Here is a 114,776-nt window from a genome sequence, read left to right on the forward strand (position 1 = left end):
TCTCGGTAATCAACCATTGGTCGTTGAAATGACCCAAGGGGTGTTCGCTGACCTGGATGATCCGGGCGCTGGTCAGGGCCGGGTGATTGCTGCGGCCGTTTAGCTGCTGCTGTCGGCAGCGCAGCCGCTCCAGTTTGCGCCGGCTGAGCTGCTCAGGATGCGGCTGTCGGGCAGGGCGATGCAGCGGCGCCGTCACGCCAATGGATTGATTGGCTGCGCCGTCACCGGGGGTCGATGCACCACGGTTGCTGGCATCCGCACGAGCGGGGATCGGCGGTGAGTCATGGCGCTGGTACAACTCTGTGATGACCGGCCCGTCGACGTTATCCGCCAGTGCGTCGTGATAAGGCACTATCAAGGGTTCCTGGGGGAAGCTCAGGCTGTCATCGGCCAGGACCAGCACATGCCCATCACGCTGATGTTCGAAGTGATAGTGGATGCCTTCTTCTTCGCACAGCCGTTGCAGCAGAGCCAGATCGGTTTCGTCGTACTGGATGCAAAAAGGTCGGAAGGGGTAATGCCCGGTCGTCAATTCAAAGCGGTAACTGGTGACGGGCAAGCCGTTATCCTCCAATAGTTGACGCAGGATCATCGGCACATTCAGGTCGCGAAAGATGCGCCGGCGACACTGTTGTTCCAGTGCTTGCAGGCGCGGCACCAGAACCAGCTTGTAAGCCACCCGATGCGCGCCACGGTGCGCCTGACCAACACTGTGCAAAACGCCATGTATGCCCTGGCCCTGGCCAAAATCAAGATAGGCGGGTTGGTACAGCAATTGTTCGGGGGGGATTGCCGGTGTCAGGTCAATCGCGTCGATGTCGAATCGAAAAGGCTGGTTGAGGGCTTCGAGGCCACTGAACCGCACCACCTGCAAACTCAAGTCGACGTCGAGCAGCGTCAGGGTGAAAGGACTTTCCTTGTCATTTTGCATCGCGCAGGCCACTGCTATGGAATTGGACGCTGAGGGTACGAAACCACGGTTCGTCATAGTCACCGCAAAACGTCTTTTCAGAATCGTCCTACAACAGCTGGTGAAGATGTCGATGCAAGTCGGAATTTTTGGTCGATTGCCAACTTTAGGCCGTATAAACTTGCGCAAAGCGTCGGCCAATAGATGTTTCGGCGCCACAGATAAGAGAGTGAGTAATGGGCGCACAGTGGAAAGTTAAACACAAAGAAGCGGCAGCCAATGCCAAGGGCAAGATCTTCGGCAAACTGGTGAAGGAAATCACCATTGCTGCGCGCAACGGCGCTGATATCTCGACCAACGCGCATTTGCGCCTGGTGGTTGAACAGGCCAAGAAAGCTTCGATGCCCAAGGAAACACTGGACCGTGCCATCAAGAAGGGCGCGGGCCTGCTGGGCGAAACCGTGCAATACCATCGCGTGACCTATGAAGGGTTCGCCCCGCATCAGGTGCCATTGATCGTTGAGTGTGTAACCGACAACATAAACCGCACCGTTGCTGAAATCCGTGTCGCGTTCCGCAAGGGCCAGTTGGGGGCTTCCGGTTCGGTGGCCTGGGACTTCAACCATGTTGGCATGATCGAAGCCTCGCCTGACACGCCGGACGCCGATCCGGAAATGGCCGCCATCGAGGCCGGTGCCCAGGACTTCGAGCCGGGCGAAGACGGCGCCACCCTGTTCCTGACCGAGCCTACGGATCTGGACGCGGTACAGAAAGCCCTGCCGGAACAAGGCTTCACCGTGCTCTCGGCGAAACTGGGCTACCAGCCGAAAAACCCGGTCAGCGGCCTGAGCGATGAACAGATGGCTGAAGTCGAGGCGTTTCTTGAAGGTCTCGACAACCACGATGACGTGCAGGACATGTTTGTCGGGTTGGCGGGTTAAGCCCAAGTGCTTTTTTGATCTGGGCAGTGGTGAGGGGGCTTCTGTGGCATGAGGGCTTCTGTGGCATGGGGGCTTTTGTGGCGAGGGGGCTTGCCCCCGCTGGGTGGCGAAGCCACCCCCCCCCATAACCACCACTGCGGTCGCTGCTTTGGGGGGCTGCTACGCAGCCCAGCGGGGGCAAGCCCCCTCGCCACAGAAGCTCCCTCCCCAGAGCAAGCCCGTCTCAGTAGCGTGCCCCTCACTACGACAGGCCCCCTTGCTACAAGTTTGTGTTTAGCGTTTTGAACACAGCCAACGCCTGAACAACCTCGTCAAACCCCGGCCGCTCCAATACCGGCGGCTGACAGCAACGCCGTTGCAAGTCTTCTAATGCCCCGCGCTGCTCGTCGCTAAGCCCTGAGTCGATCCGCTCCAGCAACTCCCCCAGCAATATCCCGAACGCCCGTACCTCGATGCGTTGCAGCGCGCGGCTTTCATGGCTGTCGTCGGTGGCATGAAACGACGCTGCGCCAAAATCTCCCAGCAAACATTCCCCTTGTTCATTCCACATGATGTTGTGGCCATAGAGATCGCCGTGGGTGATGCCGTGACGGTGCAAGTGTGCAGCCACCGAGGCGATGCCCGAGGCAATGCGCAGGGCCACGGTTGCGCTGAAACCCTGGTCGTCGGCATAGACATCGCGACTGCAGGACGCCAGGCTCGGCAGCCCGGCGAGGTTGCGATAAGTCGGGGCGATCAAGCGCATCACCAGCCCGGCCGTTTGCTGCGGGTGATCGACAATCCGCCCTTCGACCCGGATCAGGTTCGGGTGCAAGCCTGCGCTAATGCAGGCGTTCATCTCATGCAGCGGCGAGCCATCGCTGGTCATTTCTCCTTTGTAGAGCTTCACCGCCACCGGCATGGCTGGCTGATCGGCCGGTTGCCAGTTGGCCTGATGGATGACTCCGGACGCGCCTTCACCGAGTTTTTTCTCCAGATGCAGTGCCGACCAGTCAATGCGCGGCGTGGCGTCGAGGGCGGCGGCATCGGCTTCGGTTTCCAGCGGATTACCGGCATAGGCCAGCCAGCTCAGGCTCGGCAGGGCCAGCAGCCACTGCGGCAACTCGGTCAACTGGTTGGCGGCGATGCGGATCAGTTCCAGCCGATGGCAGTTGCCCAGAGACTCGGGCAATGCCTGCAAGCGATTACCGGCGAGCATGAGTTTTTGCAGCTGCGGGCGCTCTCCCAGTTCGCTGGGTAGCGTCTCGATGCAATTGTCGGTGAGGATCAGCCAGCGCAGCAGCGGCGGCAACGCTGCGCCTGGCACGTGGGCGATGCGGTTGGCCTTGAAACCGACCATCGTCAGCGCGGCACATTGACCCAGGCACGCCGGCAACTCGGTGAAGCGATTATCGGAACAGAACAGCACTCGCAAACGGGTCAGGCGATGCAGATCCTCGGGCAGCGCGCTCAAGGCATTGCCGCTGAGGTTGAGTACTTCCAGGGAATCTGCCAGATCGAAAATTTCCCGCGGGAACTCGGTCAGGCCTTCGGCCAGATCCAGCCGCGTGATGCCTGACAACTCGCCGGCGCGCAATTGAGCAAGGGTGTGCATGAACAGATTCGCTGTTAACCAAGAGGAGGGCGCGGGGCCCCGGAAATGGGCGACATGATAGCGGCAAAGGTGTGGCGACTGTCAGGCCAGTTCGCTGACTTCGACCAGTTGCCCCAATCGGCTGCGGGTGCGCGCAAGATCGATGGCATCGCCACCCAGGCTTTCACGCAATGAGTGCTGGCCGAGCAATGTCAGGTGCTTGTCCTGGTCGTACAGCACATCGATGAGGTTGATAAAGCGCTGCTGGGCGGCAATCGTGCAATCGCCCAGCAGTGGCAGTTCATCGATGATCCAGCGGTCGAACTGGCGGCACAGCTCCAGATAATCCATCACCGCCGTGGGCTGATCGCACAAGTCGGTAAAGGTAAAACCGATGCTGCGACCTTCGCGCAAACGCGCTCGAAAATGCCGGCTGCCCACCGCCAGCGATACAGGCGGGGCATTGTGCCCGGGCAGGTTCAACGCCTGTCGTTGCGCCACGCTTGCCGGCCAGACGTAGTGACCCTGAGTGAACAATTGATGCGCATGGGTCCGGGCCTGGCTGCGGTAGTCGTGGGGCCCGCCGACCTCCATCACCTGCATGCGCGTATTGATCAGGTCAATCACCGGTTTGAAACGTGCGTGGTACAGCGGATTGGGCAGCAGGCCTTCGGGCGGATAATTGGAGGTGACCAGCAACAGGATGCCGCGCTTGAACAGTGCCTTGAACAACCGGGTGATGAGCATCGCATCGCCGATGTCGTGCACGTGGAACTCATCGAAACACAGCACCCGGCAATCGCTGAGCAGTTCATCGAGGGTGACTGCCAGGGCGTCGGCCTGATCGCGGTGCTCGAACATGCCCAGGTGCAGTTGGGCGAAAAACTGATGAAAGTGCAGGCGTTGCTTTTGCGCCAGGGGAATCGCCCGAAAAAACCCGTCGAGCAGCCAGCTTTTGCCGCGCCCCACGGCACCATGCAGGTACAGGCCGGGAAGGGGCTTTGCCGCGGCACCCATCAGCGTGCAGGCATGGAGGGCCATGTAGTCGATGACACGCTGTTGGCTGTGACTGAGTGTGTAACCCTGGGCATGGGCCTGTTGGCGAAAGTGGTCGTGGATCATTTGGCCGGCCACGGCGTTGCCGGCAGCCGGTACTTTGCCGAGCAGGCGACGCAACGTTTGCCAGCGCGATTTGATGGGCGAACGGTTGGGCGGTCGAACGGCCACTGGGGTATCACCTCTGGAGTGCGGACAGGCGCTTTGTGTTGCGGCGCCATAGTGTAACCAGAGCCGGGAATTTTTGCTTCCAGCGGTGTCGGCAGGCCATTGGCCAGAAAGTTTCTGGTGGCACGATTTATCGCGGCGCCGGGATGCTGGCCTGTTGCATTCATGGCATATAGCCATGCCCGATTGTGGGGCAAGACTGGTCCGTTGACTGGCGGATTCCCCGTGCATTGCTAACCTCAACCACACAAAGCTCCTCTCAAGAGGAATGGGGCCGTGAATGGACGTGTGGTATTGGCAGTCATGGGCGTAGCGCTCGGTGCACCGGTGTTGGCCGCAGAGCTTCAGGTGCAGGTTCGGGTCGACGTGCAGTGGGGCTGTCAATTGGTCGGGGCACAACACAGCGCCGGCATTGAACAACTGGGCGTGCTGGATTTCGGCCGTACCGCACGGCTGGACGACCAGGCGGGACCGCTGGGGGCCGCTCTGACGAATGCACGCCTGCCGCGACTCGAGTGCAACCCGGATACCCCTTATCAATTACGCGTTGACGGTGGCCTGCACGGCGGGGTCGGCGACGTGCGTTACATGGCGGCCAATGCTGGTTCCGCTCAACCCATCCCCTATCGGCTTTATCAAGACCCGGCGCGGCGCATCCCCCTGATTGTGGATCAGCCGATGAGCGGTCGTGTGCCTGACAGCGGTTCCGTGGATTTGCCGCTGTATGCGCGAATCGAGCCGCTGGCGCAGATACCGCATGCGGGGAGCTATTCAGACCTGGTGAAGGTGACCGTCACCTGGTAGCTACGATGATCAAACAGCCCGGTGCAGCGGGTCTGTGCAAGGAAGGGGCGTTCGCTGGCGAACGCGCGTGGACGTGCATTCTGAGGGCCTCGGGTATTACCTCATGAAAAGCAGATTGTGGATGGTTGTCATAGCGGCAGCACTGGTGCTGCTGACCGAGGACGCGCAAGCGGCGATCAGCGGGCAGTTTCACGCGCGCCTGACCATCATCGCCGGTTGCCAGGTGTCCAATGGGGCCAGTCCCGACAGCCCGGTCAACGACTTTGGCACCCTGGATTTCGGCGAGCAAGGCCCGACCTGGAGTGCCCCGCTCAAAGCCAGTCTCAGCTCAGATAGCAGCGGCAAACTGAACGTCGCCTGCAATCCCACGGTTACCGGGTTCACCGTCACCATCGATGGTGGCACCCACGGCGACGGCACCACTCGACGCCTGAGCAACGGTCGCCAGACCATCCCCTATAAATTGTTCCTCGATGCCTCTGGCAGCCAAAGCTACAGCATCGGCCAACAGCAAAATTTCGCTGTCACCAGCGCAGCCCAGGTACCGATTCCGGTATTTGGCTCGGTGGTGGCGAATACCCGCGCACTACCGGCCGGTGTTTATACCGACACGCTGACGGTGACGCTCGACTGGTAAAACTGTAGAGGACGTACTCCATGCACATGTTTGCATCCAGAATTGGTTTGTCATTGCTTGGCCTGACGCTGGCGTCAGGCGCCCAGGCCGCCACCACGGTCACCGGCCAGATCTCCGCCAGCCTGATTCTGGTCAGCAGTTGCCAGGTGAATGGTGCCGGCGGCTCCTCCAACCTCAATTTCGGAGCCTTGAACTTCGGCACCACCGACAGTCTGTTCACCACCGCGACGGGTCAGGTGCTGGGTGGAGGTGGCGGGGCGCTGTCGATTCTCTGCTCCAGCGGCACCACCCCAACGATCAAGGTGCGTGCCGGCACCAATGACGGAATGTCGCCGGGCGGCAGCCGCGCGCTGTTCGACGGTGTCGCCAACTACGTGCCCTATGACCTGTACACCGATGCCGGGCATTCGCAGTTACTGGCTATCGATGGCGTGATCAACCTCGCCGCCAGCACCGGTGCGGCGCAGACCGTGAACATCTACGGTCAGGCCTTGGGCAAGGCCGGTTTGCCGGCAGGGACCTACACCGACACCGTCGCCGTCGAACTGACGTTCTAGCGTCATGGCCCGCCACGGGTGTGCGGCGTTGCTCCTGTTGTGCGCGGGTAGCGTGCCGTTGCCGCTGTCCGCCGTGACCAGCCAGAGTTTCCAGGTCAGCGCCACGGTCACCCCGGGGTGTCTGGTCGTGGGTGGTGTTTCCAGTTACGGCAGCCTGAACTACGGCAGCCGCTCGGCGCTGGACACCGGCACGGTGCAGGTGGCGCTGACCGGTGGCGTGCAGTTGCAATGCACGCCGGGCGTGACCTTGAACATGACGGTCGATGGCGGCCAGTACAACAGCGGCGGGCGACACCTGCAGCTCAGCACCGGCAGCAATCGGGTGGCGTACCAGTTGTTCCGCGATGCGGCGTACAGCCAGGTATTGGGGATAGGCCAGAGCGTGGCCGTGGCCTACGCCGATGCAAACAACATCAACCTGCCGATCTACGGCCAGGTGCAATTGCCGGGCAATCAGCCGGGGGGTACGTATAGCGATGTGCTGCAGGTGCAGCTGTCGTGGTAGCGGAGCGGTTAGATCATCAGGAGTGGACAGATGTATTCATCTTCGCAGCGGCATTGTGTCGTTGGTTTTACTTCGCTGGTGTTGACGCTGTTCACAGCGTTCAACGTGCAGGCGGCCAGTTCGGTATTGATCTGGCCCATCGATCCGGTGCTGGAGGCGGATCAACAGGCCAGTGCGTTGTGGCTGGAAAACCGCGGTAATGAAACCGCCAATCTGCAAATCCGCGTCTTTGCCTGGAGCCAGAGTGGTTTCAGTGATCAATACCAGAACCAGCGCGACGTGATCGGCAGCCCGCCAGTGGCGAAGATCGAGCCCGGGCAAAAGCAACTGGTGCGCCTGACCCGAACCCGGGAAATTCCACCGGGGCAGGAACTGGCGTATCGCATCATCATCGATGAAATCCCTTCCGCGAAACCACCCTCCACCGATGACGGCAAGACGGGCGCAGCGATTCGCTTCCAGATGCGTTATTCGGTCCCTCTGTTTGCCTACGGCGCGGGCCTGTGGAGCAAGGAAGACAGCACTCGCCCGCGAGACCCCAAGGGCGCGGGCAAGGCGGACTTGAGTTGGCGTACGGTGGCGGTAGACGGGCGCCCCTATGTGGAAGTGCGCAACCAGGGCGCGGTGCATGCGCGGTTGACCGATGTGGCACTCAAGCAGGGCAGCCAGACGCGGCCGCTGGTAGACGGTTTGCTCGGGTATGTATTGCCCGGCGCGATCATGCGCTGGCCGGCCCCCGGGCCGCTGGCAGGCGACCCGGCCTTGCAGGTGCGGGTCAATGGCGCACCGCAGGTGCAGAGTGTTGCGCCGGCACGTTAGGGAGGGTTGAGCGTTTTGTGGTGAGGGGGCTTGCCTGTGTAGTCGGGCGTTGAAGGGGTAAACAGTCCAATGGGCGAGAAGCGCTAATGAGCCAGGGGTGGGCTCACAAGATTCAGTGTCCGTTGTGGGCCATGGGCTGTGTGTGCTGCCTGGTGGTCGTTCATCACGCAGAGGCCGGCGACCTGCCGCCTCCGCCCAGCGGCATGGAGGCGGTGGCCGATGCGCAGTTGTTTCTGGAAATGGTGGTCAACCAGATGAATACCGGCCGGGTCGTGGCGGTGGAGCAGCGCAACGGGCAGCTTTTTGTTCCGACGTCCGCGTTGCGCGAAACCGGCATGAAACTGCCGGAAAACCTCGCAGCCGAGATCAGCCTCGACAGCCTGCCGGGCCTGCACAGCGAGTACGACAGCACCGCCCAGCGCCTGTTTCTGGACGTACCGCCAGACTGGCTGCCGGAGCAGTTCGTCGGACGCAGCGAAGTCTATCCGCGCACCCCGGCAATGAGCAGTTTCGGTGCCTTGTTCAACTATGACCTGTACTTCAATGACACCGATGATGCCGGTACGTACCTCGCCGCCTGGAACGAGGTGCGGCTGTTTGATAGTTGGGGCACGTTGTCCAACACCGGGCAGTATCGACGCACCCTGTCCGGCGACTCGATCAACACCCTGGACAACGGCTATCTGCGCTACGACACCACCTGGCGCTACTCCGACGATGAACGCCTGCTGACCTACGAGGCGGGCGACGTGATCAGCGGTGCCTTGCCCTGGACCAGCTCAGTACGCCTGGGCGGGGTGCAGCTGTCGAGGGATTTTGCGGTGCGTCCGGACCTGGTGACCTATCCCTTGCCGCAGTTTGCTGGCGAGGCCGCCGTGCCATCCTCGGTGGATTTGTTCATCAACGGCTACAAATCCAGCAGCGCCGAGTTGCAACCCGGTCCGTACACCCTGACCAACGTTCCGTTCATCAACGGTGCCGGTGAAGCCGTGGTCGTCACCACCGATGCGTTGGGGCGTCAGGTCTCGACGACGGTGCCGTTCTACGTCACCAGCAGCCTTTTGCAAAAAGGCTTGAGTGATTATTCCGTGGCGGCCGGCACCTTGCGCCGTGACTATGGCCTGCGCGATTTCGGCTACGGCCCGGGCGTGAGTTCCGGCAGTCTGCGTTATGGCTTGAGTGATTACCTGACCCTGGAAAGCCACGCCGAAGCTTCGGATGCCCTGACCCTCGCAGGTGTCGGCGGCAACATGCGCCTGGGCAATTTCGGCGTGCTTAACACGGCCATCAGCCAAAGCCGTTTCGACGGCGACAGCGGGCAGCAACTGAGCATCGGTTATCAGTACAGCAACCAGCGCTACAGCTTCAGCTGGCAGCGCCTGCAACGTCGCGATCAATACGCCGACCTGAGTGTGATCGACACACCTTTTGCGAGCCTGAGCAAGCGCAGCGAACAGGCGACCCTGAGCCTGAACCTCGATGCCTGGGGTAGCCTCGGTGTCGGTTATTTCGACGTGCGCGCGGTGGATGATTCGCGCACCCGCTTACTCAACCTGACATGGAGCAAGCCGCTGTGGCACAACAGCAGTTTCTACCTGTCGGCCAACCGCGAGATCAGCGACAGCAATTGGGCGGTGCAGGCGCAACTGGTGGTTCCGTTCGACCTGCACGGCAGCCTGGCGGTCAGCAGCGAACGCAGCAACAGCGGGCAAACCCAGCAACGGGTCAACTTCAGCCGCGCTGTTCCGACCCAGGGTGGGGTGGGTTTCAACCTGGGCTACGCCCAAGGTGACGGGCCGGAGTACCGGCAGGCCGACCTGACCTGGCGCCTGCAGTCGGTGCAGTTGCAGGCCGGCGTCTATGGTACCGACGAAGCCGAAACCCGTTGGGCCGATGCCAGTGGATCGCTGGTGTGGATGGACCGGCAAGTGTTCGCCGCCAATCGCATCGACGATGCCTTTGTGGTGGTCAGCACCGATGGCTTCGCCGATATTCCGGTGCGTTACGAAAACCAGGTGGTAGGCCAGACTGACCGCAGTGGTCACTTGCTGGTGCCCTGGAGCAGCGCCTATTACCGTGGCAAATATGAAATCGATCCACTGAATCTGCCGGCCAACGTGCGCAGCCCTGATGTCGAACAACGCATCGCGGTGCGCCGTGGCAGTGGTTATCTGCTGGAGTTTGCGCTGAGCCGGATGGTCGCCGCGAGCATCGTACTGGTGGATGCGCAGCAGCAGGATTTGCCCTTGGGCAGTAGCGTCGTGCACGAGCAGAGCGGCACGCAGACCGTGGTGGGTTGGGACGGCCTGGTGTACCTGGAAAACCTCCAGCCGCAGAACAATCTGCGGGTGACCCTGGCTGGCGGCAAAACCTGCGTGGTGCAGTTCGCCGTGGATATGAATCAGGACCAGATCCCGTTGATCGGGCCGTTGGTGTGCCAATGAGGCTGGTGAAATGGCTACTGTTGTCAGCGCTGCTTATTCCGGGGACGACATGGGCGCTGTGCTCGGTGGTGGGCACCACGCCGGTGGCGTTCGGCACCCTCAGTTCGATTGCCGTGCGCACCACCGCGCAATCGAGCTCCACGCTCAATGCCGGGTTGAGTTGCACCGGTTCACTGCTGTCATTGCTGACCAGCAATGACCATTTCTGGGCGACCGTCACATCCCTCCAGAGCGGGTTGGTCGGCCCCACCGGTGATGTCATCGCCTACACCCTCTACGCCAACAACAGCACCAGTTATCCCATTACTCGCGGCACACCGTATGACTTCGCCCGAAACGGCATCATCGACGCTCTCGGCCTGCTTAACGGCACAACACCGAAAACCGTGCCGCTTTACCTGCGTACCACTATCGGCAGCAATGTCGCGGCCGGGGTGTACACCGAAACCCTGAGTATTTTATGGAGCTGGAACTACTGCTCCGGTATCGGTCTTGGCGACCTGTGCCTGGGGCGTGACATCAGCAATGGGACGGCCACCCTGACCGTCAACTTGACGGTCGCCAATGACTGCACCATTACCGCGCCGAACATTGCATTCGGCAGCGCCCCGGTGGTCAGCGCTTTTACCCCGGTCACCGGCCAGACCATCAACCTGATGTGCACCAAGGGCAGCGCTTACACCGTGGGCTTGAGTGACGGACAAAATGCAATCAGTGTCAACGGTCGGCGGCGGATGATTTCAGGCAGCAACTATCTGGCCTACGACATTTTCAAAAGCGCCGGCACTACCCGCTGGGGCAGCGTCGGCAGCGCGCGCCGGGCCAGCAGCGACGCCGAGGTCAATCCCGGCAACGGGCTTGGCACCGGCAGCCAGATCTTCAACTACAACGCGAAGATCTATACCGACCAGCCCACCCCGCCGGCGGGGACCTATCTGGACAACGTGGTGCTGGATGTCGGGTTCTGAGGTCATGCCGCAGAACCAGTGGGGGCGTGATCAGAACTGCGTGGTTTGCTTGAGCATCTGCGCCGCCGCCGTATCCGCCGGGCTGACCATCGCATAGTTGTAGCCACTGCCCGACCAGTACTCGGCCTGTAACCCGCCATCGATACGACTGCCCCTGGGCAACAGGAAGTTTTTCGGCCCTGGCGGGCGCACGTAAAAACTGATTTTCTGCCCGCCCTGATCCTCGTAGACCACCATGGCCGCAGGGCCTTGTTCAGTACTCAGCAAACGCCCGCTGGCCGGTTTGAATCCTGCACCCGAGAGGTCGGGCAGGCGATTGGCCCGGGTGAAGTAACGGTCGAGCCAATCCTGCATATCACCGTCGGCGCCGACTTTGTAATCCGCTGGCAGGACGCCTTGCTGGGCAATCAGCCGATACGCCTGCAGGGCATCGGTCATCGGAAGCTGGGGGCTCGCCAGTGTCATTTGTCGCGCTTGCCAACCGCTGACACCGCCGATGCTGACGGCGATGAGCAACACAGCGGCACTGGCCAAGTGTCGACGGGACTGGCGTTTGAGGCGCTGGCGTATCACCGCCGGATCAAGCGTGGGGTTCGGCGGCTGCTGCAAGGCGCCACCGAGGGCCGCGCGCAGGTGCTGGGCATCCTGCTGCCAGGCGCGTACTTGTGCGGCCACTTCGGGGTTATTGCCGAGAAAAGTCTCCACCAGGCGGCGGTCGGCGTCGCTCAGTTGATGGTCGACGTAGGCGTGCAGGTCGCGCTCGCCGGGGGGCATGCTGATCATTTGAATCTCCGCAGGGAAGGGCGGTTGATTTCGCCATCACTGAGTTGGCGCAGGGCCTGGCGCGCCCGGGACAGGCGGGACATCACGGTACCGGTGGGGACGTCGAGAATCTCGGCGACCTCTTTATAGCTCAAGCCTTCCACGGACACCCAGAGCAGCAGCGCACGTTGCTCGGTGGGCAGTTGGTCAAAGGCATTGAGGGTGGATTGAGCCATCACCGTGCGCTCTACCGAAGGCTGCGCATCGTCGCGCCCGGTGAAAAATTCGAGCATTCGCGCATAACGTCGCGAGCGTCTGTGCGCATCGAGAAACTGTCGATACAGGATCGAAAACAACCAGGCGCGCAGGTCGCCGCCCGCACGTTTACCGCCCCAACTGGACAGCGCACGCTCCAGGCTGGCTTGCACCAGGTCATCGGCGCTACTGGCGTTGCGCGTCAACGACACGGCAAAACGGCGCAGTCGCGGAATGATTTCTCTGAGTTGTTCGTCAATATCGTTCATGAAGTTCTGACTGGTCACTACGCTGTGGTGAGTGTCCAGCAAGACGCTTGGTATCGGAAGTTATTCCATGCCTGAAAAAATAAACACCGCACCAAGGAATAAACCCGGGTGCGGTTCGTCTGCTTGATTCTTCTCACTTGTGGCCGATGGCCCTGGAGTCTTTCATGGTAGATCGATCATCACCGCCGGGCAGGCCACCGTTGAGTGCCGCGAGCCTGACGTTACGACTGGCGGGCATTGCCGTGGTTGTCGCCGCAGTCGCCGGGGCTTTTGCCTATGTCAACGGTACGCTCGACCCCCAGCGCCTGACCCCGAAAAAACTGATCAATGTGCTCGAAACCAACAACGGCGTGCATCCCGGGTTCCGTCGCAACCACTCCAAAGGCGTTTGCGTGATCGGCCATTTCGAGAGCACTGACGAGGCGCGCAGCTTTTCCACAGCCCAGGTGTTCAATCAGGCACAAACCCCGGTGGTCGGGCGATTCGCTTTGCCAGCCGGCAATCCTTACGCGCCGGACAACGCGGTGCCGATCCGCAGCATGGCGCTGCGCTTCACCCAGGCCAACGGTCAGCAATGGCGCACCGGGATGAACAGCATGCCGGTGTTCCCGGTAGGTACGCCACAAGCATTCTATGAGCTGCAAAAAGCCCAGTCACCGGACCCGGCCACCGGCAAGCCGAACCCCGCTGCGCCGCCGGCGTTCTTCGCTTCTCATCCGGAAACCGCGCCGTTTCTGGCCTGGATCAAAACCGCCAAGCCGTCCGCCAGTTACGTGACCGAGACCTACAACAGCGTCAATGCTTTTTACCTGGTCAACGCGGCCGGGCAAAAGCAGGCCGTGCGCTGGAGCATGGTGCCGGTGGCGCAGGATGCGGCGGGGGCGACGGCACCGCAAGGGGGCGATTTTCTCGAGAAAGATCTGGTTCAGCGAATCGCCGCGGGGCCGTTGCGCTGGCAGTTGAACATCACCCTGGCCAACCCCGGCGACCCGGTCAATGACGCCAGCAAGGCCTGGCCTGAGGGGCGCAAGGTATTGAACGCCGGCACCCTGGTGCTTGAGAAAACCCAGGCACAACTCAACGGCGAATGCCGTGACATCAACTACGACCCCCTGGTACTGCCCGCCGGTATCGAAGGGTCCGACGACCCGTTGCTCGCGGCTCGTTCAGCCGGCTACTCCAATTCCTACCTGCGTCGCACCAGCGAAGTCAGCCAATTGCCCGCCGCCAAACAGGAGACCCGGCAATGAGCACTCAACCTAACCACTTCGCACCGCTGGCGCGCCTGCTGCACTGGCTGATGGCGCTGATGATCATCGCCATGCTGTTTATCGGCGCGGGCATGGTTGCCTCGGTTTCCGAACGTCATGAATGGCTGATCCACCTGCACAAACCTCTGGGCGTGGCCATTTTGCTGTTGGTGATCGTGCGCCTGGTGGTGCGCTTCTCCACCACGCAGCCACCGCTGCCGGCGGACTTGCCGGGGTGGCAAGTATTGGCGGCCAAGGCGTCGCATGTGTTGCTGTACGCCTTGATGCTGGTCATACCCCTGTTGGGCTGGACGATGATTTCCGCGTCTGGCGAGCCGGTGATGCTTAGCAACTCGCTGCAGTTGCCGTCGATTGTGCCGGCCAATGCCCAGGTATTTGCCTTCCTGCGCAAGGCCCATGGGTATCTGGCGTATCTGTTGTTCCTGACCGTGCTGCTGCACCTGGCGGCGGCGTTGTTTCATGGTTGGGTAAGGCGGGATGAGGTGTTGGACAGTATGCTGCGGGGCAGGGATCGCACCTGACCCCTACGCGATCCTGTGGGAGCTGCGGTGCGGCGATCCGACTTGCCGGCGATGGCGGCCGTGAGACGTACGAACGCTCATGCCTCTATCGCCAGCAAGCCGGCTCCTACGGTGATCCTCAGGACGCATCCAGTTTGATCAGACCGCAGTGGCCGGTGCGACCATCGAGGTGAATCAGCGCAGGGTATCGACCATGTCAGCCACGGTGGTCAACACGTCCTTGCCCAACTGTTTGGAGCGCTTGCCCGACCATCCCGTCAAGGTATTGGGCGAATCATTGTTGTCCTTGAAGGGCATTTCCAGGGTCAACGACAGGCAGTCGAACTTCTCGCCGACGCTGTTGCAGGCCAGGGTCATGTTGGCTTTACCCGGTTCGTCCCGGGTGTAACCGTATTTGCTCTGGAAGTCCTTGGTCAGGTGCTTCAGATGGCTGCGGAAGTGCTCCTCCAGCTTTTCAATCCGTGGCGTGTAGCCCGGGTTGCCTTCGCAACCGGCGGTGAACACGTAAGGGATTTCCTCATCGCCATGGATGTCGAGGAACAGGTCGACTCCGTACTTTTCCATTTGCTGCTGTACGAACAGGACTTCCGGGCTGATCTCCTGGCTGGCGCTCTGCCAGGCCCGGTTCAGGTCCTGGCCCATGGCGTTGGTGCGCAGATGACCGTGGAACGCACCGTCCGGGTTCATGTTCGGTACCAGGTACAGGTCGGCGCTGGCCAGCAGCTTGTTCAGTACCGGGTCGTCGTGCTGCTCCAGGCGTTCGATCACCCCTTCCATGAACCATTCGGCCATGTGTTCGCCCGGATGCTGTTGGGCAATCATCCACACCTTGCGTCGGCCTTCGGCCCCGGTGCCTTTGCGCAGCAACTGGATATCCCGCCCCTCGACGCTCTTGCCGGTCGCCAGCAGTTCGGTGCCGGCCTTGGTCTGGGCCTGCTCGATCAGCCAGTCGTGGCGACCACGGCTATAGGGTTCGAAATAGGCGAACCAGGCATGAGTGGCAGTGGTTTCAAGGCTGAAACGCAGGCAGTCGCCCTCGAAGATGGTCGGTACGCGGAACCAGTTGACGTGGTCGTAGGACGCGACTGCCTGATAACCATCCCAGGCTTTGTTATACGAGGATCGACTGGCGTTGTTCAGGCGAAACCAGTGTTCCTGGCCGACATGCAGGCCGCTGGCCTTGAAGTGGAACCACTGGAAATGCTGACTGCGGGTATCGGGTTTGATGGCCAGCAATGCCTGCAGCGGATTGCTGATATCCAGCACTTCAATGTTGCCGCTGTCGAAGTTGGCACTGATGTCGAAGGAGGATTTCGCCACGGTCATAATCGGTTCCTGAATATGATTTTATGGTGGCTACTTTACACGCAAGGCTTGGGTGAAACCGAGGGAATTTATGGGGTGGAGCAGTGGGGGCGTCCTCCATGACGCCGGCGCAGCTTAGAGACTATGCAATTGATTCTCAAGTGCTATTCGTCGTTGGTTTGATCCAGTGGTGCCGGGCTTCTATTGCCGTCGGCCATTCTTTTGCCATCATCGGCGCCATTCAATTAGCGGCCCCCCAAAGACTTCATTAGCCTGAAGCCAAAACCTGGATAACTGGCAAAAAAAGACCCGGCAAAAAGCCGGGTCAAAAACCGTGATTAGCCTGATGAGGAGATAGTCCAGGAGACCGACCTAAGGTCACCTGGTCCATCGACTGATCTCGCGATCAGTTGATGTAATAATAATCATTATCGTTTGCGGGTCAAGCATTTTTATCCGTGCGGTAAAATTCTCTCCCGTACTCCCGTATTTTTGTCCGCGCTTCAGCGTCCTTCCAGAGAACGATCCACCAGGGCCTTGGCCATGTCGATCATGTGCACGGTCGAAAACGCCAGGTCGCGGATGGCGCCTTGCAGATGGCTGGCCGATTCGAACGCGGTGGCCGCGGCACAGCGCAACAGGTCTGAAGCATGGACCAATGCCTCTTCACTGCTGACGTTGCGGCTCACATCGAAGAAGCGCGTCTCGACCACCGCCTCGGAAACTGTTGGTTTCAAGTAATAGTCCAGCGCTCGTTGTGCTGCGGCAGAGCCTTGCGGCGAGGTCAGGGTGGTGTCGATTTGCATGTCTGGCAGGTCGTTGGCAGGGTGTTCCATGATGATGGCAAACTCCGTGATGAATTCAGATCCGTGAATTCATGTTAGTACGATCTGTATTTGTGACGATAATTTAAATACTACAATTTGTGTTTTGATGGCCGGAGACGCCCACGTATCGTGCCGCACATGGATAAATGGATTGAATTGGTCAAGGCCAAGATGGGTGAACTCAAAATCACCCAGGAAATACTCGCCGAACGCCTCGGGATGTCCCAGGGCGGCATTGGTCATTGGCTTAACAAACGTCGTGAGCCGGGCATCGATGACATGAATCGTGTCCTGCAGGCGCTGGGCCTGGGGTTTCTCGAGGTCGCCCTGGTGATCAAGGAACCGCAGGCATCCAAGGACGACGAAATCCCGCTGACACAAAAGTACAACCCGTATTTCCGTTACCCGGTCAGTGACTGGCGCGAACCTGTCGAAGTGCGCGACGGCGACACCGCGGTCTATGACACGGGGCGTTTCGAGTTGTCCGATTACCACGCCCGGGGCGCAGCATTCTGGCTGACAGTGACAGGGGATGCGATGACCGCACCCTGTGGCATCAGCATTGCCGAAGGCATGATGATTCTGGTGGATCCGGCAGTGGCGGCGGTGCCGGGAAAACTGGTCATTGCGCAGTGGCCCGACTGCCCCGAGGCGACCTTTCGCAAGCTGATCGAAGAGGGCGGGCAGCGTTACCTGGTCCCGCTCAATCCGACGTATCCGAAAGCCTTGTACCACGACGAGTGCCGAATCATCGGCGTAGTGGTTCAGGCAACCGCCAAATTCTGATCAGATCGGTCCTCGCAAGGCGTAGGACCGATCTTCATTTCAGGCTTCCTCCAGTTCGACCAGTGCGCTGCCTTCGCTGACCATCTCGCCTTCCTGGCAATACAGCGCCTTGATCACCCCGGCATGGGGCGCGCGGATGCTGTGCTCCATCTTCATCGCTTCCAGCACCACCAACTGCGCCCCGGCTTCCACGGTTTGCCCGGCCTCCACCAGCACCCGCACGATGCTGCCGTTCATCGGCGCGGTCAGGCCGCCCTGATGGCTGTGGCTGGCTTCGACGGCGCTGATCGGGTCGTAGGACTCGATGCGGCGCAGTTCGCCCTGCCATTGCAGATACACGGCGTCGCCGCTGCGAATGGCGCGATGCTGGCGACGTACGCCATTGTGCTCAGTCGTCAGGTAGTCGCCTGAGAGCCTGGCACTGTGAGCATCCGTGGCACCCAGGGTCAGCGCCCGGTCCTGGCCTTCGCAGCTCAGGTGCAGGGTGACTTCCCGCGGCAGTCCGACACGCAGGCCGCTGCGAGCGGCCCACGGCGAACTCGGGTCATCGGTTCGGGTTGCGTGCGGCTGGCTCTGGGCAAACGCCTGGGCGGCCGCCTGCCAGAAGTCTTCGCCGAGCTCGGACGGGGCCGGCAACAGCTGTTCGTGGTAGCGCGGGATGAACCCGGTATCGAGTTCGGCAGCGGCAAACGCCGGGTGAGCGATGATGCGGCGCAGGAAGTTGATGTTGGTCTTCAGACCGCCAATGGCGAACTCGTCGAGCATGTTCAGCAGGCGCAGACGCGCCTGTTCACGGTCCTCGCCCCAGGCAATCAACTTGCCGAGCATCGGGTCGTAGAACGGCGAGATTTCGTCGCCTTCTTCTACACCGCTGTCGACCCGGCGCCCTGGCCCTTCGGCAGATTCACGATACAAATCCAGGCGTCCGGTTGCGGGCAAAAAATCGTTGCCCGGGTCTTCGGCATACAACCGTACTTCGATCGCGTGGCCTATCAGCGGCACCTGATCCTGGGTCATCGGCAATGCCTCACCGCGAGCCACACGAATCTGCCAGGCCACCAGGTCGAGGCCGGTGATGGCTTCGGTGACCGGGTGCTCGACTTGCAGGCGGGTGTTCATCTCCATGAAGAAGAATTCACCGCGGGCGTCCAACAGAAACTCGACAGTGCCTGCACCGACGTAGCCGATGGCCTGGGCCGAGCGCACGGCGGCTTCGCCCATGGCGCGGCGCAGTTCCTGGCTCAGGCCTGGCGCCGGTGCTTCTTCGACGACTTTCTGGTGCCGACGCTGGATCGAGCAGTCCCGTTCGTTGAGGTACAGGCAGTTGCCGTGCTGATCGGCGAAGACCTGGATCTCCACGTGGCGCGGTTTGAGCAGGTATTTCTCCACCAGCATCCGCGAGTCACCGAAGGACGACTGCGCTTCACGCTGGGCCGAGGCCAGGGCCTCAGCCAGCTGGCTGACGTCCTCGACCACTTTCATGCCCTTGCCACCGCCCCCGGCCGTGGCCTTGAGCAGCACTGGATAGCCGATGCGTTCGCAGGCCGCACGGAACGTTTCCAGGTCCTGGGCTTCGCCGTGGTAGCCGGGCACCAGCGGTACGCCGGCGGTTTCCATCAAGGCCTTGGCCGCGGACTTGCTGCCCATGGCGTCGATGGCCGAGGCGGGCGGGCCGAGGAAGATCAGGCCGGCGTTTTCGATGGCCCGGGCAAAGCCTGCGTTCTCCGACAGAAAGCCGTAGCCGGGGTGAATGGCCTGGGCGCCACTGGCCTTGGCCGCAGCGATCAGTTTGTCAATTTGCAGGTAGCTGTCGGCGGCCTTGCTGCCGCCCAGGTCGACGCGAATATCGGCTTCACGGCTGTGGCGGGCGTCACGGTCAGTGGCGCTGTGCACGGCCACGGTGGTCAGCCCCAGGGCCTTGGCGGTACGCATCACCCGACAAGCGATTTCGCCGCGGTTGGCCACCAGCAGAGTGGTGAGGACAGGTGCGCTCATCAACGCGGCTCCTTGGTGGTGGTGGGTGCCTGCCAGCTCGGCGGCCGTTTTTGCAGGAAGGCGCGCAGGCCTTCCTGGCCTTCGGGACTGACGCGGATGCGGGCGATGGCGTTTTCGGTGTAGCGGCGCAATGCGGGGGTCAGTGAGCCGTCGCCGACTTCGCGCAACAGGTCCTTGCTGGCGCGCATCGCGGCCGGACTGTTGAGTAGCAGATTGTCGATCCACTGCTCGACGTTCTGTTCCAGCTCGGCACCGGCGTAGCTCTGCGACAACAAACCGATTTCCCGTGCCCGCTGCCCGCCGAAGCGTTCGGCGGTCAATGCATAACGACGGGTCGCGCGCTCGCCGATGGCTTGCACCACGAACGGGCTGATCACCGCTGGCGCCAGGCCGATGCGCACTTCCGACAGGCAGAACTGTGCGTCATCGCTACCAATGGCCATGTCGCAGCAACTGATCAGGCCCAGCGCGCCGCCAAAGGCTGCGCCTTGCACGACGGCCATGGTCGGGATCTTCAGTTTGGCCAGGTTATACATCAACTCCGCCAGTTCCCGGGCGTCATCGAGGTTGGTGGCGTAATCGAGTTCAGCCGATTGCTGCATCCAGGCCAGGTCGGCGCCGGCACTGAAATGCTTGCCGCGACCGCGCAGCAACAGGAAACGTAAACTGGAATCGCTCGCTACTTGGTCGAGGGCGAGGATCAGCTCGCGGATCATTTCGGCGTTGAAGGCGTTGTTCTTTTCTTCACGGCTGAGCCACAGGGTGGCGAAACCCCGAGGGTCGGTCAGCAGTTCCAGCGTATTGAAGTCGCTCATGTTCTTCCGTCTCCACGGTCCTTGTGGGAGCGGGGTTGTGCAGTTTTACGATTGCTGCGCAATCGAACGGGGGCAAGCCCCCTCGCCACACAAGCGCGCTCCCACAGAAAATCACATCCGGAACACGCCGAAGCGGCTCGGTTCGACTGGCGCGTTCAACGACGCCGACAAGGCCAGGGCCAGTACGTCGCGGGTCTGTGCCGGGTCGATGACACCGTCGTCCCACAAACGCGCGCTTGAGTAGTAGGGGTGGCCCTGTTCTTCGTATTGGTCGAGGATCGGCTGCTTGATCTCGTTTTCCTGCTCGGCGCTGAAACCCTGGCCACTGCGTTCGGCCTGCTCGCGCTTGACCTGCACCAGGACGCCGGCGGCCTGTTCGGCGCCCATTACACCGATGCGAGCATTGGGCCACATCCACAGGAAGCGCGGATCGTAAGCCCGGCCACACATACCGTAGTTGCCGGCGCCGAAGCTGCCGCCGATGATCACGGTGAATTTCGGTACCTTGGCACAGGCCACGGCGGTCACCAGCTTGGCGCCATGCTTGGCGATGCCACCGGCTTCGTACTTCTGGCCGACCATGAACCCGGTGATGTTTTGCAGGAACAGCAAGGGGATGCCGCGCTGGCAGGCCAGTTCGATAAAATGCGCGCCTTTCTGCGCAGCTTCAGCGAAGAGAATGCCGTTGTTGGCGAGGATGGCGATCGGGTAGCCGTGCAGCCAGGCGAACCCGCACACCAGGGTGGTGCCAAACAGTGCTTTGAATTCATCGAACACCGAACCGTCCACCAGTCGCGCGATGACTTCGCGTACGTCGAACGGTTGCTTGGCGTCGGCCGACACCACGCCATACAACTCGTCGCTGCTGTACAGCGGTGCAATGGGCGCGCGCTGCTGCACTTCACCGAGCTTGCGCCAGTTGAGGTTGGCGACGCTGCGCCGAGCGATAGCGAGGGCGTGTTCGTCGCTCTCTGCATAATGGTCGGCCACCCCGGAAACCTTGCAGTGCACGTCGGCCCCGCCAAGGTCTTCGGCGCTGACCACTTCACCGGTCGCCGCTTTCACCAGCGGCGGGCCGGCCAGGAAAATCGTCGCCTGGTTACGCACCATGATCGCTTCGTCGGCCATGGCCGGTACATAGGCGCCACCGGCGGTGCAGGAGCCCATGACCACGGCGATCTGCGGGATACCCATGGCGCTCATGTTGGCCTGGTTGAAGAAGATCCGGCCAAAGTGCTCGCGGTCCGGGAATACTTCATCCTGACGGGGCAGGTTGGCGCCGCCGGAGTCCACCAGATAAATGCACGGCAAACGATTCTGCTGGGCGATGGTCTGGGCGCGCAGGTGCTTTTTCACGGTAAGCGGGTAATACGAGCCGCCTTTTACCGTGGCGTCGTTGGCGACGATCATGCACTCAACGCCTTCCACGCGGCCGATCCCGGCAATCACCCCAGCGGCGGGAACGTCTTCGCCGTAAACCTCATACGCTGCCAATTGGCTGATCTCGAGAAAGGGCGAACCCGGATCCAGCAGACGATTGATGCGTTCACGGGGCAACAGTTTGCCCCGCGAAGTGTGGCGTTCTTGCGCTTTCGGGCCGCCACCTTGCGCCACTTGGGCGAGCAGGGTGTGCAAGGCGTCGACCTGTTTGAGCATCGCCGCGCTGTTGGCCGCGAACTCCGCCGACCGGGGATTGAGCTGGGTATGCAGGGTAGCCATGAGCAGCTCCGATTAGCGGGTTTCGTTGAACAGTTCGCGCCCGATCAACATACGGCGGATCTCACTGGTTCCCGCGCCGATTTCGTACAGCTTGGCGTCGCGCAACAGGCGGCCGGCCGGGAATTCGTTGATGTAGCCGTTGCCACCGAGAATCTGGATGGCGTCGAGGGCCATCTGCGTGGCACGTTCAGCGCTGTAGAGGATTACGCCGGCGGCGTCCTTGCGCGTGGTTTCGCCGCGCTCGCAAGCCTGGGCCACTGCGTACAGGTAGGCGCGGCTGGCGTTGAGCTGGGTGTACATGTCGGCGACTTTGCCCTGGATCAGCTGGAATTCGCCGATGCTCTGGCCGAACTGCTTGCGATCGTGGATGTACGGCACGATCAGGTCCATACAGGCCTGCATGATCCCGGTCGGGCCGCCCGAGAGCACCACGCGCTCGTAATCGAGACCGCTCATCAGTACTTTGACGCCGCCGTTGAGCACGCCGAGGATGTTTTCCTGCGGCACTTCGACGTCATCGAAAAACAGTTCGCAGGTGTTCGAGCCGCGCATGCCGAGCTTGTCGAATTTGTTGCTGCGGCTGAAGCCTTTCCAGTCGCGCTCGACGATGAAGGCGGTGATGCCATGAGGACCCTTTTCCAGGTCGGTCTTGGCATAGATCACGTAGGTGTTGGCGTCCGGACCGTTGGTGATCCAGGTCTTGCTGCCGTTGAGTACATAGTGGTCGCCGCGTTTGTCGGCGCGCAGCTTCATCGATACCACGTCGGAACCGGCGTTGGGTTCGCTCATGGCCAGGGCGCCGATGTGCTCGCCGCTGATCAGCTTCGGCAGGTATTTGCTTTTCTGCTCGTGATTGCCGTTACGGTTGATCTGGTTGACGCACAGGTTCGAGTGGGCGCCATAGGACAACGCCACCGAGGCCGAGCCACGGCTGATTTCTTCCATCGCGACCACGTGCGCCAGGTAACCCAGGCCGGCACCGCCGTACTCTTCCGGTACGGTAATGCCCAGCAGGCCCATGTCACCGAATTTGCGCCACAGGTCGGCGGGGAACAGGTTGTCGATGTCGATCTGAGCGGCGCGCGGAGCGATCTCTTTGGCGACGAAGGACTGAACCTGATCGCGCAGCATGTCGATGGTTTCACCGAGGGCAAAGTTCAGGGATGGGTAGCTCATGGGGCACCTTTTTGGCTTTTTTGTAGGGCGGGGAGGGCAGTGATCTACCTCTCACCTTTACGTTAACGTAAACCCGTGACGAATGGCTGTCAATCGCCCTTTACGTTAACGTCAACTTGAGCGAGAGTAGAGCCAGTTCAAGATAGAGCGCGGTCCTGCCCTGTGGGAGCGACCTGTGGTGAGGGGGCTTGCTGTGGAGAGGGGGCTTGCCACAGGCAAGCCCCTCATCTCAGTAGGCTCTCTAACCAGGGTTGCTCCAACAGGTGTCCGCCGGTAGCCCATTAATAAAGACAATAGGGGTCGTCATGGATCAACTCACTGCAAGCCCGCAACGCAGCTATACCCGCGGTTCCCAGGACAAAGCCTTGCTGGCGATGACCATAGGCCAGGCGTTCGACAACACGGTCGCGCAGTACCCGGACGGGGAAGCGCTGGTAGTGCGCCATCAACAGCTGCGCTACACCTGGCGGCAACTGGCGGAAGCGGCAGATTTGCATGCCAGGGCGTTGCTGGCCCTGGGGTTGCAGGCCGGTGACCGTCTCGGCATCTGGGCTCCGAACTGTGCCCAGTGGTGCATTACGCAGATCGCCACGGCGAAAATCGGGGTGATCCTGGTCAACATCAATCCCGCCTACCGCAGCTCCGAACTCGAGTACGTCCTCAAGCAATCCGGTTGTCAGTGGCTGGTCTGCGCCGGTGCGTTCAAAACCTCGGACTATCATGCGATGCTGCAAGGCCTGGTACCGGAACTGGCCGGGCAATCCATCGGCAAACTGCACAGCGAGCGTCTGCCGGACCTGCGCGGGGTCATCAGCCTGGATGCGCAACCACCGTCGGGCTTCCTGCCTTGGTCGCAGCTTGCCGATCTGGCCGGCAGCGTATCCCTGGAGCAATTGCACGAACGCCAGGCCAGCCTGCACTTCGATCAGCCCGTGAACATCCAGTACACCTCCGGTACCACCGGGTTCCCCAAGGGCGCGACCCTGAGTCACTACAACATTCTCAACAACGGTTACATGGTCGGCGAAAGCCTTGGCCTGACCGCCGCTGATCGCCTGGTGATCCCGGTGCCGCTGTATCACTGCTTCGGCATGGTCATGGGCAACCTCGGTTGCATCACCCATGGCAGCACCATGATTTATCCCAATGACGCCTTCGATCCGCTGCTGACCCTGAGCACCGTCGCCGAAGAAAAGGCCACTGCGTTATATGGCGTTCCGACCATGTTCATCGCCATGCTCGACCAGCCACAGCGCGCCGGGATTGATCTGTCGACTCTGCGGACCGGGATCATGGCGGGCGCGACGTGCCCCATCGAAGTGATGCGCCGGGTCATCAGCGAAATGCACATGAACGAAGTGCAGATCGCCTACGGCATGACGGAAACCAGTCCGGTGTCGTTGCAGACCGGTCCTGCGGACGAACTGGAACTGCGCGTGACCACGGTCGGCCGGACTCAGCCGCAACTGGAAAGCAAGATCATCGACGAGGCGGGCAAGCTGGTCCCCCGTGGCACCATCGGTGAGCTGTGCACCCGCGGTTACAGCGTGATGCTCGGCTACTGGAACAACCCCGAAGGTACCGCGCTAGCGATCGATCAGGCCGGCTGGATGCACACCGGCGATCTGGCGAGCATGAACGACGAGGGTTACGTGTGCATTGCCGGGCGGAACAAAGACATGATCATCCGTGGCGGTGAAAACGTTTATCCGCGCGAGCTCGAAGAATTCTTTTTTACCCACCCGGCCGTGGCCGACGTGCAGGTGATTGGTATTCCATGTTCGCGTTACGGCGAGGAGATCGTCGCCTGGATCAAGTTCCACCCCGGCCACAGCGCTACCGAGCAGGAGCTGCAGGCCTGGTGCAAGGAGCGCATCGCGCACTTCAAGACGCCGCGTTACTTCAAGTTCGTCGATGAGTTTCCGATGACCGTGACCGGCAAGATCCAGAAGTTCCGCATGCGCGAGATCAGCATCGCGCAGCTCAACGCGAAGCTGTAGGAGCCGGCTTGCTGGCGATGCAGGCGCAGCAGTCCATCAGACAGATCGCGTCATCGTTCATCGTTCATCGTTCATCGCCAGCAAGTCAGCTCCTACGGATCAAGAATTTCAAATCGCAGACAGCACAAAGGGGAGCCGAAGCTCCCCTTTAATTTGTCGTTGCGCGTGCTCTTTTTTTATTATTGAGGGTTGGTCTGTTGTTGTTTTTGGTGACCGTGACCCTTTACCGCTGTTTTTTGGCGATCCCCATTCAGGATCAAGAGCAAACGTATTTTTTTGAGCGCTGATCTGCTTTTTCGCTTAGCGATCCAACCGATTCGGGAGCTACCTGAAGGTAGTTTTATTGTTCTCTGCCCGGTTGCGGGTTGCTCCGAAAAGCACCCTGAAAAGCACACCTTCTCCAAAAAAATCTGTTAGCTGCGTCTCTGTCGTGTTGTTCTTGTTATGTCAGAGTCGTTACGTCTTATTTTTATTGGGTTTGCCGCAATTTTTTTGTTCTTGTTATGCCATAGAGATAGCAGGACCCGTGCCAACTTTTTAAAACCCTTTAAAATCAATGCTTTAGCATTTTGTGAGGGTTTTTGTTGCGGGCAAAACCTGAGAATTTGTTTCCGTGTTACTCGATTGCGCCCCACATTTATGTCCGTGCGGTAACACCCGGACACACTACCCACACTTATTGCGCGCTACGGGCCCGGGCCACACGGGAACCTGTAGGTCGGCCCAATACAGTGCAGATTTGCTGACCGGCGAGCACCAGGGCGTCCAGGTCAATGCCGGTTTCGATACCCAGGCCATTGAGCAGATACACCACGTCTTCGGTGGCGACGTTACCGCTGGCGCCCTTGGCGTATGGGCAACCACCGAGGCCGGCGATGGAACTGTCGAACACCGCGATACCTTCCAGCAGGCTGGCGTAGATGTTGGCTACCGCCTGGCCATAGGTGTCGTGGAAATGTCCGGCCAGTTTGTCCCGGGGTACCTCGGCGGTGACCGCGTCAAACATCTTGCGGGTGGCACCTGCGGTGCCGGTGCCGATGGTGTCACCCAGAGAGACTTCATAGCAGCCCATGGCATAGAGCTCGCGGGCCACCAGTGCTACCTGTTGCGGTGAAACATCGCCTTCATAGGGGCAGCCCAGCACGCAGGACACATAACCGCGCACACTCACCCCGTGTTGTCTGGCAGCGTCCATGATTGGCACGAAGCGCGCCAGGCTTTCGCTGATCGAGCAATTGATGTTGCGCTGGGAAAACGCTTCGGATGCTGCCGCAAACACCGCTACCTCCTTGACCCCGGCGGCGAGAGCGTCTTCAAAACCACGCAGGTTGGGCGCGAGCGCGCCGTACACCACTCCGGGTTTGCGCTGGATCTGCGCGAAGACTTCAGCGGAACCGGCCATCTGCGGCACCCACTTTGGGGACACGAAGCTGCCGACTTCTATATAGCCAAGCCCGGCGGCGGTCAGTGCGTCCACCAGTTGCACCTTATCGGTAACACTGATGGGTTGGGCTTCGTTTTGCAGGCCGTCGCGGGGACCGACTTCGACAATGCGTACGTGGGTGGGGAGGGACATGGGATTGGACCTGTGTGATTGTCTGAATACAGAGAGAACCTTGTAGGACCAAGCTTTTGTGGCGAGGGGGCTTGCCCCCGTTGGACTGCGCAGCAGTCCCATTTTCTGGGGCCGCTCCGCGACCCAACGGGGGCAAGCCCCCTCGCCACAAAGGCTCGCTCTCGCAGTGGGTCGTGCTGGCTTACTGGACCGCTTGCTGGTTTTCGATGGTTTGCTCCAGCGCCTGCACGCAGCGCTCTTGCGCAGTATCGAGTTCCAGTTTCATCTGTTCGATGTCCAGCAACTGCTGCTCAAGCTGCTCGCGGCGCTCGCTAATTTTCGCCAGCATGCTGTGCAGTTGCTTGGTGTTGCCGCTGGACGGGTCATAGAGCTCGATCAGCTCACGGCATTCGGCCAGCGAGAAGCCAATGCGCTTGCCCCGCAGGATCAGCTTCAGGCTGACCTTGTCGCGGGGCGAATAAATACGTTCCTGACCACGGCGTTCGGGGCTGAGCAAACCTTGCTCTTCATAAAAGCGAATGGCCCGGGTGGTGATGTCGAGCTCGCGGGCGAGGTCGGAAATACTGTAGGTCTGGCTGCTCATGGACGCGCTCGCAAAAGGTCATGGCGCTAAGCTAATGGCAGGTTGACGTTTACGTCAAGCGGCAGGTTTTTTTGCTGCTCTTGCTGGCCCCATCGCGAGCAGGCTCGCTCACACAATGGACATTCATTGAGCACACAATCTGTGTATTACAAGTATCCCTCTGGGAGCGAGTCTGCTCGCGATAGGAGCAACCCGGTATTTAGCCCTACACTTTCTCGAGCTTTTTCTCCTGCGCCGTCACCTGCTGGCACAACTCGATCATCTGCTCACGCATCCAGCGGTTGGCCGGGTCCTGATCGGTGCTTTCATGCCAGTAGAGGTGGGTTTCCACGGGCGGTACATCGTTGACCGGCAGATAAAAGGCATGCAGATCATTGCGGCGGGCAAACCGCTCCGGCACGGTCATGACCATGTCCGTTTGCTGCAACACCTGGGACGCCATCAGATAGTGTTGGGAACGCAGGGCGATCTTGCGCTGGATGCCCATCTTGCCCAGCGCCAGGTCGACATAGCCCAGGCCGCTGCGGCGACTGGAAATATGAACATGGGTCAGCCCCAGATAATCATCGAGGGTGAATTTCTCTTTGCCCGCCAGCGGGTGCCCCTTGCGCATGGCGCACACATAGCGGTCTTCCATCAACTTGACATGGCGCACCTGCGGATCGGTGTTGAGCGGTGCATCCACGGCGAAGTCGAGTCGACCAGCGGCCAGCTCCTTGGTGGTTTCCCGGCGCTTGGACAGGAAACTCTCGATGATCACCGTCGGCGCCAGGCGGCGCAGGCGCTGGAACAGCGGTGGCAGGATCACCGCTTCAGTGAGGTCGGTCATGCTGATGCGGTAGGTCTTGGCCGCCTGCAGCGGGTTGAAAATGCGGCTTTCCTGCACTGATACGCGCAGCAGCGAGAGCGCGTTGCGCACCGGGCCTATGATGTTCTGGGCCATGGGCGTGGGCACCATGCCTTGGGCGGTGCGCACGAACAACGGGTCGTTGAAGGTCTCGCGCAGGCGGGCCAGGGCGTTCGACACGGCCGGTTGGGTAATGCCGACAATCTGTCCGGCGCGGGTCAGGTTGGCTTCGGTGTAGATCGCGTCGAAGACGATGAAAAGGTTGAGGTCGACCTTGCTCAGATTCATTGCGCTGCGCTCTTGTTATCAAGGTTTCTTTACGTGACCCGAGGGCCTTGGCGATAAGCCGATCATATATCGGTGATGAATGTTTATACACGCTGAGAATAGGCTAGGTAAATTTTCATGGCTGTTCTAGCATCGATTGCATGATCTAAACAACCTCCCCCAAGAAGGTATCTTGCTCATGGATTTCGCTTATTCGCCCAAGGTTCAGGAACTGCGTGAGCGCGTGACTGCGTTCATGGACACCTACGTTTATCCGGCTGAAGCCGTGTTCGAGCGCCAGGTCGCAGAGGGTGATCGCTGGCAGCCGACTGCGATCATGGAAGAACTCAAACTCAAGGCCAAGGCAGAAGGCCTGTGGAATTTGTTTCTGCCTGAGTCCGAACTCGGCGCCGGCCTGAGCAACCTCGAATACGCGCCGTTGGCGGAAATCATGGGGCGCTCGCTGCTGGGACCTGAGCCGTTCAACTGTTCGGCTCCAGACACCGGCAACATGGAAGTGCTGGTGCGTTACGCCAACGAAGAACAGAAGCAACGCTGGCTCGAGCCACTGCTGCGTGGCGAGATCCGTTCGGCATTCGCCATGACCGAGCCTGACGTTGCGTCCTCTGACGCCACCAACATGGCCGCCCGCGCCGTGCGCGATGGCGACGAGTGGGTGATCAACGGCAAGAAATGGTGGACTTCCGGCGCCTGCGACCCGCGCTGCAAGATCATGATATTCATGGGCCTGAGCAATCCTGACGCGCCGCGCCATGCGCAGCACTCGATGATCCTCGTGCCGGTGGACACTCCCGGCGTGAAGATCGTGCGACCGCTGCCGGTGTTCGGCTACGACGATGCGCCGCATGGCCACGCCGAGGTGCTGTTCGAAAACGTCCGGGTGCCGTACGAAAACGTCCTGCTGGGCGAAGGACGCGGCTTCGAAATCGCCCAGGGCCGCCTTGGTCCGGGCCGGATTCACCACTGCATGCGCTCGGTCGGCATGGCCGAGCGTGCGCTGGAACTGATGTGCAAACGCTCGGTCAGCCGTACCGCATTCGGCAAGCCGCTGGCACGCCTGGGCGGTAACATCGACAAGATTGCCGACTCGCGCATGGAAATCGACATGGCTCGCCTGTTGACCTTGAAAGCGGCCTACATGATGGACACTGTCGGCAACAAAGTGGCCAAGAGCGAAATTGCGCAGATCAAGGTCGTAGCGCCAAACGTGGCACTGCGAGTGATCGACCGGGCGATCCAGATTCATGGCGGGGCAGGGGTTTCCAACGATTTCCCGCTGGCCTACATGTACGCCATGCAGCGCACCCTGCGTCTGGCCGACGGCCCGGACGAAGTGCATCGCGCAGCGATCGGCAAATTCGAGATCGGCAAATATGTGCCCAAAGAGATGATGCGTAGCGAGCATTGATCAACACAAGTTCTGTGCTGATCACCGGCTGTGGCGAGCGGGCTACCTTGTGGCGAGGGGGTTTGCCTGTGGCGAGGGGGCTACCTGTGGCGAGGGGGCTTGCCTGTGGCGAGGGGGCTTGCCCCCGATGGGTGGCGAAGCCACCCCCCCCATAACCACCAACGCGGTTTTACAAATAAACCGCGTGCTATGTTTTAAGGGCTGCTGCGCAACCCAGCGGGGGCAAGCCCCCTCGCCACAGAAAACCCTTTGCACAGGTAGTTTCTTGAGACAGCAAGCCCCCTTGCACAGAAAGCTCCTCGCCACAGCAGGTCCCTCGAGCCACATTTGGCAGTGTTCAGTACACCCAAACCTCAACCCGCCGATTCTTGATCCGCCCCTCATCCGCGCTGTTGGCCGCCACCGGCATCTCGGCGCCAAAGCCGCGAATCTCGCGCAATACCACACCGCTTTTCACCAGTTCCCGTCGCACCGCCATGGCCCGCAGTTTCGACAACAGATCAGCGCGCCCCGGATCGCTCTTGGCGTCTCCAAAGCCGACCAGTGTCACCTTTCGATCGGTTTTTTCGTGCTGCTTTATATAGTCGAGCACCCGTGACAGATCCTGTCGGGCCTTGTTGTCCAGGCTGGCGCTGCCTTCCTCGAAACGGAAATTCACCGACAGGCGCTGGGCGTGACGGCTCAGGGCCTGGTACCCCTCCGGCATCAACGCATTAGGGCTGACGGCCATGGCCTGGACCGTCTGCGCGATAAAACCGTTGGCGGCGACGATCGCCTGGCCTTTACCACTTTGGGCGAAGGCCGTCAGTGCCTGTGCCCAAGGATTTTTCCCTCTCGGCGGCAAGTAGAAAAACAGCCGGCGCGATAATGGGTAGTCTTCCGTGGCGATCAGATTGTTGAGCGCCAGCATGGCTTGCGATTGGCCGTCGGCAATTGCCACAGCCTTGGCCTGACGCACATAGGGCAGGCCAATAAAACCGATGCCTTGCGGATCGCTGCTGACCGCATCGGACAACTGTTCGCTGGACTCGAAGCGTGTTGCTGAGCTACTCAGGTTTTTTCCACGGCCACTGAGCACCAGTTCCTTGAAGGTGTCGTAGGTACCGGATTGATCATCGCGCGCATACAGATGAATGGTCCCGCCGCTGCCGCCGACTTCTTCCCAGGTTTTGGCTTCGCCATTGAAAATCCGCGCCAGTTGCACGATGTCCAGTTGCTGCAGCGGATTTTTCGGGTGGAGGATGATCGCCAGGCCGTCGATGGCGATGACCTGTTCGGCGCCAGGGCTTTTCAGATCACCAAGGGATTCCAGGTCGACCAGTTCGCTGTCCTTGATCGGGCGTGACGAGGCGGCGAGGTCGGCGTTGGCGGTTTTCAGGGCGATGAAGCCGGTGCTGGAACCGTGGGCGGCGACTTCCACCACTACTCGGCGACCCTGTGCGGTTTCGCCGACAATGCGCAGTTCGTTGTCGTTGTCTGCGGTTTCGCGGTGGATGTTGCGCAGGCCTTGTTCGTGCAGCAGTCCTTCGACCAGTGCCGGGCCCAGTGCGGCACCGATGGTGTTGGAACCCTGGATGCGCAGCACCGGCCCTTGATCGGGCACCGGCAAGTCACTGGCCGAGGCGTTTTGTGCCAAGCCAGCGCATAACGTCAACAGGAGCAACACGCGCAGCATCATGCCGGCACCTTTCAAAGTGGAAGGAAGTGCCGGGAGATTAAGTCAGTAAGGTTTCCGAAAAATGACACTTTTCGGTGATTGTCTTTTGTGGGAACGGGCTTGCTCGCGAAAGCGGTGTTTCAGTCGACTTTAATGCTGATTGACACACCGCATTCGCGAGCAAGCCCGCTCCCACAAGAGATTAATGCAGGCTTTAGGGATCAGCTCAACTCAAGCCAGATCGGCGCATGATCCGAAGGCTTTTCCATGCCGCGCAGTTCGTAGTCCACCCCTGCAGCCTTGACCCGTGGCAGCAAGCCGTGGGAGGCGAGGATCACGTCGATGCGCAGGCCACGCTTGGGCTGGTCTTCGAAGCCGCGACTGCGATAGTCGAACCAGCTGAACATGTCGGTCACATCCGGGTTCAGGTGGCGGAAGCTGTCGGTCAGGCCCCAGTTCTTCAGACGTGCCATCCACTCGCGCTCTTCCGGCAGGAAGCTGCATTTGCCGGTTTTCAACCAGCGCTTCATGTTGTCCGGACCGATGCCGATGTCGCAGTCTTCCGGAGATATATTCACATCCCCCATCACCACCAGCGGCTGGTCGTTCTTGAACTGGCTTTCCAGCAACTGCTGCAAGTCATTGTAGAAACGTTGCTTGGCCGGGAATTTGGTCGGATGGTCACGGCTTTCGCCCTGTGGGAAATAGCCGTTCATGATGGTGATCGGCACACCGTTGGCGTCGGCAAAGGTGCCCCAGATAAAGCGCCGCTGGGCGTCTTCTTCGTCGGTGGCAAAACCTTTGTGCAGCGCCAGCGGTTCCTGGCGCGAGAGCAGGGCGACGCCGTAGTGACCTTTCTGGCCATGGAAGTACACGTGATAACCCAGCGCCTGAACCTCGGCCAGCGGGAACTGTTCGTCGTGGACCTTGGTTTCCTGCAACCCGATCACATCGGGTTGATGCTTGTCGATCAGCGCCGCCAGCTGATGGGGACGGGCGCGCAGCCCGTTGATGTTGAAGGAGACGATCTTCATGGTCGGCAGTCCTGGCAAAAGGGCGATGCTAGCTGACATGGGAGAATGGGGCCAGTGTTGGGGGAGGGATTGCTGTTTATCCAGCAATACGTGTAGCGGCGGTGATGGCCTCTTCGCGAGCAAGCCCGCTCCCACATTTGATCTTCAGCGTTCACGCGATCAATGTGGGAGCGGGCTTGCTCGCGAAGAGGCCAGTGCAGCCAACCTATGGATTGACTGACTGATCTCTGAGTCTGGTCTATACCTTTGGGGGAACTGTGTTGCCACCCAAAGGCTCGTACCAATAAGAGTGCAGCCATTCGAGCTGCACCGGGGAGAACGACCGTCATGCCCGAAACCTCCACCGCCATCGCCGATATTCACATGCTCGACAGCGGCTATTCCCGCGAAGCCCGCTCGCTGCTGTACCAGGCCTATCGACACGAGCCAACCTTCAACTACCTGTTCGAAGCCGAGCGCCCGGGTTATGAGCAGCGGGTCCGCGCGACCATACGCGAACTGGTGACACAACACTTTCTCCAGGACCTGCCGGCCATCGGCCTGCTGGTTAACGACCGCCTGATTGGCATCGCGCTGATTGCGCCGCCGCAACGTCGCCTGGGTATCACTGAAAGCTGGGCCTGGCGCCTGCGCATGGTCTTGAGTACCGGTTTTCGTTGCACGCGTCGCTACCTGCAATATCACTCTGATGTTGCCGCCTGCTTGCCGAACGATTCGGTGCATGTCCTGCCGTTGCTGGGGGTTCATCCGCAATTTCAGGGCAAGCATTTTGGCGAACAGCTGCTGCAAGCCGTGCACAACTGGTGCGCGGTGGATGAAAACTCTCAGGGCGTGATTCTCGACACGGGTAATCCACGTTACCTGGAGTTCTATAAGCGTCAGGGTTACGAGGAAATCGGCGAGGTCGCAATAGGACCGATTCGCGAACACGTTTTTTTTCACCCTAATCCGCAGGTTTTACATTCGGCAACGGCATAAGCCGCGAACTTTTTTGGCGAGTCACGCTCTATCGCGCTCCCAAGCTCGTGATAGCATCCGCGCCTATGAAGTTTCCAGGAAGATTTTCCAGCAGCGTACTGATGTTGGTGACCAGTTGCGCGGCGCTGGCCCAAAGTGAACTGGACGTGCGTATCAAACCGTCCAATGACGAACTGAAGGCCAATATAGAAGGCTATATCGGCAACGTTGGCGATCGTGACGAAGAAGCCTTGCAGCGCTTCAGTCGTGGCGCCGAGGAGCAGGCGCGCAAGGCCGCACAGGCGCTGGGTTATTATCAGCCGCAAATCGACAGCGAAGTGAAGGGCGGCAAGACGCCACGCCTGGTGTTGAACATCGACCCCGGCGAGCCGGTGCATTTACGCAACGTCACCATACGCATTGACGGCCCCGCAGCCTCCCTCAAATCCTTTCGTGTACCCAGGAGCGATGCGCTCAAATCCGGTGCGGTGCTCAATCACGGCCACTACGAAGACGCCAAGCGGCTGATCCAGAACCAGGCTTCGCGCTATGGTTTTTTCAGTGGCTATTTCACCCGTTCAAAATTGTCGGTCGACCCCCGGGCCGGCGTCGCCGACATCGAACTGATCTACGACAGCGGCCCGCGTTACACCTTCGGCAATGTCAGTTTTGCCGGCGATACTCCGTTCGACGAAGAACTGCTGCAACGCATGGTGCCGTTCAAGGCCGGCACGCCGTATGACTCGGAGCTGATCGCCGAACTCAACCAGAACCTGCAATCGAGCGGTTATTTCGAAAGCGTACGGGTCGACGCCGCGCCGACCGCCTCGAAGAACGACGTGATTCCGGTGGAGGTCAACCTCGACACCCGCAAGCCCCGGACGATGGGCCTCGGCCTGGGTTTTTCCACTGACGTCGGTCCCAGGGTCAAGGCCAACTGGACCCGGCACTGGGTCAACCCGCAGGGGCACAGCTATGGCTGGGAAACCGAAGTCTCGGCACCCCGGCAGAACGTCGGGCTGTTCTACGACATTCCGCTCGATCCGCCGCTGACCGACAAACTGCGTTTTGCCGGTGGCTATCAGAATGCAGAAATCGCTGATACCGACACCCGCAGCAAACTGCTGACCATCGGTCCGGAGTGGCACAGCAAGTTACCCAGCGGCTGGCAGCGAGTGGTGTCGCTCAAGTGGCAGAACGAGGAGTACAAGCTAGGCGATGACGAGGGCGTCAGTACCCTGCTGATGCCCGGTGTCAGTTATTCGTACCTCAAAAGTGACAACCGCATCGACCCGCACAACGGCTATCGCCTGCAGTTCGAAAGCAAAATGGCCAAGGAAGGGCTGGGTTCCGATAACAACCTGCTGTACGGCACGGCCCTGGTCAAAGGCCTGACGACTGTCTTCGACAAGCATCGTTTCCTCGGCCGGGCCCAGATCGGCGGCAGTGCCACCAACGGCTACAAATCGATACCGCCGTCGCTGCGCTTCTTCGCCGGTGGCGATCAGAGCGTGCGCGGTTACGACTATCAGAGCCTGTCCCCGGAAAACTCCGACGGCGACCGCATCGGTGGCCGTTACATGGTCGCGGCCAGCGCCGAATATCAATATTCCGTCGCCGAAAAATGGCGGGTCGCGACCTTTGTCGACCAGGGTAACTCCTTCAATACACTTGAACTGCCAAGCCTGAAGACCGGCGTCGGTATCGGCGTGCGCTGGGTATCGCCGGTGGGGCCGATCCGCCTCGACCTGGCCCATGCACTGGACGACGACGGCGGCATTCGACTGCACTTTTCCATGGGGCCTGAGCTGTGACGCGCGCTTTTATGAAACGTGGCTTGCAAGGAACGCTGCTGGCGATCCTGGCGCTGTTGATGCTGATCGTCTTGACGCTGGCCACGGTAGTGGGCACGGCAACGGGCAGCCGCTGGGCACTGGGATTCGTGCCGGGATTGAGCCTCGAGAACTTTCAGGGTCGACTGGGCGGGCAGTGGAGCGCCGACCGGGTGTTGTGGCAGCAGGACAGCAGTCGGGTGGAACTGACCCGGGTGATCTTTGCCTGGTCGCCGTTGTGCCTGACGCGCATGACCCTGTGCCTGGAGCAATTGCAGGCCGATCAGGTCAGCCTGCAGTTTCCGCCGGGTGAGCAAGAGCCGGATACCGGCCCGATGACCCTCCCGGAGCTGAAGCTACCCTTGGCCATTGAACTGGGTGACGTCAAGGTCGGCAGCCTGGTGTTCAACGGCAGTGAACAGCTCAAGGGCCTGCAGTTGACGGCGCACTGGACCGACAAAGGCATGCAGATCGATTCCGTGCATTTGCAACGCGATGACCTGAGCCTGAACCTGTCCGGCTCGCTGCAGCCCACCGGAAACTGGCCGCTGAATGCCGAAGGCAAACTGACCCTGTCGACTCCTGCACCCTGGGACCTGGCGCTCAAGCTTGACGGCGACCTGCTGAAAACCCTGAATCTCAAGGCTGACAGCACTGGTTACCTCAACGGCCAGCTGACCGGCGAGCTGCAACCGCTGGTAGAGAATCTGCCGGCCAAGGTACGGATCACCGCCGATGGCTTCAAGCCCGATGCCGGGCTGCCGGACACCCTGCAACTCAATCAGCTGGAACTCAGCGGCGCCGGTGACCTGAAAAACGGCTACGCGCTGCTTGGCAAAGCTACGCTGCCCGCCGAAGAAGGGCCAGTCGCGCTGGCGCTGCAAGGCAAGGTCGACGCCAATGGCGCACAGATCGCCGCTCTGGACTTGACCGCCAACGACAAGCAAAGCCTCAAGCTCACAGGGGCGCTGGACTGGAGCAAGGGCCTGAATGCCGAAGCGAAAATCGACTGGCTGGATTTCCCTTGGCACCGCCTCTATCCGTTGATCGACGAGCCGCAAGTGGCACTGCGCAAATTCAACGGCGAAGTGTCCTACACCGACGGCAAATACCTGGGGCACTTCGATGCTGCGCTGGATGGCCCGGCCGGGGCGTTCAGCCTGGCCAGCCCGTTTGCAGGCGACCTGACCAAAATCTATCTGCAGCAGATTCAGCTGCAGGCCGGGCAGGGCAAGGCTGATGGCCATTTGAATCTGCAATTCGCCGATGGTATCGCCTGGGATACCGCCCTGGACCTGTCAGCGATCAACCCGGCTTACTGGGTCGCGGAGTTGCCCGGTACGCTGGCCGGACCGTTGCGCAGTAAAGGCGAGATGAAAAACGACAAGTTGAGCCTGAGCGCCGACCTCGATCTCAAGGGCAAATTGCGTGGCCAGCCGGCTGTCCTGCAAGCCAAGGCTGATGGTGGCGGTGAGCAATGGAACCTCAACGCGCTGCAAATTCGCCTGGGTGACAACAGCATCAATGGCAAGGGCAGCCTGCAACAGAAACTCGTCGGCCAGATCGACATCAAGCTGTCGCGGCTCGCCCAGCTCTGGCCGCAATTGCGCGGGCAGATCAATGGCCGGGTGGACGTCGCCGGCACGCTCAAGGCTCCCCAGGGCAAGCTCGGGTTGCAAGGCACACAATTGGCCTTTCAGGATAATCGCCTGCAAAGCCTGAACCTGGACGCCACGCTCGACAGTGCGCAACGGGCGAAAATCGACCTCAAGGGCAGCGCTATCCAGCTCGGTGACACCTCCCTTGGCACGCTGACCGCCAGTGGCCAGGGCGACATCAAGAACCAGAAGCTGAGCCTCGATCTGCAAGGCCCGAAATTGAAGCTGGCCCTGGGCCTGGACGGTGCTCTGGACAAAGGCAACTGGCGCGGGCGGCTGGCCAGCGGCGATATCCAGGCTGGCGGCCAGGACTGGAGGCTGCAAGGGCCGGCGAAGCTCGAACGGCTGGCCGATGGCAAAATCAACTTCGGTGCCCATTGCTGGGCCTCCGGCCAGGCCAGCCTGTGCGGTGAAGACCAACGACTGATGCCTGAGCCGAAGCTGCGCTATCACCTCAAGCAATTCCCGATCGACAGCCTTGCCCAGTGGCTGCCCAAGGATTTCGCCTGGCAGGGCCGGCTCAATGCCGATCTGCAACTGGACCTGCCAGCCAGCGGCCCGAACGGCCAGGTCAGCGTCGATGCCAGCGGCGGCACCTTGCGCCTGAAGGAAAAGGACCAGTGGCTGGACTTCCCGTACCAGACCCTGAAACTCACCAGCAAGCTCACGCCCAAGCGCATCGACACTGAGCTCAACTTCGCCGGGGCCAAACTTGGCGAGTTGCAGGTGCTGGCCCAGATCAATCCATTGCCGAAGAACAAGCCGTTGAGCGGATCGTTCCGTTTGAGCGGGCTGGATCTGTCGGTAGCGCGGCCGTTCGTGCCGATGGTCGAGAAACTCACCGGCCGCTTGAACGGCAGCGGCACGATCTCCGGCGGATTGCTGGCGCCGCAGGTCAATGGCAGTCTGCAGCTCAGTGACGGCGAGGTGTCCGGCGCCGAGTTGCCGATGGAACTCAAAGCCTTGCAGTTGCAGGCGGTCATCGCCGGGGAAACCGTGCAGTTGAACGGCGGCTGGAAAAGCGGCAAGAGTGGCCAGGGCAGCCTGAACGGCAACATTGCCTGGGGTCAGGCACTGGTGGTGGATCTGGCGCTCAAGGGCTCGCAACTGCCGGTCAGTGTCGAACCCTACGCCAAGCTCGAAGTCGCGCCGGACCTGAAAATCTCGATGAAAGGTGATGAGTTGGCCATCGCCGGCAAAGTGCTGGTGCCCAAAGGAGACATCATTATTCGCGAATTGCCGCCGTCGACGGTCAAGGTTTCCGATGACACGGTTATCGTCGGCCAGCAGACCGAAGAGGGCAAAACGCCACTGGCGATGAAGATGGACATCGAAGTGTTGGTCGGTGAGGACAAACTGAGCTTTGCCGGGTTCGGCCTGACCGCGAATGTGCAGGGTCATGTGCACATTGGCGACAACATGGACACCCGCGGCGAGTTGTGGCTCAACGACGGGCGCTATCGTGCCTACGGCCAGCGCCTGTCGGTACGCCGTGCGCGTTTGCTGTTCGCCGGTCCAATCGACCAGCCGTACCTGGACGTTGAAGCGATTCGCCAGACCGACGATATCATTGCCGGTATCCGCCTGAGCGGCAGCGCGGAGCAGCCGACCACGCAGATCTTCTCGGAACCGGCGATGAGCCAGGAGCAGGCCTTGTCCTACCTGGTGCTGGGGCGTCCGCTGAGCAGCAACGGCGAAGACAACAACATGCTCGCCCAGGCCGCCCTGGGGTTAGGGCTGATGGGCAGTTCCGGAGTGACGGGTGACCTGGCGAAGAATCTGGGAATCCAGGATTTTGAGCTCGACACCGAGGGCAGTGGTAATGCAACCAGCGTAGTAGCCAGCGGCAATATTTCCGAGAAGCTCAGCCTGCGCTATGGCGTCGGCGTGTTCGAACCGGCGAGCACCATTGCCTTGCGCTACAAGCTGAGCAAAAAGGTCTACGTTGAAGCGGCCAGTGGTGTGGCGAGTTCGCTCGACATCTTCTACAAGCGGGATTTCTAGAGTCCTGTTTCTTTCCAGGCCGAGTCGCTGGCATCACAGACGCCCCTCACCCCAACCCTCTCCCGGAGGGAGAGGGGGCCGACCGTGTTGATAGTTCAAGGTACATCGACCTGAGAAACCGAGTCGAACTCAGGCCTGGAAAACCACGAAGATCGGCTCCCTTTCCCCTCGCCCCCTTGGGGGGAGAGGGCTGGGGTGAGGGGGGTAGARCTTCAGCCATGCGCSAAAGCCGGCAGCGGCCCCAAATCAAACGGCTCCAACWCAACCCGAGTCGACCTYAGGCCCGGARAACCACGAAGATCGGCTCCCTTTCCCCCTCGCCCCCTAGGGGGGAGAGGGCTGGGGTGAGGGGGGTAGAACTTCAGCCATGCGCCAAAGCCGGCATMGGCCCGGAGAACCACGAAGATCGGCTCCCTTTCCCCCTCGCCCCCTAGGGGGGAGAGGGCTGGGGTGAGGGGGGTAGAACTTCAGCCATGCGCCAAAGCCGGCRGCGGCCCCAAATCAAACGGCTCCAACWCAACCCGARTCGAMCTCAGGCCCGGAAAACCACGAAGATCGGCTCCCTTTCCCCCTCGCCCCCTAGGGGGGAGAGGGCTGGGGTGAGGGGGGGAGAGCGTCAGCCATGCGCCAAAGCCGGCGGCGGTACAAAATCAAACGGTGCCAAGGCAAACCCGTTCTCATCGACCTGCAACGCCCAACCCTGTTTATCCCAATCCCCCAGCACAATGCGCCGGGCCGCCTGCTCACCGAGCTGCAGCTTGTGGATGGCCGGGCGATGGGTATGCCCATGGATCAACGTCTTCACGCCATATTGCTGCATGATCCGCGGAATCTCCTCGGGCGTGACATCCACAATGTCATTGGCCTTCATCCGCGTCTGCGCCCGACTCTCACTGCGCAATTTGCGCCCCAGCTTATGGCGGGTGCCCAAGGGCAAGTGGCGCAGGATGAACAGGGTGATCGGGTTGCGCAGGTAGCGCCGCAGCTTCATATAGGCTTCGTCGCGGGTGCAGAGGCTGTCGCCATGCATCAGCAGTACAGGCTCGCCGTAAAACTGCACGACACTCGGGTCTTTCAGCAGGGTGCAACCGGCCTGTTTGCAGAAGGCCTTGCCCAGCATGAAATCACGATTGCCGTGCATCAGGAAAATGGCCGTGCCGCTGTCGCTGAGATCGCGCAGGGCCTGGCAGATGGAACGCTGAAACGGTGTCATGGCATCGTCGCCAAGCCACGCCTCGAAAAAGTCGCCCAGAATGTACAACGCACTCGCCGAACGGGCGCGTCCGGCGAGCAAATCCAGAAACGCCCGGGTGATGTCCGGGCGCTCCTCTTCCAGATGTAAATCTGAAATCAGCAGTATCACTCAATGATCTCGGCTTTCTCGATGATCACGTCGTCTGCTGGTACGTCCTGGTGGCCGGACTTGGAAGTGGTGGCCACGCCTTTGATCTTGTCGACAACGTCGGTGCCAGCGGTCACTTTACCGAATACCGCGTAGCCCCAGCCTTGAACGTTCTTGCCGCTGTGGTTGAGGAAGCTGTTGTCCGCGACGTTGATGAAGAACTGCGCGGAAGCCGAATGCGGCTCCATGGTGCGGGCCATGGCGACGGTGTACTTGTCGTTGGAAAGACCGTTGTCAGCTTCGTTCTGAATGCTTGGGCGCTTGTCTTTCTTTTCTTTCATGCCAGGCTCGAAACCACCGCCCTGGATCATGAAGTTACCGATGACACGGTGGAAAACGGTGTTTTCGTAGTGACCGGCTTTAACGTACTCGACGAAGTTGGCCACGGTGATCGGGGCTTTCTCGGCGTTCAGTTCCAGGACGATGTCGCCATGGTTGGTGGTCAGTTTGACTTGGGTCATGATCGTTACTCTTTATAGGAGAGGCGTTTCAAAGAATTCGTGGTTTTGGAACACTCAGTCCCGCAACCGGTTCAGCCATTTTTGGCCAAGGTGCGCAGTTTAGCGTGACAGGCGCGAATTTCGAGGCTGTTTTTCATTTACGGCCGATTAAATGCGACCGTTTGCAGGCGCGCTCTGTCAGGCGCTTGACAGCATCGGCTATGATAGCGGCTTTGTTTTGTCAGGCCCCTTTCTTGCGGCCGCGCACTTGTACGTCCAAGGATCCTATGAGCAAGCCCACTGTCGACCCTACCTCGAATGCCAAGACCGGCCCTGCCGTGCCGGTCAACTTCCTGCGCCCGATCATCCAGGCGGACCTGGACTCGGGTAAGCACACGCAGATCGTCACCCGTTTCCCGCCTGAGCCCAACGGCTACCTGCACATCGGCCACGCCAAGTCGATCTGTGTGAACTTCGGCCTGGCCCAGGAGTTCGGCGGCGTTACCCACCTGCGTTTCGACGACACCAACCCGGCCAAGGAAGACCAGGAATACATCGACGCGATCGAAAGCGACGTCAAATGGCTGGGCTTTGAATGGTCCGGTGAAGTGCGCTACGCCTCGCAGTATTTCGACCAGTTGCACGACTGGGCGGTCGAGTTGATCAAGTCCGGCAAGGCCTACGTCGACGACCTGAGCCCGGAACAGGCCAAGGAATACCGTGGCACCCTGACCGAGCCGGGCAAGAACAGCCCGTTCCGTGATCGCAGCGTCGAAGAGAACCTGGACTGGTTCGCCCGCATGCGCGCCGGCGAATTCCCGGATGGCGCTCGCGTGCTGCGCGCGAAAATCGACATGGCCTCGCCGAACATGAACCTGCGCGACCCGATCATGTATCGCATCCGTCACGCTCACCACCACCAGACCGGTGACAAGTGGTGCATCTACCCGAACTATGACTTCACCCACGGTCAGTCGGACGCCATCGAAGGCATTACCCACTCGATCTGCACCCTGGAGTTCGAAAGCCACCGTCCGCTGTACGAGTGGTTCCTCGAGCACTTGCCGGTCCCTGCCAACCCGCGCCAGTACGAGTTCAGCCGCCTGAACCTGAACTACACCATCACCAGCAAGCGCAAGCTCAAGCAGCTGGTCGATGAGAAGCACGTCAATGGCTGGGACGATCCGCGCATGTCCACGCTGTCGGGCTTCCGCCGCCGTGGCTACACGCCAAAATCGATCCGCAACTTCTGCGAAATGATCGGCACCAACCGTTCCGACGGCGTGGTCGACTTCGGTATGCTCGAATTCAGCATTCGTGACGACCTCGACCACAGCGCCCCACGTGCCATGTGCGTGCTGCGTCCGCTGAAAGTCGTGATCACCAATTACCCGGAAGGCCAGGTCGAGAACCTCGAACTGCCGCGCCACCCGAAAGAAGACATGGGCGTACGCGCTCTGCCGTTCGCCCGGGAAATCTACATCGACCGTGAAGACTTCATGGAAGAGCCACCGAAGGGCTACAAGCGCCTGGAATCGGGCGGCGAAGTGCGTCTGCGCGGCAGCTACGTGATCCGCGCCGACGAAGCGATCAAGGACGCCGACGGCAACATCGTCGAACTGCGTTGCTCCTGCGATCCGGACACCCTGGGCAAAAACCCTGAAGGCCGTAAGGTCAAGGGCGTTATCCACTGGGTGCCGGCCGCTGCGAGCGTCGAGTGCGAAGTGCGTCTGTACGATCGTCTGTTCCGTTCGGCCAACCCTGAGAAGGCCGAAGACAGCGCCAGTTTCCTGGACAACATCAACCCTGACTCGCTGCAGGTACTCACCGGTTGTCGTGCCGAGCCTTCGCTTGGCAATGCACAGCCGGAAGACCGTTTCCAGTTCGAGCGCGAAGGTTACTTCGTCGCGGATATCAAGGACTCGAAACCAGGTCAGCCGGTATTCAACCGTACCGTGACCCTGCGTGACTCCTGGGGCCAGTGATTCAAGGAACTAACGTGCTTACGATCTACAACACGCTCACCAAGAGCAAAGAAGTCTTCAAGCCGCTCGATGGCAACAATGTGCGCATGTACGTGTGCGGGATGACCGTGTACGACTACTGCCACATTGGCCACGGCCGCAGCATGGTCGCGTTCGACCTGGTGACCCGCTGGCTGCGCTTCAGCGGTTACAACCTGACGTATGTGCGCAATATCACCGACATCGAAGACAAGATCATCAATCGGGCCAAGGAGAACGGCGAGCCGTTCGATGTGCTGACCGAGCGCATGATCACGGCGATGCACGAGGACGAGGCTCGCCTCAACATCCTCAAGCCGGACATGGAACCACGGGCCACCGATCACATCGCTGGCATGCAGTCCATGATCCAGACCCTGATCGACAAGGGTTACGCTTACGCCCCGGGCAATGGCGACGTGTATTACCGCGTCGCCAAGTTCATGGGTTACGGCAAGCTGTCGCGCAAGAAAATCGAAGACCTGCGCATCGGCGCGCGGATCGAAGTCGACGAGTCGAAACAGGACCCGCTGGACTTCGTGCTGTGGAAGGGCGCCAAACCGGGCGAGCCGAGCTGGCCTTCGCCGTGGGGCGACGGTCGTCCGGGCTGGCACATCGAATGCTCGGTGATGTCCACCTGCTGCCTGGGTGAGACCTTCGACATTCATGGCGGCGGCAGCGACCTGGAGTTCCCGCACCACGAAAACGAAATCGCCCAGAGCGAAGCGGCCACCGGCAAGACCTACGCCAATGCCTGGATGCATTGCGGCATGATCCGTATCAATGGCGAGAAGATGTCCAAGTCCTTGAACAACTTCTTCACCATCCGCGACGTGCTCGACAAGTACCACCCGGAAGTCGTGCGTTACCTGCTGGTGTCGAGCCATTACCGCAGCGCCATCAACTACTCGGAAGACAACCTCAAGGATGCCAAGGGCGCCCTCGAGCGTTTCTACCATGCGTTGAAAGGCCTGCCGAGCGTGGCGCCGGCTGGTGGTGAAGCCTTTGTCGAGCGTTTCACCCAAGTGATGAACGACGACTTCGGTACGCCGGAAGCCTGTGCGGTGCTGTTCGAGATGGTGCGTGAGATCAATCGCCTGCGTGAGAGCGATTTGAACGCGGCGGCCGGTCTGGCGGCGCGCCTGAAGGAACTGGCCAGCGTGCTGGGTGTGTTGCAGCTTGAGGCGGATGAGTTCCTGCAGGCCGGCGCTGAAGGGCGCGTGGATGCGGCTGAAGTTGAGGCGCTGATTGCAGCGCGCCTGGCGGCGCGTGCCGGCAAGGATTGGGCAGAATCGGACCGTATCCGCGACCGGCTCACCGCCATGGGCGTTGTGCTGGAAGACGGCAAGGGTGGCACGACCTGGCGTCTGGCTGACTGATTGCCTGGTTTGTGACAGACAAAACCCGCCTTGTGCGGGTTTTTGTTTTTGTGGTGGCTGCAAGTTTTGCGGCGGTCTGTGGGTTTCCCCTCACCCTAACCCTCTCCCAGTGGGAGAGGGGACTGATCGGGGGATGTTCAATTTATCCGTCGACCTGAAAATCCTGCGCCGAATCCATAATCGACTCGATCTCTCAGGTCGTAATGTACAGCGACAGACTCCTCAGTCGGCTCCTTCTCCCTGGGGGCGGTCCGACGTTTCGGGAGGGCTGGAGTGAAGGCAAGGATGGTTCAGAAGACTAAAATCCTGCGCCGAATCCATAATCGACTCGGTTCTTCAGGTCGATGTAAGACGCCAGACACCTCGGTCGGCTCCTTCTCCCTCGGGACGGTCCGACGTTTCGGGAGGACTGGGGTGAGGGCAAAGGCGGTGCGGAAGACTCGAATCCTGCGTCGAATCCATAATCGACTCGATCTCTCAGGTCGATGTACAGCGACAGACACCTCGGTCGGCTCCCTCTCCCTGGGGGCGGTCCGACGTTTCGGGAGAGATGGGGTGAGGGCAAAGGCGGTGCAGAAGACTCGAATCCTGCGCCGAATCCATAATCGACTCGATCCCTCAGGTCGATGTACAGCGACAGACTCCTCGGTCGGCTCCCTCTCCCTGGGGGCGGTCCGACGTTTCGGGAGAGATGGGGTGAGGGCAAAGGCGGTTCAGAAGACTCGAATCCTGCGCCGACTCCACAATCGACTCGATCTCTCAGGTCGATGTACAGCGACAGACACCTCGGTCGGCTCCCTCTCCCTGGGGCGGTCCGACGTTTCGGGAGAGATGGGGTGAGGGCAAAGACGGTTCAGAAGACGCGAACCCTGCGCCGAATCCATAATCGACTCGGTCTCTCAGGTCGATGTACAGCGACAGACACCTCGGTCGGCTCCCTCTCCCTCGGGAGAGGGCTGGGGTGAGGGGAGAGCGGCCGATTCAATCGCCAACCTGGCGCAATCGCTTGTAAAGGGTATTGCGGCTGACCCCAAGCCTGCGCGCCAAATAGGAAATATTCCCGCCCACTGCCTGCAACTGCCGATTCAGCTCTTCGGCATCATTCAGATCAACCAGCAACGGTTCCGGCGTCTCCACCGCCTCCATCTCCAGATCCACAAAAAAATCATCCGGCAAATGCTCCGCCCGCACCGGCTGGTCCTCAGCCATGGCCAGCGCCACCTGCATCACACTGCTCACCTGACGCAAATTTCCCGGCCACGGGTGACGATTGAACAACTCCATGACTTCACGGCTCAACCCGGCCCACTGGCTCGGCTCGCGATGCTGTTCCCACAGGCGCTTGAACAGCGCCTCCTTGTCGCTGCGTTCGCGCAACGGCGGCAGCTCCAGGGTCAGGCCGCCGATGCGGTAGTACAAGTCTTCACGAAAGCGCCCCAGTTGCACCTGCTCGCGCAACGAGCGGTTAGTCGCGGAAATGATGCGGATGTCCACCGCAAACAACTCGCTGCTGCCCACCGGTTGCACGCAACGCTCCTGCAATACCCTCAACAGCCGGGCTTGGGTCGGCAGCGGCATGTCGCCGATTTCATCGAGGAACAGGGTGCCTTTGTCCGCCTTGCGGATCAGGCCGATGCTGCCTTTCTGGTTGGCCCCGGTGAACGCGCCTTTTTCATAGCCAAACAGCTCGGACTCCACCAGTTCGGCGGGAATTGCCGCGCAATTGACGGCGATGAAAGCCTGTTTACTGCGTGAGCTGGCCTGATGCAGGGCTTTGACGAACACTTCCTTGCCGACCCCGGTTTCGCCATGAATCAGCAGCGGGATGTCTTTTTCCAACAGACGCTCGGCCTGGCGCACGGCTTTTTCCACGCGACTGTCGCCCAAATGCAGGGTGTTCAGGCTGATCGCCGCTGGAGCGGCCACGGCCGGTTCGGTGAATACACGGGGCTTTATCGGAACCTGCTTTGGCCGCTTCAACAAACACTGGAAGCGGTTGCGACCGGTGGTTTGCAGAGCGAAGGGCAGGTCGTCGGGCTGATTCAGCAACTCCAGCAACGACACCTTGAACAGGCTTTCGATACTGACCCGCGACAGGCTGATACCGAGCAGATTGTCAGCCCGGCGATTGGCCGACAGCACCTGGCCGGTCTCGTCGAAAATCAGCAGGCCGGCCCATTGGCTGTCGAGGTTGTTCAGCCCGGTGTTGAACGTCAGCTGGAAATGCTGGCCGTGGAACAGGTTGAGGATCAGCCGGTTCTCCACGGTCTGGCTCATCATCTTGACCATGCCCAGGGTGTGGGACGGCGGCAGGTAGCTGTCACTGGACACGTCGAGCACGGCGATGATCTTGCGCTCGGCATCGAAAATCGGCGCGGCAGAACCGGTCATGAAGCGGTTGGCCTTGAGGAAGTGTTCGTCGTGCTCGATGTGCACCGCCTGTTCACAAGCCAGGGCAGTGCCGATGGCGTTGGTGCCGCTGCAATGCTCCAGCCAACTGGCGCCGGCACTGAAGCCACGGGCCAGTTTCGGTTCGATGAAGCGCTGGGTGCCCCAGGAGGTCAGGACCTGTCCCCGATTGTCGGCGAGCATGATCAGACAATTGGAATTGCTCAGAATGTTCTCGTAATAGGGCAGCACCTCCTGATGGGTGGTCTGCACCAGTGAATGCTGGCTTTCCAGCAGATGTGCAATGCCGTCGGCGGGCATTTGGTCGAACGCCGGCGTGCTCTGATGATTGAGGCCGAACGCGCGGCAGCGGGACCATGAGTCCTGGATGATGGCGTCGTGGGACAGCGGCTGGGCAGGTGCGGCCATGGCAGTGAGTCTCTGAACAGGCTTTTTTTGTTTTTATTGTTTTTGCACATCACGTTGAATATCACACGTGACGGTTCTGGCACGCCACGCCTTTGTAGGAGCCGGCTTGCTGGCGATGGCAATTTCGATGACGCCATCGCCAGCAAGCCGGCTCATGAAAGGGGGCCGTGAACAGTCTGTAGAGTGTTGTTCACTAATGTTCACTGTCAATCGGTGAACTGTTCAATTGTTCATTTCGGATTGTTCATTTTTGTTCAGCAACGAACGCAGACCTATCTCCATTTCAGTGATTCCCCAACTGAATCAATGGCTTGTAATTTCTGGCACAGATGTCGCTATGTAGCTCCGGTCGCTTGACTCCAAAAATAAAAAAGGCCGAGCCATGTCACTCACCCTGGAGCACGTCAGCCGCACCGTCGAGGGCCAGACCTGGATCGACGATGCCAACCTGAGTTTCGAACCCGGTTCCTTCAACGTCTTACTGGGGCGCACGCTGTCCGGCAAAACCAGCCTGATGCGCCTGATGGCGGGTCTGGACAAGCCCGACAGTGGCCGCGTGCTGATGAATGGCGTCGACGTCACCCAGCGTCCGGTGCGTTTGCGCAACGTGTCGATGGTCTACCAGCAGTTCATCAACTACCCGACCATGACAGTGTTCGAGAACATTGCCTCGCCACTGCGTCAGGCCAAGGTTTCCAACGAGCAGATCCATAGCAAGGTGCTGGAAACCGCGAAGATGCTGCGCATCGAGAAGTTTCTGCAGCGCTATCCGCTGGAACTCTCTGGCGGCCAGCAGCAGCGCACGGCCATGGCCCGGGCGCTGGTCAAGGATGCCGAGCTGATTCTGTTCGACGAACCGCTGGTCAACCTCGACTACAAATTGCGCGAGGAGCTGCGCCAGGAAATGCGCGAGCTGTTCAAGGCGCGCCACACCATCGCGATCTACGCCACCACCGAGCCCAACGAAGCCCTGGCCCTGGGTGGCACCACGACCATTCTGCATGAGGGGCGGGTGATCCAGAGCGGGCAGTCTTCGGCTGTCTATCACCAGCCGCAAACCGTGCTGGCCGCCGAGCTGTTCTCCGAGCCGCCGATCAACCTGATGCCCGGGCGCATTGCCGGTAACGAAGTGAGTTTCGCCAATTTCGTGCACTTCCCGTTGAACGTTGATCTGCGTCCGGTGGGCGAGGGCGAGTTTCGCTTCGGCGTACGGCCCAGCCATATCTCGCTGGTGCCGAGCAACGACGATGACCTGGAGCTGGCGGTGACCGTCGAGGTCGCGGAAATCAGCGGCTCGGAAACCTTCCTTCATGTGCGCAACGAACACTTCTTACTGGTGCTGCACTTGCCCGGTGTTCACGAATACGACGTCGATGCGCCGATCCGCATCTACATCCCGACCCATAAACTGTTTGTGTTCGATACGCAGGGGCGGCTGGTCCAGGCGCCGGGCCGGCGTGTCGCGAGGGTTGCCTGATGGCCGAAATCCGTTTGCAGAACCTGGCCCACAGCTACACCAAAACCCCGGCATCACCTGAGGATTACGCGATCCGCGAGATGGACCACGTCTGGGAACAAGGCGGCGCCTATGCTTTGCTCGGGCCGTCGGGTTGCGGCAAGTCGACCTTGCTCAACATCATTTCCGGGCTGCTCAGTCCGTCCCAGGGCCATGTGCTGTTCGACGGTAAGGCGGTCAACGACCTGACTCCCGAGAAGCGCAACATCGCCCAGGTTTTCCAGTTCCCGGTGGTCTACGACACCATGACAGTGTTCGACAACTTGGCCTTCCCGTTGCGAAACCAGGGCATGGCCGAGGCGAAAATTCTCAGTAAGGTGCAGGAAATCGCCGAAGTGCTCGACCTGCAGAACCTGCTGAGTAAAAAAGCCCGCAACCTCACCGCCGACGAAAAACAGAAAGTCTCCATGGGCCGCGGGCTGGTGCGCGACGACGTGTCGGCGATCCTGTTCGACGAGCCGCTGACGGTGATCGACCCGCACCTGAAATGGAAGCTGCGCAGAAAGCTCAAGCAGATTCACGAGCAGTTCAACATCACCATGGTCTACGTCACCCACGATCAACTGGAGGCCTCGACCTTCGCCGACAAGATTGCGGTGATGTACGGCGGGCAGATCGTGCAGTTCGGCACGCCAAGGGAATTGTTCGAACGACCGAGCCACACCTTTGTCGGCTACTTCATCGGCAGTCCGGGGATGAACCTGATCGAGGTGCAGCCGCAACCAGGTGGCGTCGGTTTTGCCTCGACCCATCTGCCGTTGTCCGAAGCCATGCAGCAACGCATTGCCGAATTCGAATGGAAAACCCTGAAGGTGGGCATCCGCCCCGAGTTCGTCCATGTGTGGGACGAAGCTTTTGATGACGCGCTACGGGCACAGGTCGTACACGTCGAAGACCTCGGCACCTACAAGATCATGACCCTGAACCTCGATGGCGCAACCCTGAAAGTGCGCATGGCCGAAGACAAGCCGGTGCCCCAGGGCACGGCTTACATCAGCTTTCCGGCGCAGTGGCTGATGGTCTATGCCGACGATTTTCTCCTCGAAGCGCAAGCCATTGACGAAGCAATTGCCAACCAGGGGGCGCAGCCATGAACAAGGTGCAGAACAACAAGGCCTGGTGGCTGGTGTTGCCGGTGTTCCTGCTGGTGGCATTCAGTGCGGTGATCCCGATGATGACCGTGGTCAACTACTCAGTGCAGGACATATTCGACCAATCCAGCCGCTACTTCGTTGGTGCCGACTGGTACAGGCAAGTGTTGCTCGACCCGCGCCTGCACGATTCGCTGCTGCGTCAGTTCATCTATTCGGCCTGTGTACTGCTGATCGAAATTCCCCTGGGGATTGGCATCGCCCTGACCATGCCGACCAAGGGGCGCTGGTCGTCGGTGGTGCTGATCATCCTGGCGATCCCATTGCTGATCCCGTGGAATGTGGTGGGCACCATCTGGCAGATCTTCGGTCGGGCCGACATCGGTCTGCTGGGGGCGAGCCTCAAGGCCATGGGCATCAACTACAACTATGCCGCGAACACCATGGACGCCTGGGTCACCGTGCTGGTGATGGACGTCTGGCACTGGACTTCACTGGTAGCGCTACTGTGCTTCTCCGGGCTGCGGGCGATTCCGGACGTGTACTACCAGGCGGCGCGCATTGACCGGGCCTCGGCCTGGGCGGTGTTCCGCCATATCCAGTTGCCCAAGCTCAAGAGCGTGCTGTTGATTGCGGTGATGCTGCGCTTCATGGACAGCTTCATGATCTACACCGAGCCATTCGTGCTCACCGGCGGCGGCCCGGGCAATGCCACGACTTTCCTCAGTCAGACGCTGACGCAGATGGCCGTAGGACAATTCGACCTGGGGCCGGCAGCGGCGTTTTCGCTGGTGTACTTCCTGATCATCCTGTTGGTGTCCTGGCTGTTCTACACCGCCATGACTCACTCCGACGCCAACCGCTGAGGCCCGCCATGAGCAAGAGAAAGCTTATTCCGCTGCTGGTCTACATCCTGTTCCTGCTGGTGCCGATCTACTGGCTGCTGAACATGTCCTTCAAGAGCAACGGTGAAATTCTCGGTGGCCTGACGCTGTTCCCACAGGACTTCACCTTCGCCAACTACAAGGTGATCTTCACCGATCCGAGCTGGTACACCGGTTACATCAACTCGGCGTATTACGTGAGCCTCAACACCATCATTTCCCTGACAGTGGCGTTGCCGGCGGCCTACGCGTTTTCGCGCTATCGTTTTCTCGGTGACAAGCATCTGTTCTTCTGGTTGCTGACCAACCGCATGGCACCGCCAGCGGTGTTCCTGCTGCCGTTTTTCCAGCTGTATTCGTCGATCGGCCTGTTCGACACCCACATCGCCGTGGCCCTGGCCCACTGCCTGTTCAACGTGCCGCTGGCAGTGTGGATTCTCGAAGGCTTCATGTCCGGGGTTCCCAAGGAAATCGACGAAACCGCCTACATTGACGGCTACAGTTTCCCCAAGTTCTTCGTGAAGATTTTCATCCCGCTGATCGGTTCCGGCATCGGTGTGACGGCGTTCTTCTGCTTCATGTTTTCCTGGGTCGAACTGCTGTTGGCGCGCACGCTGACTTCGGTGAACGCCAAACCCATTGCGGCGGTGATGACCCGCACGGTCTCGGCATCCGGTATCGATTGGGGCGTGCTGGCGGCGGCGGGGGTGTTGACCATCCTGCCGGGCATGCTGGTGATCTGGTTCGTTCGCAACCACGTGGCCAAGGGCTTTGCCCTGGGCCGGGTATGAGGAACTGATGATGGAATGGATGAGCTGGACCGCCCCGACGGCGGTATTTTTCAGCGTGATTGCCTTGATCCTGGTGTGCATGACCACCTGGGAGCTGCGTTCGCCGAGCATACTTCGGCGAGGTTTTCTGCCCATTGCCACCACCCGTGGCGATCGGCTGTTCATCGGTCTTCTCGGCAGCGCCTACCTGCATCTGCTGGTAATCGGCGTCACCGACTGGAGCATCTGGGTAGCGTTCGCGTTGTCCCTGGTGTGGCTGTTGGCTGTGATGCGTTGGGGCTAGTCGAATCGCTCGGCAATGTTGCTCCGCAATCTAAACAGGAGGTCTCTATGTTCGACAAAAACAACAAGCTGCGACATAGCATTTCATTGGCAGCCATGCTGGCACTCAGCGGTTTGAGCGCGTCGGCCTGGGCGGATGCTTATGAAGACGCCGCGAAGAAATGGATCGGCAGTGAATTCAAGCCGTCCACCCTGACGGCTGATCAGCAGCTCGAAGAATTGAAGTGGTTCATCAAGGCGGCGGAGCCGTTTCGCGGGATGAACATCAAAGTGGTTTCGGAAACCATCGCCACCCACGAATACGAGTCCAAGGTACTGGCCAAGGCCTTCACCGAGATCACCGGGATCAAGCTGACCCACGACCTGCTGCAGGAAGGCGATGTGGTGGAAAAACTGCAGACGGTGATGCAGTCGGACAAGAGCATCTATGACGGCTGGGTCAACGACTCGGACTTGATCGGTACGCACTTTCGCTACGGCAAGACCGAATCGATCACTGACCTGATGGCCAACGAAGGCAAGAACTTCACCTCGCCGACCCTGGACCTCAAGGACTTCATCGGCATTTCCTTCACCACCGCGCCAGACGGCAAGATCTATCAGTTGCCCGACCAGCAATTCGCCAACCTTTACTGGTTCCGCGCCGACTGGTTCGAACGTGCGGACCTGAAAGCCAAGTTCAAGGAAAAGTACGGCTACGAATTGGGCGTACCGGTGAACTGGTCGGCCTATGAAGACATCGCCAAATTCTTCAGCGAAGACGTCAAGGAAATCGACGGCAAGCGGGTCTATGGGCACATGGACTATGGCAAGAAAGACCCGTCCCTGGGCTGGCGCTTCACCGATGCCTGGTTCTCCATGGCCGGCGGCGGCGACAAGGGCATCCCCAACGGCTTGCCGGTGGACGAGTGGGGCATTCGGGTCGAGGATTGCCACCCGGTGGGTTCCAGCGTGACCCGCGGTGGCGACACCAACGGCCCGGCGGCGGTTTTCGCCACCACCAAGTACGTCGATTGGCTCAAGGCCTATGCACCACCGGAAGCGGCGGGAATGACCTTCTCCGAATCCGGCCCGGTGCCGTCCCAGGGCAACATTGCCCAACAAATCTTCTGGTACACCGCGTTCACTGCCGACATGACCAAGCCGGGCCTGCCTGTGGTCAACGCCGATGGCACGCCGAAATGGCGCATGGCACCTTCGCCACGCGGGCCGTACTGGGAGGAGGGCATGAAGCTGGGGTATCAGGACGTGGGTTCCTGGACGTTCATGAAGTCAACGCCTGAGAAGCAGAAACTCGCCGCCTGGCTCTACGCGCAGTTCGTGACCTCGAAAACCGTGTCGCTGAAGAAAACCATCGTCGGCCTGACGCCGATCCGCGAGTCGGACATCAACTCGCAGGCCATGACCGACCTGGCGCCGAAACTCGGTGGCCTGGTGGAGTTCTACCGCAGCCCGGCCCGAGTGCAATGGACCCCGACCGGGACCAACGTGCCTGACTATCCGCGTCTGGCGCAGCTGTGGTGGAGCCACATCGCCGAAGCGGCCAGCGGCGAGAAAACCCCACAAGAAGCACTGGATGGCCTGGCCAAGGACCAGGATGCAATCATGACCCGTCTGGAGCGCTCGAAGGCCCAGGCCACCTGCGCACCGAAAATGAACCCCGAGCGCGACGCGCAATACTGGTTCGACCAGCCGGGTGCACCGAAACCGAAACTGGCCAACGAGAAGCCTAAAGGCGAGACCGTGAGTTACAGCGAACTGCTGAAGTCGTGGGAGGCGGCGCGTAAGTAAATTGCTTGTAGGGTGAAACGCGAACGGCACCGGAAGGTGCCGTTTTTGTTTGTGCCCGTTATGGCCTCTTCGCGAGCAAGCCCGCTCCCACAGTTGTTGGTGCAAGACTACAAATTTTGTGTCCACCCTCATCCCCTGTGGGAGCGGGCTTGCTCGCGAAGAGGCCATAACGGGCAACCAAGATATACAGCCGGATACTTCAGTGTGCCACCCCCTCAACCGCAGGAAACCCCAACCGAAACACCGTCATCGTCCCAGGCACACTTTCAACCTCTGCCACCCCTTGATGCAGGCTCATGATCGACCGTACGATGGCCAGGCCCAGTCCGGTGCTGCCTTGTGCGCGGGAGCGGCTGCTGTCGACCCGGTAAAAGCGATCGAACAGTTGTTCGAGGTGTTTTGCTTCGATGCCGGCGCCGGGGTTGCTGACCCATAGCGAAACCTGTTTCGCACCCTGCTCGATCAGCACCGCCACCGTCTGCCCGGAAGGGCAGTGACGCAGGGCGTTAGACAGCAGGTTCGAGATCGCCCGTTGAATCATCAATCGGTCGCCCATCACCCGAGCGTTGCCCGTCACACTCAAGTGAATCTGCTTGTCCTGGGCCGAAAGGGAAAACAGATCGGCGACTTTCAGTGCCTCATCTTCCAGGGCAATCAGCTCAAAGGGCGCGAGCGCCGCCGGATGGCTGACCTGTGCCAGAAACAGCATGTCCGAGACAATGCGCGCGACGCGTTCGAGTTCCTCGGTACACGACACCAGAATGTCTTTGTACTCCTCGGTCGTGCGTTCCCGGGACAGCGTCACCTGCGCCTTGCCCATCAGGTTGTTGATCGGCGTGCGTAATTCATGGGCCAGGTCATCGGAGAACTGCGATAGCTGCTGCACGCCGTTGTCGAGGCGGTGCAGCATGAAATTGATGCCCTGGGCCAGTTCGCTGAGTTCCTGGGGCATGTTCACCACCGACAGCCGATGTTCCAGGTCCTGGGCCGAAACCATCGCCGCCACTTTGCGAAACTCACGCATCGGTGCCAGGCCTCGCTGCACTGCCACCCAGGCACTCAGACCGATGAAGATCAGCAGTAACGGCAAGGCCATCAGCGTCGAACGCAAATAAGCACTGAGCAATGCCTGATCGTTAGCGTTATCCATCGACAACAGCACCGGGACGCTGGTGCCGTCCTTGATGCGTATCAGTCTGGAGGCGGTGAGGAATTTTCCGCCCTGGTCGTCAGTGCCTTGCGAGTACGCCAATTGATCGGTGGCCGCCCGCACCGCTTTCAGTTCGAGGCGCGGATCGGCCATGCCCGTGCCAGACTTCAGTAGCGGGGCGCGCAGAATGCTGCGCGGGTAAATGGTCAGCGTCAGGTTGTCATGCCCCATGACCTGGTCGAGCAGGATGTGCGGTTTGGAACTGATTTCTCCGGGGTTGGAGTACAGCGCCAGGCTGTGTTCCACCTGCTCCATCTTCTTTGCCAGGCTGTCTCTGGATAACGCGTTCAGCTCGTGGGTCAGGGTGAAATAGGCGAGGATCGCCAGGAACACCACCAGCAGCGCCCCGACAATGCTGACCGTCAGACCGAGGCGCAGCGACAGGCTCGCAGGCTTCATGGCCGCGCTTCCAGCACGTATCCGACACCGCGCAGGGTGTGAATCAACTTGTTGTCGAACGGCTCGTCGATTTTCGCCCGCAAACGCCGGATCGAGACTTCGACCACATTGGTGTCGCAGTCAAAGTTCATGTCCCACACCAGGGAAATGATCTGGGTGCGGGTGAGCACCTCGCCCGAATGGCGCATCAGCAGATGCAGCAGGGCAAACTCCTTGGTGGTCAGGTCGATGCGCTGCTCGCCACGAAAGGCTCGGTGGCGCCCCGGGTCGAGCTCCAGATCGGCGACTTTGAGCACCTGTGCAACCGGGATGTTTTCACTGCGGCGCATCAGGCTGCGCACCCGAGCGAGCAATTCGGGGAACTCGAACGGCTTGACCAGGTAATCGTCCGCGCCCAGATCCAGGCCGCGGATCTTGTCGGTAAGCCGACCACGGGCGGTGAGCATCATCACCCGGGTGGAGCGGGTACGGCGCAGTTGTTCGAGTACGCCCCAACCATCCAGTTGCGGCAGATTGACGTCCAGGATCACCAGTTCATAAGCCTGTTGTTGGGCCAGATGCAGTCCATCGGCGCCCGTTGTCGCGCGGTCAACGATATAACCACTTTCCGTCAGTCCCTGATGCAAGTATTCGGCAGTTTTGAGCTCGTCCTCGACGACAAGGATTCGCATGATCAATCACCACTTTTATTAAATGAAAAATAATTAAGGTGGTCTGGAAAGTTATTGTTTTTGTGGGCTTCCGGACGGTTGTTTGCAACGACTGGTTAAGTGCAATGCTGCTTTCCTGCAAATGTTTCTCCGGGTAACGGCGTGCAGGGTAAAGTCTGTAGTGGCTACAGAGTCAACCGCAACCCTCGGTTATGAGCCTTGAAAATCGGGCTCTGCGACAACTTGTCGCAGAGCCCGCGGATGATAGTTCTTCATCTTCACGGGGTTTGAAATCAGGCAACTACAGTTCGGCGGATAAATGCGTGTATTTGTTTCATTGTATTGCTGTGATCGCCTTTGCACTCAGCATGCTAGAGCAAAACAACTTGTCGGGCTGTTGAATAACGTATTTGTAATTTTCCAGTCACCTTGTCGATAAGTTCAAAACCCTAACGTGGCGGGATCGAAGATTCTTGGTTTATCGAAGGAAGTATTCAATTGCCCGGGTTTAAAGAACTGACGGCGCGATCTCGCCTGAAAAAAACCGCTAGCGGGGTGGCTGCCACCTGCTTTTTGTTGCTGGCCGGGCCGTGTCTGGCCGCTGTTTCGTCTGGCTCGATTCTGACACTCGATCAGGCCTTGCAAACGGCGTTGGCCGGCAATCCGGATTTGGCGGCTGCCCAGTGGGATATCGGTATTGCCGAAGGGGATCGACAGCAGGCCGGATTGATTCCCAATCCCGAGGTGTCGTGGGAGGCTGAAGATACGCGGCGCGAATCGCGAACGACCACTGTGATGATCAGCCAGCCCCTTGAACTGGGCGGCAAACGGGGGGCGCGGATCGATGTTGCCAGCCGGGGGCAGGACGCCGCCGCAATCGAACTGGAGCTCAAGCGAAATGCGCTGCGAGCGGACGTCATCCAGGCGTTCTCCAGTGCGCAGACCGCGCAGCAGCGCTTGCAGTTGTCCCGTCAGTCCCTGGAACTGGCCGAGCAGGGTTTGCGGGTGGCGCAAGGCAGCATCCAGGCAGGTAAATCATCGCCGGTCGAAGGCACGCGGGCGCAAGTGCAACTGTCGCAAGTGCGTCTGGAGTTGAGTCGGGCCGAGCGTGATCAGGCCAATGCCTATCAGCAACTGGCGCAAGTCATGGGCGCACCGTTGCCGACGGCGGTCAGTGTGCAGGCTGCGGCTCAAGGCTTGCCTGTCGTGCCGCCACCGACCCGATTGCTCCAGCGTCTGAATCAAACGGCCGAGCTGCGCCTGGCCAAAATGCAGATCGACCAGCGTGAAGCGTCGTTGGAACTGGAGAAGACGCAACGGATTCCCGATCTGACCGTGAGCGTCGGCAGCCAGTACAGCGAGCAGGAGAACGAGCGGGTAAACGTCGTCGGGTTGTCGATGCCAATCCCACTGTTCAACCGCAATCAGGGCAACGTGCTGGCGGCCGCCCGGCGCAGTGATCAGGCGCGGGATCTGCGCAATGCCACTGAGCTACGGTTGCGCACGGAAATCCAGGCCTCGCTGGAGCAATGGCAGACCGCCAACGGCGAAGTCAAAGCGTTCAACCAAAGCATCCTGCCCGCCGCGCAAAGTGCCGTCGACAACGCTACCCGTGGTTTCGAAGCGGGCAAGTTCGGCTTCCTCGAGGTGCTCGACGCCCAACGGACCCTGATCGATTCACGCACCCAATACATCCAGGCCGTGGCCGAAGCCACGGACGCGCGAGTCCGTATCGAACGCATTTTTGGCGATCTCGACGCGCTCGCGGTCGGCCCCTGAATTTCATCTTTCAAATAACTGCGAGGCCGCGAAGCACTCACGACAGCGTGGTTGCCGAGGGGCTGATGCAGAGGAGTTTCCATGGATAAAAAACTGATCGTTATCGCTGTGGCGACCTTGGCCCTGGGCATCGGTATCGGCTCGCTCAGGGTGGGCAACGCTTCCATTGACGCCCACGCCGATGAAGCTTCGGAGCATGCCGATCATGCCGAAGCTGGCGCATCAGCCGGCGGCGAACCTGTCGAAGGCGAACCTGCCGAAGGTGAACACCAGGAAGGGTATCTGACTCTCAATGCCGAACAGATCAAGGCGGCGGGCATTCAATTGGTTGAAGCCGGCTCGCGGCCCATCAGTCTCGGCTTGCCGTTCCCCGGCGAAGTACGTTTCGATGAAGATCGCACGGCGCATTTGGTGCCTCGGGTGCCGGGGGTAGTGGAGTCGGTACAGGCCAACCTCGGGCAATCGGTAAAAAAAGGCCAGGTGCTGGCAGTGATTTCCAGTCAGCAGATTTCCGATCAGCGCAGTGAGCAGGCGGCGGCACAACGGCGTCTGGCGCTGGCGCGAACCACTTACGAGCGTGAGCGCAAATTGTGGCAGGACAAAATCTCCGCCGAACAGGATTTCCTCCAGGCCAGACAGGCGCTGGAAGAAGCCGAAATCGCCCTGAACAATGCCCGGCAGAAAATCAGCGTGCTCAGCGGCAGCATGGTCGCCACCGGGGGCAATCGCTATGAACTTCGCGCGCCATTTGACGGCGTGGTGGTGGAAAAACACCTGACTCCGGGGGAAGTGGTCGACGAAACCACCGCGGCCTTCACACTTTCGGATCTGTCCCGGGTGTGGGTAACCTTCGGCGTATCGCCCAAGGATCTGGCCAAGGTGCAGGTGGGCAAACCGGTCTTGGTGAGCAACCCGGAACTGAATGCCGAGGTTGCGGGTACTGTGGCTTACGTCGGCAGTCTGCTGGGCGAACAGACGCGCACCGCAACGGTTCGCGTAACGCTGGAAAACCCGCAAGGTTCGTGGCGTCCGGGACTGTTTGTCACGGCTTTGGTCGCCACCGACAGCCGCCAAGCCAGGGTCGCCGTTCCTGAAACCGCGATCCAGACGGTCGAGGACAAACCCACAGTGTTCGTGCGCACCAGCGACGGGTTCAAGGCACAGCCAGTGGAGTTGGGCAGTCGTGCGGCCGGCCAGGTGGAAATCACCCAGGGGCTGGAAGCCGGCGTGCAGGTCGCCAGCGCCGGCAGCTTCATCCTCAAATCGGAACTGGGCAAAGCGGCAGCTGAGCACTCTCACTGAAAACGTCAGTGAATCCCACCGTTCCGCCCCCCCTCGACGAGAAGGTTCTCATGTTCGAACGCCTGATCCAGTTTGCCATTGAGCAGCGCATCATTGTGATGCTCGCCGTTCTTCTCATGGCCGGCCTTGGCATCGCCAGTTATCAAAAACTGCCGATCGACGCCGTGCCCGACATCACCAATGTCCAGGTGCAAATCAACACCGGTGCGGCCGGGTTTTCGCCGCTGGAAACCGAGCAGCGCATCACCTTCCCGATTGAAACGGCGATGGCCGGCCTGCCGGGGCTTGAGCAGACCCGCTCGCTGTCGCGTTCGGGGTTGTCGCAGGTCACGGTGATTTTCAAGGAGGGCACCGATCTGTTCTTCGCCCGACAATTGGTCAACGAACGCCTGCAGATCGCCAGGGAGCATTTGCCCGAGGGGGCGGACCCGATGATGGGGCCGATTTCCACCGGGCTCGGCGAGATCTTCCTGTGGACTGTGGAGGCGCAGGAAGGGGCGGTGAAGGACGACGGGAGCGCCTATACGCCGACCGATCTGCGGGTGATTCAGGACTGGATCATCAAACCCCAATTGCGCAACGTCCCCGGCGTGGCCGAGATCAACACCATTGGCGGGTTTGCCAAGGAGTACCAGATTGCCCCGGATCCGAAACGGCTGGCGGCTTACAAACTGACCCTTGGCGATCTGGTCACGGCGCTGGAGCGCAACAATGCCAATGTCGGCGCCGGGTACATCGAGCGCAGCGGCGAGCAGTTGCTGATTCGAGCCCCCGGTCAGGTGGCGAGCACTGAGGACATTGCCAATATCGTGATGGCCAACGTCGACGGCACGCCTATCCGGGTCAAGAACGTCGCCACTGTCGATATCGGCCGCGAACTGCGTACCGGGGCCGCCACGGAAAACGGTCGCGAAGTGGTGCTCGGGACTGTGTTCATGCTGATCGGCGAGAACAGTCGCACCGTCTCTCAGGCAGTGGCCAGCAAACTTGAGCAGATCAACCGTTCGCTGCCCAAGGGCGTGATCGCCGTTGCGGTGTATGACCGCACGCACCTGGTGGACAAGGCCATCGCCACGGTGAAGAAGAACCTGGTGGAAGGCGCGATTCTGGTCATTGCGATTCTGTTCCTGTTTCTGGGCAACATCCGCGCGGCGCTGATTACCGCGATGGTGATTCCGCTGTCGATGCTCTTCACGTTTACCGGCATGTTCACCAACAAAGTCAGCGCGAACCTGATGAGCCTTGGCGCACTCGACTTCGGCATCATCGTCGACGGTGCGGTGGTGATCGTCGAAAACACCCTGCGACGGCTGGCCCATGCGCAGCAACATCACGGGCGTTTGCTGACCCGCTCCGAGCGTTTTCACGAAGTGTTTGCGGCAGCCAAAGAGGCGCGGCGACCGTTGATTTTCGGCCAGTTGATCATCATGGTCGTGTACCTGCCGATCTTCGCCCTGAGCGGTGTCGAAGGGAAAATGTTTCACCCGATGGCCTTCACCGTGGTGATCGCGCTGCTGGGCGCCATGCTGTTGTCGGTGACCTTTGTCCCGGCGGCCATTGCGCTGTTCGTCACCGGTAAGGTCAAGGAGCAGGAAGGGGTGGTCATGCGCGGGGCGAGGCGCGTGTATGCACCGGCGTTGTCCTGGGTGATGAGCCATCGGCCGCTGGCCTTGGGCATGGCGCTGGCTGTGCTTGCACTCAGTGGCGTATTGACCAGTCGCCTGGGCAGCGAATTCGTGCCGAGTCTCAGTGAAGGCGATTTTGCCCTGCAGGCCTTGCGCGTGCCGGGTACCAGCCTGACCCAATCGGTCGATATGCAGCAACGCCTGGAAACGACGATCCTGGGCAAAGTGCCGGAGGTCGAGCGCGTCTTCGCCCGTACCGGCACGGCTGAAATCGCCTCCGACCCGATGCCGCCGAACATCTCCGACAGCTACGTGATGCTCAAGCCGAAGGAGCAGTGGCCAGACCCGGACAAGTCCCGGGAAACGCTGATGGCCGAACTGCAACAAGCCGCGGCGACGCTGCCGGGTAGCAACTATGAACTGTCCCAGCCGATCCAGTTGCGCTTCAACGAACTGATTTCCGGGGTGCGCAGCGACGTGGCGGTCAAAGTGTTCGGCGATGACATGGACGTACTCAACACTACGGCGGCGAAGATCGCGGCCGCGATGCAGAAGGTCGATGGCGCTGCCGAGGTCAAGGTCGAGCAAACCACTGGCTTGCCGGTGCTGACCATCAACATCGACCGCGACAAAGCGGCGCGCTACGGGCTGAATGTCGGCGATGTGCAAGACACCATTGCAATGGCGGTTGGCGGGCGTCAGGCCGGGACGCTGTATGAAGGTGACCGGCGTTTCGACATGGTGGTGCGCCTGTCCGATGCAATGCGCAAGGATATCGAGGGCCTGTCGGCGCTGTTGATCCCGGTGCCGGCACCGCTCAATAGCGCCACCGATCAGATCGGTTTCATCGCCCTCAAGGACGTTGCCAACCTCGATCTGGTGCTCGGACCGAATCAGGTCAGCCGCGAAAACGGCAAGCGGCTGGTGATCGTCAGCGCCAACGTGCGTGGGCGGGATATCGGCTCCTTCGTCGAAGAGGCTGGCAAGGTGATCGAGCGCGAGGTCCAGGTTCCGGCGGGTTACTGGACCAGTTGGGGTGGGCAGTTCGAGCAATTGCAGTCGGCAGCCAAGCGCTTGCAGATCGTGGTGCCGGTGGCGCTGCTGCTGGTGTTCGGCTTGTTGTTCATGATGTTCAACAATCTCAAGGATGGGCTGCTGGTGTTCACCGGGATTCCATTTGCCTTGACCGGCGGCGTCATGGCGTTGTGGATGCGCGATATCCCGCTGTCGATCTCGGCGGGTGTGGGGTTTATCGCGCTGTCGGGGGTGGCGGTGCTTAACGGCCTGGTGATGATCGCGTTCATCCGCAACCTTCGCGAGGAGGGGCGATCACTGGGTGATGCGATCAACGAAGGCGCACTCACACGTTTGCGGCCCGTGTTGATGACGGCGCTGGTGGCGTCCCTGGGCTTCATTCCCATGGCCCTGGCAACCGGCACGGGGGCGGAGGTACAGCGTCCGCTGGCGACGGTGGTGATTGGCGGGATTCTGTCTTCGACCATCCTGACGCTGCTGATATTGCCTGCGTTGTATCAGCTGGCGCATCGGCGGGAGGAGGAGATAACCCCCACTGTGTCGAACACCCCCGTGCAAGTGAATGTTGATTCGCGCACATAACGAACTTGTAATTTCGCCGCCACCGTGATGATAGGACCGGATTGTTACCCTGATTCCGTAAATTAATTCAACGAGGAATCAAACATGAAACTTGTACAACTGAGTGTGTTGGCGGCGGCGATGGTGATGTCTTCTGTTGTCCTGGCTGCAGGTGGTGGCGACAGAACCTTCAAAAGAATGATGGCGAATAAAGATCAGGCAATGGAGAAGTTTGTAGCCAAAGAGCAGGCGCGTGATCCCGTCGTGCTGAATGAAAAGAAGGATGACAAGACTAAAGACTTGTAAATGTTTTTTGTTGAATAAGCCCATCACCGAATGCCGATGATGGGCTTTTTTATCAACCGGGTTTTAAAGGAATTGCAGATGAAAGTGACTAAATTGATTATGTTCGCCGCAGCGATGATGGTGTCGCTCAATGGGTTTGCTGAAGGTGGCGGTGACAGGGTGTTCGAGAAAATGCTGAATGCCAACACTCGTGCCATGGAGCAATACGCCGTCAATCAGGGCAAACCCGTGCCTGTGGTGAAGGACTACGAGTACGGGATGAAACTGGATGTGGTCAAGGTGGTGAGCGTTGTACGGCCCGTGGCGGGGTGTGCGGCGGTGCCGGCAGCCATGACGTATGAAGACTCCCAAGGGCAACTGAATACGATCAAGTACACGGTGGCGGGGGATTGTCCCGGGCGTGGTGGTTAAGGGGTGAGGGCTAAACACCAGACAATAAAAAAGGCGTCCCGAAGGACGCCAAAAGATTCACCTCTTACCAAAGGAGCCAGGAGCTTCTAAAGGTGAATTTGTACAAAAGCTGAAGTCAGAGAACGGCCAGCGGATACTCGATAATCACCCGTACTTCATTCAGGTCTGATTCAAACGCCGTGGCGCGGGTAGTGGCTTGACGCACACGCAAGGACAGATCCTTGAGCGAGCCGCTCTGCACCACGTATTTGGCTTCGATATCGCGCTCCCAGCGTTTCTGGTCGGTCAACGGGTTGCCTTCGTCATCTCGGCGCATGTACACCGAGTTGGCGTTGGAGTAGTCGGCATCACTGCCACGAGCATAACGGGTCATGAACGACAGCCCCGGAACACCATAGCCCGTCATGTCGAGGTCATAGCGCACCATCCAGGAACGCTCCTTCGGTGCGTTGAAGTCGCTGTACTGGATGGAGTTGTCGAGGTAGATCGAATCGGACTGTCTCAGATAGTCGAAGTCGTCATTGCCGTTGTTTTGCTGGTGCGACAGTGCGATGGAGTGGGCGCCGAGTTTCACGCCGGCCTTGGCGCTCCAGATGTCGTTGTCGAACGCGCCGAGCAATTGCTTGCCTTCGTCGACGGCCTTGTAATAGTTCACGCCGCCAAACAGCGACAGGTCGGTCGACAACGGGTAAGTCCACGTGGTGCCGGCGTAGTACTGATTCCAGGCTTCCTTGAGACGGCTGGAGTACAGGCTGAAGCTGAGATTGTCGTTCAGTTCGTAGTCGCCACCGAAATAAGCGAGCCAGGGTGAATCGACCGGACCGCCATAGAAAGCCTCGAAGTTTTCGTTCATGTCACTGGAGTCCGGCTGGCTCATCGCATGCACGCGACCGCCCTGTATCGACAAACCGTCGATACTGCTATTGGTCGCGGTGACGCCCTTGAAGCTTTGCGGCATCAGCCTGGAATCGCCGGCAGCGACGACCGGGGTGGCGGGGAATACATCGCCGACTTTTATTTCCGTATCAAAGGCGCGCACTTTGGCGGCGCCTCCGACCTTGGAGTATTCGTCCTGCGCCTGGCCTTCGTTATTGACAGGCAGTACGTTGCCACCGTTGCGACCGTCGCCGGTATCGAGCTTCACGCCGATCATGGCAAACGCATCCAAACCCACCCCGACGGTGCCCTGTGTGTAGCCGGATTCAAACTTGCTGATAATCGCGTGAGCCCAGGTTTCTGTATACCCGTTACCGGTTGAACTGGACTGGCCTTTACGGTAATCACGGTTGAAGTAGAAGTTGCGGTTGAGCACGGTCAGGCTACTGCCCTCGATAAACCCTTCGGCTTTATCTTGCGCTGACACCATGGATGGCGCGGAGCCGATAACCAGCGCTAACGCCGCTATCGACCATTTAGTCTTGTTAACCATCAATCACTCCTTGGGTTTGGCCGCGCGGGTACATGCCCGGGACGTGAGCCTTTTGGGGCGGTGGCAGGCATGGGGGCGCCTGCCAGGGCGCCGGGTGACATCCTTGCAATGGGCGGATAACGCCAAGGTGATAGGGTGATTACAATTTCGTCATGTGCAGCCCGGCGGTACCGTTCGGCGAGTGCTTGCGAAAAAGGACGGAGGGCTTGGGGCCAATTGCTGTAGACGCAAAAACGGCACCCGAAGGTGCCGTTTCAATCGATCAGACCAGTACCGCCAGGTCCGTGTACCGGGCAATGCTGGAATCGGTAGTGAGCAGCTTCATGGGTTCGGTCATGGCCGTTGCCACAAGCAGGCGGGCGAACGGATCCCGGTGGTGATGTTCGAGGTCTTTCACCGCAATGCAATGTTCTGACGTCACCGGTAGCTCGATGAACCCGCTTTCGCGACAGTACTGACGAATTTCCTCCAGATCGACATTCAGCTTTCCTAACCCGATCTTGATTGCCAACTCCCAGAATGTCGCGGCGCTGATATAAACATCGGCGGCGTTTTCAATGAGCTTTCTGGCTTTGCCGGATAACCTGGGGTCGTCGCACAGGGTCCAAAGCAAGATGTGGGTGTCGAGCAGAACCCTCATTCGGGGATTCCTTCAAATGCATCCAGCATCTCGTCTGGCAGCGGTGCATCGAAGTCTTGAGGCAAGTTCAGTTTGCCCTTCATCGCCCCGATGCGTTGCCCGCTGGCTTTTCCCACGGGAACCAGTCGAGCAAGCGCACGACCATGTTTGGCGATCGTAATGACCTGCCCGGCGGCCGCATCATCGACGAGTTTGGACAGATTGTTTTTTGCTTCGGCCAGCGGAACGATGATCATGGCTCTTCTCCTTGATTCTGGCCAAATATGGCCAGAATAAAGGTCGTTGACCAAAGTAATTTCACGATAGGTTACGTCTTCATGTGTCGAGCGGGATGGGTAATCAAAACGACTGTCCCGTAATGTGAGGGTTTCCTGTGTCATTGGATGTTCCGAACGGCTTTCCATGCACCATACGTCCGGCAGCGATGATTGGATGTCAGCTATTGCACACCTTCAAGCAGGTTGCTTCCTGAAAAGGGTAGGGTAGGAAGGCCAAAACATTTCAACTGGCGGCCATTCCTACAGTCTGTCCATCCCATGATGTAGGACTCACTAGGACAGCACTCCCGGGATACTGAAATCCCATAAAGCAAAAACGGCACCCGAAGGTGCCGTTTCTGTTTACTGCCAGGTTCGTCTAAACAATCAACCCGCCAGACCCGATTGCTGAACCAGGGTCAGCAGTGGTTGTGGGTAGACGCCGAGGAAGAACGCGACCACGGCAATGGCCAGCAGCATCACACCGCCTGCTTTCTGTTCCCAATGCAGTTGCGCATCGTGGCGACGCAGGCTCGGTTCGATCAGGTAGAGGGTGACCATGACGCGCAGGTAGTAGTACACGCCGATGGCACTGCCCAGTACCAGGGAGCCGACCAGCCACCATTGATGGGACTCGACGCCGGTGGCGATGATGTAGAACTTGCCGATGAAGCCCGCGGTCAGCGGGATACCGGCCAGGGACAGCATCATCACGGTCAGTACGGCGGTCAGGTACGGACGGCGCCAGAACAGGCCGCGGTATTCGTACAGGGCATCGGCGTCACGGCCGTTGTACGGCGAGGACATCAGGGTGATCACGCCGAACGCGCCGAGGCTGGTGATCACGTAGGTGACCAGGTACACGCCGATGGCTTCCACGGCCAGACCCTTGCTCGCCACCAGGGCGATCAGCAGGTAGCCGAAGTGGGCGATGGACGAGTAACCCAGCAGACGCTTGAGATTGCTCTGGGTCAGCGCCAGCAGGTTACCGAACAGGATCGAGGCGATGGCGATAACCGTCAGCACGTCGCTCAGAACGCCGCTGCTTGCGGCAGGGGAGATCTGGAACAGACGCACCATCACTGCGAACACGGCGACTTTCGAAGCGGTGGCCAGGAACGCAGCCACCGGTGCCGGAGCACCTTCGTAGACGTCCGGAGTCCACAGGTGGAACGGTACCAGCGACAGCTTGAACGCCAGGCCGATCAGCATCATGCCCAGGCCCAGTTGCGCCAGCGAGCTAGGCAGGCCCGTTGCCGCCAGCGCCTGACCGATACCGGTGAAGCTCAGGGAACCCGAGTCTGCGTACAGCAGCGCCATACCGAACAACAGGAACGCGGAACCGGCAGCCGACAGCACCATGTACTTGATACCGGCTTCCAGCGAACGCTTGTTGAAGAAGGCATAAGCTACCAGACCGTAGACCGGCACCGAGAGCAGTTCCAGACCGATGAACAACCCGGCCAGGTGCTGCGCGCTGACCAGCACCAGGCCACCGGCGGCGGCCATCAGGATCAGCAGGTACAGTTCTTCACGGTTGCCCGGGTAACCCGAACCGCCATCGCCGAGGTAGGCGTGGGCGAGGGTTACACAGGCAAGGGTGGCGACCAGGATCAGCGCCATGTACAGGCAGGCAAAGGTGTCGATTTGCAGCAATGGAGTCACGGCCAGTGGCGCGACTTTCAGGGCCGGCAGGATCGACAGCAAAGCCAGGTTCAGACCCGCCACCGACAGCAGGAAGGTCTGGGAGTGGTTGCGGCGCCAGGCGATCGCCAGCATCACCACGATGATCGTGGCGCTGGTGATCAACAACGGCGCTAGCGCGATAAAGTGTTGAGTCGTGAATTCCATAGCGCTCTTACCGGGCCGAAGCGAGTTGAGTGAAGGCGGTGCCGAGCCATTGCTGCACGCCATGCATCGTAGCGGCAGAGGTATCGAGGAACGGTTGTGGGTACACGCCGATATAGATCAGCAGTGCAGCCAGACCGACCACCATGATCAGTTCGCGACTGTCCATGCCGTGCAGTACCGCGTCCGACTTGGCCGGACCGAAGTACGCACGGTGGATCATGATCAGCGAGTAGACCGAACCGAACACCAGGCCGGTAGTGGCGATGATGGTGATCCATGGTGCGACCGGGAAGGTGCCGATCAGGATCAGGAACTCACCGACGAAGTTACCGGTACCCGGCAAGCCCAGGGACGCTGCTGCGAAGAACAGGCTGAGGGCTGGCAGGTAAGCGATCTTCGACCACAGGCCACCCATTTCACGCATGTCGCGGGTGTGGGTGCGTTCGTACAGCTGACCACTGAGGATAAAGAGTGCCGCGGCCGACAGACCGTGCGCCAGCATCTGCATGACTGCACCCTGCAGCGCCAGTTGGCTGCCGGAGTAGATGCCGATCAGTACGAAGCCCATGTGGGAAACGGACGAGAAGGCAATCAGGCGCTTGATGTCGGTTTGTGCAAAGGCCAGGAACGCACCGTAGAAGATCCCGATCAGACCCAGGGTCATGGCGATCGGCGCGAACTCGGCCGAGGCATTCGGGAACAGCGGCAGGGCGAAACGCAGCAGGCCGTAGGCAGCGGTCTTCAGCAAGATACCGGCGAGGTCGACGGAACCTGCGGTCGGCGCCTGGGCGTGAGCGTCAGGCAACCAGGAGTGGAACGGTACGACTGGCAGCTTGACCGCAAAGGCGATGAAGAAGCCGAGCATCAGGATGTACTCGGTGGTCGTCGACATCTTGGTCTTCAACAGGTCGGCGTAGTTGAAGGTAATCACGCCGGTGTCGTTGAAGTTGACCAGAACCAGACCGAGGATCGCCACCAGCATGATCAGGCCGGAAGCCTGAGTGAAGATGAAGAACTTGGTCGCCGCGTAGATCCGGGTTTTCTTGCCGTCCGAAGAACTGTGACCCCAGAGCGCGATGAGGAAGTACATCGGCACCAGCATCATTTCCCAGAAGAAGAAGAACATGAACAGGTCGAGGGCGAGGAACACGCCGACGACACCGCCCAGGATCCACATCAGGTTCAGGTGGAAGAAACCAACGTGACGCTGGATCTCTTTCCACGAGCAGAGTACCGAGAGCACACCCAGCAGACCGGTCAGCATGATCATCAACAGCGACAGGCCGTCGAGGGCCAGGTGCACGCTGATGCCGAAACGCTCGATCCAGACATGCTTGAACTCAAGCGCCCAGGTCGGGTCGGCGCCAGGCGCCGGTGCAAATGAATAGTCGCCATGGGCCCACAGCCAGAGGCCGAGAGCGAGTTCCAGGGACATGGTCAGCAACGCAATCCAGCGCGGGAGGGTAGAGCCGAAGCGCTCACCCATCCAGCACAGCAGGCCGCCGATAAAGGGAATCAGGATTAGCCAAGGCAGAATCATGACGGGCTCGTTTCCTTTCGCAAATTCGCAAGGTTCATATCAGACCGCTACCAGCACGACGGCGCCAATTACCAGCACGGCACCCGCAGCCATCGAGGCGGCATACCAACGCAGTTGACCGGTCTCGGTACGGCTCAGGGCGGTGTGACCGCCTTTGGCCATGCGCGGGATCAGACCGATGGTCTGGTCGAGCGGGTCTTTGCGCAGGATGTGGCTGATCGCCAGGTACGGCTTGACGAACAGTTTGTCGTAGATCCAGTCGAAGCCCCAGGCAGCGAACCACCAGGCCGAAAGGAAACGGCCGATGCCGCTGTTGGCGATGGCGGTGACGAAGCGACGCTTGCCGAGGAACAGCAACGCAGCCAGCAGGATACCGGCCAGGGCAATGGCGCCCGAAGCGATTTCCAGACTGTGCTTGGCTTCGCCGCCGGCATGGCCGACGCTTTGCGGCAGCACGCCGTGCAGCGGTGGAACGATCATCGCGCCGATGAAGGTCGACAATACGATCAGCACCGACAAAGGCAGCCAGTGGGCGATACCGTGACCGGCGTGGGCTTCGGTCTTCGCTTCACCGTGGAACGCGATGAAGATCAGGCGGAAGGTGTACAGCGAAGTCATGAACGCGCCGACCAGACCTGCATAGAGCAGGCCGTTGTTGCCGCTGGCGAACGCTTCCCAGAGGATTTCGTCCTTGGAGTAGAAGCCTGCGGTGACCAGAGGCAGGGCCGCCAGGGCTGCGCCGCCGACGATGAAGCTGGCGTAGGCCAGTGGCAGTTTCTTCCACAGACCGCCCATCTTGAAGATGTTCTGCTCGTGGTGGCAGGCAACGATCACCGCACCGGAAGCAAGGAACAGCAGGGCCTTGAAGAAGGCGTGGGTCATCAGGTGGAAGATCGCGCCGTCCCAGGCACCAACGCCCAAGGCCAGGAACATGTAGCCGATCTGGCTCATGGTCGAGTAGGCGAGGATACGCTTGATGTCGGTCTGAACCAGGGCTGCGAAGCCCGCCAGAACCAGGGTCACGCCGCCAACGATCCCTACAAGATGCAGGATTTCCGGCGCCAGGGTGAACAGGCCGTGGGTACGGGCGATCAGGTAGACACCGGCGGTCACCATGGTTGCGGCGTGGATCAGTGCCGAAACCGGGGTAGGACCTGCCATCGCGTCCGCCAGCCAGGTTTGCAGCGGCAGTTGCGCGGATTTACCGACAGCACCACCGAGCAGCATCAGGGTGGCCATGACCATCCAGAAGTCGCCGGCCTGGAATTTCTGCGGTGCCAGCACCAGCAGTTCCTGAACGTTCAGCGTGCCCAGTTGGGCAAACAGAATGAACAGGCCGATGGCCATGAACACGTCACCGATACGGGTCACGATGAAGGCTTTGAGTGCGGCGTTACCGTTGTTGCGGTTGCTGTAGTAGAAACCGATCAGCAGGTACGAGCACAGGCCCACGCCTTCCCAACCGAAGTACAGGAACAACAGGTTATCGCCCAGGACCAGGAACAGCATGCTGGCGATAAACAGGTTGGTGTAGGCGAAGAAGCGCGAGTAACCGGCTTCACCGCGCATGTACCAGGACGCGAACAGGTGGATCAGGAAGCCGACGCCGACAACCACGCCGAGCATGGTCACGGACAGGCCGTCCAGATACAGCGCGAAGTTCGGCGTGAAGCCTTCCACCGCCATCCACTGCCACAACACCTGGGTGTAGTGACCGCCTTCTGGCGGGGCGACGTTGAATTGCCAGATCACGTAGGCGGTCACGATTGCCGACAGACCGATGGAACCCACGCCGATCAATGCGGCCAGGTTTTCCGAGATGCGTCCACGGGAGAACGACAGCAGCAGGAAACCAATGAGAGGGAATACGAAAGTCAGAAAGAGTAGGTTCATCCGCGCATCTCACTGGCAGCGTCGATATCGAGCGTGTGGAAGCGGCGATACAGTTGCAACAGAATCGCCAGGCCGATACTGGCCTCGGCGGCTGCCAGGCTGATCACCAGGATGAACATGATCTGTCCATCCGGCTGCGCCCAGCGGCTACCGGCAACGATGAACGCCAGTGCGGAGGCATTCATCATGACCTCCAGGCTCATCAGCACGAAAAGGATGTTGCGGCGGACCATCAGGCCGACCAGACCGAGGCAGAACAGGATGCCGGCGACCGCCAGACCATGCTCCATAGGGATAGCAGGCATCGTCATTGCTCCTTGGCTTCGTTGCGGCCCAAGTGGAACGCCGTCACGGCTGCAGCGAGCAGCAGCATCGAGGCGAGTTCAACCACCAGCAGGTAAGGACCGAACAGGCTGATGCCCACGGCCTTGGCGTCTACGGTGGTGTGGCCGACGGCTTCACCGCTCTGGTGGGCGAACAGCACGTACAGCAGTTCAGCCAGCAGCAGGGCGCCGAGAATGACCGGACCGAGCCAGATACCGGGCTTGAGCCAGACGCGCTCTTGCTGAACCGAGGCCGGGCCCAGGTTCAGCATCATCACCACGAACACGAACAGCACCATGATGGCGCCAGCGTAGGCGATCACTTCCAGGACACCGGCAAACGGTGCGCCGAGGGCGAAGAACGTCATGGCCACGGCGATCAGCGAAATGATCAGGTAGAGCAGGGCGTGCACAGGGTTGGTGTTGGTGATCACGCGAAGCGTGGACACCACAGCGATACCCGATGCGAAATAGAAAGCGAATTCCATCTTTCTTCCTTAAGGCAGCAAGCTCTTCACGTTGATCGGTTCGGCTTCATTCTGCGCGGAGCCCTTCGGCTTACCGGCAATCGCCATACCTGCAACACGATAGAAGTTGTAATCAGGGTTTTTGCCGGGGCCGGAGATCAAAAGATCTTCTTTCTCGTACACCAGGTCCTGACGTTTGAACTCGGCCATTTCGAAATCCGGCGTGAGCTGGATCGCGGTGGTCGGGCAGGCTTCCTCGCAGAGGCCGCAGAAAATGCAGCGCGAGAAGTTGATGCGGAAGAAGTCCGGGTACCAGCGACCGTCTTCGGTTTCAGCTTTCTGCAGCGAGATGCAACCCACCGGGCACGCCACGGCGCACAGGTTGCACGCTACACAACGCTCTTCACCGTCGGGGTCGCGGGTCAGGACGATACGGCCACGGTAGCGCGGCGGCAGGTAGACCGGTTCTTCCGGGTACTGCAGCGTGTCGCGCTTGCGGAAGGCATGGCCGAAAATCATCACCAGGCTGCGAAGCTGGGTGAAGAAGCCATGCACGATGTCAATTATGTACTTCATGATTCTCTATCCTCACTGAGCCGCGACGGCGGGCGTGTTGAGCAACACGATCGCAGCGGTCACCAGCATGTTGACGAGGGTCAGCGGCAGGCAGAACTTCCAGCTGAAATCCATCACTTGGTCATACCGTGGGCGCGGAATCGAAGCGCGCAACAGGATGAAGATCATGATGAAGAACGCGGTTTTCAGTGCGAACCAGATGAACGGGATCTGCGGCAGGATGCCGAACGGGCCGTGCCAGCCACCGAAGAACAAGGTCACCAGCAGCGCCGAGATCAGCACGATGCCGATGTACTCGCCGACGAAGAACATGCCCCATTTCATGCCGGCGTATTCAATGTGGTAACCGTCTGCCAGTTCCTGTTCCGCTTCCGGCTGGTCGAACGGGTGACGGTGAGTCACGGCCACGCCAGCGATGAAGAAGGTCAGGAAACCAAAGATCTGCGGAATGATGAACCACAGGTTCTGCGCTTGGTATTCAACGATGTCGCGCATGTTGAACGAGCCGACCTGGATCACGATGCCCATCAGCGACAGGCCCATGAACACTTCGTACGACACGGTCTGTGCCGAGGCCCGCAAGCTGCCGAGCAGGGCGAACTTGTTGTTGCTCGACCAGCCGGCGAACAGCACCGCGTAGACCGACAGACCCGCCATGGCGAAGAAGAACAGGATGCCGATGTTGATGTCCGCCACGCCCCAGGTCGGGGTGATCGGGATGATCGCGAAGGCAATCAGCAGGGCGCTCATGGCCACTACCGGTGCCAGGGTGAAGATCATCTTGTCGGCGAATGGAGGCGTCCAGTCTTCCTTGAAGAACATCTTGATCATGTCGGCGGCGATCTGGAACGCGCCGAACGGACCGACGCGGTTCGGACCGTAACGGTCCTGCCAGAGGGCGAGCAAACGACGCTCGACCCAGCTCAGCAGTGCACCGCAAACCACCACGGCAAGCAGAATCACCACGGCCTTGAGGACCGCGATGATGATGTCGATCACTTCAGGAGTGAACCAGGTCATTGAGCTGCCTCCTGCAGACCATCAACGGATTTGCCAAAGATCGCTGGCGGAATGCCGGCGATGCCCGCAGGCAGTGCCACCAGGCCGGCACCCAGCTCTTCGTTGATGCGCAGCGGCAGACGCAGGGTCTGGCCAGCAACGTTCAAGCTGAGCATGGCGCCGTCATTGACACCCAGGCGGTCGGCTTCGGACTTGGCCAGTGCGACGTAGGCAGCCGGAATGCGTTCCTGAACCGGAGCGGCTTTCGAAGAGTTCTCTTCGCTGCCGAACAGGTGGAAGAACGGTACGACTTGCCAGGTGCCCTGGGCCGGGTTGAATGCACGCGGAACACTGGCGAACCAGTTCAGCGAGTCACCGTTGCTTTCGATCAGGCGGGTGCCCGGGTCGCCAGCGCGGATGTGACCACCGACTTCGTCCTGGAACTTGTTCCAGGCCTGCGGCGAGTTCCAGCCCGGAGACCAGGCGAATGGCACTTGCTGACGCGGTTCGGCGGAACCCGAGTAACCTTCCATGGAGAAGGCGAACGCGGTGTCCTTGTCTTGCGGGGTACGCGGTTCGTGCACGCTGATGTCGGCGCGCATGGCGGTACGACCGGAGTAGCGCAGCGGTTCACGGGCCAGTTTCATGCCCTTGATGCGGAACGCGGCGGACGGTGCGGCGTCGACGATGCGGTTCAGGATCGAAGTGCTGGAAGCGACGGCGGCGGTGACGTGGTCCAGTTGGGTCCAGTCGATCGGCTGGTTCAACAGGGTCGCGCGCAGGGCATGCAGCCAGCGCCAGCCTTCGTGAACCAGGATGCTCGCGTCCATGTACTTCGGATCGAACACCTGGAAGAAACGCTGGGCGCGACCTTCCTGGCTGACCAGGGTACCGTCGCCTTCAGCGAAGCTGGCGGCTGGCAGAACCAGGTGCGCGCGATCGCTGGTAGCGGTCTTCTGATGGTCGGCGACGATCAGTACTTTGGCGGCGGTCAGGGCAGCATCGACCTTGGCCTTGTCGGTACGGGTGTACAGATCGTTTTCCAGCACGACGATGGCGTCGGCTTTCCCGTCGATGACCGCTTGCAGCGCGGCGTCGACCGATTCGCCACCGAGCATGGCCAGGCCGAGGCTGTTGGCCTCTGGCACGATCAGGCTGATGGAACCGTTCTTCTCGCGCAGTTTCAGAGCCTTGGCGATGTTCGCGGCGGCTTCGATCAAGGCTTTGGAGCCCAGGGAAGTACCGGCGATGATCAGCGGACGTTTGGCCGCGAGCAGGGCGTCGGCAATGCGCTTGGCCAGCTCGAGGGCTTCAGCGTCCAGGCCTTCAACGGCTGGCGCGCTGGCGTCGAGGGCGTGAGCCACGGCGAAACCGATGCGGGCCAGGTCGTCTGGAGCGGCGTGTACGCATTCTTCAGCGATGTCGTCGAGCTTGGTTTCAGCCAGGCTGGCGATGAACAGCGGGTTCAGCGCGTGCTGACCGATGTTCTTCACCGCGGCGTCGAGCCAAGGCTGGACGCGCATGGCGTCGGCCATGTCTTCGGCCTTGCCCTTGACCGATTGACGCAGGGACAGTGCCATGCGCGCAGCGGTCTGGGTCAGGTCTTCGCCGAGGACGAAGATGGCGTCGTGGTCTTCGATGTCGCGCATGTTCGGTACTGGCAACGGGCTGTCTTTGAGCACTTGCAGGACCAGGCGGATGCGGTCCAGCTCGGCAGCTTCGATACCGGAGTAGAAGTGCTCGGCGCCGACCAGTTCGCGCAACGCGTAGTTGCTTTCGAGGCTGGCGCGCGGCGAACCGATACCGACGATGTTGCGACCGCGCAGCAGGTCGGCGGCTTTATCCAGCGCTTCGTCCAGGCTCAGCTTGGTGCCGTTGGCAAGCAGCGGCTGACGCGGACGGTCTTCGCGGTTGACGTAGCCGTAGCCGAAACGGCCACGGTCGCACAGGAAGTACTGGTTTACCGAACCGTTGAAACGGTTTTCGATACGACGCAGTTCACCGTAGCGCTCGCCCGGGGAGATGTTGCAACCGCTGGAGCAGCCATGGCAGATGCTCGGCGAGAACTGCATGTCCCATTTACGGTTGTAGCGCTCGGAGTGAGTCTTGTCGGTGAACACACCGGTCGGGCAGACCTCGGTGAGGTTGCCGGAGAACTCGCTTTCCAGGGTGCCGTCTTCAACGCGACCGAAGTACACGTTGTCGTGGGCGCCGAATACACCGAGGTCGGTGCCGCCGGCGTAGTCCTTATAGAAGCGCACGCAGCGGTAGCAAGCGATGCAGCGGTTCATTTCGTGGGAAATGAACGGGCCCAGTTGCTGGTTCTGGTGGGTACGCTTGGTGAAGCGGTAACGGCGCTCGTTGTGGCCGGTCATTACCGTCATGTCTTGCAGATGGCAGTGACCGCCTTCTTCACAGACCGGGCAGTCGTGAGGGTGGTTGGTCATCAGCCATTCAACAACACTGGCGCGGAACGCCTTGGATTCTTCATCTTCGATGGAAATCCAGGTGTTGTCGGTGGCAGGCGTCATGCAGGACATGACGATACGACCACGGGTGTCGTTCTCGTCGGTGTACTGCTTGACCGCGCACTGGCGGCAAGCGCCAACGCTGCCAAGGGCAGGGTGCCAGCAGAAATACGGAATATCGAGGCCCAGAGACAGACATGCCTGTAACAGGTTGTCTGCCCCATCGACTTCGAGCGCTTTGCCGTCTACGTGGATAGTGGCCATGGTTCAAAGTTCTTCGTTGGCCCGGTGTCAGCGGGCGTGGCTAATGGAATCTTGTTGTGCGCGTGAATCAACACAGCCGTTAAAGGCGTCATCACACGAAAAGCGAAGGGCACGGACCCTTCGCTTTTTTAAGCGTTTACGCGCCGACTACAATCGGCCTTGCCAGAGGCGGGACGGCGGCGCTGACTGGCGCGATACCGGCTTCGAACTCATGGCGGAAGTATTTGATTGCGCTGCCCAATGGCTCCACGGCGCCCGGTGCGTGAGCACAGAAGGTCTTGCCTGGGCCGAGGAAACCGACCAGACCCAGCAGGGTCTCGATGTCGCCTGGCTGGCCTTCACCGTTCTCGATGGCCATCAGGAGCTTGACGCTCCATGGCAAACCATCACGGCAAGGGGTGCAGAAACCGCAGGACTCGCGAGCGAAGAACTGCTCCATGTTGCGCAGCAGGGACACCATGTTGACGCTGTCGTCTACCGCCATGGCCAGGCCGGTACCCATACGGGTGCCCACCTTGGCGATGCCGCCGGCGTACATTTGTGCGTCCAGGTGTTCCGGCAACAGGAAGCCGGTACCGGCGCCGCCTGGTTGCCAGGCCTTGAGCTTGAAGCCGTCGCGCATGCCGCCGGCGTAGTCTTCGAACAGCTCGCGACCGGTGACGCCGAATGGCAGTTCCCACAGGCCCGGGTTCTTGACCTTGCCGGAGAAGCCCATGAGCTTGGTGCCCATGTCTTCACTGCCCTCGCGTGCCAACGATTTGTACCAGTCCACGCCGTCGGCAATGATCGCCGGGACGTTGCACAGGGTTTCAACGTTGTTCACGCAGGTCGGCTTGCCCCACACGCCAACGGCGGCAGGGAAGGGCGGCTTGGAGCGCGGGTTGGCGCGGCGACCTTCGAGGGAGTTGATCAACGCGGTTTCTTCACCGCAGATGTAACGCCCGGCGCCGGTGTGGACGAACAGCTCGAAATCGAAGCCGCTGCCCAGAATGTTTTTACCCAGCAGGCCCGCTGCCTTGGCTTCTTCCACGGCACGGTTGAGGTGCTTGGCGGCGGTGGTGTATTCGCCACGCAGGAAGATGTAGCCACGGTAGGTTTTCAGTGCACGGGCACTGATCAGCATGCCTTCGATCAGCAGATGGGGCAGTTGCTCCATCAGCATGCGGTCTTTCCAGGTGTTGGGCTCCATTTCATCCGCGTTGCACAGCAGGTAGCGGATGTTGATGGATTCGTCCTTTGGCATCAGTCCCCACTTCACGCCTGTGGGGAAGCCTGCACCGCCGCGACCTTTGAGGCCGGAATCTTTCACGGTCTGGACGATATCGTCCTGAGCCATGTCGGCAAAGGCCTTGCGCGCAGCGGCGTAACCGTTCTTGGCCTGGTACTCGTCGAGCCATACGGCTTCGCCGTCGTCACGCAGACGCCAGGTGAGCGGGTGAGTCTCGGCCGAACGCTTGATGCGGTTGGCCGGGCCGAAAGAAGTCAGGGTCATACGTAGCCCTCGAGCAATTTGGCAACGCCTGCTGGCTGCACATCACCGAAAGTGTCGTCGTCGATCATCAACGCCGGCGCCTTGTCGCAGTTGCCGAGGCAGCAGACCGGCAGCAGGGTGAAACGACCGTCGGCGGTGGTTTGACCCAGGCCGATGCCGAGCTTGCTCTGGATTTCGCTGACAACCGACTCGTGGCCGCCGATGTAGCAGACCATGCTGTCGCAGACGCGAATGATGTGACGGCCGACCGGCTGACGGAAGATCTGGCTATAGAACGTCGCCACGCCTTCTACGTCGCTGGCCGGGATGCCGAGGATTTCGCCGATGGCGTACAGGGCGCCATCCGGCACCCAGCCACGTTCCTTCTGGACGATCTTCAGGGCTTCGATGGACGCCGCGCGCGGGTCTTCGTAGTGATGCAACTCGTGCTCGATGGCCGAGCGCTCGGTTTCACTCAAGGTGAAACGGTCTGTCTGGATAAGCGTGCTGTTCATGCTTAGCGGTCCACGTCGGCCATAACGAAATCGATACTACCCAGGTACGCGATCAAGTCCGCGACCATGCTGCCTTTGATCACCGAAGGGATCTGCTGCAAGTGCGGGAAGCTTGGAGTACGAATCCGGGTGCGGTAGCTCATGGTGCCGCCATCGCTCGTCAGGTAATAACTGTTGATGCCCTTGGTCGCTTCGATCATCTGGAAGGATTCGTTGGCCGGCATGACCGGGCCCCACGAAACTTGCAGGAAGTGCGTGATCAGGGTCTCGATGTGTTGCAGGGTGCGCTCTTTCGGCGGCGGCGTGGTCAGCGGGTGATCCGCCTTGTACGGGCCTTGCGGCATGTTGCGCATGCACTGCTCGATGATCTTGATGCTCTGGCGCATTTCTTCGACACGTACGATGCAACGATCGTAGGCATCGCCATTGGCGGCCAGCGGCACTTCGAATTCGAAGTTCTCGTAACCGGAGTATGGACGCGCTTTACGCAGGTCGAAGTCGCAACCGGTCGAACGCAGGCCGGCACCGGTGACACCCCATTCCAGGGCTTCCTTGGTGTTGTAGGCGGCGACGCCGATGGTGCGGCCACGCAGGATGCTGTTGTCCAGTGCGGCTTTCTGGTATTCGTCCAGACGCTTTGGCATCCACTCGACGAAGTCTTTCACCAGTTTTTCCCAGCCGCGCGGCAGGTCGTGGGCGACGCCACCGATGCGGTACCAGGCCGGGTGCAGGCGGAAACCGGTAATGGCTTCGATCACCGTGTACGCCTTCTGGCGGTCGGTGAAGGTGAAGAACACCGGAGTCATGGCGCCGACGTCCTGGATGTAAGTACCCAGGAACAGCAGGTGGCTGGTGATCCGGAAGAACTCGGCCATCATGATGCGGATGACGTCGACCTTCTCTGGCACCTTGATGCCGGCCAGCTTCTCGACCGAGAGCACGTACGGCAGGTTGTTCATCACGCCGCCGAGGTAGTCGATACGGTCGGTGTACGGGATGAAGCTGTGCCAGGACTGGCGCTCGGCCATCTTCTCGGCGCCACGGTGGTGGTAGCCGATGTCCGGAACGCAATCGACGATCTCTTCACCGTCCAGCTGCAGGATGATGCGGAACGCACCGTGCGCCGAAGGGTGGTTAGGGCCGAGGTTGAGGAACATGTAGTCCTCGTTCGCGCCGGAACGTTTCATGCCCCAGTCTTCAGGCTTGAAGCGCGCGGCTTCTTCCTCGAGTTGTTGTTTGGCCAGGGTCAGGCTGAACGGATCGAATTCGGTGGCGCGCGCCGGAAAATCCTTGCGCAGCGGGTGACCTTCCCAGGTGGGCGGCATCATGATGCGCGTCAGGTGAGGGTGGCCTTTGAAGTCGATGCCGTACATGTCCCAGACTTCACGCTCGTACCAGTTGGCGTTCGGCCAGATGCTGGTGACGGTCGGCAGGCTGAGGTCGCTCTCGGACAGGGCGACCTTGATCATGACGTCGCTGTTACGCTCGATCGACATCAAGTGATAGAACACGGAGAAGTCGGCGCCGCTTGGCAGCCCTTGACGCTTGGTGCGCAGACGCTCGTCCACGCCGTGCAGGTCATAGAGCATGACGTACGGCTTGGGCAGGTTACGCAGGAAGGTCAGGACTTCGACGAGTTTGGCGCGGGCAACCCAAAGCACCGGCATGCCGGTGCGGGTAGGCTGGGCGGTGAACGCCTCCGGGCCAAAACGGTTGTTCAGTTCGACGACCACATCCTGGTCGTCTGCCTTGTAAGGCGGGATGTACAGAGCACTGCCTGTAGTCATGGTTATTTATCGCTTTCGGTCAACGTAAAGAATGAAGCCAGTGTCTCGTTCTATCAAAGAAGCAGATCTGGATCAGACTTCGTCGGGGCTGCGCAGGTTGGTGACTGCGATTCGCTGTTCGCGGCGCTTTTCCTTCTCGGAAGGCATCTCGGCGCGGTAGACGCCTTGATCACCAACGACCCAGGAAAGCGGACGACGCTCCTGTCCAATTGACTCCTGCAACAGCATCAGGCCTTGCAGGAAAGCTTCAGGACGGGGCGGGCAGCCAGGCACGTAGACGTCCACGGGCAGGAACTTGTCCACCCCTTGAACGACAGAGTAGATGTCGTACATGCCACCGGAGTTGGCGCACGAACCCATGGAAATTACCCATTTCGGTTCGAGCATTTGCTCATAGAGACGCTGAATGATCGGCGCCATCTTGATGAAGCAGGTACCAGCGATAACCATGAAATCCGCCTGGCGCGGCGATGCCCGGATAACCTCGGCGCCAAAGCGCGCGATGTCGTGGGGCGCCGTGAAGGCGGTGGTCATTTCCACGTAGCAGCACGAAAGACCGAAGTTATACGGCCACAGGGAGTTCTTGCGCCCCCAGTTGATCGTGCCGTTAAGCACGTCTTCGAGCTTGCCCATGAAGATGTTTTTGTGGACTTGATCTTCTAACGGATCGGAAACGGTTTCCCGTTCGCCAATCGGATACTGCTCGTTAGGAGCATCGGGGTCGATCCTGGTGAGATTGTATTGCATTGCCAAAGCCTCATTGTTTCAGCTTCGCTTGCCGCTTGCGCCGAGCTTCCGGAGCCCAGTCAAGGGCGCCCACTCGGAATAGGTAGACAAGGCCTGCCAACAGAATTGCTATGAAAACGAGAGCTTCGACGAATCCGGTCCAGCCGCTTTCGCGGACGGACACAGACCATGCAAAGAGAAAGAGGGCTTCGATATCGAAGATCACGAAGAGCATCGCGACCAGATAGAATTTTGCCGAGAGCCGCAAGCGGGCGCCACCTGTAGGTAGCATGCCGGACTCGAACGGTTCGTTTTTGCTGCGGCCCCAGGCTTTTGACCCGAGGAGGCTTGAGACGCCCAGCATGAAGGCACAGAGGCCGACGACGCCTAGAAGGAAAATGGCAAAGCCCCAGTTGTGGGCCATGAGTCCTGTCGCTTCGGGCATGCTGGTAATCCTTAACAGAGAGCAAAGGTCTCTGAGCTTGAAAAAGTAACAAAGCAGTGACGATATGTCGCAGCAATCAATCCCGCTGATTTTATGGCTAAACACCCGGCAAGTAAAATTCCTATAGCGAAATTTATTATAGGAATAAGGACATTCTGAGCCTTTGGAGCCCTGTAGCCCTTGCGATGCGGGCATTAGCCGGCATTTGGGGAATTATGTTTTGTTTGGAATGTAACGAACATGGTTTTTGCTAAATGATAATCAGTATTGTTTGTGCTGGTTTTTAAAGTGTTTAACTGGTTTATGGTGGGGAAGTTGTCTTACATGCGCATAACTGTAGGAGCTGTCGAGTGAAACGAGGCTGCGATCTTTTGATTTTTTACAAGCAAGATCAAAAGATCGCAGCCTCGTTTCACGAGACAGCTCCTGCGGTGAGGTATGGATGCAGGGTTTGTGGTGTTTGAGGAGTCGCAGGCAAAAAAAACGCCCCGAACCAGTCGGGGCGTCAGATGTGCAGCGCTGCGGTTAGCTTTTCAGTCGGTCCGCAGCGGCCGTGTACTCAAGAAGCAGATCAGTGGAACTGTTCTTCTTCAGTCGAACCGGTCAGCGCGGTGACCGAAGACGAGCCGCCCTGGATCACGGTGGTCATGTCGTCGAAGTAGCCGGTGCCCACTTCCTGCTGGTGAGCCACGAAGGTGTAGCCCTTCGAAGCGTCAGCGAATTCCTGCTCTTGCAGCTTCACGTAGGCAGTCATGTCGTTGCGGGCGTAGTCGTGCGCCAGGTTGAACATGCTGTGCCACATGTTGTGAATGCCGGCCAGGGTGATGAACTGGTGCTTGTAGCCCATGGCGGACAGTTCGCGCTGGAACTTGGCGATGGTCGCGTCGTCCAGGTTTTTCTTCCAGTTGAAAGAAGGCGAGCAGTTGTAGGACAGCAGTTGGTCCGGGTATTCCTTTTTGATCGCTTCAGCGAAGCGACGAGCCTCGTCCAGGTCTGGCTTGGCGGTTTCGCACCAGATCAGGTCGGCGTACGGAGCGTAAGCCAGGCCGCGAGCGATCGCCTGGTCCAGGCCAGCGCGCACTTTGTAGAAGCCTTCCTGGGTACGTTCGCCAGTCACGAATGGCTGGTCGTACGGGTCGCAGTCGGAAGTCAGCAGGTCGGCGGCGTTAGCGTCGGTACGAGCCAGGATGATGGTCGGAGTACCGGCAACGTCAGCCGCCAGACGGGCAGCGGTCAGCTTCTGTACGGCTTCCTGGGTAGGAACCAGTACCTTGCCGCCCATGTGGCCGCATTTCTTCACGGAAGCCAGTTGGTCTTCGAAGTGAACGCCGGCGGCGCCTGCTTCGATCATGCTCTTCATCAGCTCGTAGGCGTTCAGTACGCCGCCGAAACCGGCTTCGGCGTCAGCCACGATAGGTGCGAAGTAGTCGATGTAGCCGTCGTCGCCCGGGTTCTTGCCGGCTTTCCACTGGATCTGGTCGGCGCGACGGAACGAGTTGTTGATGCGCTTGACCACGGTTGGAACCGAGTCCACCGGGTACAGCGACTGGTCCGGGTACATCGATTCTGCGGAGTTGTTGTCCGCAGCAACCTGCCAGCCCGACAGGTAGATCGCCTGGATACCGGCTTTAACTTGTTGTACAGCCTGGCCGCCGGTCAGGGCGCCCATGCAGTTGACGAAATCTTTCTCAGGACGGAAGGCTGGCTTGGCACCCTGGGTCACCAGGTTCCACAGCTTCTCGGCGCCCATTTTTGCAAAGGTGTGCTCAGGTTGAACCGAGCCACGCAGACGGACGACGTCAGCAGCGGAGTAAGTGCGTGTCACGCCTTTCCAGCGCGGGTTTTCAGCCCAGTCTTTTTCGAGGGCTGCAATTTGCTGTTCGCGTGTCAGTGCCATGGAGATAAACCTCGTCGCGTCTTTATGAAAAGTTGTTCTGCGGTGGAAAATTCCTGCGCTCGCTGACCAGAAGCTCAATGGTTCGGTCGGATTCGGCGGGGCTGACGACGGGGTGGACGATGACTCGGGGGGGGAAGAGAGCAGGTAGAGGCGAACTGCGGGCGCATTCGGGCATCGTGGGCCTTGGTACGAACATCAGTGTGCTGCCGGGTTACCTATTAGCTTCCGTCCCTCGGGACAACTTCGTTCCAGTCGGCAACCTCGTCAAACACACCTTGTGGGCGGTACAGACACGAAGCGGATCGCGGGGTAGCTGCGAGACATCGCTTCGAAGGCCCTTGCCAGGGCCCCTGGTTAGCGGGAGCGAGGCCATCATGCCTTTGCTTTTTTGGCGCGTCAAACGTTTTGTAGTGCTTTTTTTCAGGCACTACATTTTTCTGTGAATGCGACTCGCCAGTCAGTTTTTGGGACGTTAGTCCAAAGTGTCGACTTTCACCCGCACAGTCATGTCATTGCGGCTCTGAGTCGCGTAGTTGCGGGTCATGCCCTGTTTGTCGGCCTGCGTCTGGCCATTCATGCCGGCCAGCAGGATCCATTCACCCAGGCGCCCGGTGACTGTCGTGTCGGTACTTTGCACGTTCACTACATCGGGACGTTCCTGGCTCATGCGGTCACGATTGGTACTGATCGACAGGTGAACGATGTCACCGGTGACGCTGGCGGTGACGTAGAAGCCCTGGGTGACGTTGCGGTATTCGGTCTGGCTGCGCAGGTCGCCGTAGGAGTCGGTCTGGCTGCTGGTCAGCGGAATGCTTTGGCCGACCTGGATCAGCGCCGGCGCGCCTTCACTGGCCTGGATTTGCTGGATGCCACCGTCGCGGCTGTCGGTGCCATAGCTGATGATCCGGGTCTTGCCCGGTTTGGCGCCGTTCACCGAATAACCCTGACCACCCTGAACGTTGTTTTCGTTGGTGTCGACAGTGATCAGCAGGCGTTTTGGGGCGGTGTCGAGTTGGCTGAGAAGGGCTTTAAGTTCGTCGATCTTGCGCTGATCGGCGTTGACAATGAGCTGATTGCCGTAGGCGCTGACCTGGCCGTCCTTGCCGATATAGTCTTGGGCGACCGGCAGCATGTCGGCGCTGGTGTGATATTTCAGCGGCACGATTTCCGTGGCTGCCATGACCGAAAAGCTGCTGGCTACCAACAGTGTGGTGAGCAGGGTGCGTAGGGACATATCCGTTATCTCCGCAATCAAAGGCTTGATGTTGCCAGTTTGTCGGCCTGGCGGGGCGGTAGTTGAATCCTAGACGGCAAAACGCCCCGGCATCTGAAGATGACGAGGCGTTTTGATGGTGTTCACATATTGCTTTTGTGGCGAGGGGGCTTGCCCCCGTTGGGCTGCGCAGCGGCCCTGAAAATACTGGGGCCGCTGCGCGACCCAGCGGGGGCAAGCCCCCTCGCCACAGAAGCCCTCTAGGCACACAAGCCCTCCATGACAAAAAGGCCCTCTATGACACAGAAGCCCTCTATGGCACACAAGCCTTCTGAGGCACACAAGCCCTCCATGACAAAGAGGCCCGCCATGACGCAGGGCCTCTTCATCACAGGGTTCAGGCCGAATGGCGAACCATGTCCACATGAGGAATCCCGGCTTCCAGGAACTCCTCGCTGACCATGCGAAAGCCCAGGCGCTCATAGAACGCCGTGGCCTGCACCTGGGCGCTGAGCATCTGCTGCTTGAGCCCGCGCTTCTCGGCTTCACCGATCACTGCATGCATCAGTGCATCGCCGACTTTCAGGCCGCGCCAGTCCTTGAGTACCGATACCCGGCCAACGTGCCCGTCGGGCAGCAAGCGGGCGGTACCGATCGGAAAGTCGCCTTCGAACGCCAGGAAATGCACGGCGGTCGCGTCATCGGCGTCCCATTCCAGCTCGGGTGGCACGCATTGCTCGGCGACGAACACCGTCTCACGAATGCGCCGGATCTCGGCGTTGTCCTTTTGCCAGTCTGCGACACTTACGTGAATCTTATTCATCGGCGAACCCCAGGCTTCCTTGCTTGACCAGTTCGCACAGCAGGCTGCGGCCGTCTTCGTCGCTCAGCCAGGCGCCGAGGTTGTCGATGTGCAGCGCGTCGGCGGCGCAGATCATCTTCAACAGTTCGCGCAACTTGCCCGGCAGGTAGCGGCTCTGGCCGCTGGCGAACAGCAGCAGGTCGTCGTCGACTTCCGACCAGGCCAGGCGTGCGCTCGGGTTGCGGATCAGTACGGCGCCTTCTTCCAGTGCGCTGAGTACGTCGTCTTCTTCCAGATCTTCCGGCCCGACCACCAGTTCCGGGTAGCGCGGTTCGGTCATGAACTGGCCGAACCAGGTCAGCAGCAGGCGCTCGTCGCTCATGTGTTCGGCCAGCAGGCCTTTCAAGCGGTCGAGGGCGTCATGCTGGATCTGGTGCGGATCCGCCACCGGCAGGGCGTCGGCGTCGGTGTAGCGCTCTTCATCCGGCAGGAACTGGCTAAGGAAATCGGTGAAGTGGGTCAGTACTTCAGCGGCGCTCGGTGCGCGGAAACCAACCGAATAGGTCAGGCAGTCATCGACTGCAACGCCGCAGTGGGCCAGGCGCGGCGGCAGGTACAGCATGTCGCCCGGTTCCAGGACCCACTCATCGGTGGCTTCGAAGTCGGCGAGGATGCGCAGGTCGGCATGCTGCAGCAGGGCGCTATCGGAATCGCACATCTGGCCGATCTTCCAGTTGCGCTTGCCATGGCCTTGCAGCAGGAACACGTCGTAGTTGTCGAAGTGCGGACCCACGCTGCCACCCGGGGCGGCGAAGCTGATCATCACGTCGTCGATGCGCCAGCTCGGCAGGAAGCGGAAATGTTCGAGCAGTTCGCTGACTTCCGGTACGAACTGGTCCACGGCTTGAACCAGCAGGGTCCACTCTCGCTCCGGCAATTTGCTGAATTCGTCTTCGGCAAACGGACCGCGGCGCAATTCCCACGGGCGTTCGCCGTTTTCGATGATCAGACGCGATTCGACTTCTTCTTCCAGTGCCAGGCCGGCCAGTTCGTCGGCGTCGATCGGGCTTTCGAAATCAGGAATTGCCTGACGGATCAGCAGTGGTTTTTTCTGCCAGTAGTCGCGCAGGAATTCCCGTGCCGTGATACCGCCGAGAAGTTGCAGAGGAGTGTCAGGATTCATGTGTAACCTATTGAAAAAATGCACTTTTCATACGGGAATAAAAACGCCCGGCGCTGCCGGGCGTCTCAAAGGGGTCTTGCGGTCGATCAGATACGTTTGGCTTGCTCTACAGCGTTACCGATGTAGTTCGCCGGGGTGAGCAACTTCAGCTCTGCCTTGGCGGCGGCCGGCATGTCCAGGCCGTCGATGAAAGTCTGCAACGCTTCCGGGCTGATGCCCTTGCCGCGGGTCAATTCTTTCAGCTTCTCGTACGGGTTTTCGATGTTGTAGCGGCGCATCACGGTCTGGATCGGCTCGGCCAGGACTTCCCAGCAGGCGTCCAGGTCAGCGGCGATTTTCTGCTCGTTGAGCTCCAGCTTGCTGATGCCCTTGAGGCTGGCTTCGTACGCGATCACGCTGTGGGCGAAGCCGACACCGAGGTTGCGCAGTACGGTGGAGTCGGTCAGGTCGCGCTGCCAGCGGGAGATCGGCAGCTTGCTCGCCAGGTGCTGGAAAAGCGCGTTGGCGATGCCCAGGTTGCCTTCGGAGTTTTCGAAGTCGATCGGGTTGACCTTGTGCGGCATGGTCGACGAGCCGATTTCGCCAGCGATGGTGCGTTGCTTGAAATAACCCAGGGAGATGTAGCCCCAGATGTCGCGGTCGAAGTCGATCAGGATGGTGTTGAAGCGTGCGATCGCGTCGAACAGCTCGGCGATGTAGTCGTGCGGTTCGATCTGCGTGGTGTACGGGTTGAAGCCCAGACCCAGCTCGTCTTCGATGAAGGCGCGGGCGTTGGCTTCCCAGTCGATCTCGGGGTAGGCCGACAGGTGGGCGTTGTAGTTGCCGACAGCGCCGTTGATCTTGCCCAGCAGCGGAACGGCAGCGACCTGAGCGATCTGGCGCTCCAGGCGGTAAACCACGTTGGCCAGTTCTTTGCCCAGGGTGGTCGGCGAGGCCGGTTGGCCGTGGGTGCGCGACAGCATCGGCACGTCGGCGAAACGGATGGCCAGTTCGCGGATGGCGTTGGCGGTCTGGCGCATCAGCGGCAGCATCACATCATCACGGCCTTCGCGCAGCATCAGGGCGTGGGACAGGTTGTTGATGTCCTCGCTGGTGCAGGCAAAGTGGATGAATTCGCTGACCTTGGCCAGTTCCGGCAGCTTGGCCGCCTGCTCCTTGAGCAGGTATTCGATGGCTTTGACGTCGTGGTTGGTGGTGCGCTCGATCTCTTTGACGCGCTCGGCATGCTCCAGAGAGAAGTTTTCCGCCAAGGTGTTCAACACCGCGTTGGCTTGCGCGGAGAACGCCGGCACTTCGCTGATGGCAGGGTGAGCGGCCAGGCGCTGGAGCCAGCGCACTTCAACCAGGACACGGGCACGGATCAGGCCGTACTCGCTGAAAATTGGGCGCAGGGCCTGGGTTTTGCCGGCGTAGCGGCCGTCAACAGGGGAAACCGCAGTGAGCGAAGAAAGCTGCATGGGGTGTTCTCGGACAGTCGGGCAACGAAATGGGGCGCGTATCATACATGAAAAAATCCGCCGGTCCGTCGCCAACTGACCGGCGTATTACGCGTTACAGATTACAAAAGCATGTTGCGGGCGCGGTTCAGCTGCTGCGCATCAGCGGATAAAGCTCTTTGAGCAGCTTGCGCCGGCTGACCACCAGCTGCCAGCGATGCCCGCCCAGCTGCCGCCACAGGCGTGCCGAACGGATACCGGCGAGCAGCAGGGCGCGAATTTTCGAGGCATTGCTCGGTTGTTGCAGGTTACGCATGTCGCCGTGCACCTGGATGCGTTGGCGCAAGGTGCTCAGGGTATCCTGGTACAGCGCGCCACAGGCGGCGATCACGTTTTCGTGAGCCGGGCCAAAGTGTTCGACCTGGGACTGGATTTGCGGCAGGCGCTTACCGATCACGTCGAGCATGTCGCCGCGCTTGGCCAACTGACGCTCCAGGCCAAGCATGGCCAGGGCATAACGCAAGGGTTCGCGCTGCAGGGCGCTTGGATCGCGTTCGAGGGCGCCGATCAAGGCACGATAGCCTTCGCGCAGATTGATATCGTCGCCGCCGTAGACTTCCAGGGTGTCCTTGGGATCGCGAATCAACAGGCTACCCAGCATGCAGGTCAGGCCGGCTTCGTTGGTCTGGCCGGTCTTGGCGATCTTGTCGACCAGCACGGCGGCGAGAAACACGCCGCCCAGCGCCGTCAGTTGTTCCTGGGTGGGAGTCATTGCGCCTGGCCTTTACTGGTCCATGGCTCTGCCACTTCAATGACGCCGCCGCCCAGGCAGATTTCGCCGTCGTAGAACACCACGGACTGGCCCGGGGTGACTGCGCGCTGCGGGTCATCGAAAGTCGCACGGTAACCGGTGGCGGTCTTTTCCAGGGTGCAGGGCTGGTCGCTCTGGCGATAGCGGACCTTGGCGGTCAGCCTGCGCGGCTGGCTCAGGTCGATCGGGTTGACCCAATAGATGTCCGAAGCGAGCAGGGCGCGGGAGAACAGCCAGGGGTGATCATTGCCCTGGCCGACGATCAGCTCGTTGTGTTCCAGGTCCTTGATCAATACGTACCACGGCTCGTCACTGGCGTCTTTCAAGCCGCCGATGCCCAGGCCCTGGCGCTGGCCGATGGTGTGGTACATCAGGCCGTGGTGACGGCCGATGATCTCGCCTTCGGTGGTCTTGATCTCGCCCGGCTGGGCCGGCAGGTACTGCTTGAGGAAGTCACTGAAGCGGCGCTCGCCGATAAAGCAGATTCCGGTGGAGTCCTTTTTCTTCGCGGTCGCCAGTTCGTATTTCTCGGCAATCGCGCGCACTTCGGGTTTTTCCAGTTCGCCGACCGGGAACAGGGTCTTGGCGATCTGCTCGCCGCCGACGGCGTGCAGGAAGTAGCTCTGGTCCTTGTTCGCGTCCAGGCCCTTGAGCAGTTCGGTGCGGCCGTCGATGTCGCGGCGACGCACGTAGTGACCGGTGGCAATCAGGTCGGCGCCAAGCATCATGGCGTAGTCGAGGAACGCCTTGAACTTGATCTCGCGGTTGCACAGGATATCCGGGTTCGGCGTGCGGCCGGCCTTGTATTCGGCCAGGAAGTGCTCGAACACGTTATCCCAGTACTCGGCGGCGAAGTTGGCGGTGTGCAGCTTGATGCCAATCTTGTCGCACACGGCCTGGGCGTCCGCCAGATCATCCATGGCGGTGCAGTATTCGGTTCCGTCGTCTTCTTCCCAGTTCTTCATGAACAGGCCTTCCACCTCATATCCCTGCTCGATCAGCAGAAGGGCGGAAACGGAAGAGTCCACGCCGCCGGACATGCCGACAATGACGCGCTTCTTTTGTGTGTCAGAAGGGGCTGGATCACGCATAGGGATTCAATGAGTGTCTTGAAAAAGGACGAGATTCTAACAGGCTCAAGCCTGCAAGGCTAAAGAGAAGGACGGATCAGTTCGAGGCCGAAGTGATGGCCGGCCAGGTAATCGTCGATGCAGCGGATGATCAGCTCGCTGCGCCAATGGTCGCGCTGCTCGATTAATTCGTCGCGGGTCAGCCACTTGGCGCCGACGATGCCGTCGTCCAGTTGGTAATCGGGGCGGTGTTGCAGCGGTTTGGCGATGAAGCAGACTCGCTGATAAGTCACGCCGTTGCTTGGGGCGGTGTAGAGATAAATTCCCACCACGCCGGTGGCTTCGACGTCCCAGCCGGTTTCTTCGAGGGTTTCGCGTACGGCGGCTTCGGTCAGGGTTTCATTCGGATCCAGATGGCCGGCAGGCTGATTGAGCACCACACGTCCGTGCTTGAGTTCCTCGACCATCAGGAAGCGGCCGTTGTCTTCGACGATGGTGGCGACGGTGATGTGGGGTTTCCAGTCCATGAAGTTTCCTCAAATTCTGAATATTGAAACACGGTCAATGTGGGAGCGGGCTTGCTCGCGAAAGCGGCGGTTCAGTCAATGGAGATGTTCAATGATAAACCGCATTCGCGAGCAAGCCCGCTCCCACATTGGATCTTTGGTGGGGCCAAAAACACAAACCCCGGCACATGGCCGGGGTTTGTGATGTTCCCTTACAACCTTAAACCAACGCTGCAACCGCTGCGTTGAAGGTTGCGCTCGGGCGCATGGCCTTGCTGATCAGCTCGGCACTGGCGTGGTAGTAACCGCCGATGTCCACTGGCTTGCCCTGAACGGCGTTGAGCTCGGCAACGATGGTTGCTTCGTTCTCGGTCAGGGTCTTGGCCAGGGTCGCGAACTGCGCTTGCAGTGCAGTGTCTTCGGTCTGGGCAGCCAGGGCCTGAGCCCAGTACAGCGCCAGGTAGAAGTGGCTGCCGCGGTTGTCGATGTTCCCGACTTTACGCGATGGCGACTTGTTGTTGTCCAGGAACTGGCCGGTGGCCTGATCCAGGGTCTTGGCCAGAACCAGCGCCTTCGGGTTGTTGTAAGTAACACCCAGGTGCTCGAGGGACGCGGCCAGAGCGAGGAACTCGCCCAGGGAGTCCCAGCGCAGGAAGTTCTCTTCCAGCAGTTGCTGAACGTGTTTCGGAGCCGAACCACCGGCGCCGGTTTCGAACAGGCCACCGCCATTCATCAGCGGCACGATCGACAGCATCTTGGCGCTGGTGCCCAGTTCCATGATCGGGAACAGGTCGGTCAGGTAGTCGCGCAGTACGTTGCCGGTCACCGAAATGGTGTCCTTGCCTTCGCGAGTGCGCTGCAGGGTGTACTTCATTGCATCGACTGGGGCCATGATCTGGATGTCCAGGCCGGCGGTGTCGTGATCCTTCAGGTAAGCCTGAACTTTCTCGATCACCACGCCGTCGTGGGCGCGCATCGGGTCCAGCCAGAAAATGGCCGGTGTGCTGCTTGCGCGGGCACGGTTGACGGCCAGCTTGACCCAGTCCTGGATCGGCGCGTCTTTGGTCTGGCACATGCGGAAGATGTCACCGGCTTCAACAGCCTGTTCCATCAGCAGGGTGCCTTTGCTGTCGGTCACACGAACCACGCCGTCAGCCTTGATCTGGAAGGTCTTGTCGTGGGAGCCATACTCTTCGGCTTTCTTCGCCATCAGGCCAACGTTCGGCACGCTGCCCATGGTGGTCGGATCGAAGGCGCCATTGGCGATGCAGTCAGCGATCACAGCCTGGTAGATAGTGGCGTAGCAACGGTCCGGGATCACCGCCTTGGTGTCGTGCAGCTGGCCGTCGGTGCCCCACATCTTGCCGGAGTCACGGATCATGGCCGGCATCGAGGCGTCGACGATAACGTCGCTCGGCACGTGCAGGTTGGTGATGCCTTTGTCGGAGTTGACCATGGCCAGCGACGGACGAGCAGCGTAGACCGCCTGGATGTCGGCTTCGATGGCTGCTTGCTGCTCGGCCGGCAAGGCCTTGATGCGAGCGTACAGGTCGCCGATGCCGTTGTTCAGGTTAAAGCCGATCTGTGCCAGCACGTCAGCGTGCTTGGCCAGTGCGTCTTTATAGAACTCGGCAACGATCTGGCCGAACATGATCGGGTCGGAGACCTTCATCATGGTGGCTTTGAGGTGAACCGACAGCAGTACGCCATTAGCCTTGGCGTCTTCGATTTCAGCGGCGATGAAGTTACGCAGGGCGTTTTTGCTCATCACGGCGCAGTCGAGGATCTCGCCAGCCTGAACGCTGGTCTTTGCCTTCAGGACGGTGGTCGTGCCGTCTTGAGCGATCAATTCGATTTTCACGGCGTCAGCGGCGTCGATCAGGGCGGCTTTTTCGCTGCCGTAGAAATCACCGGTGCTCATGTGCGCGACGTGGGACTTGGAGTCCTTGGCCCAGGCGCCCATCTTGTGCGGGTGCTTGCGAGCGTAGTTCTTCACCGACAGCGGGGCGCGACGGTCGGAGTTGCCTTCGCGCAGAACCGGGTTCACGGCGCTGCCCTTGACCTTGTCGTAGCGCGCCTTGACGTCTTTGTCGGCGTCGCAGGTGACGGTTTCCGGGTAGTCCGGCAGTGCGTAGCCCTGAGCTTGCAGCTCTTTGATCGCGGCTTGCAGTTGCGGTACCGAGGCGCTGATGTTCGGCAATTTGATGATGTTGGCTTCAGGCGTAACGGCCAGGTCGCCCAGTTCGGCGAGGTGGTCGGCTACGGCTTTGTCACCCAGTTGCTCGGGGAAGCTGGCCAGGATGCGTCCTGCAAGAGAGATATCGCGGGTTTCCACGGCGATATCAGCCGAGGCGGTGAAAGCCTCTACGATAGGCAACAGTGAATAGGTGGCGAGGGCAGGAGCTTCGTCGGTGAAGGTATAGATGATCTTCGAGCGGGTGGGCATATTCGGATTAACTCTCTCTTCTTTGCTAAAGCGTGCGCAGAAACTCGAGGGGCGCCGGGTAAGCGCGTTCGTTCAAAGTCATCCATGAGCCGAATATCGAGATTTCGTTGCTGTGATGTTGGGTGCATCAGTAGGGCGTCAAGTGGCCGGGATGCTGTAGCAGGCCGGCTTGCCGGGCGGAAACTGTCGTCGTAGAGCCGTTCCGCCGTCGTGACCCTTTAGTCAGCGGCCGCATTATACATAGGTAGCTGGCATTCTGCCGATGCTTCAGATGCAATGATTCTCGTCCATTGGTCTAAAGGTCGCAGGAGCGGGGCCGGTGCAAGGTCAATGCTTATCCCGGGTTTTGGCATTTTTGCCTTTGCTTTCAAGCTTGTAGTGCGCCCGTTGCAAGGCTTTACCGCAGATGACAGGAACATAGGGTTTGCGCGCCGATTTAACTGGGTTACGCTCGAACCAAGCCAGATGTTCAATCCAATCAATGGAGTTCAGCATGGGTTACAAGAAGATTCAGGTTCCAGCTGTCGGCGACAAAATCACCGTCAATGCAGACCATTCTCTCAATGTTCCGAATAACCCGATCATTCCCTTCATCGAAGGCGACGGTATTGGCGTTGATATCAGCCCCGTCATGATCAAGGTTGTCGATGCTGCCGTTAAAAAGGCCTACGGCGACGAGCGCAAGATTTCCTGGATGGAAGTGTACGCCGGGGAAAAAGCGACCCAGGTTTACGATCAGGACACCTGGCTGCCTCAGGAAACCCTGGACGCAGTCAAGGATTACGTGGTTTCGATCAAGGGCCCGCTGACCACTCCGGTCGGTGGCGGCATCCGTTCGTTGAACGTTGCACTGCGCCAGCAACTGGACCTGTACGTCTGCCTGCGTCCGGTGCGCTGGTTCGAAGGCGTGCCGAGCCCGGTCAAGAAGCCAGGCGACGTCGACATGACGATCTTCCGTGAGAACTCCGAAGACATCTACGCCGGTATTGAATGGAAGGCCGGCTCGCCGGAGGCGACCAAGGTCATCAAGTTCCTTAAAGAGGAAATGGGCGTCACCAAGATCCGTTTCGATGAAAACTGCGGTATCGGCGTCAAGCCGGTGTCCCTGGAAGGCACCAAGCGTCTGGCGCGCAAGGCGCTGCAGTATGTGGTCGACAACGACCGCGACTCGCTGACCATCGTGCACAAAGGCAACATCATGAAGTTCACCGAAGGTGCCTTCAAGGAGTGGGCCTACGAAGTGGCGGCTGAAGAGTTCGGCGCGACCCTGCTCGACGGTGGCCCGTGGATGCAGTTCAAGAACCCGAAAACCGGCAAGAACGTTGTCGTCAAGGATGCCATCGCCGACGCCATGCTCCAGCAGATCCTGCTGCGCCCGGCTGAATACGATGTCATCGCGACCCTGAACCTCAACGGCGACTACCTCTCCGACGCCCTGGCGGCGGAAGTGGGCGGTATCGGTATTGCGCCGGGCGCCAACCTGTCCGACACCGTGGCCATGTTCGAAGCCACCCACGGTACTGCACCGAAATACGCGGGCAAGGACCAGGTCAACCCGGGTTCGCTGATCCTGTCGGCAGAAATGATGCTGCGTCACATGGGCTGGACCGAAGCGGCCGACCTGATCATCAAGGGCACCAACGGGGCGATTTCCGCCAAGACCGTGACCTATGACTTCGAGCGCTTGATGGATGGAGCCAAGCTGGTTTCTTCCTCCGGCTTCGGCGATGCGCTGATCTCGCACATGTAAGCGAGCGGCAGTCATGCAAAAAACCGCCCGGCTCAATCGAGCCGGGCGGTTTTTTTATGACTGGGATGACGGTGTGGTCTTAAGCCGTAACGGTCTGTTGTGCAGCGGGTGCCGTGGAATTCAGGCTGTCCACGGGGTTGCCGATGTTGACTGCGTGCAGGCCCTTGGGCCCCTGGATAATCTCGAATACAACAGCTTGACCGGCTTTCAGGGTTTTATAGCCATCCATCTGGATGGCGGAAAAGTGGGCAAACAGATCGTCTGTGTTGCCGTCTTCATTTATGAAACCGTAACCCTTGGCGTTGTTGAACCATTTGACCTTGCCGCTGACCTTGACGCCTGACATACCAACTCCCTCTGCAACAGACTCCATCACTGGAGTATCATCCAGTACATCCGCAGTCGTATCTGAAAATAAGATTGACTCCGCGGACCTTTTTTACCCACTGTGGGCTCTATTGGTTGTAACACCGTTTTGCCGATAGTCAAGCAGACCCGGCACTCGGAGTTGAAAACGCTGATAGCCGCCCCCACCACTGTAATTGAACAACAGACGAACCTTTCTTTCCATGCATGCAATCAGCCAGATTCGACTAACATTCAATCAGGATCGCCCGACTCTCCAGAAGGATCGCCCGGAGGAACACGACGACGATTCCGCAGGCATTGCTGTTCAGGAGGCCAAGCCTGCTTTACAGGCACCGCCGATGTACAAGGTGGTTTTGTTCAATGATGACTACACACCGATGGATTTCGTCGTCGAAGTGCTCGAGGTGTTTTTTAACCTGAATCGCGAGCTGGCGACCAAGGTCATGCTGGCCGTCCACACAGAAGGGCGGGCAGTATGTGGAGTGTTTACCCGGGACATCGCCGAGACCAAGGCCATGCAGGTCAACCAGTACGCCAGGGAAAGCCAGCATCCGCTACTCTGTGAAATCGAGAAGGACGGTTAATCGCCGGACACTTGGGTATGAGGTGAAGCTATGTTAAACCGCGAGCTCGAAGTCACCCTCAATCTTGCCTTCAAGGAAGCACGCTCGAAGCGTCATGAATTCATGACCGTCGAGCATCTCCTGCTGGCCCTATTGGACAATGAGGCTGCCGCCACCGTTTTGCGTGCGTGCGGCGCGAACCTCGACAAACTCAAGCATGACCTGCAGGAGTTCATCGACTCCACCACGCCACTGATCCCCGTTCATGACGAGGACCGCGAAACCCAGCCAACCCTGGGCTTCCAGCGTGTACTGCAGCGTGCCGTGTTTCACGTACAGAGCTCGGGCAAACGCGAAGTGACTGGCGCCAACGTGCTGGTCGCGATCTTCAGTGAGCAAGAGAGTCAGGCAGTGTTCCTGCTTAAACAGCAGAGCGTTGCGCGCATCGATGTCGTCAACTATATCGCCCATGGCATTTCCAAGGTGCCGGGGCATGGCGATCACTCTGAAGGTGAGCAGGATATGCAGGACGACGAGGGCGGTGAATCTTCTTCCTCGGGCAATCCTCTGGATGCTTATGCCAGCAACCTCAACGAACTCGCGCGCCAGGGTCGGATCGATCCACTGGTGGGGCGCGAACTGGAAGTCGAACGCGTAGCGCAGATCCTGGCGCGTCGGCGCAAGAACAATCCGCTGCTGGTTGGCGAGGCGGGCGTGGGTAAAACCGCGATTGCCGAAGGCCTGGCCAAGCGCATCGTCGACAACCAGGTGCCGGACCTGCTGGCCAACAGCGTGGTGTATTCCCTTGACCTGGGAGCCTTGCTGGCCGGTACCAAATACCGCGGTGATTTCGAGAAGCGCTTCAAGGCGTTGCTCAATGAACTGAAAAAACGCCCGCAGGCGATCCTGTTCATCGACGAAATCCACACCATCATTGGTGCCGGTGCCGCCTCTGGCGGTGTCATGGACGCCTCGAACCTGCTCAAGCCGTTGCTGTCGTCGGGTGATATCCGTTGCATCGGCTCGACCACGTTCCAGGAATTTCGCGGAATCTTCGAGAAGGACCGTGCCCTGGCCCGGCGTTTCCAGAAGGTCGATGTGTCCGAGCCTTCGGTGGAAGACACCATCGGCATCCTGCGCGGCCTGAAGGGGCGCTTCGAGTCCCATCACAATATCGAATACAGTGATGAGGCCTTGCGCGCCGCTGCCGAACTGGCTTCGCGCTATATCAATGACCGGCACATGCCGGACAAGGCCATCGATGTCATCGACGAGGCGGGTGCCTATCAGCGCCTGCAGCCCGTGGAAATGCGCGTCAAGCGCATTGAAGTGCCGCAAGTCGAGGATATCGTCGCGAAAATTGCGCGAATTCCGCCAAAACACGTCACCAGTTCCGACAAGGAACTGCTGCGTAACCTTGAGCGTGACCTGAAGCTGACCGTGTTCGGTCAGGACGCGGCGATCGACTCGCTGGCAACCGCGATCAAATTGTCGCGCGCTGGCCTGAAGTCGCCTGACAAGCCTGTCGGTTCGTTCCTGTTCGCAGGGCCGACCGGTGTCGGTAAAACCGAAGCGGCGCGTCAACTGGCCAAGGCGCTGGGCGTCGAGCTGATTCGCTTCGACATGTCCGAGTACATGGAGCGCCACACCGTATCGCGTCTGATCGGTGCGCCTCCGGGTTATGTCGGGTTCGATCAGGGCGGTCTGCTGACCGAAGCCATCACCAAGCAGCCACACTGCGTGCTGTTGCTCGATGAAATCGAGAAGGCGCATCCGGAAGTCTTCAACCTGCTGCTGCAGGTCATGGACCACGGTACCCTGACCGATAACAACGGGCGCAAGGCGGATTTCCGTAACGTGATCGTCATCATGACGACCAACGCCGGTGCCGAAACCGCAGCCCGAGCTTCGATCGGTTTCACGTTCCAGGATCACTCGTCCGACGCGATGGAAGTGATCAAGAAGAGCTTCACGCCAGAGTTCCGCAACCGTCTGGATACCATTATCCAGTTTGGTCGCCTCAGTCATGAGGTCATCAAGAGCGTGGTGGACAAGTTCCTCACCGAGCTTCAGGCGCAGTTGGAAGACAAGCGTGTGTTGCTGGAAGTCACCGATGCCGCCCGCAGCTGGCTGGCAGCCGGTGGTTACGACTCGGCCATGGGCGCTCGTCCGATGGCTCGCCTGATCCAGGACAAGATCAAGCGTCCGCTGGCGGAGGAGATCCTCTTTGGCGAACTGGCCGAACACGGCGGTGTGGTACACATCGACATCAAGGACGGCGAGCTGACCTTCGAGTTCGAGACCACGGCCGAGATGGCTTGACGTTAAGCCGCAACAAAACAGAAAGGCGCCGAAAGGCGCCTTTTTGCTGTGTGCCGATTTTCAGGATTCACACATACCCCTGTGGGAGCGGGCTTGCTCGCGAAAGCGGTGGGTCAGTCAACATCGATGGTGAATGTCAGGCCGCCTTCGCGAGCAAGCCCGCTCCCACATTGGCCTGGTGTGCTGCATCAAATCCCAGGCAAACAAAAACGCCCGGCATAGGCCGGGCGTCTTGTATTGACTTGATTAACGGGCGCGGTAAGTGATGCGCCCTTTGCTCAAGTCATAGGGAGTCAGCTCTACGCGCACTTTGTCGCCGGTAAGAATACGGATGTAGTTCTTGCGCATCTTGCCGGAGATGTGCGCGGTTACGACGTGCCCATTTTCCAACTCCACACGAAACATGGTGTTGGGCAGGGTGTCGACGACAGTGCCTTCCATTTCGAAGCTGTCTTCTTTCGACATGCAGTAAAGCCCTCGGTGTCCAATGAATGGCCCGGTGCAACTGCGCCAGGCAAAAGCGGCGTGCATTGTGCCCGAAAAGTGGGGTTCAAGCCAAGGGGTTTAGGGAATGCTCTAGTTCAGAACCACCCAGCGCTGGTTAATCAGCAGCTCGATAGGGCGATATTGAGTCTTGTAGCTCATTTTTTTGCAGTTTTTTATCCAGTAGCCAAGGTAGACGGCTTCCAGTTCCAGGCGGCGGGTCTCGGCGATTTGCCACAGGATCGCGAAACGTCCCAGGCTGCGGCGTTCTTCGGCGGGTTCGTAGAAGGTATAGACCGCCGACAAACCGTTGGGCAGTAAATCGGTGACGGCAACCGCGAGCAACTGGCCGTTCAGGCGGAATTCGTAAAATCGGGAGAACGGCAGGTCGCGTACCAGGAAGGTCGAAAACTGATCGCGGCTCGGCGGGTACATATCGCCATCGGCGTGGCGTTGCTCGATATAGCGCTGATAAAGGTCGAAGTACTCTTCGCTGTACCCCGGCTTGGCCGGGCGTACCTGCAGATCCGCGTTGCGCTTGAGGATGCGTTTCTGCTGGCGGTTCGGTGTGAATTGAGCCACGGGAATGCGCGCCGGAACGCACGCATTGCAATGCTGGCAATGCGGTCGGTAGAGATGATCGCCGCTGCGACGAAACCCCATCTCCGACAGGTCTGCGTAGACATGCACATCCATGGGCTGGCTAGGGTCCAGGAACAGGGTGGTGGCCTGCTCCTCGGGCAGGTAACTGCAAGAGTGCGGCTGAGTGGCATAGAACTTCAGACGCGCCAACTCGGTCATGATCAACCCTCGGGAATAAGCTTTTGATTAAGTGTAAGCCACGGCGGCAAAAGTCGCTCAGCAAACCCAGGTGGCACCATTGGGTTGATCCAGATGCCTGGCAAGGTAGGCGGCGAATTCGCGGCGGGGAATCGCCCGGGCGCCCAGGCTGTGCAGGTGATCGGTGGGCATCTGGCAGTCGATCAGGACAAAGCCTGAGTCTTGCAGATGCCGCACCAGGGTGGCAAAGCCGAATTTCGAGGCATTGTCGGCGAGGCTGAACATCGACTCGCCAAAAAACAGCTGTCCCATCGCCAGTCCGTACAGCCCGCCGACCAGTTCGTCCTGGTCCCAGACTTCCACCGAATGCGCATGACCACGCCTGTGCAGCTCTATGTAGGCGTCCTGCATGGCGTCGGTGATCCAGGTGCCGTCGGCGTATTCCCGTGGCGCGGCGCAGGCGCGGATGACGGCGGCAAAGTCCTGGTCGAAGGTCACTTGATAGCGTTGTTGGCGCAGCAGCTTGTTCAGGCTGCGCGAGACGTGCAGTTCGTCAGGAAACAGTACCGTGCGCGGGTCGGGCGACCACCAGAGAATCGGCTGGCCTTCGGAAAACCACGGAAAGCAACCATGGCGATAGGCGTTGATCAGCCTGTCGGCGGACAAATCACCACCGGCAGCCAGCAGCCCGTTGGGGTCGCGCATGGCTTTTTCCAGTGGTGGAAAGTTCAGGGAGTTGCGTTGTAACCAAGTCAGCATGGCATCCGGGCTTGCAGAAGGGGAGGGCAGTGGCGGGTGTTGTCCCGCCGTTGAGTTTGCCTTCAAATGACAGGAATGTCGTCCAGGTATTTCTCGGCGTCCAGTGCGGCCATACAGCCCGCGCCGGCAGAGGTCACGGCCTGGCGATAGACGTGATCGGCCACGTCGCCCGCAGCAAACACGCCGGCAATGGCGGTGGCGGTGGCATCGCCTTCGCTGCCACCCTTGACCAGCAGATAGCCGTCGCGCATCTCCAGCTGGCCGACGAACAGGTCGGTATTGGGTTTGTGGCCGATGGCTATAAACACCCCGGCCAGCGACAATTCGCTGGTTGCGCCAGTGTGGCTGTCACGCAAGCGGGCACCGGTGACGCCACTGGAGTCACCGAGCACTTCGTCCAGGTTCTGGTTCCAGTGCAGGCGGATATTGCCGTTGGCGGCCTTCTCGAAGAGTTTGTCCTGGAGAATTTTCTCCGAGCGCAACTTGTCGCGGCGATGGATGAGATGCACTTCCCTGGCGATGTTCGACAGGTAAAGGGCTTCCTCGACCGCCGTGTTGCCGCCGCCAACGACGGCCACTACCTGATTTCGATAGAAGAAGCCGTCACAGGTGGCGCAGGCGGAAACGCCTTTGCCGGCAAAGGTTTCTTCAGAGGGCAGGCCCAAATACTGCGCCGAAGCGCCGGTGGCAATGATCAGCGCGTCGCAGGTGTACGTGCCGCCGTCTCCGGTCAGCTCGAAGGGGCGTTGTTGCAACTTGGCGGTATGGATGTGGTCGTAAACGATCTCTGTGGCAAAGCGCTCGGCGTGTTTTTGCATGCGCTCCATCAGCACCGGACCGGTCAGGCCTTCGACGTCGCCCGGCCAGTTATCGACTTCAACGGTGGTGGTGAGCTGGCCTCCTGCCTGTATGCCGGTGATGACGACCGGTTTGAGGTTGGCGCGGGCGGCATACACGGCCGCACTGTAACCGGCAGGGCCGGAACCCAGAATGATCAGGCGGGAATGCTTCGCTGTGCTCATAAAAACACCTCATAAGCCTTTGTCACAAAAGAGAATGCATGCTCAAATTGAACTGCATGTCATGTGCTGTTGACTATGCTACACCCAAGGGTCGCAAACATGGCGTCGCACGCACAAACCCGTACAATGCCTCGCTATCAGGGCATTTGTATTAAAAAGCAGTGCATACCGTGTTTATAAAAACCGCTGTGCAGTGTTAAAAGTAGTCCCGGTTACGCATCGCAACTTTTTTACCTGCCTGGATTGGGCAGTTTTTTATAGTCAATCAACAGATGGACGCGCCGTTGGCGCAGGAATAGAAGCGTTTTGAAGAAATCCACCGTAGCACCCAAACCAGCCGTCGTTCCGCTCTGGCGCCAACATCTGCACTACCGACTCAAGGAAGGTGCACTGATCGCCATCGGCGCCCTGTGCCTGTTCCTGATGATGGCCCTGTTGACCTATGGCAAGGATGATCCGGGCTGGAGCCACAACAGCAAGATCGACGACGTGCAGAACTTCGGCGGGCCTGCGGGCTCCTACAGCGCCGATATCCTGTTCATGGTGCTGGGCTACTTCGCCTACATCTTCCCGTTGCTGCTGGCGATCAAGACGTATCAGATCTTTCGTCAGCGTCACGAACCGTGGCAGTGGAGCGGCTGGCTGTTCTCCTGGCGCCTGATCGGCCTGGTGTTCCTGGTGCTCTCGGGTGCGGCGCTGGCGCATATCCATTTCCACGCGGCAACCGGTCTGCCGGCCGGTGCCGGTGGTGCACTGGGTGAAAGCCTCGGCGACCTGGCCAGGACCGCCCTGAACATCCAGGGCAGCACGCTGTTGTTCATCGCCTTGTTCCTGTTCGGCCTGACGGTGTTCACCGATCTGTCGTGGTTCAAGGTGATGGACCTTACCGGCAAGATCACCCTGGACCTGTTCGAACTGTTCCAGGGCGCCGCCAATCGCTGGTGGGCCGCCCGTGCCGAACGCAAGCAACTGGTCGCCCAGTTGCGAGAGGTTGATGACCGTGTGCATGACGTGGTCGCACCGACCGTCACCGACAAGCGCGAACAGGCCAAGGTCAAGGAACGCCTGATCGAGCGTGAGCAGGCCCTGAGCAAGCACATGTCCGAACGCGAAAAGCAGGTGCCGCCGGTGATTGCCCCGGCTCCGGTCAAGCCGGCCGCGCCAAGCAAACGTGTGGAAAAAGAGAAACAGGCGCCGCTGTTCGTCGACAGCGCCGTGGAAGGCACCTTGCCGCCAATCTCGATTCTCGACCCGGCGGAAAAGAAACAACTCAATTATTCGCCTGAATCCCTGGCTGCGGTCGGCCATCTGCTGGAAATCAAGCTCAAGGAATTCGGTGTCGAAGTCGCGGTTGACTCGATTCACCCGGGCCCGGTGATTACCCGTTACGAAATCCAGCCGGCGGCAGGGGTCAAGGTCAGCCGTATCTCCAACCTGGCCAAGGACCTGGCACGTTCCCTGGCCGTGACCAGCGTGCGCGTGGTGGAAGTGATTCCCGGCAAGACTACGGTGGGTATCGAGATCCCCAACGAAGACCGGCAGATCGTGCGCTTCTCCGAGGTACTGTCGACCCCCGAGTACGACAACTTCAAGTCCCCGGTCACACTGGCCTTGGGCCATGATATCGGCGGCAAGCCGGTGATTACCGACCTTGCGAAGATGCCCCACCTGCTGGTGGCCGGTACCACCGGTTCCGGTAAGTCGGTGGGTGTGAACGCGATGATCCTGTCGATCCTGTTCAAGTCCGGCCCGGAAGACGCCAAGCTGATCATGATCGACCCGAAAATGCTTGAATTGTCGATCTACGAAGGCATTCCGCACCTGTTGTGCCCGGTGGTCACCGACATGAAGGACGCGGCCAACGCCCTGCGCTGGAGCGTTGCCGAGATGGAGCGGCGCTACAAGCTGATGGCGAAGATGGGCGTGCGTAACCTGTCCGGCTTCAACGCCAAGGTCAAGGAAGCCCAGGACGCCGGCGAGCCGTTGAGCGATCCGCTGTACAAGCGCGAAAGCATCCACGACGAAGCACCGCTGCTGCAAAAGCTGCCGACCATCGTGGTGGTGGTGGACGAATTCGCCGACATGATGATGATCGTCGGCAAGAAGGTTGAAGAGCTGATCGCCCGTATCGCCCAGAAAGCCCGAGCCGCCGGTATCCACTTGATCCTCGCGACCCAGCGGCCGTCGGTGGACGTGATCACCGGTCTGATCAAGGCCAACATTCCGACCCGCATGGCGTTCCAGGTATCGAGCAAGATCGACTCGCGGACCATCATCGACCAGGGTGGCGCCGAACAACTGCTGGGCCACGGTGACATGTTGTACATGCCGCCGGGCACCAGCCTGCCGATCCGTGTGCACGGTGCATTCGTGTCCGACGACGAGGTTCACCGCGTGGTGGAAGCCTGGAAGTTGCGTGGTGCGCCGGAGTATAACGACGACATTCTCAACGGTGTCGAAGAGGCCGGCAGTGGCTTCGAAGGCAGCAGCGGCGGTGGCGATGGCGACGATCCTGAGGCTGACGCGCTGTACGACGAAGCGGTGCAGTTCGTTCTTGAAAGTCGTCGCGCGTCCATCTCCGCGGTACAGCGCAAGCTGAAGATCGGCTACAACCGCGCTGCGCGCATGATCGAAGCCATGGAAATGGCCGGGGTCGTGACCTCCATGAACACCAACGGTTCGCGTGAAGTCCTGGCCCCCGGCCCGGTGCGCGACTGACCTGATATTGAAGGGCAGGTGTCTTCAGGCACCTGCCGCACTCCCACGAATGTTATGAGGACTCCCATGCGTCTGATCCGCATGCTGTTGCTGCCGGTACTGGCTTTGACCACGCTCCAGGCTCACGCCGACGACAAGGACGTGGCGCGCCTGACTCAACTGCTGGAAAAATCCCAGACCCTGAGCGCGCGTTTCTCCCAACTGACCCTTGACGGCACCGGCACCCAATTGCAGGAAACCGCCGGTGAAATGTCCTTGCAGCGTCCGGGGCTGTTCTACTGGCACACTAATGCACCGGCCGAGCAGACCATGGTCTCGGACGGCAAGAAGGTCACCCTGTGGGACCCGGATCTTGAGCAGGCGACCATCAAGAACCTCGATCAGCGCCTGACCCAGACCCCGGCCCTGTTGTTGTCCGGTGACGTGTCGAAGATCAGCCAGAGCTTCGATATCAGCGCCAAGGAAGCCGGCGGCGTGATCGACTTCACCCTGAAGCCGAAAACCAAGGACACACTGTTCGACAGCCTGCGTCTGTCGTTCCGTAACGGCCTGGTCAATGACATGCAGATGATCGACAGCGTCGGCCAGCGCACCAATATCCTGTTCACCGGGGTCAAGGCCAACGAGCCGATCCCGGCTTCCCGGTTCAAGTTCGACATCCCCAAGGGTGCCGATGTGATCCAGGAATAACATGCGACCCCTGTACCTGTAGGAGCGAGCATGCTCGCGATGGTCGACAACGATAACGTTGGCAGCTTGACACCCAGCGGTGTCCTTGAGTCCATCGCGAGCATGCTCGCTCCTACAGGGGGGGCGTGTTCAATTGAGGTATCAGAGATAGTCATGGACCTGTTTCGCAGCGCTCCGATCGCTCAACCATTGGCCGCCCGCCTGCGCGCGACCAACCTGGACGAGTACGTCGGACAGGAACACCTGCTCGCTCGCGGCAAGCCTTTGCGCGAAGCCCTGGAGCAGGGTGCCCTGCATTCGATGATTTTCTGGGGCCCGCCGGGCGTGGGCAAGACCACCCTGGCGCGCTTGCTGGCGGAAGTCTCGGACGCGCACTTCGAAACCGTCTCGGCGGTCCTGGCCGGCGTGAAGGAAATCCGTCAGGCGGTGGAAATCGCCAAGCAGCAGGCCGGGCAGTACGGCAAGCGCACCATCCTGTTCGTCGACGAAGTGCACCGCTTCAACAAGTCCCAGCAGGATGCGTTTCTGCCGTATGTCGAAGACGGTACGCTGATCTTCATTGGCGCCACCACGGAAAACCCCTCGTTCGAACTCAACAACGCTTTGCTCTCCCGGGCCCGCGTCTATGTGCTCAAAAGCCTCGACGAAGCGGCCCTGCGCAAACTGGTGCACCGCGCGCTGAGTGAGGAGCGCGGTCTGGGCAAGCGCAACCTGACGCTCAGCGACGAAGGCTTCCAGATGTTGTTGTCGGCCGCCGATGGTGATGGCCGACGCCTGCTCAACCTGCTGGAAAACGCCTCGGACCTTGCCGAAGACAACAGCGAGATCGGCACAGACCTGCTGCAAAGCCTGCTCGGCGACACCCGCCGACGGTTCGACAAGGGCGGCGAAGCGTTCTACGACCAGATCTCCGCGCTGCACAAATCGGTGCGCGGCTCCAACCCCGATGGCGCATTGTACTGGTTCGCGCGGATGATCGACGGCGGTTGCGATCCGCTGTACCTGGCCCGGCGCGTGGTGCGTATGGCCAGCGAAGACATCGGCAATGCCGACCCGCGCGCCCTGAGCCTGTGCCTGGCCGCCTGGGAAGTGCAGGAGCGCCTTGGCAGCCCCGAAGGCGAACTGGCGGTGGCCCAGGCCATTACATATCTGGCCTGCGCACCCAAGAGCAACGCGGTGTACATGGGCTTCAAGACGGCATTGCGCGCCGCCGCCGAGCACGGTTCGCTGGAAGTGCCGCTGCACTTGCGCAACGCGCCCACCAAACTGATGAAACAATTGGGTTACGGCGATGAATACCGCTATGCCCACGATGAGCCGGACGCTTATGCCGCTGGCGAAGATTATTTCCCGGAAGAACTTGAACCGATCCCGTTCTATCAGCCGGTGCCCCGGGGCCTGGAGTTGAAGATCGGCGAAAAGCTCAATCACCTGGCGAAACTCGACCGTTTAAGCCCAAGACAGCGGAGAAAATAGTGCTTCCCTTGATCGTTGCGGTTTCCGTCGGCGGAGTTGCCGGCACGCTGTTGCGCTTTGCCACGGGCAATTGGATCAACGCTAATTGGCCGCGGCACTTCTATACCGCGACGCTGGCCGTTAATATCGTGGGCTGTTTGCTGATCGGCGTTCTATACGGTCTGTTTTTGCTACGCCCGGAGGTGCCGATTGAGGTGCGTGCCGGGTTGATCGTCGGCTTCCTCGGGGGGCTGACGACTTTTTCATCCTTTTCACTGGATACGGTGCGCCTGCTGGAAAGCGGGCAAGTGCCGCTGGCCCTGGGCTATGCGGCGCTCAGCGTATTCGGCGGGCTGCTTGCCACCTGGGCCGGCCTGTCCTTGACCAAACTTTGATAAACGAGAAACCGACATGCTCGATTCCAAACTGTTACGTAGCAACCTTCAGGACGTAGCGGACCGCCTGGCATCCCGTGGCTATGTGCTGGATGTTGCGCGCATCGAAGCGCTGGAAGAACAGCGCAAGACCGTCCAGACCCGCACCGAAGCACTGCAGGCTGAACGTAATGCGCGCTCCAAATCCATCGGTCAGGCCAAGCAGCGCGGCGAAGATATCGCGCCGTTGATGGCGGACGTCGAGCGCATGGCGGGCGAGTTGAGTGCCGGCAAAGTCGAGCTGGACGCGATCCAGACCGAACTGGACTCGATCCTGCTGGGTATCCCGAACCTGCCGCACGAATCCGTGCCGGTCGGTAAAGACGAAGAAGACAACGTCGAAGTGCGCCGTTGGGGCACCCCGACTGCCTTCGATTTTCCGGTTCAGGACCACGTCGCCCTGGGCGAAAAATTCGGCTGGCTGGATTTCGAAACCGCCGCCAAGCTGTCCGGCGCGCGTTTCGCCTTGCTGCGCGGCCCGATCGCCCGTCTGCACCGCGCCCTGGCGCAGTTCATGATCAACCTGCACGTCACCGAGCACGGCTATGAAGAGGCCTACACGCCTTATCTGGTCCAGGCCCCGGCGCTGCAAGGCACCGGTCAGTTGCCGAAATTCGAAGAAGACCTGTTCAAGATCGCCCGTGAAGGCGAAGCCGACCTGTACCTGATCCCGACCGCCGAAGTGTCGCTGACCAACATCGTTGCCGGCGAAATCGTCGACTCGAAACTGCTGCCGATCAAGTTCGTCGCTCACACACCGTGTTTCCGTAGTGAAGCCGGTGCATCGGGTCGCGACACTCGCGGCATGATCCGTCAGCACCAGTTCGACAAGGTCGAGATGGTGCAGATCGTCGAGCCGTCGCAGTCGATGGAAGCGCTGGAAGGCCTGACCGCCAACGCCGAGAAAGTCCTGCAACTGCTGGAACTGCCTTACCGTACCCTGGCGCTGTGCACCGGCGACATGGGCTTCGGCGCGGTCAAGACCTACGACCTGGAAGTGTGGATTCCGAGCCAGGACAAGTACCGCGAAATCTCGTCGTGCTCCAACTGCGGCGACTTCCAGGCCCGCCGCATGCAGGCGCGTTTCCGCAACCCGGAAACCGGCAAGCCGGAACTGGTACACACCCTCAACGGTTCCGGCCTGGCAGTCGGTCGTACCCTGGTGGCTGTGCTGGAAAACTACCAGCAGGCCGACGGTTCGATCCGTGTGCCAGAGGTGCTGAAGCCGTACATGGGTGGCCTTGAGGTCATCGGCTAAATGAACTATCTGCCGCTGTTCCACAACCTTCGCGGCAGTCGTGTGTTGGTCGTCGGTGGGGGGGAGATTGCCTTGCGCAAATCCCGCCTGCTGGCCGATGCCGGTGCGCTGCTGCGAGTGGTTGCACCTGAAATCGAAGCACAACTGCGTGAGCTGGTTGCCGGCAGCGGTGGCGAGTGCCTTGTGCGCGGTTACGTCGAGGCGGATATGGACGGCTGTGGCCTGATCATCGCCGCCACCGACGACGAGGCGCTGAACGCGCAGGTGTCCGCCGACGCTCATCGGCGCTGCGTGCCAGTCAATGTGGTGGACGCGCCGGCACTGTGCAGCGTGATCTTCCCGGCGATTGTCGACCGTTCGCCATTGATCATTGCGGTGTCCAGCGGCGGCGATGCGCCGGTGCTGGCTCGCCTGATTCGCGCCAAGATCGAAACCTGGATTCCTTCTACCTACGGTCAGCTCGCTGGCTTGGCGGCGCGTTTTCGCCATCAGGTCAAAAAGCTGTTCCCGGATGTGCAGCAACGTCGCGCATTCTGGGAGGACGTTTTCCAGGGGCCGATTGCCGACCGTCAACTGGCCGGGCAGGGTGGTGAAGCCGAGCGTCTGCTGCAAGCCAAGATCGATGGTGAAGCGACGGTGGCCACCGGTGAGGTGTATCTGGTGGGCGCCGGGCCGGGTGATCCCGACCTGCTGACCTTCCGCGCCTTGCGCCTGATGCAACAGGCCGACGTGGTGTTGTACGACCGTCTGGTGGCACCGGCGATACTCGAGTTGTGCCGTCGCGATGCCGAGCGGGTCTACGTCGGCAAGCGTCGCGCCGATCACGCGGTGCCGCAGGACCAGATCAACCAGCAACTGGTGGACCTGGCCAAACAGGGCAAGCGCGTGGTTCGGTTGAAGGGTGGCGATCCGTTCATCTTCGGTCGCGGCGGTGAAGAGATCGAGGAACTGGCGGCCCATGGCATCCCGTTCCAGGTCGTGCCGGGTATCACGGCGGCCAGCGGTTGCGCGGCGTACGCCGGGATTCCGCTGACTCACCGCGATTACGCGCAGTCGGTGCGTTTTGTTACCGGGCACCTGAAGGACGGCTCCAGCGATTTGCCTTGGGCCGATCTGGTGGCCCCGGCGCAAACGCTGGTGTTCTACATGGGGCTGGTGGGCTTGCCGAGCATCTGCGAACAGTTGATCAAGCATGGTCGCGCCGCCGATACCCCGGCGGCGCTGATCCAGCAGGGCACCACGGTCAACCAGCGGGTGTTTACCGGCACGCTGGCCGACCTGCCACGGTTGGTGGCGGAGCATGAAGTGCATGCGCCGACATTGGTGATCGTGGGTGAGGTGGTGCAACTGCGCGAGAAACTGGCGTGGTTTGAAGGCGCTCAATCACAAGTCTGATCTGTGGTGAGGGGGGGCTATCGGGGCTTGTGTGGCGAGGGGGCTTGCCTGTGGTGAAAGGGCTTGCCTGTGGTGAGGGGGCTTGCCTGTGGCGAGGGGGCTTGCCCCCGCTGGACTGCGCAGCAGGCCCATGCTTTTTGGGGCCGCTGCGCGACCCAACGGGGGCAAGCCCCCTCGCCACAGGCAAGCCCCCTCGCCACAGAAGCCCCCTCGCCACAGAAGCCCCCCTGTCACACAAGCCTCCCTCAACACAATTGATCGCATCTGCTCTCAGGTTTCAGTGTGTAATCAGGCCCTGCGCCAAACCCCTTTGCCATTCAACCGCTCCCGATCATGGGCTGCGGTGAAATCCTGCGCCGGGCCTTTTGGCACGATCCCCGTCGGATTGATGGTCTTGTGACTGCCGTAGTAGTGGGTCTTGATGTGGGTGAAATCCACCGTCTCAGCAATCCCTGGCCACTGGTAAATCTCCCGCAACCAGTTCGACAGGTTCGGATAATCGGCAATGCGCTTGAGGTTGCACTTGAAGTGCCCGTAATACACCGCGTCGAAGCGAATCAGCGTGGTAAACAGGCGGATGTCCGCTTCGGTGAGGTACTCGCCTGTCAGGTAGCGGTTGGCGTCCAACAACTGTTCCAGGTGATCGAGCTCGGCAAACAATTCATCGAACGCCGCCTCATATGCCTGCTGCGACGTGGCAAAACCGGCGCGGTACACGCCGTTGTTCACCGCCGGATAAATCCGCTCGTTCAGGACGTCGATTTCACCCCGCAGCGCAGCGGGATAGAAGTCCAGGTCGTTGCCGGTCAGTTCGTCGAACGCACCATTGAACATGCGGATGATTTCCGATGATTCATTGTTGACGATGTGCTCTTGCTGCTTGTCCCAGAGCACCGGTACCGTGACGCGGCCGGTGTAGTCGGCGGCATCGGCGGTATAGCGCTGGTGCAGGAAGGTCAGCCCGTCGAGTTTGTCGCCGGTGGAGCCGTGGGCCTTGTCGAAGGTCCAGCCGGTCTCCAGCATCGAATAGCTGACCACGGACACGTCGATCAGGTTTTCCAGGCCTTTGAGTTTGCGCAGGATCAGGGTGCGATGAGCCCAGGGACAGGCGAGGGACACGTAGAGGTGGTAGCGCCCCGGTTCAGCCGCGAAGCCACCGACACCGCTCGGCCCCGGCTTGCCGTCTGCCGTCACCCAGTTACGACGCTGCGCCTGTTCGCGCTGGAACGCGCCGTCTTTGCTGCTTTCGTACCACTTGTCCTGCCAGCGGCCATCGACTAATAAACCCATGTTCAATCCTCCTGAAATCGTTAAGCGTTTGAGTCGAGTCTATTCCGATGAGTTCGAACAAAAAGCGCAAAGATCGGGCGTCAATAATCGATTAAATCGATTTGTTACGGGCGGCCCAATATTTCTCGGCAGTTTCGAAGGCTTGCTCACGGCTCTGGCCGAGGCCGCGCAGGGCCAGTGCCATGGTCGAAATCAACGCCATCTGCGGATAGCTGTCGACTACATCGCCACGCCATACGGCTTGCAAATGCCCGGGATCGAGCGCGGCGGGTTTGACGTGACGCTGCGCCGACAGCTGCGGCCATTCCTCGTCCCAGCTTTCGCCGCCGGTGGTGCCATACAGGTGACTGTCGGCGTCCGGGTTGATCTCGATTTCTCCACCGTCGCCCTTGATCACGATGGCGGTGTCGCCGAGCAAGCCGCTGGCATCGCGATGCACCGCCTGATAACCCGGATGGAAAATGCTTTGCAGGCCGCAGCGCGCACCCAGTGGATTGAGAATCCGCGTCAGCGAGTGGATCGGTGAGCGCAGGCCCAGGGTGTTGCGCAGGTCGATCATCCGTTGCAGTTGCGGCGCCCAGTCCACCAGAGGCATGAACGCCAGGCCGCCGTTGTCCAGCGCCGAGCCGACCTGTTGCCAGGTGCGGCACAGGGGGATCTGCAATTGCGCCAGTAATTGCTCGCTGTACATCCGGCCCGCCGTGTGTGCGCCAGCGCCATGCATGAAGATCCGCACGCCGTTCTGCGCCAGGCATTTGGCTGCCAGCAGGTACCACGGCAAATGGCGCTTCTTGCCGGCGTAGGTCGGCCAGTCCAGATCGACATTCAATGCCGGTGCCTGCAAGCGCTCACGCAAGGCCTCGGTGAACCCGGCCATCTCCTCGGCGCTTTCTTCCTTGTGCCGCAACAGCATCAGGAACGCACCGAGCTGGGTGTCCTCGACCTTGTCGTCGAGCACCATGCCCATGGCTTCGCGGGCTTCGACCCGGGTCAGGTCGCGGGCACCGCGCTTGCCTTTGCCCAGGATCCGGACGAATTGGGCGAACGGATGTTCGGCGGGCGTTTCGAGGGTCAGCGCTGGAAAGTCGGTCATAAGCAATTCGTCGGTTTGGGCAGGCCCGCCAGTTTCGCGGCGAGTTTGGCAGGGGTGCCTTTGAACAGTTGGTTGAGGTGCAGGCTGTTGCCTTTTTCCGGGCCGAGCTTCAATGCGGTGTACTTGATCAGCGGACGTGTCGCCGGTGACAGCTGGAACTCGGCATAGAAGCTGCGCAGCAGTTCGAGGACTTCCCAGTGCGCAGGCGTCAACTCGATGTCTTCGGCGGCCGCCAGGGCACCGGCCACGTCAGCATTCCAGTCACTGAGCTCGACCAGGAAACCGTCCTTGTCCAGTTCGATGGCGCGGGCGCCGACCGTCAGGGAATTCATAGCCAACTGTTTACCTTGTCGTGGTGGATCGTCAGTTCGACGAAGGCCGGGTAATCAATGGCTGTGACCCAGTCGGGGGCTTGAAGCGACCGGGCCTGGGCATCTTCTGCCAGAACGTAGAGTCTCAGGCCGCTTGCCTGCAGCGTGGTGTAGGGCGCGGTGGCGGGTTGCAGGGCATAGGCGGCGTCACCGGACAGCAGCAAGGCGTCGCCGGCGCCAATCACGCGCAGGCAACTGGTCAGGCGATCGTCGCCGAACGGGGAATGAGACAACATATGCAAAGTCGACATCAGAGGGTGATCACCTGGTCGTAACGGTCAATGAGGGCGGTGATTTGCTGGGCAGTCAGCACCTGGGCTTCTTCCAGCGAGAGAGCGCTGGAATCCAGACCACGTTGCGCGGCGCTGTCGGCACAGAAAAACAACTCTTCGACACCGAACATCGGTAGAGCCTGAAGGTTGGCGCTCAGGTCTTTCTGCTGCAGGGCCTTGGCATCCTGTTGCGCGGCCAGCTGGAACACGCCGTCATCGAGAAACAGCAGGCCGATCGGCAGATCGAAGGCGCCGCCGGCCAGCACGATGTCCAGCGCTTCCCGGGCACCGGGCCCGGACCATGGCGATTGGCGGCTGATGATCAGCAAGGATCTGGCCATCTCAAGCACCTCCGAAACAGATCAGGCGGTCAGCATCCTGCACCGCATCGTGCAACTGGCCGAGGCCGGACAGTTCCCAAGGCGCGCCGACGGCAACCGCCTCACGTTGATAGCGCCTGGCTTCTTCTTCGTTCAACACACCACGGCGCAAGGCGGCGGCGATGCACACGACGCCGTCGAGTTGATGGTCGCTGACAAAGGCGCGCCATTGCTTGGGCAAATCCAGTTCATCCTGAGGCGTGACCACGCTGCCGGAGGCGTTGCCGACACCGTCCTGATAGAAAAACAGCCGGACAATCTCATGCCCGCCGGCCAGTGCCGCCTGGGCGAACAGCAGGGCGCGGCGCGAGGAGGGCGCGTGGGCGGCGGAAAATACGGCAATGGCGAACTTCATGGCGGACTCGATCAGCGAAACTGCGGCCATGATAAAGCTTTATCGACGGGGCGGCTAAGTCGAAGTTGCCTGTGCCGGCGCCTTCGCGAGCAAGCCCGCTCCCACAGGAGGACTTACTATCGACACAGAACCAATGTGGGAGCGGGCTTGCTCGCGAAGGCGGCCTGACCGTCACACCTGAATCAACGCGGCATATAACCCAACTGCCAGCGCCGCGGGATCTTCAACGACAACAGCCCCAGCGCGGCAGCCAGCAGACCACTGGCAAACAACGCCTTGAGCCCCAGGTGATGTTCCAGCACGGCACCGAGTACCGCGCCGGCGAACATGCCCGTCCAGGGGATCAATTGCACGCGCCAGCCATTACGGCGCTCGCCGAGCATCCAGCGGCCCAGCCCGCGACCGAAGCGCGACAGGGCACCGGTCACATAGGTCAGGCCGACCGGCAGGCCATTGACCTCCTCGACGGCCGCATTGAGCATGCCCATGGCGATGATCGCCGCCAGCAGCGCGGGCAATTGCTCGTCGTAAGGCCAGGCGCCGGCAGCGCAGAGCAGGGCGGCGATACACAGCAGCAACGGCAGCGCCCGCCGTCCGCCGAAACGGCTGACGACGATGCCCAGCGCATTGCCGATGACGAACATGAGCACCAGCAGCAGCAACCGCAGGATCAGCCCCAGGTCACCGACGCTGATGGCGACGGCAAGGCGGGTGGTGTTGCCGCTCATGAAGGAGACGAAGTCGCCCGTTGCCATGAAGCCGATGGCATCGGTCATGCCGGCCAGTACCGAGAGCATGGCCACCAGGCTCAGGCCGATACGCCCGCGCCATTTCTGTGTGTGCAGGTGACCGGGGCTGGCGTGGGTTCTGGAAGCGGAAGGCAGCATCGGCGATGGCACTCCTTGAGCGGTGATTACGGTGTTATTCCATATAAATCGCAATATTCCAGCCAATCCATGCCGGCCATCTCCGCCACTTCCCGGTGCACTTCAAGGCGCCGGGCTTCGTATTCCTCTGGCGTGGCGGCCGTCAGTTGCAGGGTCAACTCCCAGGCGAACAATCCCTGTCGCTCTGCCTCGGCCTCGAACGCTTCATGCAAGCGCTCTTCACGGTACTGCTCCGAGGTTTCGCCCTTGGCTTGAGCCAGCAGCGGATTGAGGTGGTCGAGTTCGACGCGCAATTGCGGGCGCTCGTCGAGAAACTTCTTCAGCGCTTGTTCGTGTTGCAGCTCGGATGCCGCCATGGTCGCTCCTTGAACAGGGATTACGAAGACTGCTTTTTGCTGGCCTTGGCGGCAGCCGCCAGGCATTCGAGGGCAAATTGTTCGGTGTAGGTCATCTGGATCGGCGTGGTTTCGCCCTTGACGGTTCTTTCGCCGTCGAGGATGTAACGAATGCGCTTGTCGGTGACGCCGATTCGCTTGGCGATCCAGGAAGGTGTCTGGCCGATCTGGCTGATCAGCTTGTCGGCATATTCAGTGGTTGGTTTGTAAAACTCGGCGTTGGGTGTCATTGGGGTTCCAGTCAGGTATTGATGTGGCGGGATTGGCGCGACAGGGTGCGCGAATCGTCGCGTGGTGTCGCGTTATAAATGCAGTAAAGCAGAACGATACGCCGCGCCACGGTGATACAGTCCGCTTTTTCCTCATGAGTGAATGCAATGCGAATTCTGATGGTGGCGCTGGCCGCTGCCTTGCTGGCGGGATGCGCGGGCTCGGCGATGAACGATGCTCGCACCAAGGCGCCCTACAAGACCCTCAACTCGAGTAAACCGGCCAAGGATGTCGCCCAGTGCGTGCAGTTTTCCTGGCAGGACGAGGCCGTCTTTGGCGTCGACGCCGCTGCCTACCTGGAGCCCGGCGAGAAGGGCGTTACTACCGTTTACACGCGCTCGGCCGAGTCCTTCGTCGACGTGACGACCGACGCCTCGGGAACGGTCCTGAGCTACTACGCCCAGCAGGATGACTTCGTGGCCAAGCGCCGCCTGGCGGCGTTGGCGACCTGCCTGTGATCTGAAAATTGATGCATTACCCCTGTGGGAGCGGGCTTGCTCGCGAAAGCGGTGTGTCATTCTAATAGGATGTCGACTGGCACACCGCTTTCGCGAGCAAGCCCGCTCCCACAGGGTTTTTGTGCGTTGATCAGTAACTCAGGCGCTTCTGTAAAAAGAAATGCTTGTACCCCGGCGGGTAGTCGGCAATGTGGCCAATCTCGCTATAGCCGCATTTGCTGTAGAACGCCGGGGCCTGGAATTCAAAGGTATCGAGCCACAGCCCGACGCATTGGCGCTCGCGCGCAAGGTCCTCGGCCATCTGCATCAATTTCGTGCCCATGCCTTGTCCCCGCGCCTGTTCCGGCACCGACAACAGATCGATGAACAGCCACTGGTAAAACAGGCGCGCGTACAGGCCGCCGAGGATCTCGTCATTGTCATCGCGAATCAGCAGGGCGACATGCTCAGGCACCGCGCCAGGTACCTTCGAGGCGTTGTAGGCGCGTAACGGCTGCAGGATGGCCTGGCGTTGTTCTTCCGTAGGGTTTTGCGTCAGCTCGATTCGCAGGGTCATGGCTATATCCTTATGGCATTGAAGCGGCAGCCTATCCCGCTTGTCGCGATGGATCCAGCCCCGAAAAGTTGAACCCTCGATCGTGTGCAGCTGTCATTTCTCAGGAAGCCCACAACGCGCTCCTTGAGGAAAAACCGTGAACATTTTTGAAGCCTTGCGCGAAAGCCATGAACGCCAGCGCACTTATGCCAAAGCGCTGATCCGTACCAGCGGCGATACGCCGGAGCGGGTCGAGGCATACAAACAGCTCAAGTCTGAACTGCAAGCCCATGAAACCGCCGAGGAACGTCACTTCTATATACCCTTGATGGAGTTCGACAACGGCATCGATCTGAGCCGCCATGCGATTGCCGAGCATCACGAAATGGATGAAATGATGGAAGAACTGGATCAGACCGAAATGTCCAGCCCGGCCTGGCTGGCGACCGCGAAAAAGCTGTCGGAGAAAGTTCACCACCACCTTGAGGAGGAAGAGCAGAAGTTCTTCCAGATGGCCGGCAAACTGCTCGACGACAAGCAGAAAGAAAAGCTGGCGGGGCAGTATGAAAAGGAATACCAGGCGCAACTTTCTTGAGCTGCGCGCTGCCGGGTTTCTGCATTTTCACCTAACATGCCTGCCTTCAGGACAAAAACGGGGTGGGTTGTCATGGCGAAGAACACAGCCGAGCGGGTCAACATCGTCGAATCTCAGGTGTTGTCCCACAACTGGTATCTGTTGAAGAAAGTCACCTTCGATTACCTGCGCAATAACGGCGACTGGCAGCGTCAAAGCCGGGAAGTCTACGATCGAGGCAATGGTGCGGCGATTCTTTTGTACAACCGGGAAAAGCGCACC

103 protein-coding genes (2 of these 103 running past the window's edge) are annotated in these 114,776 nt (G+C 60.1%); 41 read left to right on the top strand and 62 right to left on the bottom strand.

Annotated features, from left to right (window positions below; genetic code table 11):
* On the bottom strand, window positions 1-931 hold the 5' portion of the coding sequence (locus ASE98_RS22415; protein WP_060543499.1) for a type VI secretion system Vgr family protein. Its footprint begins 491 nt before the window's first position; the window shows 931 of its 1,422 coding nt (coding positions 1-931); it begins with the start codon at window positions 929-931; its stop codon lies off the left edge, out of view.
* A 215-nt stretch (window positions 932-1,146) separates the two neighbouring features.
* Between ASE98_RS22415 and ASE98_RS22420 the strand changes: the two genes are divergently transcribed.
* Window positions 1,147-1,851: a YebC/PmpR family DNA-binding transcriptional regulator gene (locus tag ASE98_RS22420; protein WP_060543500.1), complete on the top strand. Its 705-nt coding sequence runs from the start codon at window positions 1,147-1,149 to the stop codon at window positions 1,849-1,851.
* A 259-nt stretch (window positions 1,852-2,110) separates the two neighbouring features.
* Here the strand turns inward: ASE98_RS22420 and ASE98_RS22425 are convergent, their stop codons facing one another.
* Window positions 2,111-3,445, bottom strand: coding sequence for a leucine-rich repeat-containing protein kinase family protein (locus ASE98_RS22425; protein ID WP_060543501.1), 1,335 nt, complete (start codon window positions 3,443-3,445; stop codon window positions 2,111-2,113).
* 81 nt (window positions 3,446-3,526) lie between these two features.
* Window positions 3,527-4,651, bottom strand: a complete 1,125-nt coding sequence (gene zapE, locus ASE98_RS22430) for a cell division protein ZapE (RefSeq protein WP_060543502.1) — start codon at window positions 4,649-4,651, stop codon at window positions 3,527-3,529.
* A gap of 300 nt (window positions 4,652-4,951) precedes the next feature.
* Here zapE and ASE98_RS22435 point away from each other — a divergent pair, with 300 nt between their 5' ends.
* The 7 genes from ASE98_RS22435 to ASE98_RS22465 all read left to right on the top strand — a co-directional run bounded on the left by ASE98_RS22435 (window position 4,952) and on the right by ASE98_RS22465 (window position 11,382).
* Window positions 4,952-5,452: a Csu type fimbrial protein gene (locus ASE98_RS22435; protein WP_156465542.1), complete on the top strand. Its 501-nt coding sequence runs from the start codon at window positions 4,952-4,954 to the stop codon at window positions 5,450-5,452.
* A 103-nt stretch (window positions 5,453-5,555) separates the two neighbouring features.
* The gene (locus ASE98_RS22440) at window positions 5,556-6,089 is read left to right on the top strand and encodes a Csu type fimbrial protein (RefSeq protein ID WP_060543504.1); all 534 of its coding nucleotides are present in this window, start codon (window positions 5,556-5,558) and stop codon (window positions 6,087-6,089) included.
* A 20-nt stretch (window positions 6,090-6,109) separates the two neighbouring features.
* Window positions 6,110-6,646: a Csu type fimbrial protein gene (locus ASE98_RS22445; protein ID WP_060543505.1), complete on the top strand. Its 537-nt coding sequence runs from the start codon at window positions 6,110-6,112 to the stop codon at window positions 6,644-6,646.
* 4 nt (window positions 6,647-6,650) lie between these two features.
* Window positions 6,651-7,151, top strand: a complete 501-nt coding sequence (locus tag ASE98_RS22450; protein WP_060543506.1) for a Csu type fimbrial protein — start codon at window positions 6,651-6,653, stop codon at window positions 7,149-7,151.
* A 30-nt stretch (window positions 7,152-7,181) separates the two neighbouring features.
* Window positions 7,182-7,970, top strand: a complete 789-nt coding sequence (locus ASE98_RS22455; protein WP_060543507.1) for a fimbrial biogenesis chaperone — start codon at window positions 7,182-7,184, stop codon at window positions 7,968-7,970.
* A gap of 86 nt (window positions 7,971-8,056) precedes the next feature.
* Complete coding sequence (locus ASE98_RS22460; protein ID WP_060543508.1) at window positions 8,057-10,414, top strand: fimbria/pilus outer membrane usher protein; 2,358 nt, start codon at window positions 8,057-8,059, stop codon at window positions 10,412-10,414.
* On the top strand, window positions 10,411-11,382 hold the full coding sequence (locus ASE98_RS22465) for a Csu type fimbrial protein (protein WP_060543509.1): 972 nt from the start codon (window positions 10,411-10,413) through the stop codon (window positions 11,380-11,382). Before ASE98_RS22460 ends, ASE98_RS22465 begins: the two co-directional genes overlap by 4 nt.
* Window positions 11,383-11,412: 30 nt before the next feature.
* Here the strand turns inward: ASE98_RS22465 and ASE98_RS22470 are convergent, their stop codons facing one another.
* Window positions 11,413-12,165 (bottom strand): anti-sigma factor family protein, encoded by a 753-nt coding sequence (locus ASE98_RS22470; RefSeq protein WP_060543510.1) that lies wholly within the window; start codon window positions 12,163-12,165, stop codon window positions 11,413-11,415.
* On the bottom strand, window positions 12,162-12,668 hold the full coding sequence (locus ASE98_RS22475; protein WP_060543609.1) for a sigma-70 family RNA polymerase sigma factor: 507 nt from the start codon (window positions 12,666-12,668) through the stop codon (window positions 12,162-12,164). The genes ASE98_RS22470 and ASE98_RS22475 overlap by 4 nt, the downstream gene beginning before the upstream one ends.
* A gap of 164 nt (window positions 12,669-12,832) precedes the next feature.
* Here ASE98_RS22475 and ASE98_RS22480 point away from each other — a divergent pair, with 164 nt between their 5' ends.
* Together ASE98_RS22480 and ASE98_RS22485 are read left to right on the top strand one after the other, a co-directional pair.
* Window positions 12,833-13,918 (top strand): catalase family peroxidase, encoded by a 1,086-nt coding sequence (locus tag ASE98_RS22480; RefSeq protein ID WP_060543511.1) that lies wholly within the window; start codon window positions 12,833-12,835, stop codon window positions 13,916-13,918.
* Complete coding sequence (locus ASE98_RS22485) at window positions 13,915-14,460, top strand: cytochrome b (RefSeq protein WP_060543512.1); 546 nt, start codon at window positions 13,915-13,917, stop codon at window positions 14,458-14,460. The genes ASE98_RS22480 and ASE98_RS22485 overlap by 4 nt, the downstream gene beginning before the upstream one ends.
* 174 nt (window positions 14,461-14,634) lie before the next feature.
* Here ASE98_RS22485 and ASE98_RS22490 read toward each other — a convergent pair whose 3' ends face one another.
* Window positions 14,635-15,786: a M14 family metallopeptidase gene (locus tag ASE98_RS22490; RefSeq protein ID WP_060543513.1), complete on the bottom strand. Its 1,152-nt coding sequence runs from the start codon at window positions 15,784-15,786 to the stop codon at window positions 14,635-14,637.
* A 482-nt stretch (window positions 15,787-16,268) separates the two neighbouring features.
* Window positions 16,269-16,601: a DUF6124 family protein gene (locus tag ASE98_RS22495; RefSeq protein WP_060543514.1), complete on the bottom strand. Its 333-nt coding sequence runs from the start codon at window positions 16,599-16,601 to the stop codon at window positions 16,269-16,271.
* 129 nt (window positions 16,602-16,730) lie between these two features.
* Here ASE98_RS22495 and ASE98_RS22500 point away from each other — a divergent pair, with 129 nt between their 5' ends.
* Window positions 16,731-17,378 (top strand): LexA family protein, encoded by a 648-nt coding sequence (locus ASE98_RS22500; RefSeq protein WP_060543515.1) that lies wholly within the window; start codon window positions 16,731-16,733, stop codon window positions 17,376-17,378.
* Between the two features lie 39 nt (window positions 17,379-17,417).
* Here the strand turns inward: ASE98_RS22500 and ASE98_RS22505 are convergent, their stop codons facing one another.
* From ASE98_RS22505 to ASE98_RS22520, 4 genes are all read right to left on the bottom strand, one after another.
* Window positions 17,418-19,373, bottom strand: coding sequence for an acetyl/propionyl/methylcrotonyl-CoA carboxylase subunit alpha (locus tag ASE98_RS22505; RefSeq protein ID WP_060543516.1), 1,956 nt, complete (start codon window positions 19,371-19,373; stop codon window positions 17,418-17,420).
* Window positions 19,373-20,188 carry a gamma-carboxygeranoyl-CoA hydratase gene (locus ASE98_RS22510; protein WP_060543517.1) on the bottom strand — a complete coding sequence of 272 codons (816 nt, stop codon included), beginning with the start codon at window positions 20,186-20,188 and terminating at the stop codon, window positions 19,373-19,375. Before ASE98_RS22510 ends, ASE98_RS22505 begins: the two co-directional genes overlap by 1 nt.
* Window positions 20,189-20,299: 111 nt before the next feature.
* Window positions 20,300-21,907, bottom strand: a complete 1,608-nt coding sequence (locus tag ASE98_RS22515) for a carboxyl transferase domain-containing protein (RefSeq protein ID WP_060543518.1) — start codon at window positions 21,905-21,907, stop codon at window positions 20,300-20,302.
* A gap of 12 nt (window positions 21,908-21,919) precedes the next feature.
* Complete coding sequence (locus ASE98_RS22520; protein ID WP_060543519.1) at window positions 21,920-23,083, bottom strand: isovaleryl-CoA dehydrogenase; 1,164 nt, start codon at window positions 23,081-23,083, stop codon at window positions 21,920-21,922.
* Between the two features lie 305 nt (window positions 23,084-23,388).
* Between ASE98_RS22520 and ASE98_RS22525 the strand changes: the two genes are divergently transcribed.
* Window positions 23,389-25,083, top strand: coding sequence for an AMP-binding protein (locus ASE98_RS22525; RefSeq protein WP_060543520.1), 1,695 nt, complete (start codon window positions 23,389-23,391; stop codon window positions 25,081-25,083).
* Between the two features lie 676 nt (window positions 25,084-25,759).
* Here the strand turns inward: ASE98_RS22525 and ASE98_RS22530 are convergent.
* From ASE98_RS22530 to ASE98_RS22540, 3 genes are all read right to left on the bottom strand, one after another.
* The gene (locus ASE98_RS22530; protein WP_060543521.1) at window positions 25,760-26,659 is read right to left on the bottom strand and encodes a hydroxymethylglutaryl-CoA lyase; all 900 of its coding nucleotides are present in this window, start codon (window positions 26,657-26,659) and stop codon (window positions 25,760-25,762) included.
* Between the two features lie 181 nt (window positions 26,660-26,840).
* Complete coding sequence (locus ASE98_RS22535; protein ID WP_060543522.1) at window positions 26,841-27,242, bottom strand: MerR family transcriptional regulator; 402 nt, start codon at window positions 27,240-27,242, stop codon at window positions 26,841-26,843.
* 205 nt (window positions 27,243-27,447) lie between these two features.
* Window positions 27,448-28,377, bottom strand: coding sequence for a LysR family transcriptional regulator (locus tag ASE98_RS22540; RefSeq protein ID WP_060543523.1), 930 nt, complete (start codon window positions 28,375-28,377; stop codon window positions 27,448-27,450).
* Window positions 28,378-28,555: 178 nt separating this feature from the next.
* Here ASE98_RS22540 and ASE98_RS22545 point away from each other — a divergent pair, with 178 nt between their 5' ends.
* Window positions 28,556-29,785 (top strand): acyl-CoA dehydrogenase, encoded by a 1,230-nt coding sequence (locus ASE98_RS22545; protein ID WP_060543524.1) that lies wholly within the window; start codon window positions 28,556-28,558, stop codon window positions 29,783-29,785.
* Between the two features lie 337 nt (window positions 29,786-30,122).
* Here ASE98_RS22545 and ASE98_RS22550 read toward each other — a convergent pair whose 3' ends face one another.
* Window positions 30,123-31,463, bottom strand: a complete 1,341-nt coding sequence (locus ASE98_RS22550) for a substrate-binding domain-containing protein (RefSeq protein WP_060543525.1) — start codon at window positions 31,461-31,463, stop codon at window positions 30,123-30,125.
* 200 nt (window positions 31,464-31,663) lie between these two features.
* The gene (gene xthA, locus ASE98_RS22555; protein WP_060543526.1) at window positions 31,664-32,476 is read right to left on the bottom strand and encodes an exodeoxyribonuclease III; all 813 of its coding nucleotides are present in this window, start codon (window positions 32,474-32,476) and stop codon (window positions 31,664-31,666) included.
* A gap of 327 nt (window positions 32,477-32,803) precedes the next feature.
* Between xthA and ASE98_RS22560 the strand changes: the two genes are divergently transcribed.
* The 3 genes from ASE98_RS22560 (at window position 32,804) to ASE98_RS22570 (ending at window position 38,927) form a co-directional block, all read left to right on the top strand.
* A complete protein-coding gene (locus ASE98_RS22560) occupies window positions 32,804-33,454 on the top strand; it encodes a GNAT family N-acetyltransferase (RefSeq protein WP_060543527.1) in 651 nt (216 codons plus the stop codon).
* 65 nt (window positions 33,455-33,519) lie between these two features.
* The gene (locus ASE98_RS22565) at window positions 33,520-35,247 is read left to right on the top strand and encodes an autotransporter assembly complex protein TamA (RefSeq protein ID WP_060543528.1); all 1,728 of its coding nucleotides are present in this window, start codon (window positions 33,520-33,522) and stop codon (window positions 35,245-35,247) included.
* Between the two features lie 11 nt (window positions 35,248-35,258).
* Window positions 35,259-38,927, top strand: coding sequence for a translocation/assembly module TamB domain-containing protein (locus tag ASE98_RS22570; RefSeq protein WP_060543529.1), 3,669 nt, complete (start codon window positions 35,259-35,261; stop codon window positions 38,925-38,927).
* A 616-nt stretch (window positions 38,928-39,543) separates the two neighbouring features.
* Here the strand turns inward: ASE98_RS22570 and lpxH are convergent.
* Both lpxH and ASE98_RS22580 read right to left on the bottom strand, forming a co-directional pair.
* Window positions 39,544-40,290, bottom strand: a complete 747-nt coding sequence (gene lpxH / locus ASE98_RS22575; RefSeq protein WP_060543530.1) for a UDP-2,3-diacylglucosamine diphosphatase — start codon at window positions 40,288-40,290, stop codon at window positions 39,544-39,546.
* A complete protein-coding gene (locus tag ASE98_RS22580) occupies window positions 40,287-40,790 on the bottom strand; it encodes a peptidylprolyl isomerase (RefSeq protein WP_034146890.1) in 504 nt (167 codons plus the stop codon). The genes lpxH and ASE98_RS22580 overlap by 4 nt, the downstream gene beginning before the upstream one ends.
* A 266-nt stretch (window positions 40,791-41,056) precedes the next feature.
* On the opposite strand from ASE98_RS22580, the gene ASE98_RS22585 reads away from it, so the two are divergent.
* Together ASE98_RS22585 and cysS are read left to right on the top strand one after the other, a co-directional pair.
* A complete protein-coding gene (locus ASE98_RS22585; protein WP_060543531.1) occupies window positions 41,057-42,754 on the top strand; it encodes a glutamine--tRNA ligase/YqeY domain fusion protein in 1,698 nt (565 codons plus the stop codon).
* A 14-nt stretch (window positions 42,755-42,768) separates the two neighbouring features.
* Window positions 42,769-44,151, top strand: coding sequence for a cysteine--tRNA ligase (gene cysS / locus ASE98_RS22590; protein WP_060543532.1), 1,383 nt, complete (start codon window positions 42,769-42,771; stop codon window positions 44,149-44,151).
* A 981-nt stretch (window positions 44,152-45,132) separates the two neighbouring features.
* Here cysS and ASE98_RS22595 read toward each other — a convergent pair.
* A complete protein-coding gene (locus ASE98_RS22595) occupies window positions 45,133-46,968 on the bottom strand; it encodes a sigma-54-dependent Fis family transcriptional regulator (RefSeq protein WP_060543533.1) in 1,836 nt (611 codons plus the stop codon).
* A gap of 382 nt (window positions 46,969-47,350) precedes the next feature.
* Here ASE98_RS22595 and ASE98_RS22600 point away from each other — a divergent pair, with 382 nt between their 5' ends.
* From ASE98_RS22600 to ASE98_RS22625, 6 genes are read left to right on the top strand one after another with little or no spacing between them, the layout of a single operon-like run.
* Window positions 47,351-48,445 carry an ABC transporter ATP-binding protein gene (locus tag ASE98_RS22600; RefSeq protein WP_060543534.1) on the top strand — a complete coding sequence of 365 codons (1,095 nt, stop codon included), beginning with the start codon at window positions 47,351-47,353 and terminating at the stop codon, window positions 48,443-48,445.
* Window positions 48,445-49,578, top strand: coding sequence for an ABC transporter ATP-binding protein (locus ASE98_RS22605; RefSeq protein WP_060543535.1), 1,134 nt, complete (start codon window positions 48,445-48,447; stop codon window positions 49,576-49,578). Before ASE98_RS22600 ends, ASE98_RS22605 begins: the two co-directional genes overlap by 1 nt.
* The gene (locus ASE98_RS22610) at window positions 49,575-50,441 is read left to right on the top strand and encodes a carbohydrate ABC transporter permease (RefSeq protein WP_060543536.1); all 867 of its coding nucleotides are present in this window, start codon (window positions 49,575-49,577) and stop codon (window positions 50,439-50,441) included. Before ASE98_RS22605 ends, ASE98_RS22610 begins: the two co-directional genes overlap by 4 nt.
* A gap of 8 nt (window positions 50,442-50,449) precedes the next feature.
* The gene (locus tag ASE98_RS22615; protein ID WP_060543537.1) at window positions 50,450-51,250 is read left to right on the top strand and encodes a carbohydrate ABC transporter permease; all 801 of its coding nucleotides are present in this window, start codon (window positions 50,450-50,452) and stop codon (window positions 51,248-51,250) included.
* A 10-nt stretch (window positions 51,251-51,260) separates the two neighbouring features.
* Entirely contained in the window at window positions 51,261-51,533 is a 273-nt protein-coding gene (locus tag ASE98_RS22620) for a DUF2160 domain-containing protein (RefSeq protein WP_060543610.1), read from the top strand.
* 47 nt (window positions 51,534-51,580) lie between these two features.
* Window positions 51,581-53,323: an ABC transporter substrate-binding protein gene (locus ASE98_RS22625; protein ID WP_060543538.1), complete on the top strand. Its 1,743-nt coding sequence runs from the start codon at window positions 51,581-51,583 to the stop codon at window positions 53,321-53,323.
* A 199-nt stretch (window positions 53,324-53,522) separates the two neighbouring features.
* On the opposite strand, the gene ASE98_RS22630 is transcribed toward ASE98_RS22625, so the two are convergent.
* Together ASE98_RS22630 and ASE98_RS22635 are read right to left on the bottom strand one after the other, a co-directional pair.
* Complete coding sequence (locus tag ASE98_RS22630) at window positions 53,523-54,932, bottom strand: heavy metal sensor histidine kinase (protein WP_060543539.1); 1,410 nt, start codon at window positions 54,930-54,932, stop codon at window positions 53,523-53,525.
* Entirely contained in the window at window positions 54,929-55,603 is a 675-nt protein-coding gene (locus tag ASE98_RS22635) for a heavy metal response regulator transcription factor (RefSeq protein WP_060543540.1), read from the bottom strand. Before ASE98_RS22635 ends, ASE98_RS22630 begins: the two co-directional genes overlap by 4 nt.
* Window positions 55,604-56,080: 477 nt before the next feature.
* Here ASE98_RS22635 and ASE98_RS22640 point away from each other — a divergent pair, with 477 nt between their 5' ends.
* From ASE98_RS22640 to ASE98_RS22660, 5 genes are all read left to right on the top strand, one after another.
* Entirely contained in the window at window positions 56,081-57,361 is a 1,281-nt protein-coding gene (locus ASE98_RS22640; RefSeq protein ID WP_060543541.1) for a TolC family protein, read from the top strand.
* Between the two features lie 81 nt (window positions 57,362-57,442).
* The gene (locus tag ASE98_RS22645) at window positions 57,443-58,663 is read left to right on the top strand and encodes an efflux RND transporter periplasmic adaptor subunit (RefSeq protein ID WP_060543542.1); all 1,221 of its coding nucleotides are present in this window, start codon (window positions 57,443-57,445) and stop codon (window positions 58,661-58,663) included.
* A 50-nt stretch (window positions 58,664-58,713) separates the two neighbouring features.
* Window positions 58,714-61,905: an efflux RND transporter permease subunit gene (locus ASE98_RS22650; RefSeq protein WP_060543543.1), complete on the top strand. Its 3,192-nt coding sequence runs from the start codon at window positions 58,714-58,716 to the stop codon at window positions 61,903-61,905.
* Between the two features lie 84 nt (window positions 61,906-61,989).
* The gene (locus ASE98_RS22655) at window positions 61,990-62,190 is read left to right on the top strand and encodes a co-regulatory protein PtrA N-terminal domain-containing protein (RefSeq protein WP_060543544.1); all 201 of its coding nucleotides are present in this window, start codon (window positions 61,990-61,992) and stop codon (window positions 62,188-62,190) included.
* Between the two features lie 78 nt (window positions 62,191-62,268).
* The gene (locus tag ASE98_RS22660) at window positions 62,269-62,601 is read left to right on the top strand and encodes a DUF2790 domain-containing protein (RefSeq protein WP_060543611.1); all 333 of its coding nucleotides are present in this window, start codon (window positions 62,269-62,271) and stop codon (window positions 62,599-62,601) included.
* Window positions 62,602-62,716: 115 nt separating this feature from the next.
* Here ASE98_RS22660 and ASE98_RS22665 read toward each other — a convergent pair whose 3' ends face one another.
* From ASE98_RS22665 to ASE98_RS26980, 26 genes are all read right to left on the bottom strand, one after another.
* A complete protein-coding gene (locus tag ASE98_RS22665) occupies window positions 62,717-64,030 on the bottom strand; it encodes an OprD family porin (protein WP_060543545.1) in 1,314 nt (437 codons plus the stop codon).
* Window positions 64,031-64,292: 262 nt separating this feature from the next.
* A complete protein-coding gene (locus ASE98_RS22670) occupies window positions 64,293-64,670 on the bottom strand; it encodes a type II toxin-antitoxin system VapC family toxin (protein ID WP_060543546.1) in 378 nt (125 codons plus the stop codon).
* Window positions 64,667-65,074: a type II toxin-antitoxin system Phd/YefM family antitoxin gene (locus ASE98_RS27345; protein WP_236707823.1), complete on the bottom strand. Its 408-nt coding sequence runs from the start codon at window positions 65,072-65,074 to the stop codon at window positions 64,667-64,669. The genes ASE98_RS22670 and ASE98_RS27345 overlap by 4 nt, the downstream gene beginning before the upstream one ends.
* A gap of 240 nt (window positions 65,075-65,314) precedes the next feature.
* Window positions 65,315-66,778 carry an NADH-quinone oxidoreductase subunit NuoN gene (nuoN, locus tag ASE98_RS22680; protein ID WP_060543548.1) on the bottom strand — a complete coding sequence of 488 codons (1,464 nt, stop codon included), beginning with the start codon at window positions 66,776-66,778 and terminating at the stop codon, window positions 65,315-65,317.
* Window positions 66,779-66,785: 7 nt separating this feature from the next.
* Window positions 66,786-68,318 carry an NADH-quinone oxidoreductase subunit M gene (gene nuoM, locus ASE98_RS22685; protein ID WP_060543549.1) on the bottom strand — a complete coding sequence of 511 codons (1,533 nt, stop codon included), beginning with the start codon at window positions 68,316-68,318 and terminating at the stop codon, window positions 66,786-66,788.
* Window positions 68,319-68,357: 39 nt separating this feature from the next.
* Window positions 68,358-70,211, bottom strand: coding sequence for an NADH-quinone oxidoreductase subunit L (gene nuoL / locus ASE98_RS22690; protein ID WP_060543550.1), 1,854 nt, complete (start codon window positions 70,209-70,211; stop codon window positions 68,358-68,360).
* The gene (gene nuoK, locus ASE98_RS22695) at window positions 70,208-70,516 is read right to left on the bottom strand and encodes an NADH-quinone oxidoreductase subunit NuoK (RefSeq protein ID WP_007946416.1); all 309 of its coding nucleotides are present in this window, start codon (window positions 70,514-70,516) and stop codon (window positions 70,208-70,210) included. Before nuoK ends, nuoL begins: the two co-directional genes overlap by 4 nt.
* A gap of 2 nt (window positions 70,517-70,518) precedes the next feature.
* Complete coding sequence (gene nuoJ, locus ASE98_RS22700; RefSeq protein WP_060543551.1) at window positions 70,519-71,022, bottom strand: NADH-quinone oxidoreductase subunit J; 504 nt, start codon at window positions 71,020-71,022, stop codon at window positions 70,519-70,521.
* Between the two features lie 9 nt (window positions 71,023-71,031).
* Window positions 71,032-71,580, bottom strand: a complete 549-nt coding sequence (gene nuoI / locus ASE98_RS22705) for an NADH-quinone oxidoreductase subunit NuoI (RefSeq protein WP_060543552.1) — start codon at window positions 71,578-71,580, stop codon at window positions 71,032-71,034.
* A gap of 9 nt (window positions 71,581-71,589) precedes the next feature.
* A complete protein-coding gene (gene nuoH / locus ASE98_RS22710; RefSeq protein WP_034146906.1) occupies window positions 71,590-72,597 on the bottom strand; it encodes an NADH-quinone oxidoreductase subunit NuoH in 1,008 nt (335 codons plus the stop codon).
* Window positions 72,594-75,308, bottom strand: a complete 2,715-nt coding sequence (gene nuoG / locus ASE98_RS22715; RefSeq protein WP_060543553.1) for an NADH-quinone oxidoreductase subunit NuoG — start codon at window positions 75,306-75,308, stop codon at window positions 72,594-72,596. The genes nuoH and nuoG overlap by 4 nt, the downstream gene beginning before the upstream one ends.
* Window positions 75,309-75,444: 136 nt before the next feature.
* Complete coding sequence (gene nuoF / locus ASE98_RS22720; RefSeq protein WP_060543554.1) at window positions 75,445-76,800, bottom strand: NADH-quinone oxidoreductase subunit NuoF; 1,356 nt, start codon at window positions 76,798-76,800, stop codon at window positions 75,445-75,447.
* Window positions 76,797-77,294: an NADH-quinone oxidoreductase subunit NuoE gene (gene nuoE / locus ASE98_RS22725; RefSeq protein WP_008020715.1), complete on the bottom strand. Its 498-nt coding sequence runs from the start codon at window positions 77,292-77,294 to the stop codon at window positions 76,797-76,799. The genes nuoF and nuoE overlap by 4 nt, the downstream gene beginning before the upstream one ends.
* 2 nt (window positions 77,295-77,296) lie before the next feature.
* Window positions 77,297-79,081, bottom strand: a complete 1,785-nt coding sequence (nuoC, locus tag ASE98_RS22730) for an NADH-quinone oxidoreductase subunit C/D (RefSeq protein WP_060543555.1) — start codon at window positions 79,079-79,081, stop codon at window positions 77,297-77,299.
* Window positions 79,082-79,153: 72 nt separating this feature from the next.
* Window positions 79,154-79,828, bottom strand: a complete 675-nt coding sequence (locus ASE98_RS22735; RefSeq protein WP_007946424.1) for a NuoB/complex I 20 kDa subunit family protein — start codon at window positions 79,826-79,828, stop codon at window positions 79,154-79,156.
* Window positions 79,829-79,838: 10 nt separating this feature from the next.
* Entirely contained in the window at window positions 79,839-80,252 is a 414-nt protein-coding gene (locus ASE98_RS22740; protein WP_003223812.1) for an NADH-quinone oxidoreductase subunit A, read from the bottom strand.
* 571 nt (window positions 80,253-80,823) lie between these two features.
* A complete protein-coding gene (gene aceA / locus ASE98_RS22745) occupies window positions 80,824-82,149 on the bottom strand; it encodes an isocitrate lyase (RefSeq protein WP_034146910.1) in 1,326 nt (441 codons plus the stop codon).
* 472 nt (window positions 82,150-82,621) lie between these two features.
* Window positions 82,622-83,383, bottom strand: coding sequence for a secretin N-terminal domain-containing protein (locus ASE98_RS22750; protein ID WP_060543556.1), 762 nt, complete (start codon window positions 83,381-83,383; stop codon window positions 82,622-82,624).
* A 376-nt stretch (window positions 83,384-83,759) separates the two neighbouring features.
* Entirely contained in the window at window positions 83,760-84,185 is a 426-nt protein-coding gene (locus ASE98_RS22755; protein WP_060543557.1) for a GNAT family N-acetyltransferase, read from the bottom strand.
* Window positions 84,178-85,347, bottom strand: coding sequence for a ribosomal protein uL16 3-hydroxylase (locus tag ASE98_RS22760; RefSeq protein WP_060543558.1), 1,170 nt, complete (start codon window positions 85,345-85,347; stop codon window positions 84,178-84,180). The genes ASE98_RS22755 and ASE98_RS22760 overlap by 8 nt, the downstream gene beginning before the upstream one ends.
* Window positions 85,348-85,433: 86 nt before the next feature.
* Complete coding sequence (gene purB / locus ASE98_RS22765; RefSeq protein WP_060543559.1) at window positions 85,434-86,804, bottom strand: adenylosuccinate lyase; 1,371 nt, start codon at window positions 86,802-86,804, stop codon at window positions 85,434-85,436.
* Window positions 86,805-86,931: 127 nt separating this feature from the next.
* On the bottom strand, window positions 86,932-87,555 hold the full coding sequence (hflD, locus tag ASE98_RS22770; RefSeq protein WP_060543560.1) for a high frequency lysogenization protein HflD: 624 nt from the start codon (window positions 87,553-87,555) through the stop codon (window positions 86,932-86,934).
* Window positions 87,552-88,685, bottom strand: coding sequence for a tRNA 2-thiouridine(34) synthase MnmA (gene mnmA / locus ASE98_RS22775; protein ID WP_060543561.1), 1,134 nt, complete (start codon window positions 88,683-88,685; stop codon window positions 87,552-87,554). Before mnmA ends, hflD begins: the two co-directional genes overlap by 4 nt.
* A gap of 59 nt (window positions 88,686-88,744) precedes the next feature.
* A complete protein-coding gene (locus tag ASE98_RS22780; protein ID WP_060543562.1) occupies window positions 88,745-89,191 on the bottom strand; it encodes an NUDIX hydrolase in 447 nt (148 codons plus the stop codon).
* Between the two features lie 199 nt (window positions 89,192-89,390).
* On the bottom strand, window positions 89,391-91,616 hold the full coding sequence (locus ASE98_RS22785) for an NADP-dependent isocitrate dehydrogenase (protein ID WP_060543563.1): 2,226 nt from the start codon (window positions 91,614-91,616) through the stop codon (window positions 89,391-89,393).
* Between the two features lie 327 nt (window positions 91,617-91,943).
* Window positions 91,944-92,111, bottom strand: a complete 168-nt coding sequence (locus ASE98_RS26980; RefSeq protein ID WP_177337000.1) for a hypothetical protein — start codon at window positions 92,109-92,111, stop codon at window positions 91,944-91,946.
* Here ASE98_RS26980 and icd point away from each other — a divergent pair.
* A complete protein-coding gene (gene icd, locus ASE98_RS22790; RefSeq protein ID WP_060543564.1) occupies window positions 92,110-93,366 on the top strand; it encodes an NADP-dependent isocitrate dehydrogenase in 1,257 nt (418 codons plus the stop codon). The two genes, ASE98_RS26980 and icd, sit on opposite strands and share 2 nt — an antisense overlap.
* A 79-nt stretch (window positions 93,367-93,445) precedes the next feature.
* On the opposite strand, the gene cspD is transcribed toward icd, so the two are convergent.
* Entirely contained in the window at window positions 93,446-93,712 is a 267-nt protein-coding gene (gene cspD / locus ASE98_RS22795) for a cold shock domain-containing protein CspD (RefSeq protein WP_060543565.1), read from the bottom strand.
* Window positions 93,713-93,935: 223 nt separating this feature from the next.
* Here cspD and clpS point away from each other — a divergent pair, with 223 nt between their 5' ends.
* On the top strand, window positions 93,936-94,319 hold the full coding sequence (gene clpS, locus ASE98_RS22800) for an ATP-dependent Clp protease adapter ClpS (protein WP_020799529.1): 384 nt from the start codon (window positions 93,936-93,938) through the stop codon (window positions 94,317-94,319).
* A 30-nt stretch (window positions 94,320-94,349) separates the two neighbouring features.
* Complete coding sequence (gene clpA / locus ASE98_RS22805) at window positions 94,350-96,620, top strand: ATP-dependent Clp protease ATP-binding subunit ClpA (protein WP_060543566.1); 2,271 nt, start codon at window positions 94,350-94,352, stop codon at window positions 96,618-96,620.
* Window positions 96,621-96,866: 246 nt separating this feature from the next.
* On the opposite strand, the gene infA is transcribed toward clpA, so the two are convergent.
* The 4 genes from infA to trxB all read right to left on the bottom strand — a co-directional run bounded on the left by infA (window position 96,867) and on the right by trxB (window position 99,664).
* Window positions 96,867-97,085 carry a translation initiation factor IF-1 gene (gene infA / locus ASE98_RS22810; RefSeq protein ID WP_002553999.1) on the bottom strand — a complete coding sequence of 73 codons (219 nt, stop codon included), beginning with the start codon at window positions 97,083-97,085 and terminating at the stop codon, window positions 96,867-96,869.
* A 111-nt stretch (window positions 97,086-97,196) separates the two neighbouring features.
* Window positions 97,197-97,904 (bottom strand): arginyltransferase, encoded by a 708-nt coding sequence (locus tag ASE98_RS22815; protein WP_060543567.1) that lies wholly within the window; start codon window positions 97,902-97,904, stop codon window positions 97,197-97,199.
* A 57-nt stretch (window positions 97,905-97,961) separates the two neighbouring features.
* On the bottom strand, window positions 97,962-98,642 hold the full coding sequence (gene aat / locus ASE98_RS22820) for a leucyl/phenylalanyl-tRNA--protein transferase (protein WP_060543568.1): 681 nt from the start codon (window positions 98,640-98,642) through the stop codon (window positions 97,962-97,964).
* Between the two features lie 62 nt (window positions 98,643-98,704).
* Window positions 98,705-99,664, bottom strand: coding sequence for a thioredoxin-disulfide reductase (trxB, locus tag ASE98_RS22825; protein WP_060543569.1), 960 nt, complete (start codon window positions 99,662-99,664; stop codon window positions 98,705-98,707).
* Window positions 99,665-99,970: 306 nt separating this feature from the next.
* Between trxB and ASE98_RS22830 the strand changes: the two genes are divergently transcribed.
* From ASE98_RS22830 to cysG, 6 genes are all read left to right on the top strand, one after another.
* Window positions 99,971-102,382, top strand: coding sequence for a DNA translocase FtsK (locus ASE98_RS22830; protein WP_060543570.1), 2,412 nt, complete (start codon window positions 99,971-99,973; stop codon window positions 102,380-102,382).
* 66 nt (window positions 102,383-102,448) lie between these two features.
* Entirely contained in the window at window positions 102,449-103,072 is a 624-nt protein-coding gene (lolA, locus tag ASE98_RS22835) for an outer membrane lipoprotein chaperone LolA (RefSeq protein WP_060543571.1), read from the top strand.
* Between the two features lie 153 nt (window positions 103,073-103,225).
* The gene (locus ASE98_RS22840) at window positions 103,226-104,548 is read left to right on the top strand and encodes a replication-associated recombination protein A (protein ID WP_060543572.1); all 1,323 of its coding nucleotides are present in this window, start codon (window positions 103,226-103,228) and stop codon (window positions 104,546-104,548) included.
* Window positions 104,548-104,922: a fluoride efflux transporter CrcB gene (crcB, locus tag ASE98_RS22845; protein ID WP_060543573.1), complete on the top strand. Its 375-nt coding sequence runs from the start codon at window positions 104,548-104,550 to the stop codon at window positions 104,920-104,922. The genes ASE98_RS22840 and crcB overlap by 1 nt, the downstream gene beginning before the upstream one ends.
* A 16-nt stretch (window positions 104,923-104,938) precedes the next feature.
* Window positions 104,939-106,219 carry a serine--tRNA ligase gene (gene serS, locus ASE98_RS22850; RefSeq protein WP_060543574.1) on the top strand — a complete coding sequence of 427 codons (1,281 nt, stop codon included), beginning with the start codon at window positions 104,939-104,941 and terminating at the stop codon, window positions 106,217-106,219.
* The gene (gene cysG, locus ASE98_RS22855; protein WP_060543575.1) at window positions 106,220-107,614 is read left to right on the top strand and encodes a siroheme synthase CysG; all 1,395 of its coding nucleotides are present in this window, start codon (window positions 106,220-106,222) and stop codon (window positions 107,612-107,614) included.
* A 288-nt stretch (window positions 107,615-107,902) separates the two neighbouring features.
* On the opposite strand, the gene ASE98_RS22860 is transcribed toward cysG, so the two are convergent.
* From ASE98_RS22860 to ASE98_RS22900, 9 genes are all read right to left on the bottom strand, one after another.
* Entirely contained in the window at window positions 107,903-108,904 is a 1,002-nt protein-coding gene (locus ASE98_RS22860) for a glutathione S-transferase family protein (protein ID WP_060543576.1), read from the bottom strand.
* A gap of 91 nt (window positions 108,905-108,995) precedes the next feature.
* Window positions 108,996-109,997 carry a glycosyl transferase family protein gene (locus tag ASE98_RS22865; protein WP_060543577.1) on the bottom strand — a complete coding sequence of 334 codons (1,002 nt, stop codon included), beginning with the start codon at window positions 109,995-109,997 and terminating at the stop codon, window positions 108,996-108,998.
* The gene (locus ASE98_RS22870; RefSeq protein WP_060543578.1) at window positions 109,994-110,329 is read right to left on the bottom strand and encodes a TusE/DsrC/DsvC family sulfur relay protein; all 336 of its coding nucleotides are present in this window, start codon (window positions 110,327-110,329) and stop codon (window positions 109,994-109,996) included. Before ASE98_RS22870 ends, ASE98_RS22865 begins: the two co-directional genes overlap by 4 nt.
* Window positions 110,326-110,619 (bottom strand): sulfurtransferase complex subunit TusB, encoded by a 294-nt coding sequence (tusB, locus tag ASE98_RS22875; RefSeq protein WP_060543579.1) that lies wholly within the window; start codon window positions 110,617-110,619, stop codon window positions 110,326-110,328. Before tusB ends, ASE98_RS22870 begins: the two co-directional genes overlap by 4 nt.
* Entirely contained in the window at window positions 110,619-110,981 is a 363-nt protein-coding gene (gene tusC, locus ASE98_RS22880) for a sulfurtransferase complex subunit TusC (protein WP_060543580.1), read from the bottom strand. The genes tusB and tusC overlap by 1 nt, the downstream gene beginning before the upstream one ends.
* A gap of 1 nt (window position 110,982) precedes the next feature.
* Window positions 110,983-111,375: a sulfurtransferase complex subunit TusD gene (gene tusD, locus ASE98_RS22885; RefSeq protein WP_060543612.1), complete on the bottom strand. Its 393-nt coding sequence runs from the start codon at window positions 111,373-111,375 to the stop codon at window positions 110,983-110,985.
* A gap of 182 nt (window positions 111,376-111,557) precedes the next feature.
* Window positions 111,558-112,262 carry a YoaK family protein gene (locus ASE98_RS22890; protein ID WP_060543581.1) on the bottom strand — a complete coding sequence of 235 codons (705 nt, stop codon included), beginning with the start codon at window positions 112,260-112,262 and terminating at the stop codon, window positions 111,558-111,560.
* 26 nt (window positions 112,263-112,288) lie between these two features.
* Entirely contained in the window at window positions 112,289-112,618 is a 330-nt protein-coding gene (locus tag ASE98_RS22895) for a DUF6388 family protein (RefSeq protein WP_060543582.1), read from the bottom strand.
* A 20-nt stretch (window positions 112,619-112,638) separates the two neighbouring features.
* On the bottom strand, window positions 112,639-112,887 hold the full coding sequence (locus ASE98_RS22900; RefSeq protein WP_034146936.1) for a hypothetical protein: 249 nt from the start codon (window positions 112,885-112,887) through the stop codon (window positions 112,639-112,641).
* A 147-nt stretch (window positions 112,888-113,034) separates the two neighbouring features.
* On the opposite strand from ASE98_RS22900, the gene ASE98_RS22905 reads away from it, so the two are divergent.
* Window positions 113,035-113,385 carry a hypothetical protein gene (locus ASE98_RS22905; protein WP_060543583.1) on the top strand — a complete coding sequence of 117 codons (351 nt, stop codon included), beginning with the start codon at window positions 113,035-113,037 and terminating at the stop codon, window positions 113,383-113,385.
* A gap of 130 nt (window positions 113,386-113,515) precedes the next feature.
* Here the strand turns inward: ASE98_RS22905 and ASE98_RS22910 are convergent, their stop codons facing one another.
* Entirely contained in the window at window positions 113,516-113,941 is a 426-nt protein-coding gene (locus ASE98_RS22910) for a GNAT family N-acetyltransferase (protein WP_060543584.1), read from the bottom strand.
* 136 nt (window positions 113,942-114,077) lie between these two features.
* Between ASE98_RS22910 and ASE98_RS22915 the strand changes: the two genes are divergently transcribed.
* The gene (locus ASE98_RS22915; RefSeq protein ID WP_060543585.1) at window positions 114,078-114,515 is read left to right on the top strand and encodes a hemerythrin domain-containing protein; all 438 of its coding nucleotides are present in this window, start codon (window positions 114,078-114,080) and stop codon (window positions 114,513-114,515) included.
* 72 nt (window positions 114,516-114,587) lie between these two features.
* On the top strand, window positions 114,588-114,776 hold the beginning of the coding sequence (locus ASE98_RS22920; RefSeq protein WP_060543586.1) for an NUDIX domain-containing protein. Its footprint extends 411 nt past the window's final position; only the first 189 of its 600 coding nucleotides appear in the window; it begins with the start codon at window positions 114,588-114,590; its stop codon lies beyond the right edge, outside the window.

The sequence above is a fragment of the Pseudomonas sp. Leaf48 genome (assembly GCF_001421885.1).
Taxonomy (GTDB): Bacteria; Pseudomonadota; Gammaproteobacteria; order Pseudomonadales; family Pseudomonadaceae; genus Aquipseudomonas.

Excerpts from the sequence above, each read along its gene's own strand:
- ASE98_RS22545 (WP_060543524.1), top strand. The coding sequence starts at position 28,556 with ATGGATTTCGCTTATTCGCCCAAGGTTCAGGAACTGCGTGAGCGCGTG.
- purB (WP_060543559.1), bottom strand. The coding sequence starts at position 86,804 with ATGCAGCTTTCTTCGCTCACTGCGGTTTCCCCTGTTGACGGCCGCTAC.
- tusC (WP_060543580.1), bottom strand. The coding sequence starts at position 110,981 with ATGGCCAGATCCTTGCTGATCATCAGCCGCCAATCGCCATGGTCCGGG.
- ASE98_RS22645 (WP_060543542.1), top strand. The coding sequence starts at position 57,443 with ATGGATAAAAAACTGATCGTTATCGCTGTGGCGACCTTGGCCCTGGGC.
- ASE98_RS22900 (WP_034146936.1), bottom strand. The coding sequence starts at position 112,887 with ATGACACCCAACGCCGAGTTTTACAAACCAACCACTGAATATGCCGAC.
- ASE98_RS22605 (WP_060543535.1), top strand. The coding sequence starts at position 48,445 with ATGGCCGAAATCCGTTTGCAGAACCTGGCCCACAGCTACACCAAAACC.
- ASE98_RS22495 (WP_060543514.1), bottom strand. The coding sequence starts at position 16,601 with ATGGAACACCCTGCCAACGACCTGCCAGACATGCAAATCGACACCACC.
- nuoH (WP_034146906.1), bottom strand. The coding sequence starts at position 72,597 with ATGACCTGGTTCACTCCTGAAGTGATCGACATCATCATCGCGGTCCTC.
- ASE98_RS22515 (WP_060543518.1), bottom strand. The coding sequence starts at position 21,907 with ATGGCTACCCTGCATACCCAGCTCAATCCCCGGTCGGCGGAGTTCGCG.
- ASE98_RS22735 (WP_007946424.1), bottom strand. The coding sequence starts at position 79,828 with ATGCAATACAATCTCACCAGGATCGACCCCGATGCTCCTAACGAGCAG.
- ASE98_RS22625 (WP_060543538.1), top strand. The coding sequence starts at position 51,581 with ATGTTCGACAAAAACAACAAGCTGCGACATAGCATTTCATTGGCAGCC.
- ASE98_RS22420 (WP_060543500.1), top strand. The coding sequence starts at position 1,147 with ATGGGCGCACAGTGGAAAGTTAAACACAAAGAAGCGGCAGCCAATGCC.
- mnmA (WP_060543561.1), bottom strand. The coding sequence starts at position 88,685 with ATGCGTGATCCAGCCCCTTCTGACACACAAAAGAAGCGCGTCATTGTC.
- ASE98_RS22455 (WP_060543507.1), top strand. The coding sequence starts at position 7,182 with ATGTATTCATCTTCGCAGCGGCATTGTGTCGTTGGTTTTACTTCGCTG.
- ASE98_RS22550 (WP_060543525.1), bottom strand. The coding sequence starts at position 31,463 with ATGATGCTGCGCGTGTTGCTCCTGTTGACGTTATGCGCTGGCTTGGCA.
- ASE98_RS22895 (WP_060543582.1), bottom strand. The coding sequence starts at position 112,618 with ATGGCGGCATCCGAGCTGCAACACGAACAAGCGCTGAAGAAGTTTCTC.
- ASE98_RS22655 (WP_060543544.1), top strand. The coding sequence starts at position 61,990 with ATGAAACTTGTACAACTGAGTGTGTTGGCGGCGGCGATGGTGATGTCT.
- nuoN (WP_060543548.1), bottom strand. The coding sequence starts at position 66,778 with ATGGAATTCACGACTCAACACTTTATCGCGCTAGCGCCGTTGTTGATC.
- nuoE (WP_008020715.1), bottom strand. The coding sequence starts at position 77,294 with ATGAACAGCACGCTTATCCAGACAGACCGTTTCACCTTGAGTGAAACC.
- ASE98_RS22635 (WP_060543540.1), bottom strand. The coding sequence starts at position 55,603 with ATGCGAATCCTTGTCGTCGAGGACGAGCTCAAAACTGCCGAATACTTG.
- infA (WP_002553999.1), bottom strand. The coding sequence starts at position 97,085 with ATGTCGAAAGAAGACAGCTTCGAAATGGAAGGCACTGTCGTCGACACC.
- trxB (WP_060543569.1), bottom strand. The coding sequence starts at position 99,664 with ATGAGCACAGCGAAGCATTCCCGCCTGATCATTCTGGGTTCCGGCCCT.
- ASE98_RS22595 (WP_060543533.1), bottom strand. The coding sequence starts at position 46,968 with ATGGCCGCACCTGCCCAGCCGCTGTCCCACGACGCCATCATCCAGGAC.
- ASE98_RS22470 (WP_060543510.1), bottom strand. The coding sequence starts at position 12,165 with ATGATCAGCATGCCCCCCGGCGAGCGCGACCTGCACGCCTACGTCGAC.
- nuoM (WP_060543549.1), bottom strand. The coding sequence starts at position 68,318 with ATGATTCTGCCTTGGCTAATCCTGATTCCCTTTATCGGCGGCCTGCTG.
- clpS (WP_020799529.1), top strand. The coding sequence starts at position 93,936 with ATGCATGCAATCAGCCAGATTCGACTAACATTCAATCAGGATCGCCCG.
- ASE98_RS22580 (WP_034146890.1), bottom strand. The coding sequence starts at position 40,790 with ATGACCCAAGTCAAACTGACCACCAACCATGGCGACATCGTCCTGGAA.
- ASE98_RS22665 (WP_060543545.1), bottom strand. The coding sequence starts at position 64,030 with ATGGTTAACAAGACTAAATGGTCGATAGCGGCGTTAGCGCTGGTTATC.
- ASE98_RS22780 (WP_060543562.1), bottom strand. The coding sequence starts at position 89,191 with ATGGACTGGAAACCCCACATCACCGTCGCCACCATCGTCGAAGACAAC.
- ASE98_RS22565 (WP_060543528.1), top strand. The coding sequence starts at position 33,520 with ATGAAGTTTCCAGGAAGATTTTCCAGCAGCGTACTGATGTTGGTGACC.
- ASE98_RS22870 (WP_060543578.1), bottom strand. The coding sequence starts at position 110,329 with ATGAATTCCCTGACGGTCGGCGCCCGCGCCATCGAACTGGACAAGGAC.
- ASE98_RS22890 (WP_060543581.1), bottom strand. The coding sequence starts at position 112,262 with ATGCTGCCTTCCGCTTCCAGAACCCACGCCAGCCCCGGTCACCTGCAC.
- ASE98_RS26980 (WP_177337000.1), bottom strand. The coding sequence starts at position 92,111 with ATGCTGAACTCCATTGATTGGATTGAACATCTGGCTTGGTTCGAGCGT.
- ASE98_RS22530 (WP_060543521.1), bottom strand. The coding sequence starts at position 26,659 with ATGTCCCTCCCCACCCACGTACGCATTGTCGAAGTCGGTCCCCGCGAC.
- ASE98_RS22815 (WP_060543567.1), bottom strand. The coding sequence starts at position 97,904 with ATGACCGAGTTGGCGCGTCTGAAGTTCTATGCCACTCAGCCGCACTCT.
- ASE98_RS22525 (WP_060543520.1), top strand. The coding sequence starts at position 23,389 with ATGGATCAACTCACTGCAAGCCCGCAACGCAGCTATACCCGCGGTTCC.
- ASE98_RS22535 (WP_060543522.1), bottom strand. The coding sequence starts at position 27,242 with ATGAGCAGCCAGACCTACAGTATTTCCGACCTCGCCCGCGAGCTCGAC.
- ASE98_RS22600 (WP_060543534.1), top strand. The coding sequence starts at position 47,351 with ATGTCACTCACCCTGGAGCACGTCAGCCGCACCGTCGAGGGCCAGACC.
- ASE98_RS22760 (WP_060543558.1), bottom strand. The coding sequence starts at position 85,347 with ATGAATCCTGACACTCCTCTGCAACTTCTCGGCGGTATCACGGCACGG.
- ASE98_RS22750 (WP_060543556.1), bottom strand. The coding sequence starts at position 83,383 with ATGTCCCTACGCACCCTGCTCACCACACTGTTGGTAGCCAGCAGCTTT.
- nuoK (WP_007946416.1), bottom strand. The coding sequence starts at position 70,516 with ATGCCTGCTATCCCTATGGAGCATGGTCTGGCGGTCGCCGGCATCCTG.
- ASE98_RS22520 (WP_060543519.1), bottom strand. The coding sequence starts at position 23,083 with ATGAGCTACCCATCCCTGAACTTTGCCCTCGGTGAAACCATCGACATG.
- ASE98_RS22465 (WP_060543509.1), top strand. The coding sequence starts at position 10,411 with ATGAGGCTGGTGAAATGGCTACTGTTGTCAGCGCTGCTTATTCCGGGG.
- cysG (WP_060543575.1), top strand. The coding sequence starts at position 106,220 with ATGAACTATCTGCCGCTGTTCCACAACCTTCGCGGCAGTCGTGTGTTG.
- ASE98_RS22670 (WP_060543546.1), bottom strand. The coding sequence starts at position 64,670 with ATGAGGGTTCTGCTCGACACCCACATCTTGCTTTGGACCCTGTGCGAC.
- ASE98_RS22755 (WP_060543557.1), bottom strand. The coding sequence starts at position 84,185 with ATGAATAAGATTCACGTAAGTGTCGCAGACTGGCAAAAGGACAACGCC.
- xthA (WP_060543526.1), bottom strand. The coding sequence starts at position 32,476 with ATGAAGATCGTCTCCTTCAACATCAACGGGCTGCGCGCCCGTCCCCAT.
- ASE98_RS22505 (WP_060543516.1), bottom strand. The coding sequence starts at position 19,373 with ATGAGCGCACCTGTCCTCACCACTCTGCTGGTGGCCAACCGCGGCGAA.
- ASE98_RS22740 (WP_003223812.1), bottom strand. The coding sequence starts at position 80,252 with ATGCCCGAAGCGACAGGACTCATGGCCCACAACTGGGGCTTTGCCATT.
- ASE98_RS22650 (WP_060543543.1), top strand. The coding sequence starts at position 58,714 with ATGTTCGAACGCCTGATCCAGTTTGCCATTGAGCAGCGCATCATTGTG.
- nuoF (WP_060543554.1), bottom strand. The coding sequence starts at position 76,800 with ATGACCCTGACTTCTTTCGGCCCGGCCAACCGCATCAAGCGTTCGGCC.
- ASE98_RS22910 (WP_060543584.1), bottom strand. The coding sequence starts at position 113,941 with ATGACCCTGCGAATCGAGCTGACGCAAAACCCTACGGAAGAACAACGC.
- ASE98_RS22540 (WP_060543523.1), bottom strand. The coding sequence starts at position 28,377 with ATGAATCTGAGCAAGGTCGACCTCAACCTTTTCATCGTCTTCGACGCG.
- ASE98_RS22450 (WP_060543506.1), top strand. The coding sequence starts at position 6,651 with ATGGCCCGCCACGGGTGTGCGGCGTTGCTCCTGTTGTGCGCGGGTAGC.
- clpA (WP_060543566.1), top strand. The coding sequence starts at position 94,350 with ATGTTAAACCGCGAGCTCGAAGTCACCCTCAATCTTGCCTTCAAGGAA.
- hflD (WP_060543560.1), bottom strand. The coding sequence starts at position 87,555 with ATGACTCCCACCCAGGAACAACTGACGGCGCTGGGCGGCGTGTTTCTC.
- ASE98_RS22610 (WP_060543536.1), top strand. The coding sequence starts at position 49,575 with ATGAACAAGGTGCAGAACAACAAGGCCTGGTGGCTGGTGTTGCCGGTG.
- ASE98_RS22460 (WP_060543508.1), top strand. The coding sequence starts at position 8,057 with ATGAGCCAGGGGTGGGCTCACAAGATTCAGTGTCCGTTGTGGGCCATG.
- ASE98_RS22485 (WP_060543512.1), top strand. The coding sequence starts at position 13,915 with ATGAGCACTCAACCTAACCACTTCGCACCGCTGGCGCGCCTGCTGCAC.
- ASE98_RS22440 (WP_060543504.1), top strand. The coding sequence starts at position 5,556 with ATGAAAAGCAGATTGTGGATGGTTGTCATAGCGGCAGCACTGGTGCTG.
- tusD (WP_060543612.1), bottom strand. The coding sequence starts at position 111,375 with ATGAAGTTCGCCATTGCCGTATTTTCCGCCGCCCACGCGCCCTCCTCG.
- ASE98_RS22445 (WP_060543505.1), top strand. The coding sequence starts at position 6,110 with ATGCACATGTTTGCATCCAGAATTGGTTTGTCATTGCTTGGCCTGACG.
- ASE98_RS22435 (WP_156465542.1), top strand. The coding sequence starts at position 4,952 with ATGGGCGTAGCGCTCGGTGCACCGGTGTTGGCCGCAGAGCTTCAGGTG.
- ASE98_RS22585 (WP_060543531.1), top strand. The coding sequence starts at position 41,057 with ATGAGCAAGCCCACTGTCGACCCTACCTCGAATGCCAAGACCGGCCCT.
- serS (WP_060543574.1), top strand. The coding sequence starts at position 104,939 with ATGCTCGATTCCAAACTGTTACGTAGCAACCTTCAGGACGTAGCGGAC.
- tusB (WP_060543579.1), bottom strand. The coding sequence starts at position 110,619 with ATGTCGACTTTGCATATGTTGTCTCATTCCCCGTTCGGCGACGATCGC.
- nuoL (WP_060543550.1), bottom strand. The coding sequence starts at position 70,211 with ATGAACCTACTCTTTCTGACTTTCGTATTCCCTCTCATTGGTTTCCTG.
- ASE98_RS22630 (WP_060543539.1), bottom strand. The coding sequence starts at position 54,932 with ATGAAGCCTGCGAGCCTGTCGCTGCGCCTCGGTCTGACGGTCAGCATT.
- ASE98_RS27345 (WP_236707823.1), bottom strand. The coding sequence starts at position 65,074 with ATGGAAAGCCGTTCGGAACATCCAATGACACAGGAAACCCTCACATTA.
- ASE98_RS22785 (WP_060543563.1), bottom strand. The coding sequence starts at position 91,616 with ATGCCCACCCGCTCGAAGATCATCTATACCTTCACCGACGAAGCTCCT.
- nuoG (WP_060543553.1), bottom strand. The coding sequence starts at position 75,308 with ATGGCCACTATCCACGTAGACGGCAAAGCGCTCGAAGTCGATGGGGCA.
- nuoJ (WP_060543551.1), bottom strand. The coding sequence starts at position 71,022 with ATGGAATTCGCTTTCTATTTCGCATCGGGTATCGCTGTGGTGTCCACG.
- ASE98_RS22475 (WP_060543609.1), bottom strand. The coding sequence starts at position 12,668 with ATGAACGATATTGACGAACAACTCAGAGAAATCATTCCGCGACTGCGC.
- ASE98_RS22490 (WP_060543513.1), bottom strand. The coding sequence starts at position 15,786 with ATGACCGTGGCGAAATCCTCCTTCGACATCAGTGCCAACTTCGACAGC.
- ASE98_RS22480 (WP_060543511.1), top strand. The coding sequence starts at position 12,833 with ATGGTAGATCGATCATCACCGCCGGGCAGGCCACCGTTGAGTGCCGCG.
- ASE98_RS22570 (WP_060543529.1), top strand. The coding sequence starts at position 35,259 with ATGAAACGTGGCTTGCAAGGAACGCTGCTGGCGATCCTGGCGCTGTTG.
- ASE98_RS22615 (WP_060543537.1), top strand. The coding sequence starts at position 50,450 with ATGAGCAAGAGAAAGCTTATTCCGCTGCTGGTCTACATCCTGTTCCTG.
- ASE98_RS22660 (WP_060543611.1), top strand. The coding sequence starts at position 62,269 with ATGAAAGTGACTAAATTGATTATGTTCGCCGCAGCGATGATGGTGTCG.
- ASE98_RS22905 (WP_060543583.1), top strand. The coding sequence starts at position 113,035 with ATGCGAATTCTGATGGTGGCGCTGGCCGCTGCCTTGCTGGCGGGATGC.
- aat (WP_060543568.1), bottom strand. The coding sequence starts at position 98,642 with ATGCTGACTTGGTTACAACGCAACTCCCTGAACTTTCCACCACTGGAA.
- ASE98_RS22860 (WP_060543576.1), bottom strand. The coding sequence starts at position 108,904 with ATGGGTTTATTAGTCGATGGCCGCTGGCAGGACAAGTGGTACGAAAGC.
- nuoC (WP_060543555.1), bottom strand. The coding sequence starts at position 79,081 with ATGACTACAGGCAGTGCTCTGTACATCCCGCCTTACAAGGCAGACGAC.
- icd (WP_060543564.1), top strand. The coding sequence starts at position 92,110 with ATGGGTTACAAGAAGATTCAGGTTCCAGCTGTCGGCGACAAAATCACC.
- ASE98_RS22500 (WP_060543515.1), top strand. The coding sequence starts at position 16,731 with ATGGATAAATGGATTGAATTGGTCAAGGCCAAGATGGGTGAACTCAAA.
- ASE98_RS22620 (WP_060543610.1), top strand. The coding sequence starts at position 51,261 with ATGGAATGGATGAGCTGGACCGCCCCGACGGCGGTATTTTTCAGCGTG.
- ASE98_RS22840 (WP_060543572.1), top strand. The coding sequence starts at position 103,226 with ATGGACCTGTTTCGCAGCGCTCCGATCGCTCAACCATTGGCCGCCCGC.
- aceA (WP_034146910.1), bottom strand. The coding sequence starts at position 82,149 with ATGGCACTGACACGCGAACAGCAAATTGCAGCCCTCGAAAAAGACTGG.
- lolA (WP_060543571.1), top strand. The coding sequence starts at position 102,449 with ATGCGTCTGATCCGCATGCTGTTGCTGCCGGTACTGGCTTTGACCACG.
- ASE98_RS22560 (WP_060543527.1), top strand. The coding sequence starts at position 32,804 with ATGCCCGAAACCTCCACCGCCATCGCCGATATTCACATGCTCGACAGC.
- ASE98_RS22865 (WP_060543577.1), bottom strand. The coding sequence starts at position 109,997 with ATGACCGACTTTCCAGCGCTGACCCTCGAAACGCCCGCCGAACATCCG.
- cspD (WP_060543565.1), bottom strand. The coding sequence starts at position 93,712 with ATGTCAGGCGTCAAGGTCAGCGGCAAGGTCAAATGGTTCAACAACGCC.
- ASE98_RS22510 (WP_060543517.1), bottom strand. The coding sequence starts at position 20,188 with ATGAGCGACTTCAATACGCTGGAACTGCTGACCGACCCTCGGGGTTTC.
- ASE98_RS22425 (WP_060543501.1), bottom strand. The coding sequence starts at position 3,445 with ATGCACACCCTTGCTCAATTGCGCGCCGGCGAGTTGTCAGGCATCACG.